Genomic DNA, 115,343 nt, shown 5'->3' on the forward strand with positions numbered 1-115,343 from the left:
TCGTAGATACTCTCTTAGAGAGTTCTTATATTGAAGGACATGTTGAAGGTTGGCCTGTGAGATGGCAGGGAGAACCTATTATTATTCCTTGGGATGAGATGGATATGGCGTTGAAGCTTGAGAACGAGCATCAAAGACAACTTCGCATGAAGCCACTCTCCAGACGTTATAAGAAAGCGTTAAGTACATTAATGAAATTAACTCAATTAGATGATGATCATATTAAACGCGCTTTACGTAGCGCAGGAAGGACAAAGATATGAGTACAGTAGCTTTTTGGAGTCCCCTTCAAGGAGGGAGCGGAAGTACTGCGCATATAACGTCTGTTGCGACCATGATCGGCCTAGAATACAAAGTTCGTATGTTACTTGGACATGGAGGAGTTGCAGGGGAGCGCGTCGAGGGGGCATTTCATACGGGGAAAGTAGCTCTGGATGACGCGTTTATTTCATTTAACGACTGCGGTATGGATGCACTTGAACGATTGTGCTTAAATCGACGTCTTAATAAAGAGAACATCCGTGATTATACAGTACCTTTAATGCTAGATCGGTTAGATTTTGTGGGTGGGAATGCTAAGCGTGAAGGAACATTACCGGGATATCGCGCTCAGTTACTTCAATCTATACTCACACTAGCGAATCAGTATTATGATTTAGTGCTTATGGATGCCGGATGTGGTACTCATGATATTGATGCTAAAGGAGATGGCGCTATATTAGAGGCGGCCGATCTGATTGTAGTAAGTCTGACACAAAATATTCAAGCCCTAGAGAACTTCTTCTCAGGAAATAACTTACCACGAGCGCTACAGAACAAACCTTATATCGTCGTCGTAGGTCGTTATGATCGTCAATCACACTGTACATTACAGAATGTAAAGAGACGGTTCGGATTCAAAGGACATCTACATGGTATCCCTTATTCAACTGACTTCATGGATGCATGGAATATGAAAGCCGTTTTACCTTTTATACAGAGAAGTAGGCATATGAATAGTCAACATCCCTCAGCTTCATTCTTTGACAGTATCAGAGGACTCGCAAAGGATATTATGGAGCAGCTGCATCTTACCGCTTCTGTAAAAATAATGGAGAGGGGCGCCTGATGCTTTTCGGGAATGGTGTCAATTTACTTATCATTGGACTTATTCTATTATTCGCAGGACTGTTTATTTACATTAAATACTTAGAACTTCGAAACCCCGTATTAACGAATGTATCGGCAAGGGATAAATATACGATTGATTCCATGACAGATTTTGTGAAAACAACACTGCATGAGCTCACACATAGTCAATTGTCAGATCTAGGGCTTCATGAGGAAGAGTACAAACGAAGACTGAATAAACGTAGTGAACTTCGTAAAGCACTCAAGGGATGTATCTCAGGTGATTTATATGACAAACAGTATGTGAAACAATTTATGGCTGATTTACTAGTCAAGAGCTATGGATTGGATGCAACTAGTGTCGATGTGGCCATTCCCTTTGAACAAAGTCATCTACTAAATGTTCAGGATCAATTCGAAATCGTTCTTTATTTGTTCTGTCAGCGTTATCATCAGGATGCGTTCAGTCAACTGCTTGAGAAATATAATCTGGATAAGCCACGAATCGTACAGGGTTACGGGGATGACCCTATTTATGCCATTGTAGCAGATGATATTCATACCCTATTTCATAGTGAATATCGTGTTCTGTCTTTTGAAGAAAAGGTGGAAATTGTAGTTCAGCGTATTTATCAGCAATATAAAGGTTTCTCTGTCGTAGATGAGCTTCGTGATCAACGAATTGATGGTGTAAGTGGGGGCGTGAATGGGGTTTCGGGTTATGAAGCTGAACTAGATGGGTACGTTTCACAAAACGTAAATCGAGTTGATCTTCCGGTAAAAGGGATTGAAAGCGTATGGGTCTTTTACAAAGGTAAATCTATTCATTTGGGATTCCTTTCGTTCGGATCAGAGCTTGAATTAAAGCGTGTCTGTCAAAATATTTATAAATATAATTACCCTGGGCAATTATCCGAGGCAGCTAGTTATAAGGTTAATGAAATGAAGGATGGATCACGAGTCGTGGTAGTCAGACCTCCTTTTGCAGAGAGCTGGGCATTTTTCGTTCGTAAATTTGATGTTCCTAATGCATCACTTTCCCAACTTATCAACGGAGTAAATGCGGAACTTCCAATAACCTTAATATCTTATCTTATGAAAGGGAGTCGCATTACAGCCGTAACCGGAGCGCAAGGCTCAGGTAAAACCACATTATTAATGGCTATGATCCAACACATTTATGCTTCATACACACTTCGTGTACAAGAGATGGCATTCGAACTTCATTTAAGAAAAATATATAGTAGGCGTAATATTCTGAGCTTTCGAGAAACGGAACACATCTCCGGCCAAGCTGGATTGGATCTACAGAAGAAAACGGATGGTACTGTTAATATCCTTGGAGAAGTGGCAAGTGATGAAGTGGCATCTTGGATGATTCAAATGTCTCAAGTGGCCAGTCTATTTACCGTATTTACGCATCATGCGAAGACCTTCAAGGATCTCATTCATTCCTTACGGAACTCACTACTTAAAAGTGGCGTATTTCATAATGAAGCTATTGCAGAGCAACAGGTAGTCAGCGTTATTAATTTTGATATTCATATGAAGCGTGACTCTTCTGGAAATAGATTCATTGAACGGATTACAGAATGCATCCCTCGGGAACATACTACTTTTCCAGAATGGAAAGATCATGGTGGATCTACGAAACAAATGTTAAGTCAATTCATGAAATTAAGTAGTCAGTATTATCAGAAAATGGGGGATCAGACCGCATTCACTTCACATAACATTGTGGAGTACAGAGATGGAGAATATGTCGTAGTTAATGACATATCAGATTGGAACCGTGCGGAAATGTTGGAGCACATGAGTTCAGAAGACGCAGCTCACTTTCAGGCATTTACGAGCAATCATTGGGGTGAACGAAATGTCAGTTAAACTCGTGTTACAGATTATTCTTATCACCGCGTTGATTATGTTTATCCTTTTGTATGGCGTGTTGTCATGGGTACGCAGTAGGGAAAGAAATGATGAGCAATCCGTCTTATATGGCAAAGGTTGGAATGAGAAGATCAAATTTAGAGAACGGGGTCATTCCTTCTTACAGTCTTCTTATTCGACGAGTCTTAGAATCCCGTTATTATCGCGCTATATTCGTAGGATGCGTAAACGTCTATCTGGTGTACATGCTTATGATGAATTTCACCTCCGCCACGAGGTCATGAAAATGACCTATGCGGTGCTTGGTACGCTTGGACTTTCGATTGTGGTGCTATTTATCGTCAATCAAAGTATCAGCTTTCTCTTGACCGTTATTTTAGCAGCGATTGTGTTAAACAGCTTCTTGGTTGACTTGTATATCAATTCTTTAGAGAAACGCTTGCTCTCACAGATGGTGGATTTATTCTCCGACGTTCGTCATCGCTATCATCAACATGGCATGGTAGAAGAAGCACTCTATGAAGCGGCAGAAACAGCTGGTTACGAGGTTTCTCTACATACACATAAGATTTATGAATCTCTTACTTCTAAAAATCCGGATGAACAGCTAGAGATGTACTATGAGTCAGCGCCTAATCGCTTTCTTAAGGCATTCGCGGGGATCTCTTATATGATTATGGAGTTTGGTGATAAGACCAAGGAGCAAGGATCAATATATCTGCAAGGTCTGAGTAGTCTAAGTAAAGAGATCCAACTGGAGATATTGCGTAGAGATAAGCTTGACTATTTGCTAAAAGGGTTGAACATCATCGCTCTTGCTCCTATTTTTTTCACGAAGCCCATTGAACAGTGGGCTAGAAATAGCTTTCCTGCAATGGATCAATTCTATATGAGTAAAGTGGGATACATCACCAAAATAAGTATCTTTGTCATTATTATTGTGGCTTATATGTTGCTTCAGAAGCTACAACAGTATGACGAGACCACATACCGGACGGGTAAGGTGTCAAGAACATGGGAGCAGAAGGTATCTTCTATACGTGTTTTGAGTTGGATAACGTCGTTAGTAGCACCTAAGCCTCAAACAAAACCTTATGGGGATATTATAAGACTTCTCAAAGATACGAATGGTGTCCTTCGTTATGAATGGTTCTATATTCGAAGAGTTGTCTTCTTCATTGTTGGATTCGCACTGACTTTGACGACAGTATTATTCCTTCATCATTCAGCTAGAGAACATATTCTATATGATCCGGTAAAGAATGACTCTTTTTTTGGTCGTCTGTCCATCGAAGAGAAACGGCAGGGAGATGAGCTTGCAACCCGTGATCGGAAAGTCATGGAGCAGCTAAATGTATCCCCAAATATTAATTATAATCAGGTGGCAGTCAAGGTAACTCAGATAAACGAAAAACCTGTTCAGCAAGATCAATTCGTATCCACGGTGCAACGTATAATGGATAAACTTCAGCAATATAACGAGGAATATATCAAATGGTGGGAAGTTCTACTAGCATTCATACTGGGGGTAATTGGATATCAATTTCCATTATGGATTCTTTATTTTCAAAAAAAAGTACGAACGATGGATATGAGGCATGAGGTATATCAGTTCCATACGATTATTTCGATGTTGCGGGACATGGATAGGATGTCAGTAGAAACGATATTAGAGTGGATGGATCGATTTGCAGTTATATTCAAAACCCCGATTCATAAATGTCTCCTTCATTATGATCATGGAGCAGAGATGGCACTTCAGGGACTAAAGGATGAAGTTCTATTTCCTGAGTTCCAAAGAATTGTAGATAAGTTATTACTTGCTGTAGAGAAAATTCCAATAACACAGGCTTTTGATGATCTAGAGAGTGAAATGTCATTCTATTTCGAACAACGTAAGCAAGAATATGAGCGGATTATTGATACGAAGGCTGGATGGGGAAGAATGATCGGCTTTGCGCCCATGTATGCACTGATATTTCTCTATTTAGTCATTCCACTCATTAGTATGAGCTTTATGCAAATGAATATGTATTATGAGCAAATTCAACATTTATAAGGAGATGGAACTATGAATAACGCATCATCAGCATTAAAGGTGGCAGCAGGTATTTTTCTAACCATTGCTTTAATTACCATTGTGGTGATTTTATTTATTTCGGCGCAAGAGGCTACTAAAACGGCACAGAATAATTTCTCGGATATTCAAACCGAATTATCACAAGCTTCTTATACAGTATATGATGGCACAACGATTAGTGGGTCTCAGGTTACCAATGCATTACGTAAATTTAAAGATAAAGATCAGTTTGGTATTCAAGTGGAAACTGGTAAAACTCGTAAAGCGGGACATTGGTATGGGAATGCGCTAGATATTACGTCTTCAGCCTCAGAAGATAAGTATGGTTCAGTAATTTCTCCGGGTAATCGGCAGGGGGATCTCAAGCTGACAATGGATGAGGCTAGTGATCAATATGTCAATCCTAGTGGTAAATTCAAAGCCAGTATCGTAAAGGATAGCTCGAATGTAGTCAGAGGACTGTTGTTTGGGCAGTTCTAAGGACATTAATGATTCGAAGAATGGGGGAGGAAGTAGCCGATGTCAGAAAATGCACAAAGTATGATTATTCTAAGTACCTCCCTAGTCGTATTTGTAGGTGCAAGCTGGATATCCTTGAACATGTTAAAACAAATGGATCGAACATTACAGGGCGTTTCAGATAGAAATCAGGGTCAGTCCCAAAGTATACAGGTGACACTTCGTACAAGTAGTTCTGAAATATACAGTGGTTCTCAGGTGTTATATAGTCTTAGTGAAAGCAAGCGTATAGGGACCGTAATTGAAGTGGATGGATACATCTTTTCTGGTATAGAGATATTAGACGCGGATTATACCCGAATTGACGTGGGGAAAATGTACAAGGTTAGTTATATAAGAGATGGAAGTGGAAATATTACTAAACTTATATTCACGGTATTGAAGAGGACAAGCACATGACTCAATCCGTTTCCAAGTTTGTGAGTGTAATTCTAGCATTGCTTCTCTTGTATATTTATCCCACGGCTGAAGGAGCCAAACGGCAAGATGATTTATCTCAAATTGTTGTTTACAACGTGGTTACTCAGTTTGTAGACGCTGTAAGAGTGAAAGGGTATGTTACGCCAACGATGTACAATGATTTCTTACAGAGTCTTCACGTAACGGGAAATGAATATGAGGTTCAGATGGAACACCGACATAAGAAGTATCATCCTGAGTACTCTGACGCTGCAAATGCGACTACATTTCAAGACAAATATAGTGTTGTTTATGATGGTTATTATGAAGAGACTATATTAGCTAGATTATTTCCGGAGAGCAGTTTACCAAAGGATAGTGAGTCCCGAATATACAAAATGGTAGTTGGGGATTTCTTTAAAGTTACGGTTAAGAATATTAATGTTACTCCAGGCACAATCATGTCTGATTTGCTATATGGGGTAAGGGAATTATCCGATGGGCGTACGGTCATTGTATTTCCTTATGGAGGAATGGTATTGAATGAAGATTACTGATTTCTCCATTATCTTCGTATGTATGATGTTCCCACTATTTATGATTATGGGGTTCCATGTACAAGACCAAAGAGAAGTACAGTTATTAGAAATGAAATACAGATCTGCTCTGCGAACGGCTGTCCAGGATGGGGGGCGAGTTCTCAATATGAATGAACAGCAGGAATTAGAAGCGGGATACCATTCTGAGAAGTATTTCAGAGTTGACAAGGAGCTAGCTTTAAGTACATTTCAGCATACGTTATACATGAATATGGATATTGAGGATGATCCTGTTGCTCAGGGGACTCTTCAGACATATATACCTGTAATCGTCATCATGGATTATGATGGGTACTACGTGTATACATCAGGTGAATATCAAGATCACAACGGTAACACTCTCCGAGAGCCACTATGGTTGGCAAAGAAACCATATACCTATAGTGATGCAATGGGGAACAGTATTCACTTTACACTGGATCAGTATATCGAAGCCTATGATGCAGTCTTGGCTAAGTGGGTAAAGGGACAGGTGGAGGAAATAGGTAAAGACACGGCGATTCCATTACTACAAGAACATGACAAGTTCGAGCAAGTGCGGAGAGCTACTATTGTATCCTTGATTCAGGAAGATTTAGCTTATTATATCAACCGTCATAATGAATGGGCTGCACGTAATGGAATTTCGTATTTATTTACATTACCAACGATTTCTCAAGAAGAATGGAATAATTCGGTGGATGATATCGGGATGATGGCCTTTATACAAGGTATACCTGTAGGAGATCGTTACTATAACGATTATGCATTAGGTGGGGGTAGATTAGTGAAGGTACCTGATATTTACGGAGGAGTAGACAAGGTGACGGGTATTAAATATTTCTACAGGGCTTCCTGTTCATTTCCGCAGATGCGGATAGATGAGGTATACCATAGTGCAAAGGATGCGGCGGCAGCAGGTTATTATGAGAAAACATGTGATAATTAAGTTGCACCCTAAACATGAAAATTTAAAATACTTAGTTTCAGCAAGTCTCCTATTTATGTTACAATGAAATCTTGATGATCTTCGTGATGAGATTATAATGATTTTTTACTATAGATAGGAGTTAAAGAGGACAGATGAGCTTATTAACTGTAGAAGATGTCTCCCATAACTTTGGAGGGCGAACGTTATTTAAAGATGTATCTTTTCGTCTTTTGGATGGAGAACATGTTGGCTTTGTTGGTGCTAATGGTGTTGGTAAGTCCACATTAATGAATATTTTGACGGGTACGTTACTTAAAGATACTGGAAAAGTAGAATGGACTCCTAGAGTTCGTTTTGGTTATTTGGATCAGCATACTAAGTTGACACCGGGTAAAACAGTACGCGATGTTCTCAAAGATGCCTTCCTTCCCCTTCTAGTGCTAGAGACGGAAATGCTGGCAATCACAGAGAAGATGGGAGATGCAACTCCTGAGGAATTAGAATTACTGTTAGAGCAAATGGGTGATATTCAAGAGCAGCTAGAAATTGGTGACTTCTATTTGATCGATGTGAAAGTCGAGGAAATGGCGAGCGGATTAGGCCTTAATGTTATTGGACTTGAGCGTGACGTTACTTCATTAAGTGGTGGGCAGCGTACTAAAGTATTGCTTGCGAAGTTGTTGCTTGAGAAGCCAAATGTGCTACTGCTTGATGAGCCTACCAACTATTTAGATGTAGAGCACATTGATTGGTTGACTCAGTATTTGAAGAATTACCCTCATGCCTTCATGTTGATATCCCATGATACAGAGTTTATGAACCAAGTCGTGAATGTGATCTATCATTTAGAATTCTCGAAACTGACAAGGTATACAGCGAACTATGAGAAGTTCCTTGAAATGTCTAGCCTGAATAAGAATCAACACGTTGAGGCTTATGAGAAACAACAGGAGTTCATTAAGAAACAAGAGGATTTCATTTCACGCAACAAAGCGCGCGCCTCTACATCTACCCGGGCTAAGAGCCGTGAGAAACAATTAGATAAAATGGAGCGTATTGATAAACCAGAAGAAGCGGTTAAGCCTTCATTCCATTTCAAGGAATCACGAGCTAGCGCTAAGACTGTATTTGAGGGTGTTGAGTTCGAGATTGGTTATACCCATGCATTACTTCCTAAGATGAGCATGATTATTGAACGTGGGGAGAAAATTGCGATTGTAGGTTGTAACGGTGTGGGTAAATCGACATTGCTTAAATCTATTCTTGGTAAAATACCCGTACTTAGCGGAAGAACATACTTGGGTGATTTTTTACAACCAGCTTATTTTGAGCAGGAGGCCATCGCAGAAAATATTACTCCAATCGATGACGTGTGGAATGAATTTCCGTCCCTGAACCAAAATGAAGTGCGTGGACATCTTGCGCGTTGTGGACTTAAGAACGAGCATATTACACGTCCTCTAAGTAGGCTTAGTGGGGGAGAACAAGCTAAGGTGCGTCTTTGTAAGTTAATGATGCATGAGGCGAACTGGATTCTATTTGATGAGCCGACGAATCACTTGGATATCGTAGCTAAAGCAGAGTTGAAACGGGCTTTGAAAGAGTTTAAAGGAACTGTACTTCTCGTATCCCATGAACCAGAATTCTATGAGGATTGGGTTACGAAAATTTGGGACGTAGAAGAATGGTCTGCTAGTAAGAAGAAGTAGTACGGAGAGGGGATAAGAATGGCGAGCGGAGGAAATGATCGTAAAGGTACATCTGATGTATTTGAACGTTACTCAAGGCAGGAGAGATTTGCTCCGCTAGGTGTCCAAGGTCAGACAAAGCTAGGTGAAAGCCATGTTCTTATAGTTGGTGCAGGTGCGCTCGGAACTTCCATTGCTGAAACTTTAGTTCGTGCAGGCGTAGGACACATCACCCTAGCTGATCGGGATTATGTGGAATGGAGCAATTTACAACGGCAACAATTGTTCACTGAACATGATGCAGCTGAGCGACTCCCCAAGGCGATAGCTGCGAAACGTCGATTGGAACAAATAAATTCATTAGTAATTGTGGACACCTATGTGTTAGATGTACGAGTGGAGGAGATGGAAAGTTTAATCTCTGATGTAGATCTAATCATGGATGGTACGGATAATTTCGATACACGTCTGATGATTAATGATATTTCACAGAAGTACAAGATCCCTTGGATATATGGAGGATGCGTCGGTAGTTATGGGATTACCTATACCATTCTTCCTGGAGATACACCCTGTTTGAATTGTTTACTTGGTGCTGTTCCGCTCGGTGGTGATACTTGTGATACATCTGGCATCATACCGCAGGCTGTTCAGATGGTGACTGCGAATCAGACGGTAGAAGCGTTAAAGCTTCTTAGTGGTCATCCAGAAGCTCTACGGCGTAAGTTGCTTTCCTTTGACTTGTGGCGTAATGAATATGTTACGATTGGTGTGGATAGCGCGAAGAAAGAAGATTGTCTCTCTTGTGGTAGCCAAGCGACGTACCCTTATTTGTCTGCATCCAATTTAGAAAAAAGCGATGTGTTATGTGGACGAGATAGTGTGCAGATTCGCCCAGCTCAGCGCCAGTCATTAAATCTGGAGACGATAGCATTACGCTTATCTAATCTTCGAGAAGGACAAGTACAGAGTAATCCATTTTTAGTGTCGTTTACAGTGGGTTCTTTTAGACTTGTTATATTCCCAGATGGTAGAGCCTTGGTGCATGGGACGAAAGACGTTACTGAAGCCAGAACCCTATATCATCGTTATTTTGGCTAGAAAATGTATAAAACAAACAATTATTAAATTAAATCTACCGCATCCATTCCTTATATTAGGGAATGGATTTTTTGGATTTGAGCAAAATACATAGAAGCTGTTTACTTAGGTTGGATTGTATGACAGGGTTTCGTAATATGGCATCAGAAGTCACATTGTAAAAGAATGGGGGTACCCAGTGAATGAGAAAATTTTGTATGTGGGATACAACGGTGAGCGAACGAATCAGACGGTCGAAGCTTTGAATGCTCAAGAATACGAAGTATATCTTGTACATCATGATTCAGAGGGAATCAAATATGCTGAGGAGTATGAAATAGACATGCTTCTATTAGATAAGACAGAGATGGACTCAGACTATAAGGTGGTAAGTCGGATTAGAACAGGAGGGAGACGATTTCCTGTCATTATCTTATCTGATCTTACTAGGACAGAGGATGTAGTGGATGGCTTTGCCGCGGGTGCTAATGACTATATAACTAAGCCTTTTGAAATTGCAGAATTGATAGCACGTATTCAGAACTTATTGGACATCTTCTCCACAGAAAGGGATAGTTATAAGGCTCCTATTGTTGTTGGGGATTTACGCTTAGAACCAAAAAGTAGAAAGGTAATGCGCGGTGATGATGTTATTTCATTGTCTCCAAAGGAATATGAGCTACTATTATATTTAGTAAGGAATGTGAATCAAGTATGTAGTCGAGAGGATATCCTTACACATGTTTGGAATTACGATTTTATATTCGGAACCAATGCAGCAGATGTGTATATATGGCATTTAAGACTTAAATTAGATAAAAGATATAATCATAAACTGATTCATACCGTTCGTGGTGTGGGTTATATATTAAAAGAGCCTGAATCGTAGACAACTTCGCAGAGTGAATTTGTCTCCCTTGATAGTATAGACGAACCCGGGCTGACCATTATAAGAAAGTAAAAGTATTCCTATACTTTGCTTATATTTCTATGAAAAAAGAGAAGGAAGAGATCTGTAAGTACCATCATTAACACCTCATAAATGCAGCCTACATTTAAACTATTCTTCGGAGTAGTTGTTTTAGTCTGACAAAATTTATCCGTTTAACCAGTATCGTATTCCGCCTACTGGTAGAAGTCTGACTTATAAACATAGTATCGTTTTATTTGATAATGAAAATCATTATCAAATAAACGTAAAACACTCATGAATCTGTGTTGATAAGTGGCTAAAAAGGGAGGAATGGAAGAAGATGCGCGGAATTAGAACGCTTTGGATGATAGTAGCATTTTCAATGATTTTGTTGCTGGTAGTGGGCTGTGCTGAGGGGAATTCGGGTAATGTGGTGAAGGGAGAAGATGCGAAGGAGACTTCAAGTAACAAAGAGAATATCGTTTCTTCACTGTTCCCTAGAACGATCAAGCATATGAAGGGCGAGAGTGTGATTCAATCTAAGCCGATTAAAATTGCGACACCGTACATCGCATTTGTCGATTATCTAGCAGTTTTGGATGAATACCCGATTGCTGCGCAAGGAGTTGAGACAATCCGAGATAATTTCCCGAGTTTGAGCGCACGTGTGGCAGGGAAAGAGATCATAGATCTTGGTATGGAGGTTGATTTGGAGAAGTTGCTGGCTTCACAGCCGGATTTAATAATTGCAGCGGATGATATGACGGATCAATATGATAAGCTAAGCCAGATTGCACCGACTGTTATTCTGCCGCAAGCGGATGATTGGCGGAAGACGCTGCAGCAAATTGCTGAAGTCATTGGTAAAGAGGACAAGGCCAAAAGCGTATTGGCTGAATTTGACCGCAAGTCTGCGGATTATAAAGAGAAGTTAGCTTTTCGAAGTCATGAGTCTGTTCTGTTCATGATGTACACCGGTAAGGAACAGTTTATCACTTGGAATGATGGGAGGTTCGATCCTTTTTACAATGGACTTGGACTCAAGCCAGTGAACGGTGGATCAATAAAGGGGCAACTATCTATGGAAAGCCTAGCCGCGTTGAATCCGGATCATCTCTTTGTTATCAACAATTGGCAAAACCCAATTCAAGGAGGTGTTCTGAAGGCTTTGAAAGACAGTAGGGTCTGGAATAGCATGAATGCGGTGAAAAATAACCATGTGTATGAACTAGATGATCCATCGCTCCCCGGACCGATGGCACTCGCCAAAATCGACGGAATCGAAGAAGTTATGAAAGCACTGGGCAAATAAACCATGTTTTCGAGCAAACTGGGAAAGATATAAGGCAAGTGTTCGAGAACATCTTGCGAAGGAGATAGACGTCGGAAGATGGAACGTCTGCCAATTCTGGCCTAAGTACTGATCGATAGGCAAAGATACATTCAAATTTGACGGTGGACGATGATTTTAATTGTCCACCGTGTTCTATATCCGATCTTGGGCATAAAATAATTGACATTGAGAATGGTTATCATTTATTATACTTGTTAATACGTGCTGCGCGGGAATCTATATGGAAGTAATTGAGCTTCTCATCAATCGGTTGGATTTTTCTCGCCACCGCGTTGTACGAAAGCGCTAAGAAAGCGTTTGAGGAGTTGAAGTGAGAAGATGGAATGGAATGACCAGATCATGTTATGGAACCACGCTTCCATCAAGGTCTTGGATGTACGTCGTGAAATGATGAAGTTTGGTGAGGAATTGCGCTCCTATCGACTGCCAGCCAGCGGATTTCTATACACGACGAGAGGTAGTGCCAAAGTGTGGTTGGACGACATAGAGTATGATATGAAACGATTTAACGTGTTGCATGGGGGCAAGGGGATGTGCCTGGACATTTTTTTGGCAGAAGATGAGTTTGAGTATTATTTAATCTTCTACAAGGCGATCATACCTCTTCCGTGCAGGCAAGAGATTCTGTCTCTTATTGAAAGAACTAGCCCGTTTCACATTCAATATGGCTTTGCGCCGCATTACCCAATTCCTTTATTTAATATAGTCGAAATGATGGATCAGGAGTGGCAAGTGTCGAATACGTTGGAACGGTTTCATGTCAATACGTTATTCTATCAATTTTCTTATGATATATTTCGGCAACTTCAAAAACAAGGAATACATACGATAAAACCAGATCTTGTAGCACAAGCGCTTCGTTACATACATGAGCATTATATGGAGCAAATTACACTCGATCAGTTGGCACAAATATTGAATTATAGCGCCAAAAATTTATCTAAAGTGTTCAAGAAGCAAACGGGTTACAGTCTGATTGATTACGTGATTCAAGTCAGAATCAATAAAGCCAAGGAATTATTGATTCAAACGGATGCGACGATCCAAGAAATTGCCGAAAGTGTCGGTTACCCGGATCGATTATACTTCACCCGAATCTTTAAGAAACATTCCGGAGTTTCGCCTGGGAGTTTTAGAGAGATGACGAAAGAGAGCAGGAGTGGGGCAGATCGTCTATATAGATCGAGCAGATCGTCCATTGTTCCGAGTAGACTCCGGCGTTATATTGGTGATGGTTATGATAATCATTATCAATATAAAGGGGAGAGAAATTTACCTATGTACAGAGATTTGAAATTTTCAATGGCAGCAACATTATTGTTTTGTTTTGCATTATTTATGAGTGCTTGCTCTACGGGGACAATTAGCTCTAATACAACAACCGTGGAATCGAAAGTGCCTTCTAATGGGGAATCAACGCCAGCCAAGATGGCTGAGACTCAAGCTCAGACGAGAGTGATTTCTACAACTAAAGGGGATATTACAATCCCTGATCACGCCGAGCGAATTGTTGTAGATTTATATTTAGGAAGCTTCATTGCGCTAAATGTTAAGCCAGTTGGAACACCAGAATTGAATTTGAGGAATCCATATTTCGCGGAGGCACTTAGAGGTGTGGAGAATATTGGGGAATATGAAAGTGTGTCATTAGAAAAAATATTGGCATTGCAGCCAGACCTGATTGTTACGGGGAATGAAGAGGCATATGATCAATACAGCAAAATTGCACCTACGATTCTTGTTCCGTTTGGTGAACTAAAAAATACGCATGAAGAAATTAATTATTTTGGTAAGGTGTTGGGGAAAGAAGCTGAGGCGGAAGCTTGGTTAACTGAATACGATCAGCGTATTGCAGCCGCCAAAGAGAAGGTTGAGAACGTGATTTCACAAGATGCTACGTTCTCTGTTATGCAAGATTGGGGGAAAAGCACGGGAGTATTCGGTGATAATTTTGGCCGGGGCGGTCAAGCTGCATATCAAGCCCTTGGCCTTAAGCCTCCTGTTAATAAAGGTGAAGAAATAATGAAGGATCAGATTCTAGAAATATCTGGAGAATCATTGCCAGACTATGCAGGCGATTATATTATATTAACATCCGCTACGAAAACTCTTGCAGATTTGAAGATAGATCCAATCTGGAAAACGCTTGATGCCGTTAAAAATGATCATGTATATATTTGGAAGCGTGAGCGCTCATGGTATTTTGACCCGATTGCCACACTATCTCAGTCGGAGGAGCTTGCGGCTTGGTTGGTAGGAGAGAAAAAGGAATAGTTACTTTGTTGTTAGCCATTTTTAAGCTGTGAAGTTTTGAGACAATAATCTGTGAATAATAAAAACCGACAATCATAAAGATTGTCGGAGTATTATTTAAAATTGCCTAAAGAACGCGACGTGCTTTCAAGTAAGTTTTTTTCCAGTTACCTTTGTTTATATCAGAGACAGTAACTCCAGGGGAACCGTAAGTATGCAGCATTTTTCCGCTTCCCATGTATATACCAACGTGAGTAACATTTCTGCCGTTAGCCCGGCTACCGCTAGAGAAGAATACTAAATCTCCAGCTTTAAGATTAGCTTTGGATACAGCGTAACCCATTTTTGATTGTTGGACAGATGAACGAGGTAAAGTCACGCCATATTTGCCGTAGATGCGCTTCATAAGTGAAGAACAGTCAAAGTTACGAGTTGTAGAAGTTGAAGCACCGAACTTGTAGGGTCTACCCATGAATGTTTTACCGTAGTTAATTATATTTTTTGCTTTAGTAGTAGAGACAGAAGCAGCTTGAGTTGTAGCAGCTTGAGTAACCTCTGTACCTACTGCGAGCATAGAAGACATTGCAATAGTAGAACAAATTCCTATAGTAGTGATTTTTTTAATCCATGTGTTATTCATGATGTTGTACCTCCGTAAATATAGTTTCTAGTAATAGTTTCTTTAAGGTGATGGACTGAGTATAACAGTTTTGTAATGACCTAAAATTTGGTTTGTATCACACAAAACCTTACATACCACTACTTTGAGTAGGTTTATTAAAAAATGATTAAAAGTTACAAAATATTAATCATTGATATAAAAATATAACTAAAAAGCCGAAGGATCCTGATGGAATAGGAATCTTCGGCCTTTTAGTTAGAGAAACAATTAGTTACAAAATTGTTGTTCTTTAGTCTTTACTCTGGATGACAAGAAGAAGCCCATCCTGAATAGATACAGTTCCTTTATGTGTCATCAGACGGTTACTAACGCCTAACGAGTGTCCCATTGTCAGTGTTGCATTGCTTAGCGGGTAGGCGAAACCATTCAATGTAACGCCATTTACTTCTAAAGTAAGTGGGAGGAGAGATACATATGTATATTCCTTACGTTGCTGCACTTCAATCGTTGAATTCGTTATAGTGATATAGTTGTTGGTGTCAAGAATAACGCACGAAATGTTATGTTCTAATGAAAGTTTTAACATTTGAATGTTTGCCAAGGTATGATCAAGACGTGTACCGGTTCCTCCGATAAGGAGAATCTGTTCTGGCTGCTCTTTCAAAGCTATTTCAAATGCAAGCTCTGTATCTGAAAGTGCTTTGTCAATAGGATCACAGGAAATGATATTTCCACTGTATGATCTGACCTTTTCTTGTTCTTCTACTGTAATAGAATCGAAGTCACCTACAGATATATCTGGGTGTAGTCCATGTTCTATAAGAAAAAGAGCTCCTCGATCAGCTCCAATGATGAAGTCATTGTGTTGAATTTCGTTCAAAAAATCATCAGATAAGCTTCCACCTGAGAAAATGACAACTCGTTTTTGTTTCATTAGTTTCTCTCCTTAACGTTCTTCGATAGTCTACATATAATTAACTGGTTGAAATTCTAGTATAATTCAGATTTTATAGTTGTACAATTTCGCCAGTCGCGGCTACAATAGTGACAGCGTCATGTTAGGGAAGAGGTAGCTACTGTGGATATGCATGTTTTTGAAGTGTTAAGTATCATCGGTACGGTTGCTTTTGCCATGTCAGGAGCTTTCGTTGCGATGGAAGAAGAGTATGACATTCTAGGGATTGTCGTGTTAGGACTTGTAACCGCCTTTGGCGGCGGAATTATCCGTAACGTTCTAATAGGCGTACCTGTAACTTCCCTATGGAGTGAAGGTCTGCTTATTCGTTTGGCGCTGATATCGATTGGTATCGCTTTTGTACTACCTCTTGCTTGGATTAAACACTGGAAGAAGACGGAGGCATTATTCGATGCCATTGGTCTATCCGCATTTGCAATACAAGGAGCTATTTATGCGACTGAAATGAAACATCCTCTTATCGCAGTCATTGTGGCAGCTGTGATGACGGGAAGTGGTGGTGGGATTATTCGAGACATACTTGCAGGTCGCAAGCCGCTGGTCTTACGAGATGAAATCTATGCTGTATGGGCCATGATAGCTGGAGCAGCGGTTGGTCTCAACTGGATACATAGCACATGGCAGCTCTTAGGTTTATTTGTAGCGGTAGTTGTATTTAGAATGTTCTCGGTATTTTTTAAATGGAGATTGCCCAGACGTTCATTACACAGCAAGAAAAATGTTGATGCTGATAACAATCAATTGCAAGCTTAGAAAGGAAGATAGACATGATTAACGTTGTATTTGTATGTCTTGGCAACATTTGTCGTTCTCCGATGGCGGAGGCAGTACTTGGCAACAAAATCGCTGGCAAAAATTTACAAGATCGAATTAAGGTGGATTCAGCTGGAACAGGGGACTGGCATATTGGTCACCCGCCGCACGAGGGAACTAGAAAGATTTTGGATGAATATCAAATTAGCTATGAAGGTATGGTAGCCCGTCAAGTAACGAGTAAAGATTTCGAACAGTTTGATTATGTGCTGTGTATGGATCAAGCTAATCTTGGGAATCTCCGTAAATTACCAGGTGGAGAGAATGCCGTAATTATTCCTTTTATGGAGCTTTTACCTGATGAAGTATTGCGGGAAGTGCCAGATCCGTACTTCACAGGTAATTTTGAAGAAGTCTATGCCCTGATCAACGCAGGTTGTGATGTGTTACTGGACATGATTGTCAAAGATAAGCTATAATTTAGTCACATTGGCATGTAAATTCATGCCGTTTTTTAGCGAATATAATGTAAACGCATTCAATAGATAAAAGAAACAAAGGTGAACGAATAACCTGAGAAACGATTATCATATGTTCACCTTCTTCAAGATTTATGAGTTTAAAAAATACATCAGCGCATCGGGTAATTCATTCTGCCAAAAACCCCATTGATGCCGGCCTTCTTTTTCTTCATAGTGCACTGTTGCTCCACGTGTCTCAAGTAATTCCTTAGTATCGCGATTAAGTTGTACAAAGTTATAGGTTCCCGTATCTGCTACGAATTCTGTCTCCTGAAGTCCTACTATCATGTAGATACTCAGCCAAGATAAATCTTGCTCTGAGGTAATTATTTCTTGGGAGGCATCATAATAAGCGCCAGACATACTAATGACGCGTGTAAATAAATGTGGATATAGTAGTGCCAAATGAAGAGAGACACTACCTCCGAGAGAGTCACCAGCAATAATTCGTTCTTCGGGCGTTTGACGCGCGTTATATCTCTGTTCTACGTAGGGAATAATCTCTTCAGCAAAGCAAGACACATAAGCATCGAAACGGCTACCGAAAGGAGCATATTCTTGTGTTCGAATGGAGGTGTTTACTTCTACTCCTACTATAATAAATGGTTCTGTACCCTCGTCTAGAATGAGACGATTAGCATGAGTAGCTATTCTACCAAAATTGAAAAATTCTTCTCCATCTTGGCAGTAAACGACGGGATAGCTAATAATTTCGTTATATCCAGGAGGTAAATAGATTCGCAGATTTCGAGTATCATTCAGATACTTACTCTGTATTTGTTCTTTTACTATTGTGCGCTTTAGATAACGAGACTCAGTCATTAATTTCCACCATCCATAGAGGTTATTTTTTTGCAATCAAGAAAACAATAAGTTAAGATAGGTTAGTCATAGGTTGGTAAATTTTCCATTCCACATTGTTGAAACTGTTATACAATTGTTGTTATCCTGTTATACATAACAAAATTTCGATTATTTAAATTAAATGTGGATTATCTTTGACGTATCGAATAGAACAGGTGTATAATAATCCTATAACAGGTGCACATGATAATCAAATTTTTTTGTTGAGGTGAAGAAAATGAGCAAGGTTCCTTATGAAGTGTATACAGAGGAAGTAGAAGCCCTATCGGTTCTTTCTCCAGATGGTGAAATTATTAATAAAGATATGATGCCGAAGCTTACCGATGATCAATTGAAAGAAATTATGTACCGTATGGTTTTTACCCGTACTTGGGATGACCGTGCAGTAAATTTAGGCCGTCAAGGTCGACTAGGTTTCTATGCTCCTGTATCTGGTCAAGAAGCGACTATGGTCGGAAGTGAATTTGCTCTTGAGAAAGAGGATTTCGTATGTCCTGGATATCGTGATATTCCACAGCTAGTATGGCATGGTTTACCACTTTATCAAGCATTTCTTTATTCCCGTGGTCACCAACATGGAGGTCAAATTCCAGAAGGTGTCAACGTATTGATGCCACAAATCATTATCGGTGCACAAATTCTGCACGCTATGGGTATTGCAATGGGCTTCAAATTGAAGAAACAAAAACAAGTAGCAATCGCATACACCGGTGACGGTGGTTCATCTGAAGGTGATTTCTACGAAGGTTTGAACTATGCAGGAGTATATAAATTGCCTGTTATTTTCTTTGTTCAAAACAATGGTTATGCCATTACTACACCTTTTGCTAAGCAAACAGCTGCTCTTTCTATCGCTCACAAAGCTGTAGCAGCAGGTATTAAAGGTATTAAGATTGATGGTATGGACGTATTTGCTGTTATTAGTGCCGTTCAACAAGCAGCAGAACGTGGCCGCAATGGCGAAGGCGCAACATTGATTGAAGCAGTAACGTATCGTTTCCGTCCACATTCTTTGTCTGATGATGCTAGTAAATATCGGACTAAGGAAGAGGAAGTAGAGTGGAGCGAGAAGGATCCGATTGCACGTCTTGCTAAGTATTTGGCGAAAAAAGGTCTTTGGACTGAGGAAGATACAGCACGTGTAAGAGAAGAAGCTAAGGCTGAAGTCAATGAACAAATCAAAAAAGCAGAAAAAACCGAAAAAATGACTGTATCCGGCCTAATTGACAGCATGTTTGAGAACACTCCGGAACATCTGGAAAAACAAAAAGCCGATTTTGAATAGTATTAATTGAGTTTTTGATTTTGTAATGATACGTGAACCGTGAATGTTTAAGGAGGATACGAAGCAATGGCACAAATGAACATGAAAGAAGCAATTCGTGATGCGATGCGCGTTGAATTGGAACGCGATCCTAACGTTATAATCTTCGGTGAAGATGTAGGTAATGTTGGTGGTGTTTTCCGCGTAACAGAAGGTTTGCAAAAGACGTTCGGTGAAGAACGTGTATTTGATACACCACTAGCTGAATCCGCTATTGGTGGTTTGGCAGTAGGATTAGGAATTCAAGGATTCCGTCCAATCGCTGAAATTCAATTCGTTGGATTTATATTTGAAGCACTTGATCAAATGGTGATCCAAGCTGCTCGTATGCGTTACCGTTCAGGTGGACGTTACAACTCACCAATCGTTTTCCGTACACCTTTTGGTGGCGGGGTTAAAGCGGCAGAACTTCACACAGATTCCTTGGAAGGTTTGTTTACTCAAACTCCGGGTATTAAAGTAGTAGTACCATCTAATCCTTATGATGCAAAAGGACTTCTAATCGCAGCAATTCGCGATAATGATCCTGTATTCTTCATGGAGCATTTGAACCTTTATCATGCTTTCCGTGCAGAAGTACCAGAAGGTGAATATACAGTTGAACTTGGTAAAGCTAACATCGTTCGTGAAGGATCCGATGTGACGATTATTTCTTATGGAATGACGGTTCATACAGCTACTAAAGCTGCGGATGAATTGGAGAAATCAGGCATTAAGGCTGAAATTATCGACTTACGTACGTTGAATCCACTTGATATTGATACTATTGTTGCATCTGTTAAGAAAACTAACCGTGCAATTGTTGTACAAGAAGCGCAAAAGAGTGCGGGCATCGCTGCTGAAGTTATTGCACAAATTAATGAAAATGCAATTCTACATTTGGAAGCTCCAGTTCTACGTGTTGCTGGTCCAGATACGGTATATCCATTTGCTCAAATTGAAGATACGTGGCTTCCAACACCGGCTCGTATTATTGCTGCTGTTAACAAAGTGTTGGAATACTAAGCGTTTGCAGTCATTTTAAAGGAGGTAATATCATTGGCTAAATTTGAATATCGTTTTCCTGAGCTAGGCGAAGGCTTACATGAAGGCGAAATCATCAAAATGCATATTAAAAAAGGCGACAAAGTTACAGATGATGATATCGTTATGGAGGTACAGAATGACAAGGCAGTTGTTGAAGTTCCCTGCCCAGTTAATGGTACTGTACTAGAAGTTCTTACCAAAGACGGACAAGTGTGCCGTGTTGGTGAAGTAGTAGCTATCATTGATGCTGAAGGTGACGTTCCTGAACAAGAAGCGCCTGCTGAAGATCATTCTACACAAGAAGCAGATGCTGCTAAAGGTAGTGCAGATACAACTTCTTCTCCAGCACAAAGTAGCCCAGCTGATGCAAAAGAAGGTGCAGCATCTTCAACTCCAGCAGCACCTAACAAAGATGTTCTAGCTACGCCAAGTGTACGTAAATTCGCACGTGAACAAGGTGTTGATATTGCGAACGTTAATGGTACAGGTAACAATGGCAAAATTACTAAAGAAGATGTAGAAGCATTCAAGAATGGTGGAAGCGTTAAAGCTGAAGCGGCTCCAGAAGCTGTACAATCTACATCATCGACTTCATCAGTTGCTGCTGAGGTTAATGTTAGTGCAGAAGAAGATCGCGTACCTTTCAAAGGTGTTCGTAAAATCATCGCAAATGCAATGGTTAAATCTGCATACACAGCTCCTCATGTAACGATCATGGATGAAGTAGATGTAACTGAATTGGTAGCATTCCGTACGCGTATGAAACCAACAGCTGAGAAAAAAGGAATAAAAGTAACTTATCTTCCATTCATCGTTAAAGCATTGGTTGCCGCTAGTCGTCAATTCCCTGCTCTTAATGCTATGATTGACGAAGAATCAAATGAAATTGTCTACAAGAAATACTATAATATCGGTATTGCTACAGACACAGAAGGCGGATTAATCGTTCCAGTTATTAAAGATGCTGATCGTAAGAGCATTTGGATGATTGCTGATTCCATTCGTGATTTGGCTACTCGTGGTCGTGACGGTAAGTTATCTCCGACTGAGATGAGAGGAAGTACGATTTCAATCTCTAACATTGGTTCTGCTGGCGGTATGTTCTTTACACCAATCATCAACTTCCCTGAAGTTGCGATCTTGGGTACTGGACGTATTTCTGAAAAAGCGGTTGTCAAAAATGGTGAAATTGTAATTGCTCCAGTTATGGCTCTATCCCTAAGCTTTGACCACCGTATTATCGATGGTGCAACAGCACAAAACTTTATGAACTACATTAAATCGCTGCTCAATAACCCTGAGCTGCTAGTTATGGAGGTCTAATCAATCATGGTAGTAGGAGACGCTTCTCTAGATATTGATACGCTAGTCATTGGTGCCGGTCCTGGTGGTTATGTAGCAGCTATACGTGCTGCACAACTGGGTCAAAAAGTATTAATCGTGGATAAATCAACAGTTGGTGGTGTATGTCTTAACCGTGGATGTATTCCATCCAAGGCATTGATTGCAGCAGCTCATCAATATGAGTCTGCTCAACACGGCGCTGCATTCGGTGTTACTGCTGAGAACGTAAAAGTTGATTTCGGAAAAACACAAGAATTCAAAAACAGTGTTGTTAAGAAATTAACGGGCGGCGTTGCTGGTCTACTTAAAGGTAACAAAGTAGAAGTATTCAATGGTGAATGTATGTTCATCAGTGAGAATGAAGCACGTGTCTTTAACGACCATGAATCTCCTCGTTACCGTTTCAAGAACTGTATTATTGCAACAGGATCACGTCCGATCGAACTTAAACCATTTCCATTCGGTGGACGTATCATGTCCTCAACTGAGGCACTAGATCTTCCAGAAATTCCGAAGAGCCTAATCGTTATTGGTGGAGGATACATCGGAGCTGAGCTTGGCCAAATGTTCTCTAAATTTGGTAGTAAAGTTACGATCATCGAAGGTCTTGAGTCTGTACTTAACGGATTCGATCCAGATATGACGAAGCTTGTTGTTAAGAACATGAATAAAACAGGTATCGAAATTATCACGAGTGCAAAAGCAGAAAGTGCTACACAAACAGATAAAGACGTTACTGTGAAATACAGCGTAGGTGGAGAAACCAAAGAAGTAACAGCTGATTATTTACTTGTTACTGTTGGACGTCGTCCAAATACAGATGGTGAACTTGGCTTGGATCTAGTTGGTATCGAAATGGATGAACGTGGATTTGTAAAAGTAGATCATCAAGGACGTACTAACTTCCCTCACATTTTCGCTATTGGTGATATCGTTGCAGGTCTTGCATTGGCTCACAAAGCTTCTTATGAAGCTAAAGTGGCTGCAGAAGCGATTGCTGGTCATCCTTCCGTAGTAGACTACAAATGTATCCCTGCAGTAGCCTTTACAGACCCTGAATGTGCAAGTGTAGGTTACACGGAAAAAGAAGCGAAGGATAAAGGCTATAAGGTTGCTGTATCTAAATTCCCATTCGCAGGTAACGGACGTGCGTTATCTTTGAATAGCCCAGACGGTTTCGTGAAACTGATCTCTGAAGAAGGTACAGATCTTGTACTAGGATGTCATATCGCGGGTCTAGAAGCTTCCAATCTGATTTCTGAGCTGAGCTTGGCAATTGAAATGGGTGCTACCCTTGAAGACATCGCGTTGACTATTCATGCTCACCCAACCTTGGGTGAAATCGTGATGGAAACTGCCGAATTGGCACTAGGAAATCCGATTCATATGATGGCACCGCGTAAATAAGAACTTATATAATATCAAAAGAAGGAGGGGCATCTAATGCTCCTCCTTCTTTTTTATTAAAAAATTCCTAACCTAATCTTGTGAATATCCATGATTTGTTGTTATCAGATTGGCGTGAACATGTTACACTTATAGGTACGTTAGAAGTTAGATGGTTCATTTTTTATGATAAGAAATTATGATTTTTATATGTATTTACTTGTGAATTAGATGAAAGGTGAGTGCTTTAGATTGAAGAATTATTTAGAGCTATTGCAGGATATATTAGATCATGGATCTGTAAAAGAAGATCGAACAGGTACAGGTACAACATCTGTATTTGGGCGTCAACTTCGTTTCGATCTATCGCAGGGCTTTCCACTTTTGACAACGAAGAGAGTTCATATCAAATCTGTGGTGCATGAGTTGCTTTGGTTCCTTAGTGGGGATACAAATACTAGGTACCTAAAGGAGAATGGCGTCTCTATTTGGGACGAGTGGGCAGATGAGAACGGTGAGTTAGGTCCTGTCTATGGTTCGCAGTGGCGAGCTTGGGAAGCGCCGAATGGTCAGAGCATTGATCAAATTGCTAATGTTATTGAGGCCATTAAGAATAATCCCGATTCAAGACGTCACATCGTTAGTGCTTGGAATGTTGCTGAAATAGACAATATGAAATTGCCGCCTTGTCATTTTGTATTTCAATTTTATGTAGCGAATGGGAATTTATCTTGTATGCTAACAATGCGGTCTGTGGATACCTTCTTAGGGCTTCCATTTAACATTGCCTGTTACGCACTCTTGACTCACATGGTGGCTCAGCAGTGTGGACTAGAGCCGGGAGAGTTTATATGGTCTGGTGGAGATGTGCATATTTATTCAAACCACATGGAGCAAGTTCAGACTCAATTAGAGCGTGAGCCATTTGAGTTACCTGTTCTAGAAATAAACCGCAAGCCTGAATCAATATTTGATTATCAGTTTGAAGATTTCGAATTTCACAATTATAAGCATCATCCAGGGATAAAAGCACCAGTAGCTATATAAGAGGAGGACAAGTGCAATGAGGATCACAATGATCTGGGCTATGGGGCATAATGGTATCATGGGTAAAGATAATGATATGCCGTGGCGTCTGCCGCGTGATATGGCATTCTTTAAGCAGCAAACACTCGGGAAATCTATAGTTATGGGAAGACGGACTTGGGAATCCTTTGGAGGTAAGCCGCTGAAGAATCGGACTAACATTATTATGACTCGTGACCTTGAGTATACAGCACAAGGTGCGCATATCATTCATACACTAGAAGATGCAAAGACATTTGCACAAAATGATGAACTTATGATTATTGGTGGAGCTCAGATTTATGAGGAATGGTTGCCTTTAGCGGACCGACTCATTGTAACTAAGATCGATGAAGATTTCGAGGGAGATATTGTATTCCCTGTGATAGATTGGTCAAAATGGACGCTAATCGAACAAATAACAGGTGTACGTGATGATAATAACCCCTATGATTATAGTTTCAATTTCTATGAGTTCATTCAAGAATAGCATCCCAACAACGTGTGAACTATATGTTAAATAGTACAAAAAATTAGGCGGATAATCCATTTAACATTCAAACTTCTAAATGCTAAGATAATTTAAATTAGATTTTTATATTGATGTATATTTATGTGACATTATATATAGTTATGCTGACATTTGAGAAGTGGGGGAATGGGTTCATGTCTACACCAACAGGATTTATGGAATATAACCGTCAACTGCCTATTGACCGGGATCCAGCAGAGCGGATTAAAGACTGGGAAGAATTCCACAAACATATGTCAGACGAAGAGCTTCGGACACAGGGATCACGCTGCATGGATTGTGGTACACCCTACTGTCATTCAGGAATTGATATGGCGGGTGGAACCTCCGGATGCCCAGTAAATAATTTAATTCCAGAGTGGAACAATCTTATTTATCGTGGATTGTGGAGAGAAGCACTCGATCGTCTGCACAAAACGAATAATTTCCCTGAATTCACGGGTCGCGTATGTCCAGCCCCGTGCGAAGGATCTTGTACTGTTGGATTAATCGGCGAGCCAGTGACCATTAAAACCATTGAGCAAGCGATTATTGATAAAGGTTTTGAAGAAGGTTGGGTAACTCCGAACCCTCCTGAGAAACGGACTGGTAAAAAAGTGGCTGTCGTAGGATCGGGTCCAGCGGGTCTTGCAGCTGCAGCTCAGCTTAACAAAGCAGGTCATTCCGTTACGGTATATGAGCGTGCTGATCGGATCGGAGGCCTACTTACTTATGGTATTCCTGCGATGAAGCTGGATAAAGATGTTGTACAACGTCGTGTAGATTTACTTGCAGCAGAAGGGATACAATTCATTACGAATGCTGATATTGGAGTAAATATACCGGCTCAGCAACTAGTGGACGAGTATGATGCTGTAGTGCTATGCGGAGGAGCTACGAAGCCTCGTCAGTTCGAGATTGAAGGAAGTCAGTTGAACGGTGTGCATTATGCTATGACTTACTTGAATGGAACGATTAAGAGCTTTTTGGATTCCAATTTAGAGGATGGACAGTTTATATCTGCTAAGGATAAAGATGTCATCGTGATCGGTGGCGGAGATACAGGTTCAGACTGTGTGGCCACAGCGTTGCGTCATGGATGTAGTAGCATCACTCAATTTGGTACCCATGATAAAGCACCGCTAGAGCGGGATCCTATCAATAATCCGTGGCCACAATTTCCGAATGTGTATACACTTGATTATGCACAGGAAGAGGCTAAAGCGATTCATGGAGAAGATCCACGTGAGTTCTCTATCATGACGACTAAATTCGTTGGCGATGAGCAGGGTAACTTGAAAGAGTTACACACGGTACAAATCCAACGGATCGTAGATGATTCAGGCCGAAAAATTTATCAACCTATTCCGGGAACAGAGCGTATTTTCAAAGCACAATTAGCATTTATCGCTATTGGTTTTGATGGACCTGAGCAAACGTTGATTGAGAAGTTAGGTCTAGATACGGACCGCCGCTCGAACGTAAAAGCTAACAAAGGCAAATACAAGACCAATCTCGATAAAGTATTCGCTGCAGGTGATATGAGACGTGGACAGAGCTTAGTTGTGTGGGCCATCAATGAAGGCCGGGAGGCTGCACGTGAAGTAGATAAATATTTGATGGGTTCGACGGTACTGGTGTAAATAAGGCTTGATATTCCCCCAAGATACACAGACACTTTAAACGAAGTGTTTGTGTATCTTTTTTTGTATTGTCAATCATGGATTAAGGTTGGAAAAGTAATATAAGTAGGATAGTTTAGTAATAATTGTTCTTTACCAAGCTATTATTACATTATTTGGTAACATAAGAATGAATTACCTTATCAAGAAAGGGAGGCTTGTCGAAGTGAGTGCTAACCTGCAGGAATGGATTGTTGAAGAAGATATTACAAGTATGCAGATAGCTATGGAGGAGGGGACTATATCCTCAGAAGAGATCGTCCAAGCATACTTAGATCGTATAGATAAGTACGATTTGATCATCAATTCAATATTAGAAATAAATCCAGAGGCGATACATATAGCGAGAGCTTTAGACAAAGAACGCAAAGAACAAGGGAGTCGGGGAAAACTGCACGGAATTCCTATTTTATTGAAGGATAATATAGATACAGAAGATCAGATGCATACGAGCGCAGGCTCAGTAGCTTTAGCTGAGTCATTCGCGGCGAAGGATTCATTCATAGCTTCAAAGCTTCGCATGGCAGGTGCTATTCTTCTTGGGAAAACGAATATGTCGGAATGGTCCAACTTTATGTCTAGTTCGATGCCTGCGGGTTATAGTTCACGTGGTGGGCTTGTTCTGAATCCATATGGTGCGGGTGAGATATTCATTAGTGGGTCGAGTTCTGGACCTGCGGCTGCTATAGCTGCAAACCTAGGAGCGGCAGCGATCGGAACGGAAACGGCGGGGTCCATAGTTGGGCCTGCATGTAAAAATTTACTTGTGGGGATCAAATCTACGGTGGGTCTCGCTAGCCGAGCGGGTATTATACCTATTTCTAGTAGTCAGGATACCCCTGGCCCTATAGCAAGAACGGTGTCTGATGCAGCCATTATCTTAGGTGCATTAACTGGAGTAGACGACGAGGATAAGGCTACGTTAGCGAGCGCAAAGAGATCCTTTATAGATTACACACCTTTTTTAGATGCCGACTTTTTACGTCATGCAAGAATAGGTATTCCTAGATATTATTATAAGCATTTGGATGAGGAAAGACTTGCTATGATGGAAGCTGCCATTACGACTTTGAGAAACGAAGGCGCCACAATGGTAGACCCGATCACGCTTCACGTCGAACAGAATCATTGGAACAACGATGTCATTTGTTATGAGTTTAAAAACGATTTAAATCATTACTTATCACAATTAGCTGATTCCGCACCGATTCACTCTTTGAAAGAGTTGATTGAATATAATAAGAATCATGCCGAGGTAGCTTTGAAATATGGGCAAGACACGCTAATAAGATCAGAAGGAACCACGCTGACTGAGCACACCTATCTGCAAAAGAAACAAGAATATGATGAATTAGCGCTTAACCAAGGAATAGATTACGTGTTAGAAAAATATAGTCTGGATGCATTAATGTTACCTGGAGATGTGGACGGCATGTATATTGCAGCACGATTGGGTTACCCTTTGATCTCTGTCCCAGCGGGGTATTCATCCCATGGCATTATTGACTCCGATGGCGATTCAACAAAAGGTCCATTTGGAGTGGTCTTCTCAGGTAAAGCATTTAGTGAACCTACGTTGATCAAAATAGCTTACGGATTTGAGCAAGCCACACACCATCGTTTTCCACCACAATTGGATTAGGGAGGAAATGTATATGTCTTATAGTCATTATGGCAAACTGGGTACAGAGGTTTATGATTTAACCAAGAAAATCGGGGGTTCATTAGATGGCGATTTAGAATATTATCGTGATAAGCTAAAAAGTTGCAAGGGGCGTATTCTAGAAGCGATGGTTGGTTCTGGGCGTGTAACCATTCCACTGCTAGAATCCGGATTCGTTGTAGATGGTGTTGATTATTCTCCTGAAATGTTAGCTTCCTGTAGCAAACGTTGTGATGAACGTGGACTGAAAGTTAACTTATATGAAGCAGATTTGCAAGAACTTTCGTTACCTTATAAATATGAGGCCATTATTATACCAGGCGGCTCATTTTTGTTGATAGAACAACGAAAAGAAGCGATACAAGTATTACAACGACTCTATGAACATCTTGAGCCAGGTGGGCGACTTATTCTTGATCTATTCTTACCAGACAACGATTTCAACAGTTCTGAAATAGGCAAGTTTGGTGGAATAGCAACTTATAACCTTCCCGATGGGGATATGATCACAATGGAGAGTAAAATCTTGGAAGCGGACTTGTTTTATAATCAATACCAAGTGTCACTTTTGAAATATGAAAAATGGCGCAATGGGAAGCTGATTCAAACGGAATTACAACGCTTTGCGCTACGTTGGTATGGAGTAGAAGAATTCATATATATTTTAGAAAAAGTTGGCTTTTCAGATGTTGTTGTTTCAGCTGATTTTGTGGATGGAAAAGAACCGACACATGCGAACCAAAAATTTGTTTATGAAGCTGTAAGAAGATAATAACTGCTGTGTATAGTTTACTATACACAGCCTTTTGCTGTTGTGACGTGAGCATCAAACCCAGCCCAGCATGAGATCATAGGCGTATCTTGGATTAAGGAGATTATCAACTTTATCTGATTTTTATATATAAGAAATTAATTTGAGAAAAGAGAGTAAATAGAATGAATAATTATGTGATTCGAAACTTATACCGAAAGACATCTCCAGCATCTATAACGTTCAAGTAGAATACAATAAAGTATTCCCGGAAACATCAGTCATTCCAGGGGAAGCTTACCTTTCCCCCGAGTTTGATAACGGAAACAATGTGCTTTGTGCGATGAACCACCAAGGACTGTTGGATGGATATGCATCTATTTATCCTGTAATGGTAGCAGATAGTAACGATAGTGCAGAAAATGTATTATGGGTGGAAATTAAATTTAATCCATTAACTGCGGACAGTAATGAATTAAGAGAGACGTTATTTCTACATTTAATGAAAAGAGCAAGTGAAATAAAGGAAAATGCACTCCATAAAAGCACTAAAATGTGCTTTACATTCTTCCCATCAGAGCAAAAAAGCTCAGAATATGTACTTGCTAATAGCTTTATTGTCAATGAAGGGATTTATCATATGGCAAGAAATCTTGACCAGCCCATAGAGTTATGTCCATCGCCTGGTAAGATCGAAGTTATCGAGTGGAAAATGAAAGAGGATAAAGAAATAGACGAGTACGTTCAAGCGTACAATGAAGCTTTTCCTGAGAAGCCATGGAATATAGAGGGGTTAAAACATTTCATGTTATCTGATTTGTGGGCAGTGGGCACAACATTGTCTGCTTTTGAAAATGGTCAATTAATAGGTAGTGTTATGCTTTATTGGGATGATGAAAAGAATAAAAATGAAGAGAAAAACAGTGCTTTTACGGAACAAATATTTGTGTTGCCTGAATGGCGTGGAAAGGGAATAGCTACTTATCTAATTAGCAAAGGATTGGATTATTTAGCAGGTAAAGGGATGAACGAGGCCCTTCTTGAACTCCGAGCCAATAATGAGCATGCACTAAATATTTATAAGATGCTTGGGTATAAAGTAACAAAAAGCGAAAAAATTATTGAATGTGTTATTTAACACATGTTTAACTTTTAGAGTAATATTTTATCCGTAGAGCATAAAAAGTGAATATAGAAAACCCTACAAGTGAATCTATATCGTTAGTTATTTACATGTAGGGTTCTTTGTTGCGTGGACAAATATGTTTCTTGAAGTATTCTGATTGAACAGAAGGAGGTATAAACTAGGTGGATTGGGTTTGGCGCTCACGTTGTAACGGTAAAGGGCTGTTTATCGTTTGTTGGATACAAGTGGACTCCAGCATGCAGAAAATCGCTTTATGCTCGATAGATTACTTTATCTATTAACCCGTAATTTTGTGCTTCAATGGCATCCATAAAGCGATCTCGGTCGGTGTCTTTTGGATTTTTTCAAAAGGTTGGCCGTCTGCTCCGCCGAGAGGCTGGTGAATCATGATTTCGCTATTAGGGAGTGCAAGCCGTTTTCCCTTCGTTCCGTTGGTCAGTAGAAAGGCTCCCATGGAAGCCGCCATTCCAACACATAATGTAGTTACATCAGCTTTGATGATCTGCATCGTATCATAGATTCCCATCCCGGCCGTTATTGAACCTCCAGGGGAGTTGATATACATGCTTATGTCCTTTTCCGAGTCAGTTGCATCTAAGAATAGAAGTTGTGCTATCACGCTATTTGCCACTTCGTTCGTTATTTCACCGGAAACAAAAATGATTCGGTCTTGTAGAAGCCTCGAGTAAATGTCGTAAGAACGTTCTCCTCTAGCTGATTGTTCAACAACATAAGGAATTAGATTCATGCTATGTCCTCCATTATTTTTAATAATCGACTCGATATTTTTTTTCTAAGTATGAAGATTCATTACTTCTTATCTCTAAAACTCTGGGTTGAATAACAACGAGATCCGTTTCCTTTTCAACACCAAGACCTGAAAAGTCAGCAACACCTGTCAAACCTATCACTACATCACTGCCAGAACGCTTGAAGACAACCTATGTAGCAGCATCGAACGGACAATTCGTGACCGAGGTCGATGTGAACTTGGAGCGGATGTTGCAGGAAATCGACCAACTACAGAAGGTGAACGGTTCTGACAAGGTCTTGAATTACTCCATTAATGAGGTGGAGGATGTCATCTTAGTTAATCTACCTGTTAGCGGGCTAAAGGGTGCAATCGCGGATTTTCCAGGAGGTAGAATGATAATCAAATCTCCCATAGGCAGCTTCGAAATTCCGTTTGCCGCAGTGCAGTCTGTTCTAACAGAAGGTTTTGCGGAGAAACTGCAGGTAAGAATCGGCAGCCTGCTTGCTGAGCAGGAAGACAAAATAAACCGTCATTTTAAACTTGAGGGAGCAGTAAAGCTCGGACACACTGTTAAGATTGAATTGCTATGGAGATCGGGTGAGATAGAGAAGCAAGTGAAAGGTTTGGGCGGGAGCAAAGCAAGTTTCACCTTCCACTTGGCTGACCCCGCTGATCCAACGACAACAACAGTACTCTCACATGATATAGCTGTAGGGAAGACCTTCTTCGTTCCAGCTGTGGTGGAGCGCATAGAATCAGGGACGTCGGATATTAAGCTGATCTTATCAGAGACAGGTGTGTTCTCTGTGATAAGCTTAGATAAGATATTCGCAGATATGAGTGATCATTGGGCGAAGCAAGAAGTTAGTCTTCTGGCTTCCAAACATCTCATTGAGGGGATGGATGATCTTCATTTTGCTCCGGATAAACCGATCACCCGAGCTCAATTCACTACGTTGCTGGTTCGAGCGCTAGGCTGGAAGGAAGGGCAGGAGCAGATAACGTTCAGCGATGTGAAGCAAGATGCTTGGTATGCTGGTGCAGTAGGGACTGCTAGCGCAAGAGGTCTGACCGAAGGGTTCAAAAATGGAAAATTTCAGCCTAACGACCTAATTCGCGGGAACAGATGAGTGTTCTTGTACTTCGCGCATTGCATATGGCAGGAATGAATCAAGAGGCTGGAAATAAGGAGGAGACGCTGCGTGGTTATCAGGATCATGATACCATTGCTTCATGGTCTGAGGCAGCGGTCGTCGCTGTCGTGGATACAGGAATTATCGCAGGCCGTAGTGCTACCAGTTTCGTGCCGCAGGCCTCAGCAACTCGGGCGGAAGCTGCCGTTGTACTGATGAGAATGCTTCAGCATGTTGGCTATATCAACCCTTAGATAAAGTAATATTATAACTATTATAAGGCACGAAGAATAATTAAAAGAAAGGGGTGTCCCAAAAGTGATATGCTCCCCTTACGGTAGACAGGTGAAATAATATAACCTGCTACCGTAAGGAGAGATTTTTTTGTCTAATAAAAAATACAGTGCCTCAGAGAAATTCATTATTCTAAGTGAGATTAAAAGCGGCGAAACTGGTGTTAGTGCAGCGGTCAAGAAATACGGTATCCCCAAAACGACCTTGGCGAAGTGGCGTCCCAAATATTAGTTCCAACACTCAACCGTCATTGGGTTGTTAAGGTTACATAAATTAGTTAATCAACAGGCCTGTAGTTACTACCGTATTTACTAGCGGGATCGTACCGTATAACCAATAAAGATTTGAGAGAGCTAGTATGACTAACTGTGACAAAAGTCGTGATGTAACCCAAAAAAGAATCAAATTGTGCTGTGAACGCTGACGACGAAAGTTTTATTCGAAATACGCGGACGAAAATTGATTGATAAAAGTGGAGTAAATGTAAAATATAATAAAATATTGACGTATAGAATTATATATGTTAAATTTTACATGGAACAAAATATTGTAAAAATTCTATTTTTATCTAATTTATGTTTAGGCAGGTTAGATGAATTTAGATGTCATACTTGAGAAAATTCCAAGTAGTATCATTCCACGATACATACTAATGGCGAAGCGTATATTTTTTTAGGATTTTATAAATCTCTGTACTATATAGATCTCGTTTATTAGCCTTCCGAGGCCTAATAAATTCGGGATCTTTATTTTTCTTTTATTTTATATCTGAATGAATTTCATAATTCGAAACCCTTGCCACATAAGGACTTTTTGGGAATGAAAATATTGTCACCTCCCCAATAGCTACCTTCAGGTTTCAATAAAGCAAAAGATTTGTCATCAAAAAGATGTTAAAATCATCGATTTTGGTGGATAATTTCATCGGTTGAATTATGAAATTGGTTCATATTGTAAAATTACGTATTTATTAGGAGTGTTAATGATGAAGGGGAGTAAAAATTCGAACAATAAAAAAGATATGGCTAGCATTCTCGAAGAGCAATTATGTAGAGTAGAAGGAATTTCTAAAGTAGCTGTCGTATACAAAAAACGTAAAGCGCCATTGGCTCGCTATCATACAAATGATCTTTTTATTGATATGAATAAAGTAATCACCACCTCGATAAAAAATACATATGAGCATCCGAATGAAAGTCATGATGAAAGTAGCTATGGAAAAATGTCTTTCAGTTCTGGGGAAGCCTTAAATATTAATCCGAACGCCCCCGTGACGCTGCCCGAAATGCTGATGAAGGCCGCCTCCCTTTCACCTGATAGGGGGATCGTTTATGTTCTTGAAAATGGCAAGGAAATATTTCATTCCTACGTTTCACTGTTCGAAGAAGCGCAGCGTATCTGTAAAGGATTACAGCAATTAAATCTTAAATCTGGGGACCCGGTTATTTTCCAATTCAAGCATAACGAAAACTTTATACCAGCTTTTTGGGGATGCGTCTTAGGAGGCTTTTTACCGACTCCGCTGGCTGTTCCTCCGGTATACACAGAGAACAATTCTGCGGTTAAAAAATTGTATAATACATGGACGTTACTAGAAAAACCTCTAGTGATTACGGAAATGCAGAATCAAGATCAGTTAATAGAGTTAACTCAATTATGGAACGAAAATAAGGCGTTTGTAACCAATATTGAGGACCTCAGGGAAAATGACGGAGAGCTTGTGGAAAATCGATTTGTAGCGACTGATTTAGTGCTGAATCTTTTGACCTCTGGAAGCACAGGCATCCCCAAATGCGTTCAGCATAGTCATCAGAGCTTAATTTCCCGAATACAGGCAACAATCCAATTTAATCAATTTCATCGGCAGGATGTTACTTTAAGTTGGATGCCATTAGATCATGTTGGCGGGATCGTAATGTTCCACTTGCTGAGTGTATATTTGGGTTGTTCGCAAGTCGTAGCAACCATTCAAAGCTTTATCGATAGGCCCACGATCTGGTTGGATTGGATCGAACGGTTTCGGGCTTCAATTAGTTGGGCTCCTAACTTTGCGTATACGCTAGTTAATGAAGCATTGGAACAACCTCACCCAAGGCAATGGGATTTAAGCTCAATACGACATATTTTAAATGGTGGAGAGGCTATTGTATCTCAGAACATAAGAAAATTCTTGCAACTTCTTGAACAGCATAAATTGCCTGCCGATTGTATATTTCCGAGCTACGGTATGTCTGAAACGTCTTCAGGCATCGTGTTCTCTTGTAAAATTAATCGGAATAAAGAGCATGACGGAATTCATTATCTGAATAAATCGACTATACGATCTAAACCTTATACGGTATCAGCTGATCATATTAATGCCATTGCCTTCACAGAAGTAGGAAAGCCTATACCAGGAGTTGCGATTCGAATTGTTAACGAGCACAATCAATTGCTCCAAGAGGGCTGGGTAGGGAGGCTTCAAGTAAAGGGACCGACAATTATGTCCGGTTATTACAAAAATCCAGAGGCCAATGCGGAAGTGTTTTGTGGCGATGAATGGTTCAATACGGGGGATTTAGGCTTTATTATTGATGGTAAGCTAACGATTACCGGACGTGAAAAAGATATGATCATCATCAATGGGCAAAATCATTATAATTATGAAATCGAGGCTTTTGTCCAGGAAGTTCCTGGAGTCGAGGTTACTTTTTCAGCAGCTTGCTCTATTGCTCATCCGAGTGGAACTGGCGATCAGTTAGTCATTTTTTTCGTACCTGCAGCACAAACGCTAGATTCGCAAATGAAAATAGCTATGCGAATTCGCGAGCACCTCATTCGTAAAGTTGGCATAGATCCCACATATATTTTGCCCATCTCGAAAAAGGATTTTCCAAAAACGGATTCAGGAAAAGTTCAGCGAGCTGAGCTTGACAAAAAGTTTATAAACGGTGACTTTGATGAGATTATTAAAAAAATAGATTTGCACTTTAGCAATGAGAATACCATTCCAGACTGGATGTATCGGATGCAATGGAACAAAAAGAACTTACTAACGACTGCTGGAAAAAGGAGTGTCAGTGGGACAACGGTCATTTTTTCCGATTCATGCGGTCTTGTCGAAGAATTTTTGTCCCATGAATGGGATCGAAACAACTTTATACAAGTACAAGTAGGCCAACGATTTGAAAAATTGAATGAAAACGTGTTTAGAATGAATCCTAAACTTCTCGAAGATTATTATTGTTTATTTAGTGAACTTACCAATAAAGGCGTAATCATTAATGAAATTATACATTTGTGGAATTATGACGAGGTATGGATGCCAGTTACAAATGTAGATGCCCTTAGAGAAGCTCAATTTCTTGGTAGCTATAGTCTGCTATTCCTTGCCAAAGCTTTATCCAGGTATGCACCTGATCATTCTATAAGATTTACTGTTGTGGCTAGTCGCTTGCATGGTGTACTGAAATCAGATGAAGTGTCGTTTGAAAAATCAACATTAGTTGGTATTTTAAAAACAATGGAGCATGAGTTAACTGACTTTTCATTTAAGTTAGTCGATGTGTATCCTTCTGAGAACGCTGACTATCGTGCGCTTGCGCAAACTGTTCGCAACGAATTTTTCAATTATGATGATAACCATATTGTCGCTTTTAGAAATGGAGAACGTTATGTCCCTGTATTAAAAAAAATAAATCCATTGCACTCGAGTAGAAAACCGTTGCCTTTTGTAAAGGGTGGCTTGTATTTAATTACAGGAGGACTTGGCGGCATCGGCAAACAGGTGGCAGCACATTTGCTCGATAATTATAACGCCAAGTTACTGATTATTGGGCGTACCCCGTTGCCTGAAAGAAGATACTGGAACGAAATAGCGCAGCAAAACAATAAATTAGCCGAACGCATACAACATCTTCTGGAATTGGAGAGTCAAGCTAAAGATGGGGCATTTGTTGCTTATCATGCGACTGACTTGTGTGATGCGAATAAATTAAAGCAAATAATTAATGACGTTGAGCAAAGCGAAAACACTCGGTTTTCAGGCGTGATCCATTTAGCTGGAATTCTTCATGAAGAACGATTGGCAGACGCCTCTGTAGAAAAACTGGAAGAAATGTACGAAGCAAAAGTATACGGTACGTTCGTCCTTACCCAATTATTAAAGGGTCAAAAAGAAGCTTTGTTTGTTTCTAGTTCATCCGTTACGACATTGAGTGCTCCAATGATGCTCGGGGCGTATTGTTCTGCAAACACCTTCTTAGAAACATTTTCTAGTTTCCAAAGGCAAACACTGAATATGGATAGCCGTTGTTTTTCATGGAGTCTTTGGGATGGCATCGGGATGAGCCGAGAGACAGCATTTACAGGGGCAACAACGAGCGGGTATTTACATATAACAAATAAGCTTGGTATGTTTTCCTTATTAAGCGGATTAAAAACCGGACATTCTCAAATTTATGTAGGGCTTGATGGCACTCACCCGAATATCCAGAAGCTATCCGTAACCAAATCTCGAAATCAAACCGTGTTCCACGCCTTTTTTAAAGTGGAGACAGGAGTAAATGAACATTCCGTTCAATTGGAACTAGATGAAGCTGCACGAGAATATTTTGTACAAGAGAATATAAACTCGGAGTCCTTTCATTTTGAATCCGATTTCATGGATGAATTGCCACTCTTAAAGGATGGTTCAATTAATAAAACCCAATTGAAAGCTGTATTATCATCAAACAACGGAAACGTTCTGTATGCGGAACCTAGGACAAGCACCGAGCAAGTTTTAGTGGGGATTTGGAGTAAATTGCTCAAGGTTGGTCGTATCGGCGTGTTAGATAATTTTTTTGTACTTGGCGGCCATTCTTTAAAGGCGATACAGCTTTTTTCTATTGTGAGACAGAGTTTTGGAGTAGATATCTCGTTTAAGGAATTATTTTCGCAACCGACAATTGAAGGCTTGGCGTATCATATTGATCAAGCAATTCGCAGCTTATCAAAAGAAATTGTTCATCATTCACTGATCGGCGAGATACCGCTATCCAATGCGCAAACTAGACAGTGGGTTCTTTATAAGTTAGATCCACTTAATCCTGCGTATAACAACTTGATTTCGTTACGTTTGAAAGGCAATCTCAGAATAGCTGAACTTCGTAAATCTATACAAGCTCTGGTTGATCGACATGAAATACTGCGTACTCGATATGTCGAGAAAGAGGACAGTGTATATCAGATCGTGGAGGAACAACGAGTCGTAGATATGCAGATGGTTGATCTAATATCTTTGCCTTTCGAAATGGTGGCGGAGAAAGTGGAGCATATCGTTGTCGCCGAAGCCCACCAGTTGTTTGATTTATCCAATGGACCCGTAATTCGATTCAAATTGCTGCAAATTGCCGATGATGAGCATGTTCTTTTAATTTCGATTCATCATATCGCGTTCGATGGCTGGTCGGTGGAGGTTTTACTTCAGGACCTTTCAGCGCTTTATCAATCTTTTTCTACTGATGATGCACCAGCTTTACGGAAACTACCTGTTACCTACAGTGACTACGCAATGTGGCAAAATAATTGGCTGACCGAAACACAATTAGAAAGCCAAATTCAGTACTGGAAGGAACAGCTTCAAGAACGGAATGTTCCGATTATTCAACTGCCTGTTGACTTTCCGCGGCCAAGCATTCAAACCTACAATGGGAAAACAAAGGAAATATGGCTTGACCCAGAACTATCACAAGCGTTATATGAATTGAGCCAGAAGCATAATGCGACATTGTATATGACAATGCTGTCTGTCTTCGTAACGTTACTTGGTCGATACACAGGTCAAGAAGAGTTTGTAATAGGTACGATTGCAGCCAATCGTAATCGATCTGAAATAGAAGGATTACTAGGATGTTTTGTAAACACGCTAGCCCTTTATATTCAGGCAGAAGGTGATTTGACCTTCGTCGAACTATTGGATCGGATCAAGCGCATCACAATCGATGCTTATGATCATCAGGATGTGCCGTTCGAGAAGATAGTCGATGCGCTTCAAATTGTCCGTGATCCTAGTCACCATGTGTTGTTCCAAGTTCTATTTCTTCTTCAGAATATGCCTGACAATCCAGTTTTCGCAAATGATCTGCATGCGGAAATGAAGCTTGAGCATTCGAATACTTCTAAATTTGATTTATCCTTCTTTGTTTATGAGTACTCGGGCCGATTAAGTATAGCGGTTGAGTATAATACGGACTTATTCACTGAAGAGACCATAGAACGTATGATGGCTAACTACCAAACTTTGTTGAACAGTACGGTAAAGTGGCCCGACAAAAAGTTGTTGAGTTTGCCCATAATATCGCTCAAGGAGCAAGAGCAACTACAGACCTTCAAATATACAGGCAAAATTACTAAGATGCATAGAACGATCAGTGAGCTTTTTGAAGAACAGGCGAAAAAGACACCTGAACAGATAGCTGTTCGTTTTGAAAATCACTCATTGACCTATGATGAATTGAATATGAAGGTCAATCAATTGGCAGATGTATTACGCAAAAGAGGGGTCCAGCGTAATCAAATCGTAGGGATTTGTATGGAACGATCTGTAGATATGGTAGTGGGAATCCTCGCCATTCTTAAGGCTGGCGGCGCTTATCTTCCGATTGACCCGTCATATCCGATAGATCGAATTGAGTTTATGTTGGAGGATAGCGAGTCAGCTCTACTGATTACACAACAGGGAGTGGTCTCATCCTTATCTCGATTCTCCGGCGAATATGTTTATGTAGATGACCCTCTTCTCTTCTTGAACGGACCGATTGACATTAAGTCGATAAACGATCCACACGATTTAGCGTATGTCATCTACACATCAGGCACTACAGGGAGACCTAAAGGTGTTTTGATTGAACACCATAACGTGATCCAACTACTGTTTAATGTACCGTTTGATTTTAATGAACAGGATATTTGGACAATGTTCCATTCGTTTTGTTTTGATTTCTCGGTTTGGGAAATGTATGGCGCTTTATTGTTTGGAGGGAGATTGGTCGTTGTCCCAAAACATATTGCTCAAGATCCATCTCAGTTTTTTCAGCTCCTTGGTGAAGAAAAAGTAACGGTTCTTAACCAGACTCCTACCTATTTCACCAGCTTATCTAATGCAATTCTATTCCATGAAAAAACGGGACATTGTTTGCGTTACGTTATTTTTGGAGGAGAGGCGCTGGCGCCAGTTCATTTGAAACCATTTTTTGAGAAGTATCCGGATACCAAATTAATTAATATGTTCGGTATAACGGAGACGACTGTACATGTAACTTTTAAAGAGATCACCGAGCACGAAATTGAAAATAATAGTAGCGATATTGGCTCTCCCATTGCAACTTTGTCCGTATATGTATTGGATAACTGCATGAACATGCTGCCCGTTGGGATTCCTGGTGAGATGTATGTGGGGGGCGAAGGTGTAGCAAGAGGATATCTTAATCGCCCTGATCTGACTCAAGAAAGGTTTGTCCCACACGCGTTCAAACCTGGTGAGCGGTTGTATAGAACGGGCGACTTAGCCCGTTGGCTGCCTAACGGTTCCCTTGAATACTTGGGCCGTATTGACCATCAAGTTAAAATCAGAGGTTACCGTATTGAAATTGGCGAGATTGAAGCTCGAATTATACAAAATCCATCGATTAAAGAAACGGTTGTAGTCGAAAGAGCGAATGAGTCAAATGAAAAATATCTTTGCGCATATATGATTGGGGAGAATTCTCTCGATATTGAGAGCTTGAGAAGCGACCTTAAACATGTATTACCTGATTACATGATACCGGCGTATTTTGTATTCTTAGAAAAATTCCCAATCACATCTAACGGGAAAATAGATAAGAAGGCTTTGCCGGATCCGACTAATCTGTTTCAATTAGATCAGTACGCTCCCCCCCGCAACGAGTGGGATCGCAGGTTGGTTGAAATATGGGAAGAGGTTCTCGGTCTACATCGAATCGGGATTAAGGATAGCTTTTTTAACCTTGGCGGCGACTCCATTAAGGCCATTAGACTCGTTAGTGCGATGAACAATGCGCTTCATTTGTCTCTGCAAATTCGAGATATTTATTCGTTTTCGACAATCGGTACTTTAGTTGATAAAATACAAAGTCAACCGGCACCCCAAAAGCAAAATATAGAGTCGTTTATGACCCATCTTAGTGGTCTGAAAACGAGGTATTTGGTCAATGGTAAAGAGAATGAAATCGCAAGCACGCCAATTGATTTGTATCCAATGAGCGATATATCAAAAGGAATGATCTTCTATACAATCAATCGGCCGGAAGAGGCATTTTACCATGATCAATTTGTGTACAGGCTGAAGGATCGTACTTTTGATAGCAAGATATTGGTCAGGTCCCTATATCAAATGATGGAGAAACACTCCATCTTGCGCTCAGGATTTTGCCTGGATGAGTTTTCTGAACCGTTGCAATTGGTTTATCCTGAAGTAGAGGTTAAAATCGATGAGCATCTACTAACTGGCATTAGCCCAGAAGATCAGGAAAAGTGGATTTCTTCCTATTTGTCTGAAGACCGTAAACAAGCCTTCGAATTCTCAAAGCCTCCTTTATGGAGAATGAGTGTTGCGCATTTGGATTCTGAGCATGTTTGTTTGCTTTGGCGATTCCATCATTCTATCTTGGATGGATGGAGCGTAGCCTCGTTTATAACAGAACTAATCAACCATTATTTTGAATTAAAACAGGACCGTCAAGCTGTACTGCCAAAACTAAAAAGCGACACCAAAGATTTTATTATTGATCAGCACGTCGTTAAAACCAACACTGAAATTATTGACTATTGGAAACATGAGCTTATGGGCTATAAACGACTTTCATTGCTTCCTTTTCAAGAGGCTGAATCAGTCAACTTAGAACATACAGTTATTATTGACACATTGGGAATAGAAGTCATGAATCAAGTGAAAGCTCTATCCAAGTCTTGTCATGTATCAGTGAAAAACTTGTGTTTGACAGCATTCCTTGTTGCAATCAATATGTTCTCGTATGAAGATGAAGTCGTAGTTGGGGTAGTAGAGAATATTCGACCAGTGTGCGATGACGGGGAAAAAATACTGGGGTGCTTTTTAAACACAGTTCCGTTTCGCATGATTCTAAAAGACGAAATAAGCTACTTGGATTTAATAAAGCAAGTAAATGCTAAAGTGGCTGATCTCAAATTTAGCGGACGACTATCGTTAATGGAAGTAAGCAAAGCTGTAGGCGAAACGGCTTCCAGTGAAAATCCTTTCTTTGATGTCATGTTTAACTTTGTAGATTTTCATATTTATAACGAACTAAAGCAAAAGGGTCTGGAATCGATTGTTTCTATTGACATGCATCATCTGTATGAAAAAACGAATACACTTCTAGATTTTACTGTATCAACTACAAATGAAGAATGGTTTATTCGCGTTAATACTACTTTTGACGAGAAGGCTATTCGAAAACTACTGCACTATTATAAAGAAATCTTGGATAAAATGTGCGTGAGTCCCAAGGTAGCATTGAATAAAGCAGAACTTTTATCTGACAAAGAAAGAAATGATATATTGTACACGTTTAATGCCTCCCAAAAGAAATTTACGGAAGGTAGGCCGATACATTCGATTTTTGAAGAGAAAGTTAAGGAAACGCCAAGTCGCGTAGCTTTAATGTTTAAGAATGAAACTCTTACATTCGAAGAGCTTAATAAAAAGGCAAACCAACTTGCGTATGCTCTGGATCAAAAAGGAATTGGGCGTAACGTTATTGTAGGAATTATGGTCGAACGTTCATTTGAAATGGTGATCGGTATTTTAGCTATTTTAAAAGCAGGCGGAACTTATATGCCAATCGATCCAGACTTTCCACAAGATCGGATTTCGTACATGCTGGAGGATAGTTGCGCACATTCCGTACTTACCCAAACGAAGTTTAGCGGTAAATTGACTGGGATTACAGAGGACGTTATCCTACTTGATAACGAGGAACTTTATACAGGGGAAGGAGAAAACTTAGCTGTACCACAAACTATTGGCGACCTAGCGTATGTACTCTATACGTCCGGTTCTACAGGACTTCCCAAGGGAGTCATGATTGAACACGGAAGCCTAGTAAACATTTTATTAGATATGGAAGCACGTTATCCGCTTCAACGGGAAGATGCGTATTTATTGAAAACGTCATTTACGTTCGATGTATCCGCGACTGAAATTTTCGGGTGGATCATAGGCGATGGGAAACTAGTTATTCTTGAACCTAATGCCGAAAAAGAACCGAGCCACTTATTGCTGGCTATTGATCAATTCAACATAAGCCATATTAATTTTGTCCCATCCATGCTACAAACGTTCTTCTATAACGATGGCGATTGGGAACGTTTAAATAAGCTGAAGTATGTGTTTGCTGCCGGAGAGGCGCTTCCCGCAGGATTGGCAATGAAGGTATTGAACACATTGCCGCAGGTTTGCCTCGAAAACATATATGGACCGACGGAAGCTTCGATTTACAGTACATCTTATTCTGTTACACAATGGAAATCCGATTCAAAACGTATGCCTATCGGAAAACCTTTAACCAATTACTCCGCGTATATTCTTAGCAGTAAGGGGCAGATTCAGCCCATTCATGTACCGGGGGAACTGCACATAGCCGGTGTAGGAGTGGCTCGTGGTTACCTTAATCGCGATAGTCTTTCCAATGAAAAATTTATTGAGAATCATATTACACAAGAGGGAAGAATGTTTAAAACGGGAGACCTTGCCAGATGGTTGCCCGATGGCAATATCGAGTATTTGGGAAGGATTGATCATCAAGTAAAAGTCAGAGGCTACCGGATCGAAACCATGGAGATTACTGCTCAAATGGTAAAGCATCCTGTTGTTGAAGGAGCAGTGGTTCTAGCTAAGGAACGCGAAGACGGTACAAATGATCTGGTTTGCTACATTGTTTCGTCAGTTCAGTGGACTTCAGGTGAATTACGTAGTTATCTGAAGCAATTGCTGCCCGAGTACATGATTCCGTCGTATTTTGTTTCAATTCCAGATATTCCGTTAAATAACAATGGCAAAACCGACGTAGTTGCGTTAAAAAATCTCGATATCAAAGCGCATTCGGAGGTCTACGTTGTTCCTCAAGATAAACTTCAAGAAGAGATGGCATCGGTTTGGTGCCAAGTTTTGGGGGTATCGGATATTGGTATCCACGATAACTTTATAGAATTAGGAGGGGATTCGATTAAAGCAATTCAAATCGTTTCCCGATTTAATGCGTTAGGTCATGCTATCCTGGTAAAAGATATTATGGTTCATCGGACGATTGCCGAACTTTGTGAGCATATTCAAACCAATAGATCATGGAAAGTATACGATCAAGGGATCATTCACGGAGATAAGCCAATGCTGCCTATTGATTGTTGGTTTTTCTGGCTCCCTTGGGCCGAACCTGGTTCCTACACGCAAACGGTTTTACTGGAAAGCCGCGAGCAAGAGTTAGACTTGAATTTGTTGGAGCAAGCCTTTGACAAGTTAATTACTCATCATGACGGATTGCGGTTAAACTTATCAGAAGACGGAGATCGGCTTTATTATAATAACAACCATTTACTTAAGCAGTTTAAAATACAAATCATAACAGTGGATAGTATGCAGGATGCTGTATATGACAATAATTTCGATTTACATGGTGATCTGTTACTATCTGCAAAATACTATAAAATACCGGATGGAAATCCATTGTTAGAGATCTCGGGTCATCATCTGGTTGTTGACGGAATATCATGGCGCATTTTGTTGGAAGATCTTCAATACTTATACAAAAAATTATTGGCTGAGGAACCTGAATTGGGTCTGCCAATGAAGACCGCTTCCTTACAAGAATGGGGTTCCTTCCAGAAGGAACAGGCTCAGTCGGCTGAATTAGAAACGAAAGTGGAGCTTTGGAATTCTATATTGAATACACCATTCCTCATAGAATGCGATTACGAAACGAATGACTGGTCTTATCAGCACCAACGCATTAGTAAAGGTTATTTAGAACCGGTTCAGACGACCCAACTCCACAAAGAGGCACTTCGTGTGTTTCATGCAGAGATGGACGATTTGCTTCTTGCAGCATTAGCTAGAACTTTAAAGGATTGGCAAGGCCACGAGTATATAAAAATTGAAGTAGAAAGCCATGGACGTTATTCCGATAGCATTGACGTTTCGCGAACCGTCGGTTGGTTGACTTCTTTTCATCCAGTGCTGATCAACGGTCAGCACAGTACAACAAGTGAGTTAATTAAAGTGGTCAAACGACAGTTAAGAGAGGTGAAAGAAAATAGTAGCGAGTACGGACTTCTAAGCTTCTTGAAAAAAGTTCCGTCGCTAGAATACGAACTCCCCGAAATTCGATTCAATTATCTCGGAGAGTTTGCTGATGCACAGAACGCCCTATTCGACCTCGAGAGTTTTTCGGCGCAATTGAGTAAGCAGAATACGTTTACGGCAAAACTGGATATTACTTGCCAAATTATTCGAGGATCGTTCGAACTCCAGATCGCTTACAGTGATCAAATGTTTCATGAAAATACGATTAACAAAATTAGAGATTTGTATTTGGTTCATTTGAAAGCGATTACTTCTGATGCGGTAAACCATGGCGAGATGGAGCTTTCTCTTTCCGATTTTGATGCGATTGATCTTGATCATGCAGAGTTTGATTCTCTTTTTTCTTAAACAGGGTTGAGCCGTCAATTCAACCATTCAGTTACACCTTTCTTGGTAATCAAGAAAGGTATTTTTCTGTCGTTTGTTCATTATTTAGAACCAATTCAATTTAGAAAAGAGTGATAATGATATGGTTAACTCCAAGATGGATAAGAAAAATGTTGAAGATATAAATTCATTGACTCCAACTCAAAAAGGAATGCTATTCCATTACCTTCGTAGCCCGGAAGAGCGCTTGTATGGTAATCAGCTCAATTTAAGAATAGCTGGAAATATTCAGCCTCATTTAATTAAACAAGCATTTAATCATTTAGTGAGAGAAAATCAAGCTTTGCGAACCGTCTTTCGGTGGAAGAGCATAAAAGAACCAGTTCAGATCATTCTTAAAGAACATGAGCTTGTATACACGGAGAAAAATTTTATTCATTTTTCGAATAATGAACGTACAGCCCTCTTAGAAGAAGAAATAGAACATGCTCAATCTAATGGATTCGATCTCGAAACAGTTCCTTTCCGCGTTACGCTTTGCTTACTGAGTGAAAGCGAATGTGAGGTAATGATTAGTCATCATCATATTTTACTTGACGGATGGAGTCTTGGGATTTTATTAAGAGATTTTTTTACAATATATCATTCGCTTCATCAAGGCACTGAGGTTATCATTTCAGCTAGAAATAGCATTAAAGATTACGTTAAACTGCTTCGGTCAAAAGACCAGGCCGACGTGAAGCTGTTTTGGCAGCGTTATTTGGAAGGATATGAGAACGATACGGTTCTTCCTTACGACTTTATTACATTTGACGGAGCTATGAAACATCGCAAGAAGGTATTTTCATTATCAGAGAAGTTTTATAAGGAAATGCTTCATTTTGTGAAGGAACAGAAAGTTACTTTTGCCGCATTTATTTATAGTGTGTGGGGAATGATTCTACAACGTTACAATAGCGCAGATGATGTGGTGTTCGGTACAACGGTATCCGGACGTTCAGTAAATGTCAAAGACATCGAAAATACTGTTGGTATGTTCATTAATACGATTCCTTTACGTGTAAAGGCAGATGGAAACCAAACGGTTCGAGACGTTCTGCAGACAGTCGATCATGCTCTTTCACAACGTGTTGAACATGAGGTTACATCGTTGGTTGATATTAAATCGTATATTCAGTGCAACCCACAAAATCCATTTTTCGATTCCATTGTTGTTATTGAAAATTATCCGATTGATGGAATTTGGAACAAAGAGAGTGGGATGCATATTACTTCCCATAGTTCATGGGACAATACAAATTTTCCATTGACGTTAGCCGTCTTGCCGAATGACGGATTGAATTTGGAATTTAATTTTAACGAGCGGCAATTTCACGAAGAAACTATTGAAAAAATATCCAATCATTTTGAACGAGTGGCTCGTGAAATGATTAACAATTCAAGCTTACGTGTTTCTGAATTAGAGTTTCTTTCGGAAGTAGAGAAGACTCAAATTCTTTATTCGTTCAATGAAACGGAGGCACCGTACCCGAGGGAGAAGACGATTAGCGAGCTGTTCGAGGAGCAGGTGGAGAAAACTCCGGAGCAAGTAGCAGTGGTGTACGAAGGGCAGGAGTGGACGTACGAAGAGCTGAATGCAAGGTCGAACCAAGTGGCGCGTATGCTGCGTAAGCACGGGGTAGGGGCAGAGACGATCGTAGGCATCATGGTGGAACGTTCGCTGGAGATGATGGCAGGAATCTTGGGCATCCTGAAGGCAGGAGGAGCGTATTTACCGATTGACCCGGACTATCCGACAGAGCGTATTGCGTACATGTTGGAAGATAGCGGGACGAAGGTGTTGCTGACTCAGAAGCGGTTGACAGACCGGGCGGCTTTTGAAGGAAGCATCGTGGTATTGGATGAGGCGGGCGTATATGCAGAGGAAGAACGTGGGAATATCGCGGGCGAGCATACGGCCGCTAGTTTGGCGTACGTGATTTATACGTCCGGGTCCACCGGTAAGCCGAAAGGAACCTTGATATCCCATTTCAATATTGCCAGGGTCGTAAAAGACACCAATTATATTGAAATTACAAGCGATGATACCTTGTTGCAACTATCCAACTATGTGTTTGATGGATCAACATTTGATATATGGGGTGCGCTACTAAATGGTGCAAAACTTCTGCTAATCAATAGAGATAGCGTATTGGACGCAAGTAAACTTTCAACAATCATTCACAAAGAAAACATAACGGTTGTTTTTATGACTACGGCTCTATTCAATGCACTTATTGATGTCAACCCGGAATGCCTCAGTAGGGTAAGAAAAGTGTTGTTCGGGGGCGAAAAAGTATCGGGAAGTCATGTGGAGAAAGCAATCAAATATTTGGGCGAAACTAAAATCATACACGTATATGGTCCTACCGAAAGCACAGTATTTAGCACTTATTATGCGGTGGACGAAGTCTCGTCTTGGACGGACAATATTCCTATCGGTAAGCCTATCAGTAATACGAAGCTGTACGTCATGAATAGTAAAAATCAGCTTCAGCCTATCGGAATTGCGGGCGAGCTATGCATAGCCGGAGATGGGTTGGCACGAGGGTACTTGAACCGTCCGGAGCTGACGAAGGAGAAGTTTGTGGAGAACCCGTTTGTACCTGGAGAGAGGATGTACCGGACGGGGGACTTGGCAAGATGGCTTCCAGATGGGAACTTGGAGTACTTGGGCCGGATCGATGAGCAGGTGAAGATCCGTGGCTTCCGGATTGAGCCGGACGAGGTGCGTCAGCAGCTCATGAAGCATGAAGCGGTGGAAGACGCAATCGTCGTAGCCCGGAAGGAAGAAGAAGGCGAAGCGTACTTGTGCGCGTATGTGGTGACGGAAGAGGAGTTGCCGGTGTCGGTATGGCGCAAGCATGTGGGAGAAAGCTTGCCGGAGTATATGATTCCGTCCTATTTCGTGCGTATGGAGCACTTGCCGCTGACGCCAAACGGGAAGGTGGACCGCAAGGCGCTGCCAGCACCGGAAGGAGCGGTACACACGGGCGTGGAGTACGTCGCACCGCGAAACGACGTAGAGGCAAAGCTGGCGGACATCTGGTCGGAGGTGCTCGGTTTGGAGCGCATAGGGGTCCGGGACAATTTCTTCGAGCTGGGGGGACACTCGCTGAAAGCGATGATACTGGTCTCGCGGATTCACCAGGAGCTGCAGGTGGAGGTGCCACTGCGCGAAGTGTTCGGGCACGTGACGATCGAAGCGATGGCGGGCTACTTGCAGGAAGCGGAAAAGAAAACGTATACCCCGATAGAACGTGTGGAAGTGAGAGCATTTTATCCGGTGTCGCCCGCACAAAAACGGATGTATGTGGTCCAGCAGTTGGAAGGAGCAGGAGTCAGCTACAATATGCCGATGGTGCTGAAGGTGGAAGGAAAGCTGGATCGGGGCCGTCTGGGAGCGGCCTTGCAAACGGTGGTGAACCGGCACGAGGCATTGCGCACGTCCTTTGACATGGCTGACGGGGAACTGGTGCAGCGAGTACACGCGGAAGTGGAACTGGACGTAGCGTACGAGGAAGCGAGCGTTGCGGAAATGGAAGTGGCCGTAGCGTACGAGGAAGCGAGCGTTGCGGAAATGGAAGTGGCTGTAGTGTACGAGGAAGCGAGTGTTGCGGAGATCGAGCGTCTGATCGAAACGTTCATCCGTCCGTTTGATCTAAGTCAAGCACCGTTACTCCGAGCAGGAATCATACAGCTAGGGAAAGAGGAGTATGTGTTGGTGGTGGACATGCACCACATCATCTCCGACGGGGTGTCGATTAACGTCTTCATGCAGGAGTTCATGCAGGCGTATGAAGGACGAGAGCTTGGGGAGCGAGGAATCCAGTACAAGGATTATGCGGTATGGCAGCAGGAGCGAATCCAGAAGGGAGAAATAGAGAAGCAGGAGCAGTACTGGCTGGGAGCGTTCGCAGGAGAAGTGCCCGTGCTGGAACTGCCGACGGATTATCCGCGTCCGGCTGTACAGCAGTTTGAAGGTGCCAGCGTAGAATGCGCACTGGGAGAGAAGTATAGCCAGAAGCTGGCGAAGCTATCGAGGAAGAGAGGAGCGACGCTGTATATGACCCTACTTGCGGCGTATACCGTGCTGCTGTCGAAATATACAGGTCAAGAAGACATCGTGGTGGGAACGCCGATTGCGGGAAGAGGGCACGCCGACCTCGGTGAAGTAATGGGGATGTTCGTAAATACGTTGGCGCTGAGGAACCGCCCGCAAGGGGAGAAAACGTTCGTATCGTACCTGGAGGACGTGAAAGCGCAGGTACTGCAGGCGTATGAGAACCAGGAGTATCCGCTGGAGGAGCTGGTGGAGAAGCTGGGGGTACGGAGAGATTTGAGCCGGAATCCGCTGTTTGATACGTTGTTCGCGCTGCAAAACGTAGAGATGAAGGAGTTCGGTCTGGAAGGACTGAAGGTAAGCCCGTACGGGTACGAAGGAAAGATTGCGAAATTTGATGTAGGCATGCAGGTTGTCGAAGGCGAAGGGAAGCTCTACTTCCATGTGGAGTACGGAAGCCGGCTGTTCCGCCCGGAAACGATGGAGAGATGGAGCAGCCACTGGCTGAGGCTGTTAGAGCAGGTGGCGGACCAGCCGGAGATCAGGCTGTCGGACATCGAGCTGATGACGGAAGAGGAACGGGAGCAGGTGTTGGTGTCGTTCAACAAGACGGAGGCACCATACCCGAGGGAGATGACGATTAGCGAGCTGTTCGAGGAGCAGGTAACAAAGACACCGAAGCAAGTCGCGGTAGTGTACGAAGGGCAGGAGTGGACGTACGAAGAGCTGAATGCCAGATCGAACCAAGTGGCGCGTGTGCTGCGCAAGCACGGGGTAGGGGCCGAGACGATCGTAGGCATCATGGTGGAACGTTCGCTGGAGATGATGGCCGGCATCTTGGGCATCCTGAAGGCAGGAGGAGCGTATTTGCCGATTGACCCGGACTATCCGTCAGAGCGGATTGCGTACATGCTGGAGGATAGCGGGACGAAGGTGCTGCTGACGCAGAAGCGGCTGACGGACCGAGTGGTGTTTGACGGAAGCATCGTGGCGTTGGATGAGGCGGGCGTATATGCAGAGGAAGAGCGCGGGAATATCGCACGCGAGCATACGGCCGCTAGTTTGGCGTACGTGATTTATACGTCAGGGTCCACCGGGAAGCCGAAAGGGGTACTGGTGGAGCATGCGAGTCTAACCAACATGTTGTCAGCGATGCAGCAACGGTATCCATTACAAGCAACCGGAGCTTATCTATTAAAGACTGCCTATACGTTTGATGTATCGATCACGGAGTTGTTCGGATGGATACTAGGGAACGGCCAACTGGTGATAGCCAAGCAAGGTGCGGAAAAGGATTGGGCCAAACTGGAAGAGGTGATCGATCGTCATTCAATCACGCACATCAACTTCGTTCCCGCGATGTTGCAATTGGTGATGAACGACGGTGTAGAACAAGAGAAGGTTAGGAAGCTGGAGTACGTGTTCGTGGCAGGAGAAGCGCTCCCTAGCGATTTGGCGAACAAGCTGAACGAATTATGGCCGGACGTCAGCGTGGAAAATATGTACGGTCCGACGGAAGCGACCATCTATGCAACGCAATATGCCCTGGGAAGGAAGGAGGGAGTCCACGTCCCTATCGGAAAGCCGCTGCCGAATACACAAGTGTATGTGCTGAGTGGAGCGAACCGGTTGCAGCCTATTGGAATCGCGGGAGAGCTGTGCATAGCCGGAGACGGGTTGGCACGAGGGTACTTGAACCGACCGGAGCTGACGGAGGAGAAGTTTGTGGAGAACCCGTTTGTGCCTGGAGAGCGGATGTACCGAACAGGGGACTTGGTCAGATGGTTGCCGGACGGGAACTTGGAGTACTTGGGCCGGATTGATGAGCAGGTGAAGATCCGTGGCTTCCGGATTGAGCTGGGAGAGGTACGCGAGCAGCTCGTGAAGCATGAAGCGGTGGAAGACGCGATCGTCGTAGCCCGGAAGGGAGAAGAAGGCGAAGCGTACTTGTGCGCGTACGTGGTGACGGAAGCGGAGCTGCCGGTGTCGACATGGCGCAAGCATATGGGAGAAAGCTTGCCGGAATATATGATTCCGTCGTACTTCGTGCGTATGGAGCAGCTGCCGCTGACGCCAAACGGGAAGGTGGACCGCAAGGCGCTGCCAGCACCGGAAGGAACAGTACACACGGGTATGGAGTACGTCGCGCCACGAAACGACGTGGAGGCAAAGCTGGCGGACATCTGGTCGGAAGTGCTCGGTCTGGAGCGCATAGGGGTCCGGGACAACTTCTTCGAGCTGGGGGGACACTCGCTGAAAGCGATGATGCTGGTCTCGCGGATTCACCAGGAGCTGCAGGTGGAGATGCCGCTGCGCGAAGTGTTCGGGAACGCGACGATCGAAGCGATGGCAGGCTACTTACAAGAAGCGGAAAAGACAACGTATACTCCGATAGAGAGGGTGGAAGCGAGAGCGTTTTATCCGGTGTCGCCCGCACAAAAACGGGTATATGTGGTCCAGCAGTTGGAAGGAGCAGGAGTCAGCTATAATATGCCAACGGTGCTGAAGCTGGAAGGAAAGCTGGACCGGGGACGTCTGGGTGAGGCCTTGCAAACGGTGGTGAACCGGAACGAGGCATTGCGCACGTCCTTTGACATGGCTGACGGGGGACTGGTGCAGCGGGTACACGCGGAAGTAGAACTGGCCGTAGCGTATGAAGAAACGAGCGTTGAGGAAATCGAGCGTCTGATCGAAACGTTCATCCGTCCGTTTGATTTGAGTCAAGCACCGTTACTCCGGGCAGGAATCATACAGCTAGGGAAAGAAGAGCATGTACTGGTGGTGGACATGCACCATATCATTTCCGACGGGGGATCGATCAACCTCTTCATGCAGGAGTTCATGCAGGCGTATGAAGGAAGAGAGCTTGGGAAGCGAGGAATCCAGTACAAAGATTATGCGGTATGGCAGCAGGAGCGAATCCGCAAGGGAGACATCGAGAAGCAGGAGCAGTACTGGCTGGAATCATTCGCAGGAGAAGTGCCTGTGCTGGAGTTGCCAACGGATTATCCTCGTCTGGGGCTGCAGCAGTTTGAAGGTGCCAGCGTAGGATGCGAGCTGGGAGAGGAGTACAGCCAGAAGCTGGCGAAGCTGTCGCTTGAGAGAGGAGCGACGCTGTATATGACCCTATTGGCGGCGTATACCGTGCTGCTGTCGAAATATACAGGGCAAGAAGACATCGTGGTGGGAACGCCGATTGCGGGAAGAGGGCACGCCGACCTCGGTGAAGTGATGGGGATGTTCGTAAATACGTTGGCGCTGAGGAATCGCCCGCAAGGGGAGAAAACGTTCGTATCGTACCTGGAGGACGTGAAAACGCAGGTGCTGCAGGCGTATGAGAACCAGGAGTATCCGCTGGAGGAGTTGGTGGAGAAGCTGGGTGTACGGAGAGATTTGAGCCGGAATCCGCTGTTTGATACGTTGTTCGCGCTGCAAAATGTGGAGATGAAGGAGTTCGCTCTGGAAGGGCTGAAGGTAAGTCCGTACGGTTATGAAGGAAAGATTGCGAAATTTGATGTGAGCGTGCAGGCCGTCGAAGGGGAAGGAAAGCTCTACTTCCATGTGGAGTACGGAAGCCGGTTGTTCCGCCAAGAAACGATGGAGAGATGGAGCAACCATTGGCTGAGGTTGTTAGAGCAGGTATCGGATCAGCCGGAGATTAAGCTGTCTGACATTGAACTGCTAACAGAAGAGGAACGGGAGCAGGTGTTGGTGTCGTTCAACGAAACGGAGGCGCCGTACCCAAGGGAGAAGACGATTAGCGAACTGTTCGAGGAACAGGCGGAGAAAACTCCTGGGCAAGTGGCAGTGGTGTACGAAGGGCAGGAATGGACGTACGAAGAGCTGAATGCCAGATCGAACCAAGTGGCGCGTGTGCTGCGCAAGCACGGGGTAGGGGCCGAGACGATCGTGGGCATCATGGTGGAACGTTCGCTGGAGATGATGGCAGGGATCTTGGGCATCCTGAAGGCAGGAGGAGCGTATTTGCCGATTGACCCGGACTATCCGGCAGAGCGGATTGCGTACATGTTGGAGGATAGCGGGACGAAGGTGCTGCTGACGCAGAAGCGGCTGACGGATCGAGTGGCGTTTGACGGAAGCATCGTGGCGTTGGATGAGGCGGGCGTATATGCAGAGGAATATCGCGGGAATATCGCGGGCGATCATACGGCTGCTAGTTTGGCGTACGTGATTTATACGTCGGGGTCCACCGGGAAGCCGAAAGGGGTATTGGTGGAGCAACGGAACGTCGTTCGTTTGGTGAAAAACACGAATTACGTGGAGTTTGGCGAGGGAGATCGTATCCTCCAAACGGGAGCGCTGGTGTTCGATGCGTCTACGTTTGAAATTTGGGGTGCGCTGCTCAACGGTTTGCGGCTGTACTTGAGCGCCGAGCACCGTATCTTGGATCCTCTGCATCTGGGTCAGAGCATTGAGCAATATGGAATCACGACGATGTGGCTGACCGCGTCGTTGTTTAATCAAGTGGTGCAAGAGCGGATCGAAACGTTTAGCGGTCTGAAGACGTTGATTGTAGGAGGAGAAGCATTATCTGTCGAGCATGTGAACCGGGTAAGAGAAGCGCACGGGGAACTGAAGATCGTGAACGGATATGGACCGACAGAAAATACAACTTTCTCGGCTTCCTATGTGATCGATGGAGAGCAAGAGGGAACGATTCCGATCGGCAAAGCGATTAACCATTCTAAGGTCTATGTGCTGGGCGGAGTAAACCGGTTGCAGCCTATCGGAGTGGCAGGAGAGCTGTGCGTGGCCGGAGACGGGTTGGCACGAGGATACTTGAACCGTCCGGAGCTGACGAAGGAGAAGTTTGTGGAGAACCCGTTTGTGCCTGGAGAGCGGATGTACCGAACGGGGGACTTGGCAAGATGGCTGCCGGACGGGAACCTGGAGTACTTGGGTCGGATCGATGAGCAGGTGAAGATCCGCGGCTTCCGAATTGAACCAGACGAGGTGCGCCAGCAGCTCATGAAGCATGAAGCAGTGAAAGACGCGGTCGTCGTGGCCCGGAAGGAAGAAGAAGGCCAAGCGTACTTGTGCGCGTACGTGGTAACGGAAGAGGAACTGCCGGTGTCGGCATGGCGCAAGCACATGGGAGAAAGCTTGCCGGAGTATATGATTCCGTCTTACTTCGTACGTGTGGAGCAATTGCCGCTGACGCCAAACGGGAAGGTGGACCGCAAGGCGCTACCAGCACCGGAAGGGGCGGTACACACGGGCTTGGAGTACGTCGCGCCGCGAAACGACATGGAGGCGAAGCTGGCGAACGTCTGGTCGGAGGTGCTCGGTTTAGAGCGCATAGGGGTCCGGGACAACTTCTTTGAGTTGGGAGGAGACTCGATCAAGGCGATTCAAATCAGCGCTCGTTTGCATAAACAACAGTTGAAGCTGGAGATCGCGAACTTGTTCCTGCATCCGACAATTGAAGACGTGAGTCTGTATGTACGGCAGGTGGAAATGAGCATCGATCAAGGTCAAGTGAAGGGGCAGGTAGAGCTCACCCCGATTCAGCGATGGTTTTTCGAACAAGACTTCCAAGCGAAGCATCATTGGAACCAGTCGGTGATGGTATATAGGCAAGAGGGCTTCAACAGCGAGGCACTGAGGGAGGTCTTGCAGGAACTGGTGGCCCACCATGATGCGCTGCGAATGAGGTATGAGGGTGAAGGAGAAAGCGTCCTTCAAGTTAACGAAGGGATCGAAGGGAACAGAATCGAGCTAAGCGTAGTAGAGATCGTCGGGGATGAAGAGGAAGTGGCAAGGCGGATTGAGGCGGAATCGGAGCTCCTTCAAAGCAGCCTGAACCTAGAGTCGGGACCGCTGATGAGAGCTGGATTATTCAAGACCGGCAAAGGGGACCACTTGCTGCTGGCGGTCCATCATCTGGTGATCGACGGAGTCTCATGGAGAATCCTGTTCGAAGATTTGGCGATCGGGTATGAACAGAAGCTGGCGAATGAGGAAGTGAACTTGCCGGAGAAGACGAACTCGTACCAACAGTGGTCAAAGGAACTGAAAGAGTATGCAAACAGCAGGAAGTTGCTAAAGGAGAAGCCGTATTGGAAAGCGGTGGAAGAGGCGGAGATTGCAAGACTGCCGAAGGACATGGAGGCTGAGGCACAAGGGAATACATGGGGAGAGAGCCGGATCGAAATCGTGGAGTTCACGGAAGAAGAGACGGAGAAGCTGCTGAGAAACGTGCACCAAGCGTACCATACGGAGATGAATGACATCCTGCTGACAGGACTGACACTGGCCGTGGAAGAGTGGACGGGAGAAGAACGAGTAGGGCTGACGCTGGAAGGACACGGAAGGGAAGAGGTCATCAAGGGAGTGAACGTGAGCCGGACGGTAGGTTGGTTTACGAGCATGTACCCGGTGGTGTTGGAAATCAAGGGAAGGGAAGAACTCGGCAATCAAATCAAGCAGGCGAAAGAAACGCTGAGAAGGATACCGAATAAGGGGATTGGGTACGGGATTCTGAAATACGTGACGGAGAAGGAAAGAACCCAGGACCTGGAATTCAAACAAAGACCGGAGATTAGCTTCAACTACTTGGGGCAGTTTGACGCAGAGATGGGAAGCGGTGTATTTGAAGGCTCTGGGATGCCGATGGGAAGCGCATTTCATCGAGATTCAGAACGAACATACAAGCTGGACGTGAGCGGCGCCATTGTGGGAGGCAAGCTGCAGATGAGCATCCAGTATCCGGGAAGAGAGTACCGGGAAGAGACGATCAAGGGATTGCTGGAGAGCTATCGAGATCACCTGTGCCGGATCATCGAGCATTGTGTGCAAAAAGAGGATGCTGAGAGAACTCCTAGCGATTTTAGTGCGAAAGCATTAAATCTGGAGAGTCTGGAAGTAATTTTGTCCAAGCTGGAGAAAATACGAGACAGGAACGAGGTAGAAGACGTATATACGCTGTCCTCAATGCAAGAAGGAATGCTGTTTCATGCCCTAGCGGAAAGAGGCAGAAGCGATTATTTTGTCCAATTGAGCTTATCGGTCAAGGGTCGGCTTGAAATAGAAGCTTTGACTACGAGTTTCCAGCGGATGGTTGAGAAATATTCGATCTTAAGAACGAACTTTTTGTATGAAAAAATAGACCAGCCCTACCAAGTCGTATGGAAAACGAGAAAGGCGAATGTGTATTACGAGGACATCAGGGAGCTTGCAGAGGAAGAGAAGGAAGCCCGTTTGCAACAGTATGAGAACGGGGAGAAGGAAAAGGGATTCGATCTTAGCAAGGATCTGCTGATGAAGCTGTCGGTGATCCAGACGGGGGAGGAAACGTACAAAGTCATCTGGAGCTACCATCACATCATCATGGATGGCTGGTGCACGGGGATCGTTCTGGGAGATTTGTTCAAGTATTACGTTCAATTGAAAAGCGGTCAGCGTGTGGAGTTGGAAAAATCGTATCCGTACAGCGATTACATCCAGTGGCTGGAGGAGCAGGATCAAGAAGAGGCGCTGGAGTACTGGGAGAACTACTTGAGAGGGTACGAGCAACAGGCAAGCGTACCGGCGCAGCGGAAAGGCGAAGGAAACGGAGAGTATCGGCAAGAGGAAGTGATCGTCACTGTAGGGGAGAAGGAGAGCGGTCAATTGAACAGGCTCGCCCAAAAATACCAAGTGACGATCAACACGATGGTCCAGGCGATCTGGGGGACTTTGCTGCAAAGGTACAACCAAGCGAGCGACGTGGTGTTCGGTTCGGTGGTCTCGGGAAGACCTGCGGAAATTGAAGGCGTGGAGAAGATGGTGGGGTTATTCGTGAACACGATTCCCATTCGAGTGTACGCAGAGCCGACGGAGCGATTTGCAGACCTGGTGCAAGGGATGCAGCACAGAGCGCTAGCCTCGGAGAAATACGACTACGTATCGTTAGCGGATGTGCAGGCGAGGAGCCAGGTGAAGCAAGGGTTGCTGGATCACATCATGACGTTCCAAAACTTCCCTATAGGTGAAGAGCTGAAGAATCAAACGGACGGGGAAGGGTTAGGCTTTGAGATAGAGGGAGTCGAAGCGTTCGAGCAGACGAACTATGACTTTAACATCACGGTCATTCCGGGGAAACAGCTGACGTTTAAAATGAATTACAATGCAAAGGCGCACGATCAGGAGTTTATCCGGAGAATTGGGCAGCATGTGGAGAGAATTATCCAGCAGGTAGTGAAGCATCCGGAGCTGCGGATTCAAGAGCTTGATATCGTAACAGAAGAGGAACGGGAGCAGGTATTGGTGTCGTTCAACAAGACGGAGGCGCCATACCCGAGGGAGAAGACGATTAGCGAGCTGTTCGAGGAACAGGTGGAGAAGACTCCAGGGCAAGTGGCAGTGGTGTACGAAGGGCAGGAGTGGACGTACGAAGAGCTGAATGCCAGATCGAACCAAGTGGCACGTGTGCTGCGCAAGCACGGAGTAGGGGCCGAGACGATCGTGGGCATCCTGGTGGAACGCTCGCTGGAGATGATGGCCGGTATCTTGGGTATCCTGAAGGCAGGAGGGGCGTATTTGCCGATTGACCCGAGCTATCCGGTGGAGCGGATCGCGTACATGCTGGAGGATAGCGGGACGAAAGTGCTGCTGACTCAGCGTCATTTGACGGAAAGGTCTAGTATTGAGCAGAAAGTTTTATTATTGGATGAATGCGTTGATACAGAAGAGAGAAATAACCTGGATACGATCATTGGCCCACACAACCTAGCTTATATTATGTACACTTCGGGTTCTACCGGAAAGCCGAAAGGCGTTCTCATTGAGCATCAAAGCGTCGTGAATTTATGCATCTGGTTTGGCCATACCTATAACTTGGATGAGCATCAGCGTATTCTGCAAAACACGAGCATCTCTTTCGATGTTTCAGTAGAAGAAATGTTTGCTACCCTTCTGCATGGGGGGAGTCTCTATCTTACATCGGACAAGGAATCGTATCATCGGGAAAAATTCCGGGCTTTTATCCGTGAAAACAACATTCACATCGTACAGTTGGTTCCCTCGACTATACAGGAATTTATCCTGAATGGGGAAAAATTGGAGAGTATACGAGTCTTGATTTGCGGTGGGGAAGCGTTACCACCATCGATAAAACAAGCGGTTGTGGAACTGGGTTATAATTTATACAATTGCTACGGTCCGACAGAAACAACGGTTGACGCCATTACATCCCGTTGCGCGGACACGAAGTCTGTTGTTATTGGTAGTCCGATTGCTAATACACGGGTATATATTACAAATTCCTATGGACAGCTCCAACCGATTGGCGTATCCGGAGAGCTCTGCATAGCTGGGGATGGGGTGGCAAGAGGATATTTTAATCGGCCTGAATTAACTGCCGAAAAATTTGTCGCCAGTTCCTTTATACCTGGAGAAAGAATGTATAAAACAGGGGATTTGGCCAAATGGCTCCCGGATGGTCATATCGAATACGTCGGACGAATCGATCAACAGGTGAAAATCCGCGGTTACCGCATCGAAATCGGTGAAATCGAGGACGTTTTGCTAACCCATCAAGCTGTGAAAGATGCGGTAGTAACTGCTCGTCAAGGTCAGCATGGGGATACTTACTTGTGTGCTTATGTGGTGGCAGTGTCGGAGCTAGATATACAGAAACTAAGAGCGCATCTACGGGATCAACTACCTAGTTACATGGTACCATCCTTTTTTATCCAGATCCCTAGTGTACCGACGACGGAGAACGGAAAAGTTGATAAAATGCGGTTGCCTCATCCTAATGAGGCAAGCTTGGTAAGCAACGAGTACGTCGCTCCAGCCAATGCGATTGAGGATGGGTTATGTGATATTTGGAAAAATCTTCTCGGTTTGGATCAGGTGAGCGTGACCGAATCATTTACTGATATAGGTGGACATTCATTGCATATGATGAGAATGCTCTCTTATATTCATCAGGAGTTCCAAGTAGACATTTCCATTAGGGACCTTTTTGTTTACAACACGATCCGTACTTTGGCTCAGTATATCTCCTCTGCCGAAGTGCGCCTGTATGAAGCTATACCGATAGTGGAATCGCGTGACCTTTACCCTGTTTCGTCGGCGCAGAAAAGGATATATCTTCTGGAGAAACTGAGTGGCGCGAATTACAATATGTCCGGAGTGTTCCTAGTTGAAGGAGCACTGGATGTCAAATGCCTTGAAAACGCATTGAAGCATTTAATCCGGCGGCATGATATTCTTCGCACAGCGTTTGTTTGGGGCGATGGCGAACCTATGCAACGCATTGAGGATGAGGTGTCGTTTGAGCTCCATTATCAAGAGGTAACGGAAGTACAAATACCGGAATTGATGGCTAGATTCGCCCGGCCGTTCGATCTGATGGACCCTCCATTGTTACGAGTCGGTTTGCTAAAACTGGGGGAACAGCGGTATGCGTTGCTGTTTGATATGCATCATATTGTTTTTGACGGGATATCCATGTCAATATTTATTAATGAGCTTGGGAAGCTTTACGCAGGCGAGGAACTTGAGCGTTCTTGGATTCAGTACAAAGATTACGCGGTATGGCAGCAAGCAGGGCTTCGCGGGGATTCGTTAAAACGGCAGGAAGCCTACTGGCTTAATGTTTTTAAGGATGTTCCGCCTGTTCTGATGCTCCCGACAGATAAGCCAAGGTTTGCATCCCAGCGGTTTGAGGGGAGCTCTTTGATCTTTAAGGCTGACAAAGAGATCGCGGAACCGTTGTATCGGCTGGCGGCAGAAACTGAAACGACTTTGTATATGGTTTTACTGGCAGCATATAATGTGTTGTTGTCGAAATATACGGGTCAAGACGATATTGTTGTCGGATCGGCTTTTGCAGGAAGATCCCATGCAGAGCTAGAAGGACTGATCGGCATGTTCGTTAACACTGTTGCGCTGCGGAATCGTCCAGAAGGCCGCAAAGGGTTTCGATTGTTTTTAGGCGAAGTTAAGGAATGTGTACTCATGGCTTACGAAAATCAAGATTATCCTTTCGAGGAATTGATTGAGAGACTGAATGTACACAGGGAGGCAAACCGTAATCCGCTTTTCGATACGATGTTGGTATTACAGAACATGGAACACGCGGAATTGAACTTAGGAGAAGTGACGTTCAGTACGTATCCACATGAGAGCTCCTCGGCGAAATTTGATCTAACTCTAGAAGTACGCGAGGAGAAAGGAGAGCTCGAGTTTCGATTGGAATACCGAAACTTGTTCCACTCGAAAACGATTGAGCGAATGGCTGTACATTTTCTAAATATTTTGAAAGAAATTGGAAAAGATACAGAGCTACTTCTGTCGGACATCGAGTTGATGACAGAAGAGGAACGGGAGCAGGTGTTGGTAGCGTTTAACAAGACCGAGGCACCGTACCCGAGGGAGAAGACGATTAGCGAGCTGTTCGAGGAACAGGCGGAGAAAACTCCTGGGCAAGTAGCAGTGGTGTACGAAGAGCAGGAGTGGACGTACGAAGAGCTGAATGCCAGATCGAACCAAGTGGCGCGAATGCTGCGCAAGCATGGGGTAGGGGCCGAGACGATCGTGGGCATCATGGTGGAACGTTCGCTGGAAATGATGGCAGGAATCTTGGGCATCCTGAAGGCAGGAGGAGCGTATTTGCCGATTGACCCGGACTATCCGTCAGAGCGGATTGCGTACATGCTGGAGGATAGCGGAACGAAAATGCTGCTGACGCAGAAGCGGCTGATGGACCGAGTGGCGTTTGAAGGAAGCATCGTGGCGCTGGATGAGGCAGGCGTATATGCAGAGAAAGAGCGCGGGAATATCGCGGGCGAGCATACGGCTGCTAGTTTGGCGTACGTGATTTATACGTCGGGGTCCACTGGGAAGCCGAAAGGGGTACTGGTGGAGCAGCGGAACGTCGTCCGTCTGGTGAAAAACACGAATTACGTGGAGTTTGGCGAAGGAGCCCGCATCCTCCAAACGGGAGCGCTGGTGTTCGATGCGTCTACGTTTGAAATTTGGGGTGCGCTGCTCAACGGTTTGCGTCTGTACTTGAGCGCTGAGCACCGTATTTTGGACCCTCAGCATCTGGATCAGAGCATTGAGCAATATGGAATCACGACGATGTGGCTGACCGCGTCGTTGTTTAATCAAGTGGTGCAAGAGCGGATCGAAACGTTTAGGGGCCTGAAGACGTTGATCGTAGGAGGAGAAGCATTATCTGTCGAGCATGTGAACCGGGTAAGAGAAGCGCACGGGGAACTGAAGATCGTGAACGGATATGGACCGACAGAAAATACGACCTTCTCGGCTTCCTATGTGATCGATGGGAAGCAAGAGGGAACGATTCCGATCGGCAAAGCGATTAACCATTCTAAGGTCTATGTGTTGGATGTAACAAACCGGTTGCAGCCAATCGGAATTGCGGGAGAGCTGTGCGTGGCCGGAGACGGGTTGGCACGAGGATACTTGAACCGTCCGGAGCTGACGGAGGAGAAGTTTGTAGAGAACCCGTTTGTGCCTGGAGAGAGGATGTACCGGACGGGTGACTTGGCCAGATGGCTACCGGACGGGAACCTGGAGTACTTGGGCCGGATTGATGAGCAGGTGAAGATCCGTGGCTTCCGGATTGAGCCGGACGAGGTGCGCCAGCAATTGATGAAGCATAAAGCGGTGGAAGACGCGGTCGTTGTGGCCCGGAAGAGAGAAGAAGGCGAAGCGTACTTGTGCGCGTACGTGGTGACGGAAGAGGAGTTGCCGGTGTCGGCATGGCGCAAGCATGTGGGAGAAAGCTTGCCGGAGTATATGATTCCGTCGTATTTCGTGCGTGTGGAGCACCTGCCGCTGACGCCAAACGGGAAGGTGGACCGCAAGGCGCTGCCAGCACCAGAAGGGGTGGTACACACAGGCGTGGAATACGTCGCGCCGCGAAACGACGTGGAGTCGAAGCTGGCGGACGTCTGGTCGGAGGTGCTCGGTTTGGAGCGCATAGGAGTCCAGGACAACTTCTTCGAGCTGGGGGGGCACTCGCTGAAAGCGATGATGCTGGTGTCGCGGATTCACCAGGAGCTGCAGGTGGAGGTGCCGCTGCGCGAAGTGTTCGGGCACGCGACGATCGAAGCGATGGCGGGCTACTTGCAGGAAGCAGAGAAGAAATCATATACCCCGATAGAGAGGGTAGAAGCGAGAGCGTTTTATCCGGTGTCACCGGCACAAAAACGGATGTATGTGGTCCAGCAGTTGGAAGGAGCAGGAGTCAGCTACAATATGCCGACGGTGCTGAAGCTGGAAGGAAAGCTGGACCGGGGACGTCTGGGCACGGCCTTGCAAACGGTGGTGAACCGGCACGAGGCCTTGCGCACGTCCTTTGACATGGCGGACGGGGAACTGGTGCAGCGGGTACACGCGGAAGTGGAACTGGCCGTAGCGTACGAAGAAGCGAGCGCTATGGAGATCGAGCATCGGATCGAAACGTTCATCCGTCCGTTTGATCTGAGTCAAGCACCGTTACTCCGGGCAGGAATCATACAGCTAGGGAAAGAGGAGCATGTGCTGGTGGTGGACATGCATCACATTATCTCCGACGGGGTGTCGATCAACCTATTCCTGCAGGAGTTCATGCAGGCGTATGAAGGACGAGAGCTTGGGAAGCCGGGAATCCAGTACAAGGATTATGCCGTATGGCAGCAAGAGCGGATCCGGAAGGGAGACATCGAGAAGCAGGAGCAGTACTGGCTGGAAGCGTTCGCAGGAGAAGTGCCCGTGCTGGAGCTGCCGACGGATTATCCGCGTCCGGCTATGCAGCAGTTTGAAGGTGCCAGCGTAGGCTGCGCGCTGGGAGAGGAATACAGCCAGAAGCTGGCGAAGCTGTCGCGCGCGAGAGGAGCGACGCTGTATATGACCCTACTTGCGGCGTATACCGTGCTGCTGTCGAAATATACAGGACAAGAAGACATCGTGGTGGGAACGCCGATTGCGGGAAGAGGGCACGCCGACCTCGGTGAAGTGATGGGGATGTTCGTAAATACGTTGGCGCTGAGGAACCGCCCGCAAGGGGAGAAAACGTTCGTATCGTACCTGGAGGACGTGAAAACGCAGGTGCTGCAGGCATATGAGAACCAGGAATATCCGCTGGAGGAGTTGGTGGAGAAGCTGGGTGTACGGAGAGATTTGAGCCGGAATCCGCTGTTTGATACGTTGTTCGCGCTGCAAAATGTAGAGATGAAAGAGTTCGGTCTAGAGGGACTGAAAGTAAGTCCGTACGGTTACGAAGGAAAGATTGCGAAATTTGATGTGAGCATGCAGGCCGTCGAAGGGGAAGGGAAGCTTTACTTCCATATGGAGTACGGAATCCGGCTGTTCCGCCCGGAAACGATGGAAAGATGGAGCAGTCATTGGCTGAGGTTGTTAGAGCAGGTGGCGGATCAGCCGGAGATCAAGCTGTCGGACATCGTGCTAATGACGAAAGAGGAACGGGAGCAGGTGTTGGTGTCGTTCAACGAAACGGAGGCACTGTACCCAAGGGAGAAGACGATTAGCGAGCTGTTCGAGGAGCAGGCGGAGAAGACTCCTGGGCAAGTAGCAGTGGTGTATGAAGGGGAGGAGTGGACGTACGAAGAGCTGAATGCAAGGTCGAACCAAGTGGCCCGTGTGCTGCGCAAGCACGGGGTAGGAACCGAGACGATCGTGGGCATCATGGTGGAACGCTCGCTGGAGATGATGGCAGGAATCCTGGGCATCCTGAAGGCAGGAGGCGCGTATTTGCCGATTGATCCGGACTATCCGGCAGAGCGGATTGCGTACATGCTGGAGGATAGCGGGACGAAGGTGCTGTTGACGCAGAAGCGGCTGACGGACCGAGTGGTGTTTGACGGAAGCATTGTGGCGTTGGATGAGGCGGGCGTATATGCAGAGGAATATCGCGGGAATATCGCGGGCGAGCACACGGCTGCTAGTTTGGCGTACGTGATTTATACGTCAGGGTCCACCGGGAAGCCGAAAGGGGTACTGGTAGAGCATCGATCTTTGGTGAATTTGTCACTATGGCACCAGCAACAGTATGCAGTGACAGCGAAGGATCGAAGCACGAAATTCGCAGGATTCGGGTTTGATGCGTCGGTGTGGGAAATTTTCCCGTATTTGATTAGCGGCTCCACGATCTATATCGTCAGCGAATGGATTCGCAGCGATGTGAAGCAATTACAGCAGTATATGGAGAGTAACGGGATTACGATTAGCTTTTTACCGACGTCGATGTGTGAAAAGTTTATGGAAGAAGAAGTCGGCTCCTTACGGTTGTTGTTAACGGGGGGAGATAAGCTACATCACTATAAGAGGCAGAAGTATGAGATCGTCAATCACTATGGACCAACGGAGAATACGGTAGTAGCCACCAGCTATGTGGTGGAAGAAGGGGCAAGCAATATCCCTATCGGAAAGCCGCTGCCGAATATGCAAGTGTATGTGCTGGGTGAAGCGAACCAGTTGCAGCCTATCGGAATCGCGGGAGAGCTGTGCATAGCCGGAGACGGGTTGGCACGAGGGTACTTGAACCGACCGGATCTAACGAAGGAAAAGTTTGTCGAGAACCCGTTTGTGGCTGGAGCGCGGATGTACCGAACAGGGGACTTGGTCAGATGGCTGCCGGACGGGAACCTGGAGTACTTGGGCCGGATCGATGAGCAGGTGAAGATCCGTGGCTTCCGGATTGAGCTGGGAGAGGTGCATGAGCAGCTCATGAAGCATGAAGCGGTGGAAGACGCGGTCGTCGTAGCGCGGAAGGGAGAAGAAGGCCAATCGTACTTGTGCGCGTACGTGGTGACGGAAGAGGAGTTACCGGTGTCGGCATGGCGCAAGCATATGGGCCAAAGCTTGCCGGAGTATATGATTCCGTCGTACTTCGTGCGAATGGAGAAGCTGCCGCTGACGCCAAACGGGAAGGTGGACCGCAAGGCGCTGCCAGCCCCGGAAGGAACGGTACACACGGGCGTGGAGTATGTCGCGCCGCGAAACGACATGGAGTCGAAGCTGGCGGACATCTGGTCGGAGGTGCTCGGTTTGGAGCGCATAGGGGTCCGGGACAACTTCTTTGAGTTGGGAGGAGACTCGATCAAGGCGATTCAAATCAGCGCTCGTTTGCATAAACAACAGTTGAAGCTGGAGATCGCGAACTTGTTCCTGCATCCGACAATTGAAGACGTGAGTCTGTATGTACGGCAGGTGGAAATGAGCATCGATCAAGGTCAAGTGAAGGGGCAGGTAGAGCTCACCCCGATTCAGCGATGGTTTTTCGAACAAAACTTCCAAGCGAAGCATCATTGGAACCAGTCGGTGATGGTATATAGGCAAGAGGGCTTCAACAGCGAGGCACTGAGGGAGGTTTTGCAGGAACTGGTGGCCCACCATGATGCGCTGCGAATGAGGTATGAGGGTGAAGGAGAAAGCGTCCTTCAAGTTAACGAAGGGATCGAAGGGAACAGAATCGAGCTAAGCGTAGTAGAGATCGTCGGGGATGAAGAGGAAGTGGCAAGGCGGATTGAGGCGGAATCGGAGCTCCTTCAAAGCAGCCTGAACCTAGAGTCGGGACCGCTGATGAGAGCTGGATTATTCAAGACCGGCAAAGGGGACCACTTGCTGCTGGCGGTCCATCATCTGGTGATCGACGGAGTCTCATGGAGAATCCTGCTGGAAGATTTGGCGATCGGGTATGAACAGAAGCTGGCGAATGAGGAAGTGAGCTTGCCGGAGAAGACGAACTCGTACCAACAGTGGTCCAAGGAACTGAACGAGTATGCCTACAGCAGGAAGCTGCTAAGAGAGAAGCCGTATTGGAAAGCGGTGGAAGAGGCGGAGATTGCAAGACTGCCGAAGGACATGGAGGCTGAGGCACAAGGGAATACATGGGGAGAGAGCCGGATCGAAATCGTGGAGTTCACGGAAGAAGAGACGGAGAAGCTGCTGAGAAACGTGCACCAAGCGTACCATACGGAGATGAATGACATCCTGCTGACAGGACTGACACAGGCCGTGGAAGAGTGGACGGGAGAAGAACGAGTAGGGCTGACGCTGGAGGGACACGGAAGGGAAGAGGTCATCAAGGGAGTGAACGTGAGCCGGACGGTGGGCTGGTTTACGAGCATGTACCCGGTGGTGTTGGAAATCAAGGGAAGGGAAGAACTGGGGAATCAAATCAAGCAGGTGAAAGAAACGCTGAGAAGGATACCGAATAAGGGGATCGGATACGGGATTCTGAAATACGTGACGGAGAAGGAAAAAACCCAGGAGCTGGAATTCAAACAAAGACCGGAGATTAGCTTCAACTACTTGGGGCAGTTTGACACGGAGATGGGAAGCCGCGTATTTGAAGGGTCTGGGATGCCGACGGGAGGCGAATTTCATCGAGATTCGGAACGAACACACAGGCTGGATGTAGGCGGTGCCATTGTGGGAGGCAAGCTGCAGATGAGCATTCAGTATCCGGGAAGAGAGTACCGGGAAGAGACGATCAAGGGATTGCTGGAGAGCTATCGAGACCACCTGTGCCGGATTATCGAGCATTGTGTACAAAAAGAGGATGCTGAGAGAACACCTAGCGATTTTAGTACGAAAGCGTTGAATCTGGAGAGTTTGGAAGTAGTTTTGTCCAAGCTGGAGGAAATACGAGACGGGAACGAGATAGAAGACGTATATACGCTGTCCCCGATGCAAGAAGGAATGCTGTTTCATGCCCTAGCGGAAAGAGGCAGAAGCGATTATTTTGTCCAATTGAGCTTATCGGTCAAGGGTCGGCTTGAAATAGAAGCTTTGACTACGAGTTTCCAGCGGATGGTTGAGAAATATTCGATCCTAAGAACGAACTTTTTGTATGAAAAAATAGATCAGCCTTATCAAGTCGTCTGGAAAACGAGAAAGGTGAATGTGTATTACGAGGACATCAGGGAGCTTGCAGAGGAAGAAAAGGAAGCCCGTTTGCAAGAGTATGAGAACGGGGAGAAGGAAAGAGGATTCGATCTTAGCAAGGATCTTCTGATGAAGGTGTCGGTGATCCAGACGGGTGAGGACACGTACAGAGTGATCTGGAGTTACCATCACATCATCATGGATGGCTGGTGCACGGGGATCGTTCTGGGAGATTTGTTCAAGTATTACGTTCAATTGAAAAGCGGTCAGCGCGTGGAGTTGGAAAAAGCGTATCCGTACAGCGATTACATCCAATGGCTGGGGGAGCAGGATCAAGAAGAGGCGCTGGAGTACTGGGAGAACTACTTGAGGGGGTACGAGGAACAGGCAAGCGTACCGACGCAGCGGAAAGGTGAAGGAAACGGGGAGTATCGGCAAGAGGAAGTGATCGTGACTGTAGAGGAGAAGGAGAGCAGTCAATTGAACAGGCTCGCTCAAAAATACCAAGTGACGATCAACACGATGGTCCAGTCGATCTGGGGGATTTTGCTGCAAAGGTACAACCAAGCGAGAGACGTGGTGTTCGGTTCGGTGGTCTCAGGAAGACCTGCGGAAATTGAAGGCGTGGAGAAAATGGTGGGGTTATTCGTGAATACGATTCCCATCCGAGTATACGCAGAGCCGACGGAGCGATTTGCAGACCTGGTGCAAGGGATGCAGCACAGAGCGTTAGCCTCGGAGAAATACGATTACGTATCGTTAGCAGATGTGCAGGCGAAGAGCCAGGTGAAGCAAGGGTTGCTGGATCACATTATGGCATTCCAAAATTTCCCTATAGGTGAAGAACTGAAGAGTCAAACGGACGGGGAAGGGTTAGGCTTCGAGATAGAGGGAGTCGAAGAATTCGAGCAGACGAACTATGACTTTAACATCACAGTCATTCCGGGGAAACGGCTGACGTTTAAAATGAATTACAATGCAATGGCGTACGAACAGGAGTTTATCCAGAGAATCGGGCAGCATGTGGAGAGAATTATCCAGCAGGTAGTGGAGCGTCCGGAGCTGCGGATCCAAGAGCTTGACATCGTGATGGAAGAGGAACGGGAGCAGGTGTTGGTGTCGTTCAATGAAACGGAGGCACCGTACCCGAGGGAGAAGACGATTAGCGAGCTGTTCGAGGAACAGGTGGAGAAAACTCCGGAGCAAGTAGCAGTGGTGTACGAAGGGGAGGAGTGGACGTACGAAGAGCTGAATGCAAGGTCGAACCAAGTGGCCCGTGTGCTGCGCAAGCACGGGGTAGGAACCGAGACGATCGTGGGCATCATGGTGGAACGTTCGCTGGAGATGATGGCAGGAATCCTGGGCATCCTGAAGGCAGGAGGAGCGTATTTGCCGATTGACCCGGACTATCCTTCAGAGCGGATTGCGTACATGCTGGAGGATAGCGGGACGAAGGTGCTGTTGACGCAGAAGCGGCTGACGGACCGAGTGGTGTTTGACGGAAGCATTGTGGCGTTGGATGAGGCGGGCGTATATGCAGAGGAAGAGCGCGGGAATATCGCGGGCGAGCACACGGCTGCTAGTTTGGCGTACGTGATTTATACGTCAGGGTCCACCGGGAAGCCGAAAGGGGTACTGGTAGAGCATCGATCTTTGGTGAATTTGTCACTATGGCACCAGCAACAGTATGCAGTGACAGCGAAGGATCGAAGCACGAAATTCGCAGGATCCGGGTTTGATGCGTCGGTGTGGGAAATTTTCCCGTATTTGATTAGCGGCTCCACGATCTATATCGTCAGCGAATGGATTCGCAGCGATGTGAAGCAATTACAGCAGTATATGGAGAGTAACGGGATTACGATTAGCTTTTTACCGACGTCGATGTGTGAAAAGTTTATGGAAGAAGAAGTCGGCTCCTTACGGTTGTTATTAACCGGGGGAGATAAGCTGCATCACTATAAGAGGCAGAAGTATGAGATCGTCAATCACTATGGACCAACGGAGAATACGGTAGTAGCCACCAGCTATGTAGTGGAAGAAGGGGCAAGCAATATCCCGATCGGAAAGCCGCTGCCGAATATGCAAGTGTATGTGCTGGGTGAAGCGAACCAGTTGCAGCCTATCGGAATCGCGGGAGAGCTGTGCATAGCCGGAGACGGGTTGGCACGAGGATATTTGAACCGTCCAGAGCTGACGAAGGAGAAATTTGTCGAGAACCCGTTTGTCCCTGGAGAGCGGATGTACCGGACGGGGGATTTGGCCAGATGGTTGCCGGATGGGAACCTGGAGTACTTGGGCCGGATTGATGAGCAGGTGAAGATCCGTGGCTTCCGGATTGAGCTGGGAGAGGTGCACGAGCAGCTCATGAAGCATGAAGCGGTGGAAGACGCGATCGTCGTAGCCCGGAAGGGAGAAGAAGGCGAAGCGTACTTGTGCGCGTACGTGGTGACGGAAGAGGAGCTGCCGGTGTCGGCATGGCGCAAGCATATGGGCCAAAGCTTGCCGGAGTATATGATTCCGTCGTACTTCGTGCGAATGGAGAAGCTGCCGCTGACGCCAAACGGGAAGGTGGACCGCAAGGCGCTGCCAGCCCCGGAAGGAACGGTACACACGGGCGTGGAGTATGTCGCGCCGCGAAACGACATGGAGTCGAAGCTGGCGGACATCTGGTCGGAGGTGCTCGGTTTGGAGCGTGTGGGCGTCCGGGACAACTTCTTTGAGTTGGGAGGGCACTCGCTGAAAGCGATGATGCTGGTCTCGCAGATTCATCAGGAACTGCAGGTGGAGGTGCCGCTGCGCGAAGTGTTCGGGCACGCAACGATCGAAGCGATGGCAGGCTACTTGCAGGAAGCGGAAAAGACAACGCACACCCCGATAGAGCGTGTGGAAGCGAAAGCGTTTTATCCGGTGTCGCCGGCGCAAAAACGGATGTATGTGGTTCAGCAGCTGGAAGGGGCAGGAGTCAGCTACAATATGCCGACGGTGCTGAAGCTGGAAGGAAAGCTGGACCGGGGCCGTCTGGGCATGGCCTTGCAAACGGTGGTGAACCGGCACGAGGCATTGCGCACGTCCTTTGACATGGCTGACGGGGAACTGGTGCAGCGGGTACTCGCGGAAGTGGAACTGGCTGTGGCATGCGAAGAAGCGAGCGCTATGGAGATCGAGCATTTGATCCAAACGTTCATCCGTCCGTTTGATCTGAGTCAAGCGCCGTTACTGCGGGCAGGCATTTTACAGCTAGGGGAAGAGGAGCATGTGCTGGTGGTGGACATGCACCACATCATCTCCGACGGGGTGTCGATCAACCTATTCCTACAGGAGTTCATGCAGACGTATGAAGGAAGAGAGCTTGGGAAGCGAGGAATCCAGTACAAAGATTATGCGGTATGGCAGCAGGAGCGAATCCGCAAGGGAGACATCGAGAAGCAGGAGCAGTACTGGCTGGAATCATTCGCAGGAGAAGTGCCGGTGCTGGAACTGCCAATGGATTATCCGCGTCCGGCTGTGCAGCAGTTTGAAGGTGCCAGCGTAGGCTGCGAGCTGGGAGAGGAGTACAGCCAGAAGCTGGCGAAGCTGTCGCTTGAGAGAGGAGCGACGCTGTATATGACCCTATTGGCGGCATATACCGTGCTGCTGTCGAAATATACAGGGCAAGAAGACATCGTGGTGGGAACGCCGATTGCGGGAAGAGGACACGCCGACCTCGGTGAAGTGATGGGGATGTTCGTAAATACGTTGGCGCTGAGGAATCGCCCGCAAGGGGAGAAAACGTTCGTTTCGTACCTGGAGGACGTGAAAACGCAGGTGCTGCAGGCGTATGAGAACCAGGAGTATCCGCTGGAGGAGTTGGTGGAGAAGCTGGGTGTACGGAGAGATTTGAGCCGGAATCCGCTGTTTGATACGTTGTTCGCGCTGCAAAACGTAGAGATGAAAGAGTTCGGTCTGGAAGGACTGAAGGTAAGCCCGTACGGATACGAAGGAAAGATTGCGAAATTTGATGTAAGCCTGCAGGCAGTCGAAGGGGAAGGGAAGCTCTACTTCCATGTGGAGTACGGAAGCCGGTTGTTCCGCCCGGAAACGATTGAGAGATGGAGCAGCCACTGGCTGAGGCTGTTAGAGCAGGTGGCGGACCAGCCGGAGATCAGGCTGTCGGACATCGAGCTGATGACGGAAGAGGAACGGGAGCAGGTGTTGGTGTCGTTCAATGAAACGGAGACGCCATACCCGAGGGAGAAGACGATTAGCGAGCTGTTCGAGGAACAGGTAGCAAAGACACCGAAGCAAGTAGCAGTGGTGTACGAAGGACAGGAGTGGACGTACGAAGAGCTGAATGTCAGATCGAACCAAGTGGCGCGTATGCTGCGCAAGCACGGGGTAGGGGCCGAGACGATCGTGGGCATCATGGTGGAACGTTCGCTGGAGATGATGGCCGGGATCTTGGGCATCCTGAAGGCAGGAGGAGCGTATTTGCCGATTGACCCGGATTATCCGGCAGAGCGGATTGCGTACATGCTGGAGGATAGCGGGACGAAGATGCTGCTGACTCAGGAGCCTTTGACGGACCGGGTGGCGTTTGACGGAAGCATTGTGGCGTTGGATGAGGCGGGCGTATATGCAGAGGAATATCGCGGGAATATCGCGGGCGAGCATACGGCTGCTAGTTTGGCGTACGTGATTTATACGTCCGGGTCCACCGGTAAGCCGAAAGGAACCTTGATATCCCATTTCAATATTGCCAGGGTCGTAAAAGACACCAATTATATTGAAATTACAAGCGATGATACCTTGTTGCAACTATCCAACTATGTGTTTGATGGATCGACATTTGATATATGGGGTGCGCTGCTAAATGGTGCAAAACTTTTGCTAATCAACAGAGAGAGCGTATTGGACGCAAGTAAACTTTCAACAATCATTCACAAAGAAAACATAACGGTTGTCTTTATGACTACGGCTCTATTCAATGCACTTATTGATGTCAACCCGGAATGCCTCAGTAGGGTAAGAAAAGTGTTGTTCGGGGGCGAAAAAGTATCGGGAAGTCATGTGGAGAAAGCAATCAAATATTTGGGCGAAACTAAAATCATACACGTATATGGTCCTACTGAAAGCACAGTGTTTAGTACTTATTATGCGGTGAACGAAGTCTCGTCTCGGGCGGACAACATTCCGATCGGTAAGGCTATCAGTAATACGAAGCTGTACGTTATGAATAGTAAAAATCAGCTTCAGCCTATTGGAATAGCGGGAGAGCTGTGCATAGCCGGAGACGGGTTGGCGCGAGGGTACTTGAACCGACCGAAATTGACGGAGGAGAAGTTTGTGGAGAACCCGTTTGTGCCAGGAGAGAAGATGTACCGAACGGGGGACTTGGTAAGATGGCTGCCGGACGGGAACCTGGAGTACTTGGGCCGGATTGATGAGCAGGTGAAGATCCGTGGCTTCCGGATTGAGCCGGACGAGGTGCGCCAGCAATTAATGAAGCATAAAGCGGTGGAAGACGCGGTCGTTGTGGCCCGGAAGAGAGAAGAAGGCGAAGCGTACTTGTGCGCGTACGTGGTGACGGAAGAGGAGTTGCCGGTGTCGGCATGGCGCAAGCATGTGGGAGAAAGCTTGCCGGAGTATATGATTCCGTCGTATTTCGTGCGTGTGGAGCACCTGCCGCTGACGCCAAACGGGAAGGTGGACCGCAAGGCGCTGCCAGCACCAGAAGGGGTGGTACACACAGGCGTGGAATACGTCGCGCCGCGAAACGACGTGGAGTCGAAGCTGGCGGACGTCTGGTCGGAGGTGCTCGGTTTGGAGCGCATCGGGGTCCAGGACAACTTCTTCGAGCTGGGGGGTCACTCGCTGAAAGCGATGATGCTGGTGTCGCGGATTCACCAGGAGCTGCAGGTGGAGGTGCCGCTGCGCGAAGTGTTCGGGCACGCGACGATCGAAGCGATGGCGGGCTACTTGCAGGAAGCAGAGAAGAAATCATATACCCCGATAGAGAGGGTAGAAGCGAGAGCGTTTTATCCGGTGTCACCGGCACAAAAACGGATGTATGTGGTCCAGCAGTTGGAAGGAGCAGGAGTCAGCTACAATATGCCGACGGTGCTGAAGCTGGAAGGAAAGCTGGACCGGGGACGTCTGGGCGCGGCCTTGCAAACGGTGGTGAACCGGCACGAGGCATTGCGCACGTCCTTTGACATGGCGGACGGGGAACTGGTGCAGCAGGTACAAGAGGAAGTGGAACTGGCTGTAGCGTACGAAGAAGCGAGCGCTATGGAGATCGAGCATCGGATCCAAACGTTCATCCGTCCGTTTGATCTGAGTCAAGCACCGTTACTCCGGGCAGGAATCATACAGCTGGGGAAAGAGGAGCATGTGCTGGTGGTGGACATGCATCACATTATCTCTGATGGGGTGTCGATCAACCTATTCCTGCAGGAGTTCATGCAGACGTATGAAGGACGAGAGCTTGGGGAGCCCGGAATCCAGTACAAGGATTATGCCGTATGGCTACAGGAGCGGATCCAGAAGGGAGAAATCGAGAAGCAAGAGCAGTACTGGCTGGGGGCGTTCGCAGGAGAAGTGCCTGTACTGGAGCTACCAACGGATTATCCGCGTCCGGCTGTGCAGCAGTTTGAAGGTGCCAGCGTAGGCTGCGCGCTAGGGGAGGAGTACAGCCAGAAGCTGGTGAAGCTGTCGCGGGATCGAGGAGCGACGCTGTATATGACCCTACTTGCGGCGTATACCGTGCTGCTGTCGAAATATACAGGGCAAGAAGACATCGTGGTGGGAACGCCGATTGCGGGAAGAGGGCACGTCGACCTCGGTGAAGTGATGGGGATGTTCGTAAATACGTTGGCGCTGAGGAATCGCCCGGAAGGGGAGAAAACGTTCGTATCGTACCTGGAGGACGTGAAAACGCAGGTGCTGCAGGCGTATGAGAACCAGGAGTATCCGCTGGAGGAGTTGGTGGAGAAGCTGGGTGTACGGAGAGATTTGAGCCGGAATCCGCTGTTTGATACGTTGTTCGCGTTGCAAAACATGGAGATGAAAGAGTTCGGTCTGGAAGGGCTGAAGGTAAGTCCGTATGGGTACGAAGGAAAAATTGCGAAATTTGATGTGAGCGTGCAGGCCGTCGAAGGGGAAGGGAAGCTCTACTTCCATGTGGAGTACGGAAGCCGGTTGTTCCGCCCGGAAACGATGGAGAGATGGAGCAGCCATTGGTTGAGGTTGTTAGAGCAGGTGGCGGATCAGCCGGAGATTAAGCTGTCGGACATCGAGCTGATGACGGAAGAGGAACGGGAGCAGGTGCTGGTGTCGTTCAACGAGACGGAAGCGCCGTACCCGAGGGAGAAGACGATCAGCGAGCTGTTCGAGGAACAGGTAGCAAAGACACCAAAGCAAGTGGCGGTAGTGTACGAAGGGGAAGAGTGGACGTACGAAGAGCTGAATGCTAGGTCGAACCAAGTGGCGCGAATGCTGCGCAAGCACGGGGTAGGGTCCGAGACGATCGTGGGCATCATGGTGGAACGTTCGCTGGAGATGATGGCCGGCATCTTGGGCATCCTGAAGGCAGGAGGAGCGTATTTGCCGATTGACCCGGACTATCCGTCGGAGCGGATTGCGTACATGCTGGAGGATAGCGGAACGAAGGTGCTGCTGACCCAGAAGCGGCTGACGGACCGAGTGGCGTTTGACGGAAGCATCGTGGCGCTGGATGAGGCGGGCGTATATGCAGAGGAAGAGCGCGGGAATATCGCGGGCGAGCATACGGCTGCTAGCTTGGCGTATGTGATTTATACGTCAGGGTCCACCGGGAAGCCGAAAGGGGTATTGGTGGAGCATGCGAGTCTAACCAATATGTTGTCAGCGATGCAGCAACGATATCCACTACAAGCAACCGGAGCCTATCTATTAAAGACTGCCTACACGTTTGATGTATCGATCACGGAGTTGTTCGGATGGATACTAGGGAACGGTCAACTGGTGATAGCCAAGCAAGGCGCGGAAAAGGATTGGGCCAAACTGGAAGAGGTGATCGATCGCCATCCAATCACGCACATCAACTTCGTTCCCGCGATGTTGCACCTGGTGATGAACGAGGGTGTAGAACAAGAGAAGGTTAGGAAGCTGGAGTATGTGTTCGTGGCAGGAGAAGCGTTCCCTAGCGACTTGGCGAACAAGCTGAACGAACTATGGCCGGACGTCAGCGTAGAAAATATGTACGGTCCGACGGAAGCGACCATCTATGCGACGCAATATGCCCTGGGGAGGAAGGAAGGAATCCACGTCCCTATCGGAAAGCCGCTGCCGAATACCCAAGTGTATGTGCTGGGTGTAGCAAACCGGTTGCAGCCTATTGGAATCGCGGGAGAGCTGTGCATAGCCGGAGACGGGTTGGCACGAGGGTACTTGAACCGACCGGATCTAACGAAGGAAAAGTTTGTGGAGAACCCGTTTGTGGCTGGAGCGCGGATGTACCGAACAGGGGACTTGGTCAGATGGCTGCCGGACGGGAATCTGGAGTACTTGGGCCGGATCGATGAGCAGGTAAAGATCCGTGGCTTCCGGATTGAGTTGGGAGAGGTGCGCGAGCAGCTCATGAAGCATGAAGCGGTGGAAGACGCGGTCGTCGTGGCCCGGAAGGAAGAAGAAGGCCAAGCGTACTTGTGCGCGTACGTGGTAACGGAAGAGGAACTGCCGGTGTCGGCATGGCGCAAGCATATGGGAGAAAGCTTGCCGGAGTATATGATCCCGTCGTACTTCGTGCGTGTGGAGCACTTGCCACTGACGCCAAACGGGAAGGTGGATCGTAAGGCGTTGCCAGCACCGGAAGGGGCGGTACACACGGGTGTGGAGTACATCGCGCCACGAAACGACATGGAGGCGAAGCTGGCGGACGTCTGGTCGGAAGTGCTCGGTTTGGAGCGCATAGGGGTCCGGGACAACTTCTTTGAGTTGGGAGGAGACTCGATCAAGGCGATTCAAATCAGCGCTCGTTTGCATAAACAACAGTTGAAGCTGGAAATCGCGAACTTGTTCCTGCATCCGACGATTGAAGACGTGAGTCTGTATGTACGGCAGGTGGAGATGAGCATCGATCAAGGTCAAGTGAAGGGGCAGGTAGAGCTCACTCCGATTCAGCGATGGTTTTTCGAACAAGACTTCCAAGCGAAGCATCATTGGAACCAGTCGATGATGCTATATAGGCAGGAAGGCTTCAACAGCGAGGCGCTGAGGGAGGTCTTGCAGGAACTGGTGGCCCATCATGATGCGTTGCGAATGAGGTATGAGGGTGAAGGAGACAACGTCCTTCAAGTTAACGAAGGGACCGAAATCGAGCTAAGCATAGTAGAGATTGTCGGGAATGAAGAGGAGGTAGCAAGGCGGATCGAGTCGGAGTCGGAGCGTCTCCAAAGCAGCCTGAACCTGGAGTCGGGACCGCTGATGAGAGCTGGATTATTCAAGACTGGCGAAGGGGACCACTTGCTGCTGGCGGTCCATCATCTGGTGATCGACGGAGTCTCATGGAGAATCCTGCTGGAAGATTTGGCGATCGGGTATGAACAGAAGCTAGCGAATGAGGAAGTGAGCTTGCCGGAGAAGACGAACTCGTACCAACAGTGGTCCAAGGAACTGAAAGAGTATGCAAACAGCAGGAAGCTGCTGAGAGAGAAGCCGTATTGGAAAGCGGTGGAAGAGGCGGAGATTGCAAGACTGCCGAAGGACGAGGAGGTTGAAGCGAAAGGGAATACATGGGCAGAGAGCCGGATCGAGATCGTGGAGTTCACGGAAGAAGAGACGGAGAAGCTGCTGAGAAATGTGCATCAAGCCTACCATACGGAGATGAATGACATCCTGCTGACGGGATTGGCACAGGCCGTGGAAGAGTGGACGGGAGAAGAACGAGTAGGGCTGACGCTGGAGGGACACGGAAGGGAAGAGGTCATCAAGGGAGTGAACGTGAGCCGAACGGTAGGCTGGTTTACGAGCATGTACCCGGTGGTGCTGGAAATCAAGGGAAGGGAAGAGCTGGGGAATCAAATCAAGCAGGTGAAAGAAACGCTGAGAAGGATACCGAATAAAGGGATCGGGTATGGGATTCTAAAATACGTGACGGAGAAGGAAAAGACCCGGGACCTGGAATTCAAACAAAGACCGGAGATTAGCTTCAACTACTTGGGGCAGTTTGACGCAGAGATGGGAAGCGGTGTATTTGAAGGCTCCGGGATGCCGATGGGAAGCGCATTTCATCGAGATTCGGAACGAACATACAAGCTGGACGTGAGCGGCGCCATTGTGGGAGGCAAGCTGCAGATGAGCATCCAGTATCCGGGAAGAGAGTACCGGGAAGAGACGATCAAGGGATTGCTGGAGAGCTACCGAGACCACCTGTGCCGGATTATCGGGCATTGCGTACAAAAAGAGGATGCTGAGAGAACTCCTAGCGATTTTAGTGCGAAAGAGTTGAAATGGAAGGACTTTGAAATTGCAGTTCGACTCTTTGGAAAAAATTAAAAACGGAGGTGAAGCATATGTTGGGTCTTAAGCATATCGAAGACATAGGGTTCCTTTCTGCTATGCAGGAGGGAATTTTATTTCACTCGATAGTAGATCATAATTTTAGGGGATATTTGGTTCAAATAGGATTTAACATTAACAATACTATTTTTCAAATCGAATTATTCGAGCAAGCTTTTAATTTGGTAATCCAAAAATATAATATCCTAAGATCAGTATTTGTATTTGAGGAAGTTAGCAAACCCTTACGAATTACTGCAAAAGAAAAAATAGCCCAGATTCATTATGAAAACATAGCCGATCTTGAAGAGGATGAGAGAAGGCAATATATTAAAGAGTTCCAGAAAAAAGATAGGGAAAAGGGATTCGATCTTAGCAAGGATCTGCTGATGAGGCTGTCGGTGATTCAGACGGGAAAGGAAACGTACAGAGTGATCTGGAGTTACCATCACATCATCATGGATGGCTGGTGCACGGGGATCGTTCTGGGAGATTTGTTCAAGTATTACGTTCAATTGAAAAGCGGTCAGCGCGTGGAGTTGGAAAAAGCGTATCCGTACAGCGATTACATCCAGTGGCTGGGGGAGCAGGATCAAGAAGAGGCGCTGGAGTACTGGGAGAACTACTTGAGGGGTTATGAGCAACAGGCAAGCGTACCGGCGCAGCGGAAAGGCGAAGGAAACGGGGAGTATCGGCAAGAGGAAGTGATCGTCACCGTAGGGGAGAAGGAGAGCGGTCAATTGAACAGGATCGCCCAAACGTACCAAGTGACGATCAATACGATGATTCAGGCGATCTGGGGGATTTTGCTGCAAAGGTACAACCAAGCGAGCGACGTGGTGTTCGGTTCGGTAGTCTCGGGAAGACCTGCGGAAATTGAAGGCGTGGAGAAGATGGTGGGGTTATTCGTGAACACGATTCCCATTCGAGTGTACGCAGAGCCGGAGGAGCGATTTGCAGACCTGGTGCAAGGGATGCAGCACAGAGCGCTAGCCTCGGAGAAATACGACTACGTATCATTAGCGGATGTGCAGGCGAAGAGCCAGGTGAAGCAAGGATTGCTGGATCACATCATGGTGTTTCAAAATTTCCCTATAGGTGAAGAGCTGAAGAATCAAACGGACGGGGAAGGGTTAGGCTTTGAGATAGAGGGAGTCGAAGCGTTCGAGCAGACGAACTATGACTTTAATATCACGGTCATTCCGGGGAAACAGCTGACGTTTAAAATGAATTACAATGCAAAGGCGCACGATCAGGAGTTTATCCGGAGAATTGGGCAGCATCTGGAGAGAATTATCCAGCAGGTAGTGAAGCATCCGGAGCTGCGGATTCAAGAGCTTGATATCGTAACAGAAGAGGAACGGGAGCAGGTATTGGTGTCGTTCAACAAGACGGAGGCACCATACCCGAGGGAGAAGACAATTAGTGAACTGTTCGAGGAACAGGTGGAGAAAACTCCTGGGCAAGTAGCAGTGGTATACGAAGGGCAGGAGTGGACGTACGAAGAGCTGAATGCCAGATCGAACCAAGTGGCGCGAATGCTGCGCAAGCACGGGGTAGGGACCGAAACGATCGTGGGCATTATGGTGGAACGCTCGCTGGAGATGATGGCCAGCATCTTGGGCATCCTGAAGGCAGGAGGAGCGTATTTGCCGATTGACCCGGACTATCCGGTAGAGCGGATTGCGTACATGCTGGAGGATAGCGGGACGAAGGTGCTGCTGACGCAGAAGCGGCTGACGGACCGAGTGGCATTTGACGGAAGCATCGTGGCGTTGGATGAGGCGGGCGTATATGCAGAGGAAGAGCGCGGGAATATCGCGGGCGAGCATACGGCCGCTAGTTTGGCGTACGTGATTTATACGTCGGGGTCCACCGGGAAACCGAAAGGGGTACTGGTGGAGCATGCGAGTCTAACCAACATGTTGTCAGCGATGCAGCAACGGTATCCATTACAAGCAACCGGAGCTTATCTATTAAAGACTGCCTATACGTTTGATGTATCGATCACGGAGTTGTTCGGATGGATACTAGGGAACGGCCAACTGGTGATAGCCAAGCAAGGTGCGGAAAAGGATTGGGCCAAACTGGAAGAGGTGATCGATCGTCATTCAATCACGCACATCAACTTCGTTCCCGCGATGTTGCAATTGGTGATGAACGACGGTGTAGAACAAGAGAAGGTTAGGAAGCTGGAGTACGTGTTCGTGGCAGGAGAAGCGCTCCCTAGCGATTTGGCGAACAAGCTGAACGAATTATGGCCGGACGTCAGCGTGGAAAATATGTACGGTCCGACGGAAGCGACCATCTATGCAACGCAATATGCCCTGGGAAAGAAGGAGGGAGTCCACGTCCCGATCGGAAAGCCGCTGCCGAATACACAAGTGTATGTGCTGAGTGGAGCGAACCGGTTGCAGCCTATCGGAATTGCGGGCGAGCTATGCATAGCCGGAGATGGGTTGGCACGAGGGTACTTGAATCGTCCGGAGCTGACGAAGGAGAAGTTTGTGGAGAACCCGTTTGTACCGGGAGAGAGGATGTACCGGACGGGGGACTTGGCAAGATGGCTTCCAGATGGGAACTTGGAGTACTTGGGCCGGATCGATGAGCAGGTGAAGATCCGTGGCTTCCGGATTGAGCCGGACGAGGTGCGTCAGCAGCTCATGAAGCATGAAGCGGTGGAAGACGCAATCGTCGTAGCCCGGAAGGAAGAAGAAGGCGAAGCGTACTTGTGCGCGTATGTGGTGACGGAAGAGGAGTTGCCGGTGTCGGTATGGCGCAAGCATGTGGGAGAAAGCTTGCCGGAGTATATGATTCCGTCCTATTTCGTGCGTATGGAGCACTTGCCGCTGACGCCAAACGGGAAGGTGGACCGCAAGGCGCTGCCAGCACCGGAAGGAGCGGTACACACGGGCGTGGAGTACGTCGCACCGCGAAACGACGTAGAGGCAAAGCTGGCGGACATCTGGTCGGAAGTGCTCGGCATGGAGCGCATAGGCGTCTGGGACAACTTCTTTGAGCTGGGGGGACACTCGCTGAAAGCGATGATGCTGGTGTCGCGGATTCACCAGGAGCTGCAGGTGGAGGTGCCGCTGCGCGAAGTGTTCGGGCACGCGACGATCGCAGCGATAACGGGTTACTTGCAGGAAGCAGAGAAGAAAGTATATACCGCGATAGAGCGAGTGGAAGCGAGAGCGTTTTATCCAGTGTCGCCGGCACAAAAACGGGTGTATGTGGTCCAGCAGTTGGAAGGAGCAGGAGTCAGCTACAATATGCCGACGGTGCTGAAGCTGGAAGGAAAGCTGGACCGGGGACGTCTGGGTGTGGCTTTGCAAACGGTGGTGAACCGGCACGAGGCATTGCGCACGTCCTTTGACATGGCTGACGGGGAACTGGTGCAGCGGGTACACGCGGAAGTGGAACTGGCCGTATCGTACGAAGAAGCGAGTGTTGCGGAAATGGAACTGGCCGTAGCGTACGAAGGAGCGAGCGTTGCGGAAATTGAACCGGCCGTATCGTACGAAGAAGCGAACGTTGCAGAAATGGAACTGGCCGTAGTGTACGAGGAAGCGAGTGTTGCGGAGATCGGGCGTTTGATCGAAACGTTCATCCGTCCGTTTGATCTGAGTCAAGCACCGTTACTCCGGGCAGGAATCATACAGCTAGGGAAAGAGGAGCATGTGCTGGTGGTGGACATGCACCATATCATCTCCGACGGGGTGTCGATCAACCTGTTCCTACAGGAGTTCATGCAGGCGTATGAAGGACGAGAGCTTGGGGAGCCGGGCATCCAGTACAAGGATTATGCGGTATGGCAGCAGGAGCGGATCCGGAAGGGAGAGATCGAGAAGCAGGAGCAGTACTGGCTGGGAGCGTTCGCAGGAGAAGTGCCGGTGCTGGAGCTGCCAACGGATTATCCGCGTCCGGCTGTGCAGCAGTTTGAAGGTTCCAGCGTAGGATGCGAGCTGGGAGAGGAGTACAGCCAGAAGCTGGTGAAGCTGTCGCGGGAGCGAGGAGCGACGCTGTATATGACCTTATTAGCGGCATATACCGTGCTGCTGTCGAAATATACAGGGCAAGAAGACATCGTGGTGGGAACGCTGATTGCGGGAAGAGGACACGCCGACCTCGGTGAAGTAATGGGGATGTTCGTGAATACGCTGGCGCTGCGAAACCGCCCGGAAGGGGAGAAAACGTTCGTATCGTACCTGGAGGACGTGAAAGCGCAGGTGCTGCAGGCGTATGAGAACCAGGAGTATCCGCTGGAGGAGCTGGTGGAGAAGCTGGGTGTACGGAGAGATTTGAGCCGGAATCCGCTGTTTGATACGTTGTTCGCGCTGCAAAACATGGAGATGAAAGAGTTCGGTCTGGAAGGGCTGAAGGTAAGCCCGTACGGATACGAAGGGAAAATTTCGAAATTTGATGTAAGCCTGCAGGCCGCCGAAGGGGAAGGAAAGCTCTACTTCCATGTGGAGTACGGAAGCAGGCTGTTCCGCCAAGAAACGATGGAGAGATGGAGCAGCCATTGGCTGAGGCTGCTAGAGCAAGTGGCGGATCAGCCGGAGATTAAGCTGTCGGACATTGAACTGCTAACAGAAGAGGAACGGGAGCAGGTGCTGGTGTCGTTTAACAAGACCGAGGCGCCGTACCCGAGGGAGAAAACGATTAGCGAGCTGTTCGAGGAACAGGTAGCAAAGACACCGAAGCAAGTAGCAGTGGTGTACGAAGGACAGGAGTGGACGTACGAAGAGCTGAATGCCAGATCGAACCAAGTGGCGCGAATGCTGCGTAAGCACGGGGTAGGGTCCGAGACGATCGTGGGCATCATGGTGGAACGCTCGCTGGAGATGATGGCAGGCATCTTGGGCATCCTGAAGGCAGGAGGAGCGTATTTGCCGATTGATCCGGACTATCCGTCAGAGCGGATTGCGTACATGCTGGAGGATAGCAGGACGAAGGTGCTGCTGACCCAGAAGCGGCTGCAGGAGCAATTGACGGATCGAGTGGCGTTTGACGGAAGCATTGTGGCGTTGGATGAGGCGGGCATATATGCAGAGGAAGAGCGCGGGAATATCGCGCGCGAGCATACGGCCGCTAGTTTGGCGTACGTGATTTATACGTCGGGGTCCACCGGGAAACCGAAAGGGGTACTGGTGGAGCATGCGAGTCTAACCAACATATTGTCAGCGATGCAGCAACGGTATCCATTACAAGCAACCGGAGCTTATCTATTAAAGACTGCCTATACGTTTGATGTATCGATCACGGAGTTGTTCGGATGGATACTAGGGAACGGCCAACTGGTGATAGCCAAGCAAGGTGCGGAAAAGGATTGGGCCAAACTGGAAGAGGTGATCGATCGTCATTCAATCACGCACATCAACTTCGTTCCCGCGATGTTGCAATTGGTGATGAACGACGGTGTAGAACAAGAGAAGGTTAGGAAGCTGGAGTACGTGTTCGTGGCAGGAGAAGCGCTCCCTAGCGATTTGGCGAACAAGCTGAACGAATTATGGCCGGACGTCAGCGTGGAAAATATGTACGGCCCGACGGAAGCGACCATCTATGCAACGCAATATGCCCTGGGAAGGAAGGAGGGAGTCCACGTCCCGATCGGAAAGCCGCTGCCGAATACCCAAGTGTATGTGCTGGATGGAGCGAAGCTGTTGCAGCCAATCGGAATCGCGGGCGAGCTGTGCATAGCCGGAGATGGGTTGGCACGAGGGTACTTGAACCAACCGGAGCTGACGGAGGAGAAGTTTGTAGAGAACCCGTTTGTGCCTGGAGAGCGGATGTACCGAACAGGGGACTTGGTCAGATGGCTGCCGGACGGGAATCTGGAGTATTTGGGGCGGATCGATGAGCAGGTGAAGATCCGTGGTTTCCGGATTGAGCTGGGAGAAGTACGCGAGCAACTGATGAAGCATGAAGCGGTGGAAGACGCGGTCGTCGTAGCCCGGAAGGGAGAAGAAGGCGAAGCGTACTTGTGCGCGTACGTGTTAACGGAAGCGGAGCTGCCGGTGTCGTCCTGGCGCAAGCATATGGGCCAAAGCTTGCCGGAGTATATGATCCCGTCCTACTTCGTACGTATGGAGCAGTTGCCGCTGACGCCAAACGGGAAGGTGGACCGCAAGGCGCTGCCAGCACCAGAAGGTGCGGTACACACGGGCGTGGAGTATGTCGCACCGCGAAACGACACGGAGGCGAAGCTGGCGGACATCTGGTCGGAAGTGCTCGGCATGGAGCGCATAGGCGTCTGGGACAACTTCTTTGAGCTGGGGGGACACTCGCTAAAAGCGATGATGCTGGTGTCGCGGATTCACCAGGAGCTGCAGGTGGAGGTGCCGCTGCGCGAAGTGTTCGGGCACGCGACGATCGAAGCGATGGCGGGCTACTTGCAGGAAGCAGAGAAGAAATCATATACCCCGATAGAGCAGGTGGAAGCGAGAGCGTATTATCCGGTGTCGTCGGCACAAAAACGGGTATATGTGGTCCAGCAGCTGGAAGGAGCAGGAGTCAGCTATAATATGCCAACGGTGCTGAAGCTGGAAGGAAAGCTGGACCGGGGTCGTCTGGGTGCGGCCTTGCAAACGGTGGTGAACCGGCACGAGGCATTGCGCACGTCCTTTGATATGGCTGACGGGGAACTGGTGCAGCGGGTGCACGCGGAAGTAGAACTGGCCGTAGCGTACGAAGAAGCGAGCGTTGAGGAAATCGAGCGTCTGATCGAAACGTTCATCCGTCCGTTTGATTTGAGTCAAGCACCGTTACTCCGGGCAGGAATCATACAGCTAGGGAAAGAAGAGCATGTACTGGTGGTGGACATGCACCATATCATTTCCGACGGGGGATCGATCAACCTCTTCCTACAGGAGTTCATGCAGGCGTATGAAGGAAGAGAGCTTGGGAAGCGAGGAATCCAGTACAAAGATTATGCGGTATGGCAGCAGGAGCGAATCCGCAAGGGAGACATCGAGAAGCAGGAGCAGTACTGGCTGGAATCATTCGCAGGAGAAGTGCCGGTGCTGGAACTGCCAACGGATTATCCGCGTCCGGCTGTGCAGCAGTTTGAAGGTGCCAGCGTAGGATGCGAGCTGGGAGAGGAGTACAGCCAGAAGCTGGCGAAGCTGTCGCTTGAGAGAGGAGCGACACTGTATATGACCCTGCTTGCGGCGTATACCGTGCTGCTGTCGAAATATACAGGGCAAGAAGACATCGTGGTGGGAACGCCGATTGCGGGAAGAGGACACGCCGACCTCGGTGAAATAATGGGGATGTTCGTAAATACGTTGGCGCTGAGGAACCGCCCGAAAGGGGAGAAAACGTTCGTTTCGTACCTGGAGGACGTGAAAACGCAGGTGCTGCAGGCGTATGAGAACCAGGAGTATCCACTGGAGGAGTTGGTGGAGAAACTGGGGGTACGGAGAGATTTGAGCCGGAATCCGCTGTTTGATACGTTGTTCGCGCTGCAAAACGTAGAGATGAAGGAGTTCGGTTTGAAAGGGCTGAAGGTAAGTCCGTACGGTTACGAAGGAAAAATTGCGAAATTTGATGTGAGCGTGCAGGCCGTCGAAGGGGAAGGGAAACTCTACTTCCAGATGGAGTACGGAAGCCGGTTGTTCCGCCAAGAAACGATGGAGAGATGGAGCAGCCATTGGTTGAGGTTGTTAGAGCAGGTGGCGGATCAGCCGGAGATTAAGCTGTCTGACATTGAGCTGCTAACAGAAGAGGAACGGGAGCAGGTGTTGGTGTCGTTCAACGAAACGGAAGCACTGTACCCAAGGGAGAAGACGATTAGCGAGCTGTTCGAGGAGCAGGCGGAGAAGACTCCTGGGCAAGTAGCAGTGGTGTATGAAGGGGAGGAGTGGACGTACGAAGAGCTGAATGCAAGGTCGAACCAAGTGGCACGCGTGCTGCGTAAGCATGGGGTAGGGACCGAGACGATCGTGGGCATCATGGTGGAACGCTCGCTGGAGATGATGGCCGGGATCTTGGGCATCCTGAAGGCAGGAGGAGCGTATTTGCCGATTGACCCGGACTATCCGGCAGAGCGGATTGCGTACATGCTGGAGGATAGCGGGACGAAGGTGCTGCTGACCCAGAAGCGGCTGACGGACCGGGTAGCGGCGTTTGAAGGAAGCATCGTGGTGTTGGATGAGGTGGGCGTATATGCAGAGGAAGAGCGCGGGAATATCACGCGAGAGCATACGGCCGCTAGTTTGGCGTACGTGATTTATACGTCCGGGTCCACCGGGAAGCCGAAAGGAGTCATGGTGGAACAGCGCAATGTTGTCCGGTTACTGTTCAACGACAAAAACTTGTTTGACTTTGGCGATACGGACACCTGGACGTTGTTCCATTCGTTCTGCTTCGATTTTTCCGTGTGGGAAATGTACGGGGCGTTGTTGTACGGAGGGAAGCTGATCGTGGTACCTCAACAGACAGTGAAAAATCCACAACAATTCCTTCAATTACTGAAGGATCAACAAGTAACCATACTGAATCAAACGCCGATGTATTTTTATCAGTTGCTGCATGAAGAAGGAAGAGAGGTTGGAGAGAAGCTAGCCGTAAGGAACGTAATTTTCGGAGGAGAGGCGTTAAGCCCATCCATATTGAAAGAGTGGAAAAGGAAACAGCCAGATATACGATTGATTAATATGTATGGAACAACAGAAACGACAGTGCATGTTACCTACAAAGAAATCACTGAAGTGGAGATTGCTCAAGGGAAGAGCAACATTGGGAAACCGATACCAACCTTGAGGGCTTATATACTGGATAAGCAGCAGCGGATACAACCTATAGGTATACAAGGGGAGTTGTATGTTGCAGGAAAAGGAGTGGCACGAGGGTATTTAAACCGTCCGGAGCTGACGGAGGAGAAGTTTGTAGAGAACCCGTTTGTGCCTGGAGAGCGGATGTACCGGACGGGTGACTTAGCCAGATGGCTGCCGGACGGGAACCTGGAGTACTTGGGTCGGATCGATGAGCAGGTGAAGATCCGTGGCTTCCGGATTGAGCTGGGAGAGGTGCATGAGCAGCTCATAAAGCATGAAGCGGTGGAAGACGCGGTGGTCGTGGCCCGGAAGGGAGAAGAAGGCCAATCGTACTTGTGCGCGTACGTGGTGACGGAAGAGGAGCTGCCGGTGTCGGCATGGCGCAAACATATGGGAGAAAGCTTGCCGGAATATATGATCCCGTCGTACTTCGTACGTGTGGAGAAGCTGCCGCTGACGCCAAACGGGAAGGTGGACCGCAAGGCGCTGCCAGCCCCGGAAGGGGCGGTACACACGGGTGTGGAGTACGTCGCGCCACGAAACGACGTGGAGGCGAAGCTAGCGGACATCTGGTCAGAGGTGCTCGGTCTGGAGCGCATAGGAATCCGGGACAACTTCTTCGAGCTGGGAGGAGACTCGATCAAGGCGATTCAAATCAGCGCTCGTTTGCATAAACAACAGTTGAAGCTGGAAATCGCGAACTTGTTCCTGCATCCGACGATTGAAGACGTGAGTCTGTATGTACGGCAGGTAGAGATGAGCATCGATCAAGGTCAAGTGAAGGGGCAGGTGGAGCTCACCCCGATTCAGCGATGGTTTTTCGAACAAGACTTCCAAGCGAAGCATCATTGGAATCAGTCGATGATGGTATATAGGCAGGAAGGCTTCAACAGCGAGGCGCTGAGGGAGATCTTGCAGGAACTGGTGGCCCACCATGATGCGCTGCGAATGAGGTATGAGGGCGAAGGAGACAGCGTCGTTCAAGTTAACGCAGGGATCGAAGGGAACGAAATTGAGCTGAGCGTCGTGGAGATCGTCGGGGATGCAGAGGAAGCGGCCAGACGGATCGAGTCGGAGTCGGAGCGTCTGCAAAGCAGCTTGAACCTGCAGTCGGGCCCGCTGATGAGAGGCGGCTTATTCAAGACTAGTGAAGGAGACCACTTGCTGCTGGCGGTCCATCATTTGGTGATCGACGGAGTTTCATGGAGAATCCTGTTCGAAGATTTGGCGATCGGGTATGAACAGAAGCTGGCGAATGAGGAAGTGAACTTGCCGGAGAAGACGAACTCGTACCAACAGTGGTCAAAGGAACTGAAAGAGTATGCAAACAGCAGGAAGTTGCTAAAGGAGAAGCCGTATTGGAAAGCGGTGGAAGAGGCGGAGATTGCAAGACTGCCGAAGGACGAGGAGGTTGAAGCGAAAGGGAATACATGGGGAGAGAGCCGGATCGAGATCGTGGAGTTCACGGAAGAAGAGACGGAGAAGCTGCTGAGAAACGTGCATCAAGCCTACCATACGGAGATGAATGACATCCTGCTGACGGGATTGGCACAGGCCGTGGAAGAGTGGACGGGAGAAGGACGAGTAGGGCTGACGCTGGAGGGACACGGAAGGGAAGAGGTCATCAAGGGAGTGAACGTGAGCCGAACGGTGGGCTGGTTTACGAGCATGTATCCGGTGGTGTTGGAAATCAAGGGAAGGGAAGAACTGGGGAATCAAATCAAGCAGGTGAAAGAAACGCTGAGAAGGATACCGAATAAGGGGATCGGGTACGGGATTCTGAAATACGTGACGGAGAAGGAAAAAACCCGGGACCTGGAATTCAAACAAAGACCGGAGATTAGCTTCAACTACTTGGGGCAGTTTGACACGGAGATGAGAAGCGGTGTATTTGAAGGCTCCGGGATGCCGATGGGAAGCACATTTCATCGAGATTCGGAACGAGTACACAGGTTGGACATAGGCGGCGCTATTATGGGAGGCAAGTTGCAGATGAGCATCCAGTATCCAGGAAGAGAGTACCGGGAAGAGACGATCAAGGGATTGCTGGAGAGCTACCGAGATCACCTGCGCCGGATTATCGAGCATTGTGTACAAAAAGAGGATGCCGAAATGACTCCTAGTGATTTAAAAGATAATGAACTTACGTTTGAGGAGTTGGAGTACATACTTGATATGACAAAAAACGTACAAAGATGAAAGGTTATGTGCCAAAAAGTGATGATTCTTGATTGAATGGATAAATTAGCGCCGTTTTTTGAGAAGTAATGTATCAGTTTTTAAGATTTTATTTTCCTCTTCCAGATCAAGAATTCGCTTCTGGAGGTCACGTAACGTGTAAGCGTATTCGCAAGTAGCTCTATTTTCCTGGCTACTTGCGCGCGCTAACATTTTTTTTCTTCTTGAGAGAGTCTTACGGTTTGAGGTTTGAATTTCTTGCCATACTTTTTCGTTATGCTGGACCTCGATTTTTTGTTTCCAATACCAAGTCTAGCATCAGTTGCTACCTAGTTTTATGATTACTTATTCAAGAATACAAAGTGCTATTTAAATATAGAGCATCCCAAGAAAAATTTATGGAGGTAATCTAATACGATGAATAAACAGCAAGTTCTGAAGGCTTACCCGCTATCATCGATGCAAGCCGGCATTCTATTTTCTTCTTTAATGAACAAGAATACAGATGAATATTTTGTACAACTAGAGTTGTCGTTGAACGGAGATTTAAATATACATTTTCTTGAGAAAAGTTTTAGTTTATTAATTCAAAATCATGATGTGCTTAGAAGCTTCTTTGTATTTGAAAAAATAAAGAAACCGAGACAGGTTATTTTAACTGAGCGCTCTGCAAAAATTTATTATGAAGATATATCTAATTATGAAGAAAATGAAAAACTATCGTACATCCAAGAATTCAAGAAAAAAGACAGGGAGATGGGATTCGATCTTAGAAAAGATCTGCTGATGAGGCTGTCAGTGATCCAGACGGGGAAGGAAACGTACAGAGTGATCTGGAGCTACCATCACATCATCATGGATGGCTGGTGCAATGGGATCGTTCTGGGAGATTTGTTCGGGTATTACGTTCAATTGAACAGCGGTCAGCGCGTGGAGCTGGAAAAAGCGTATCCGTACAGCGATTACATCCAATGGCTGGGGGAGCAGGATCAAGAAGAGGCGCTGGAGTACTGGGAGAACTACTTGAGGGGGTACGAGGAACAGGCAAGCGTACCGACGCAGCGGAAAGGTGAAGGAAACGGGAAGTATCGGCAAGAGGAAATGTTCGTTACCGTAGGGGAAAAGGAGAGCAGTCAATTGAACAGGCTCGCCCAAACGTACCAAGTGACGATCAATACGATGATTCAGGCGATCTGGGGGATTTTGCTGCAAAGGTACAACCAAGCGAGCGACGTGGTGTTTGGTTCGGTAGTCTCGGGAAGACCTGCGGAAATTGAAGGCGTGGAGAAAATGGTGGGGTTATTCGTGAATACGATTCCCATTCGAGTGTACGCAGAGCCGACGGAGCGATTTGCAGACCTGGTGCAAGGGATGCAGCACAGAGCGTTAGCCTCGGAGAAATACGATTACGTATCGTTAGCGGATGTGCAGGCGAAGAGCCAGGTGAAGCAAGGATTGCTGGATCACATCATGGTGTTTCAAAATTTCCCTATAGGTGAAGAGCTGAAGAATCAAACGGACGGGGAAGGGTTAGGCTTTGAGATAGAGGGAGTCGAAGCGTTCGAGCAGACGAACTATGACTTTAACATCACGGTCATTCCGGGGAAACAGCTGACGTTTAAAATGAATTACAATGCAAAGGCGCACGATCAGGAGTTTATCCGGAGAATTGGGCAGCATCTGGAGAAAATTATCCAGCAGGTAGTGAAGTATCCGGAGCTGCGGATTCAAGAGCTTGACATCGTAACAGAAGAGGAACGGGAGCAGGTGCTGGTGTCGTTCAACAAGACGGAGGCACCATACCCGAGAGAGAAGACGATTAGCGAGCTGTTCGAGGAACAGGTGGAGAAAACTCCTGGGCAAGTAGCAGTGGTGTACGAAGGGGAGGAGTGGACGTACGAAGAGCTGAATGCAAGGTCGAACCAAGTGGCCCGTGTGCTGCGCAAGCACGGGGTAGGAACCGAGACGATCGTGGGCATCATGGTGGAACGTTCGCTGGAGATGATGGCAGGAATCCTGGGCATCCTGAAGGCAGGAGGAGCGTATTTGCCGATTGACCCGGACTATCCTTCAGAGCGGATTGCGTACATGCTGGAGGATAGCGGGACGAAGGTGTTGCTGACGCAGAAGCGGCTGACGGACCGAGTGGTGTTTGACGGAAGCATTGTGGCGTTGGATGAGGCGGGCGTATATGCAGAGGAAGAGCGCGGGAATATCGCGGGCGAGCACACGGCTGCTAGTTTGGCGTACGTGATTTATACGTCAGGGTCCACCGGGAAGCCGAAAGGGGTACTGGTAGAGCATCGATCTTTGGTGAATTTGTCACTATGGCACCAGCAACAGTATGCAGTTACAGCGAAGGATCGAAGCACGAAATTCGCAGGATTCGGGTTTGATGCGTCGGTGTGGGAAATTTTCCCGTATTTGATTAGCGGCTCCACGATCTATATCGTCAGCGAATGGATTCGCAGCGATGTGAAGCAATTACAGCAGTATATGGAGAGTAACGGGATTACGATTAGCTTTTTACCGACGTCGATGTGTGAAAAGTTTATGGAAGAAGAAGTCGGCTCCTTACGGTTGTTGTTAACGGGGGGAGATAAGCTACATCAATATAAAAGGCAGAAGTATGAGATCGTCAATCACTATGGACCAACGGAGAATACGGTAGTAGCCACCAGCTATGTAGTGGAAGAAGGGGCAAGAAATATCCCGATCGGAAAGCCGCTGCCGAATATGCAAGTGTATGTGCTGGGTGAAGCGAACCAGTTGCAGCCTATCGGAATCGCGGGAGAGCTGTGCATAGCCGGAGACGGGTTGGCACGAGGATATTTGAACCGTCCAGAGCTGACGAAGGAGAAATTTGTCGAGAACCCGTTTGTGCCGGGAGAGCGGATGTACCGGACGGGGGACTTGGCCAGATGGCTGCTGGATGGGAACCTGGAGTACTTGGGCCGGATTGATGAGCAGGTGAAGATCCGTGGCTTCCGGATTGAGCTGGGAGAGGTGCATGAGCAGCTCATGAAGCATGAAGCGGTGGAAGACGCGGTCGTCATAGCCCGGAAGGGAGAAGAAGGCCAATCGTACTTGTGCGCGTACGTGGTGACGGAAGAGGAGTTACCGGTGTCGGCATGGCGCAAGCATATGGGCCAAAGCTTGCCGGAGTATATGATCCCGTCGTACTTTGTACGAATGGAGAAGCTGCCGCTGACGCCAAACGGGAAGGTGGACCGCAAGGCGCTGCCAGCCCCGGAAGGAACGGTACACACGGGCGTGGAGTATGTCGCGCCGCGAAACGACATGGAGTCGAAGCTGGCGGACATCTGGTCGGAAGTGCTCGGCATGGAGCGCATCGGGGTCCGGGACAACTTCTTTGAGCTAGGAGGACACTCGCTGAAAGCGATGATGCTGGTGTCGCGGATTCACCAGGAGCTGCAGGTGGAGGTGCCGCTGCGCGAAGTGTTTGGGAACGCGACGATCGAAGCGATGGCGGGCTACCTGCAGGAAGCAGAGAAGAAAGTATATACCGCGATAGAGCGTGTGGAAGCGAGAGCGTTTTATCCGCTGTCGCCCGCACAAAAGCGGGTATATGTGGTCCAGCAGCTGGAAGGAGCAGGAGTCAGCTATAATATGTCGACGGTGCTGAAGCTGGAAGGAAAGCTGGACCGGGGACGTCTGGGTGAGGCCTTGCAAACGGTGGTGAACCGGCACGAGGCATTGCGCACGTCCTTTGACATGGCTGACGGGGAACTGGTGCAGCGGGTGCACGCGGAAGTGGAACTGGCCGTAGCGTACGAAGAAGCGAGCGCTATGGAGATCGAGCATTTGATCCAAACGTTCATCCGTCCGTTTGATCTGAGTCAAGCACCGTTACTCCGGGCGGGAATCATACAGCTGGGGAAAGAGGAGCATGTACTAATGGTGGACATGCACCACATCATCTCTGACGGGGTGTCGATCAATCTCTTCCTGCAGGAGTTCATGCAGACGTATGAAGGACGAGAGCTTGGGGAGCCCGGAATCCAGTACAAGGATTATGCCGTATGGCTACAGGAGCGGATCCAGAAGGGAGAAATCGAGAAGCAAGAGCAGTACTGGCTGGGGGCGTTCGCAGGAGAAGTGCCTGTACTGGAGCTACCAACGGATTATCCGCGTCCGGCTGTGCAGCAGTTTGAAGGTGCCAGCGTAGGCTGCGCGCTAGGGGAGGAGTACAGCCAGAAGCTGGTGAAGCTGTCGCGGGATCGAGGAGCGACGCTGTATATGACCCTACTTGCGGCATATACCGTGCTGCTGTCGAAATATACAGGGCAAGAAGACATCGTGGTGGGCACGCCGATTGCGGGAAGAGGGCATGCCGACCTCGGTGAAGTGATGGGGATGTTCGTAAATACGTTGGCGCTGAGGAACCGCCCGCAAGGGGAGAAAACGTTTGTTTCGTACCTGGAGGACGTGAAAGCGCAGGTGCTGCAGGCGTATGAGAACCAGGAGTATCCGCTGGAGGAGTTGGTGGAGAAGCTGGGGGTACGGAGAGATTTGAGCCGGAATCCACTGTTTGATACGTTGTTCGCGTTGCAAAACATGGAGATGAAAGAGTTCGGTCTGGAAGGGCTGAAGGTAAGTCCGTATGGGTACGAAGGAAAAATTGCGAAATTTGATGTGAGCGTGCAGGCCGTCGAAGGGGAAGGGAAGCTCTACTTCCATGTGGAATACGGAAGCCGGTTGTTCCGCCCGGAAACGATGGAAAGATGGAGCAGTCATTGGCTGAGGTTGTTAGAGCAGGTGGCGGATCAGCCGGAGATCAAGCTGTCGGACATCGTGCTAATGACGAAAGAGGAACGGGAGCAGGTGTTGGTGTCGTTCAACGAAACGGAGGCACTGTACCCAAGGGAGAAGACGATTAGCGAGCTGTTCGAGGAACAGGCGGAGAAGACTCCTGGGCAAGTAGCAGTGGTGTATGAAGGGGAGGAGTGGACGTACGAAGAGCTGAATGCAAGGTCGAACCAAGTGGCCCGTGTGCTGCGCAAGCACGGGGTAGGAACCGAGACGATCGTGGGCATCATGGTGGAACGCTCGCTGGAGATGATGGCAGGCATCTTGGGCATCCTGAAGGCAGGAGGCGCGTATTTGCCGATTGATCCGGACTATCCGGCAGAGCGGATTGCGTACATGCTGGAGGATAGCGGGACGAAGGTGCTGTTGACGCAGAAGCGGCTGACGGACCGAGTGGTGTTTGACGGAAGCATTGTGGCGTTGGATGAGGCGGGCGTATATGCAGAGGAAGAGCGCGGGAATATCGCGGGCGAGCACACGGCTGCTAGTTTGGCGTACGTGATTTATACGTCAGGGTCCACCGGGAAGCCGAAGGGGGTACTGGTGGAGCATCGATCTTTGGTGAATTTGTCACTATGGCACCAGCAACAGTATGCAGTTACAGCGAAGGATCGAAGCACGAAATTCGCAGGATTCGGGTTTGATGCGTCGGTGTGGGAAATTTTCCCGTATTTGATTAGCGGCTCCACGATCTATATCGTCAGCGAATGGATTCGCAGCGATGTGAAGCAATTACAGCAGTATATGGAGAGTAACGGGATTACGATTAGCTTTTTACCGACGTCGATGTGTGAAAAGTTTATGGAAGAAGAAGTCGGCTCCTTACGGTTGTTGTTAACGGGGGGAGATAAGCTACATCAATATAAAAGGCAGAAGTATGAGATCGTCAATCACTATGGACCAACGGAGAATACGGTAGTAGCCACCAGCTATGTGGTGGAAGAAGGGGCAAGCAATATCCCTATCGGAAAGCCGCTGCCGAATATGCAAGTGTATGTGCTGGGTGAAGCGAACCAGTTGCAGCCTATCGGAATCGCGGGAGAGCTGTGCATAGCCGGAGACGGGTTGGCACGAGGGTACTTGAACCGACCGGATCTAACGAAGGAAAAGTTTGTCGAGAACCCGTTTGTCCCTGGAGAGCGGATGTACCGGACGGGGGATTTGGCCAGATGGTTGCCGGATGGGAACCTAGAGTACTTGGGCCGGATCGATGAGCAGGTGAAGATCCGTGGCTTCCGGATTGAGCTGGGAGAGGTGCATGAGCAGCTCATGAAGCATGAAGCGGTGGAAGACGCGGTCGTCGTAGCGCGGAAGGGAGAAGAAGGCCAATCGTACTTGTGCGCGTACGTGGTGACGGAAGAGGAGTTACCGGTGTCGGCATGGCGCAAGCATATGGGCCAAAGCTTGCCGGAGTATATGATTCCGTCGTACTTCGTGCGAATGGAGAAGCTGCCGCTGACGCCAAACGGGAAGGTGGACCGCAAGGCGCTGCCAGCCCCGGAAGGAACGGTACACACGGGTGTGGAGTACGTTGCACCGCGCAACGACGTGGAGGCGAAGCTGGCGGACGTCTGGTCGGAGGTGCTCGGTTTAGAGCGTGTGGGCGTCCGGGACAACTTCTTTGAGCTGGGGGGACACTCGCTGAAAGCGATGATGCTGGTTTCGCGGATTCATCAGGAATTGCAGGTGGAGGTGCTGCTGCGCGAAGTGTTCAGGCACGCAACGATCGAAGCGATGGCAGGCTACTTGCAGGAAGCGGAAAAGACAACGCACACCCCGATAGAGCGGGTGGAAGCGAGAGCGTTTTATCCGGTGTCGCCCGCGCAAAAACGGGTATATGTGGTCCAGCAACTGGAAGGAGTAGGAGTCAGCTACAATATGCCGATGGTGCTGAAGCTGGAAGGAAAGCTGGACTGGGGGCGTCTGAGCGCGGCTTTGCAAACGGTGGTGAACCGGCACGAGGCATTGCGCACGTCCTTTGATATGGCGGACGGGGGACTGGTACAGCGGGTACAAGAGGAAGTGGAACTGGCTGTAGCGTACGAAGAAGCGAGCGCTGTGAAAGTGGAGATCGAGCGTCGGATCGAATCATTCATCCGTCCGTTTGATCTGAGTCAAGCGCCGTTACTGCGGGCGGGCATTCTACAGCTGGGGGAAGAGGAGCATGTGCTGGTGGTGGACATGCACCATATTATCTCTGATGGGGTGTCGATCAACCTGTTCCTACAGGAGTTTATGCAGGCGTATGAAGGACGAGAGCTTGGGGAGCCGGGCATCCAGTACAAGGATTATGCGGTATGGCAGCAGGAGCGGATCCGGAAGGGAGAGATCGAGAAGCAGGAGCAGTACTGGCTGAGCGCGTTCGCAGGAGAAGTGCCGGTGCTGGAGCTGCCGACGGATTATCCGCGTCCGGCTATGCAGCAGTTTGAAGGTGCCAGCGTAGGCTGCGCACTAGGGGAAGAGTACAGCCAGAAGCTGGTGAAGCTGTCGCGGGAGCGAGGAGCGACGCTGTATATGACCCTACTTGCGGCATATACCGTACTGCTGTCGAAATATACAGGGCAAGAAGACATCGTGGTGGGCACGCCGATTGCGGGAAGAGGGCATGCCGACCTGGGTGAAGTGATGGGGATGTTCGTGAATACGCTGGCGCTGCGAAACCGCCCGGAAGGGGAGAAAACGTTCGTATCGTACCTGGAGGGCGTGAAAGCGCAGGTGCTGCAGGCGTATGAGAACCAGGAGTATCCGCTGGAGGAACTGGTGGAGAAGTTGGGGGTACGGAGAGATTTGAGCCGGAATCCGCTGTTTGATACGTTGTTTACGCTGCAAAACGTAGAGATGAAGGAGTTCGGTCTGGAAGGACTGAAGGTAAGCCCGTACGGATATGAAGGAAAGATTGCGAAATTTGATGTAAGTCTGCAGGCAGTCGAAGGGGAAGGGAAGCTCTACTTCCAGATGGAGTACGGAAGCCGGTTGTTCCGCCCGGAAACGATGGAGAGATGGAGCAACCACTGGCTGAGGTTGTTAGAGCAGGTGGCGGACCAGCCGGAGATCAGGTTGTCGGACATCGAGCTGATGACGGAAGAGGAACGGGAGCAGGTGCTGGTGTCGTTCAACGAGGCGGAAGCGCCGTACCCGAGGGAGATGGCGATTAGCGAGCTGTTCGAGGAACAGGCAGCAAAGACACCGAAGCAAGTAGCAGTGGTGTACGAAGGACAGGAGTGGACGTATGAAGAGTTGAATGCCAGATCGAACCAAGTGGCACGGATGCTGCGCAAGCACGGGGTAGGGTCCGAGACGATCGTGGGCATCATGGTGGAACGTTCGCTGGAGATGATGGCCGGGATCTTGGGCATTCTGAAGGCAGGGGGAGCGTATTTGCCGATTGACCCGGACTATCCGTCAGAGCGGATTGCGTACATGCTGGAGGATAGCGGGACGAAGGTGCTGCTGACGCAGAAACGGCTGACGGGCCGAGTGGCATTTGACGGAAGCATCGTGGCGTTGGATGAGGCGGGCGTATATGCAGAGGAAGAGCGCGGGAATATCGCGCGCGAGCATACGGCCGCTAGTTTGGCGTACGTGATTTATACGTCGGGGTCCACCGGGAAACCGAAAGGGGTACTGGTGGAGCATGCGAGTCTAACCAACATGTTGTCAGCGATGCAGCAACGGTATCCATTACAAGCAACCGGAGCTTATCTATTAAAGACTGCCTATACGTTTGATGTATCGATCACGGAGTTGTTCGGGTGGATACTAGGGAACGGCCAACTGGTAATAGCCAAGCAAGGCGCGGAAAAGGACTGGGCTAAACTGGAAGAGGTGATCGATCGCCATCCAATCACGCACATCAACTTCGTTCCCGCGATGCTGCATCTGGTGATGAACGACGGTGTAGAACAAGAGAAGGTCAAGAAACTGGAATACGTGTTTGTAGCAGGAGAAGCGCTACCTAGCGACTTGGCGAACAAGCTGAACGAGTCATGGCCGGACGTTAAGGTGGAAAATATGTACGGTCCGACGGAAGCGACCATCTATGCAACACAATATGCGCTGGGAAGGAAGGAAGGAGTCCACGTCCCGATCGGAAAGCCGCTGCCGAATACCCAAGTGTATGTGCTGGATGGAGCGAAGCTGTTGCAGCCAATCGGAATCGCGGGCGAGCTGTGCATAGCCGGAGATGGGTTGGCACGAGGGTACTTGAACCAACCGGAGCTGACGGAGGAGAAGTTTGTAGAGAACCCGTTTGTGGCTGGAGCGCGGATGTACCGAACAGGGGACTTGGTCAGATGGCTGCCGGACGGGAACTTAGAGTACTTGGGGCGGATCGACGAACAGGTGAAGATCCGTGGCTTCCGGATTGAGTTGGGAGAGGTGCGCGAGCAGCTTGTGAAGCATGAAGCGGTGGAAGACGCGGTCGTCGTAGCCCGGAAGGGAGAAGAAGGCGAAGCGTACTTATGCGCGTACGTGGTAACGGAAGAGGAGCTGTCAGTGTCGGTCTGGCGCAAGCACATGGGCCAAAGCTTGCCGGAGTATATGATCCCGTCGTACTTCGTGCGACTGGAGCAGTTGCCGCTGACGCCAAACGGGAAGGTGGACCGCAAGGCGCTGCCGGCACCGGAAGGGGCGGTACACACAGGCGTGGAGTACGTCGCGCCGCGAAACGACATGGAGGCGAAGCTGGCGGACATCTGGTCGGAGGTGCTCGGTTTGGAGCGCATCGGGGTGCGGGACAACTTCTTCGAGCTGGGAGGAGACTCGATCAAGGCGATTCAAATCAGCGCCCGTTTGCATAAACAACAGTTGAAGCTGGAAATCGCGAATTTGTTCCTGCATCCGACGATCGAAGACGTGAGTCTGTATGTACGGCAGGTAGAGACGAGCATCGATCAAGGTCAAGTGAAGGGGCAGGTAGAGCTCACCCCGATTCAGCGATGGTTTTTCGAACAAGACTTCCAAGCGAAGCATCATTGGAACCAGTCGATGATGGTATATAGGCAAGAAGGCTTCAACAACGAGGCGCTGAGGGAGGTTTTGCAGGAACTGGTGGCCCATCATGATGCGCTGCGAATGAGGTATGAGGGCGAAGGAGACAGCATCCTTCAAGTTAACGAAGGGATCGAAGGGAACAGAATCGAGCTAAGCGTAGTAGAGATCGTCGGGGATGAAGAAGAAGTGGCAAGGCGGATTGAGTCGGAGTCGGAGTGTCTGCAAAGCAGCCTGAACCTGCAGTCGGGCCCGCTGATGAGAGCCGGCTTATTCAAGACTAGTGAGGGAGACCACTTGCTGCTGGTGGTCCATCATCTGGTGATCGACGGAGTCTCATGGAGAATTCTGCTGGAAGATTTGGCGCTCGGGTATGAACAGCGTCTGGCGAATGAGGAAGTGAGTTTGCCGGAGAAAACGAACTCGTACCAACAGTGGTCCAAGGAACTGAACGAGTATGCCAACAGCAGGAAGCTGCTGAGGGAGAAGCCATATTGGAAAGCGGTGGAAGAGGCGGAAATTGCAAGACTGCCGAAGGACAAGGAGGCTGAGGCACAAGGGAATACATGGGGAGAGAGCCGGATCGAGATCGTGGAGTTCACGGAAGAAGAGACGGAGAAGCTGCTGAGAAACGTGCACCAAGCGTACCATACGGAGATGAATGACATCCTGCTGACAGGACTGACACAGGCCGTGGAAGAGTGGACGGGAGAAGAACGAGTAGGGCTGACGCTGGAGGGACACGGAAGGGAAGAGGTCATCAAGGGAGTGAGCGTGAGCCGGACGGTGGGCTGGTTTACGAGCATGTACCCGGTGGTGTTGGAAATCAAGGGAAGGGAAGAACTGGGGAATCAAATCAAGCAGGTGAAAGAAACGCTGAGAAGGATACCGAATAAGGGGATCAGATACGGGATTCTAAAATACGTGACGGAGAAGGAAAAAACCCAGGAGCTGGAATTCAAACAAAGACCGGAGATTAGCTTCAACTACTTGGGGCAGTTTGACGCAGAGATGGGAAGCGGTGTATTTGAAGGCTCTGGGATGCCGATGGGAAGCGCATTTCATCGAGATTCAGAACGAACATACAAGCTGGACGTGAGCGGCGCCATTGTGGGAGGCAAGCTGCAGATGAGCATCCAGTATCCGGGAAGAGAGTACCGGGAAGAGACGATCAAGGGATTGCTGGAGAGCTATCGAGACCACCTGTGCCGGATTATCGAGCATTGTGTACAAAAAGAGGATGCTGAGAGAACACCTAGCGATTTTAGTACGAAAGCGTTGAATCTGGAGAGTTTGGAAGTAGTTTTGTCCAAGCTGGAGGAAATACGAGACGGGAACGAGATAGAAGACGTATATACGCTGTCCCCGATGCAAGAAGGAATGCTGTTTCATGCCCTAGCGGAAAGAGGCAGAAGCGATTATTTTGTCCAATTGAGCTTATCGGTCAAGGGTCGGCTTGAAATAGAAGCTTTGACTACGAGTTTCCAGCGGATGGTTGAGAAATATTCGATCCTAAGAACGAACTTTTTGTATGAAAAAATAGATCAGCCTTATCAAGTCGTCTGGAAAACGAGAAAGGTGAATGTGTATTACGAGGACATCAGGGAGCTTGCAGAGGAAGAAAAGGAAGCCCGTTTGCAAGAGTATGAGAACGGGGAGAAGGAAAGAGGATTCGATCTTAGCAAGGATCTTCTGATGAAGGTGTCGGTGATCCAGACGGGTGAGGACACGTACAGAGTGATCTGGAGTTACCATCACATCATCATGGATGGCTGGTGCACGGGGATCATTCTGGGAGATTTGTTCAAGTATTACGTTCAATTGAAAAGCGGTCAGCGCGTGGAGTTGGAAAAAGCGTATCCGTACAGCGATTACATCCAGTGGCTGGAGGAGCAGGATCAAGAAGAGGCGCTGGAGTACTGGGAGAACTACTTGAGGGGTTATGAGCAACAGGCAAGCGTACCGGCGCAGCGGAAAGGCGAAGGAAACGGGGAGTATCGGCAAGAGGAAGTGATCGTCACCGTAGGGGAGAAGGAGAGCGGTCAATTGAACAGGATCGCCCAAACGTACCAAGTGACGATCAATACGATGATTCAGGCGATCTGGGGGATTTTGCTGCAAAGGTACAACCAAGCGAGCGACGTGGTGTTTGGTTCGGTAGTCTCGGGAAGACCTGCGGAAATTGAAGGCGTGGAGAAAATGGTGGGGTTATTCGTGAACACGATTCCCATTCGAGTGTACGCAGAGCCGACGGAGCGATTTGCAGACCTGGTGCAAGGGATGCAGCACAGAGCGTTAGCCTCGGAGAAATACGATTACGTATCGTTAGCGGATGTGCAGGCGAAGAGCCAGGTGAAGCAAGGATTGCTGGATCACATCATGGTGTTTCAAAATTTCCCTATAGGTGAAGAGCTGAAGAATCAAACGGACGGGGAAGGGTTAGGCTTTGAGATAGAGGGAGTCGAAGCGTTCGAGCAGACGAACTATGACTTTAACATCACGGTCATTCCGGGGAAACAGCTGACGTTTAAAATGAATTACAATGCAAAGGCGCACGATCAGGAGTTTATCCGGAGAATTGGGCAGCATGTGGAGAGAATTATCCAGCAGGTAGTGAAGCATCCGGAGCTGCGGATTCAAGAGCTTGATATCGTAACAGAAGAGGAACGGGAGCAGGTATTGGTGTCGTTCAACAAGACGGAGGCACCATACCCGAGGGAGAAGACAATTAGTGAACTGTTCGAGGAACAGGTGGAGAAAACTCCTGGGCAAGTAGCAGTGGTATACGAAGGGCAGGAGTGGACGTACGAAGAGCTGAATGCCAGATCGAACCAAGTGGCGCGAATGCTGCGCAAGAACGGGGTAGGAACCGAGACGATCGTGGGCATCATGGTGGAACGTTCGCTGGAGATGATGGCAGGAATCCTGGGTATCCTGAAGGCAGGAGGAGCGTATTTGCCGATTGACCCGGACTATCCGGTAGAGCGGATTGCGTACATGCTGGAGGATAGCGGGACGAAGGTGCTGCTGACGCAGAAGCGGCTGACGGACCGAGTGGCATTTGAAGGAAGCATCGTGGCGTTGGATGAGGCGGGCGTATATGCAGAGGAAGAGCGCGGGAATATCGCGGGCGAGCATACGGCCGCTAGTTTGGCGTACGTGATTTATACGTCGGGGTCCACCGGGAAACCGAAAGGGGTACTGGTGGAGCATGCGAGTCTAACCAACATGTTGTCAGCGATGCAGCAACGGTATCCATTACAAGCAACCGGAGCTTATCTATTAAAGACTGCCTATACGTTTGATGTATCGATCACGGAGTTGTTCGGGTGGATACTAGGGAACGGCCAACTGGTAATAGCCAAGCAAGGCGCGGAAAAGGACTGGGCCAAACTGGAAGAGGTGATCGATCGCCATCCAATCACGCACATCAACTTCGTTCCCGCGATGCTGCATCTGGTGATGAACGACGGTGTAGAACAAGAGAAGGTCAAGAAACTGGAATACGTGTTTGTAGCAGGAGAAGCGCTCCCTAGCGATTTGGCGAACAAGCTGAACGAGTCATGGCCGGACGTTAAGGTGGAAAATATGTACGGTCCGACGGAAGCGACCATCTATGCAACACAATATGCCCTGGGAAGGAAGGAAGGAGTCCACGTCCCGATCGGAAAGCCGCTGCCGAATACGCAAGTGTATGTGCTGGGTGGAGCGAACCGGTTGCAGCCTATTGGAATCGCGGGAGAGCTGTGCATAGCCGGAGACGGGTTGGCACGAGGGTACTTGAACCGACCGGAGCTGACGGAGGAGAAGTTTGTGGAGAACCCGTTTGTGCCGGGAGAGCGGATGTACCGAACAGGGGACTTGGTCAGATGGTTGCCGGACGGGAACCTGGAGTACTTGGGCCGGATTGACGAGCAGGTGAAGATCCGTGGCTTCCGGATTGAGCTGGGAGAGGTACGCGAGCAGCTCGTGAAGCATGAAGCGGTGGAAGACGCGATCGTCGTAGCCCGGAAGGGAGAAGAAGGCGAAGCATACTTGTGCGCGTACGTGTTAACGGAAGCGGAGCTGCCAGTGTCGTCCTGGCGCAAGCATATGGGCCAAAGCTTGCCGGAGTATATGATCCCGTCGTACTTCGTGCGTGTGGAGCACTTGCCACTGACGCCAAACGGGAAGGTGGATCGTAAGGCGCTGCCAGCACCGGAAGGGGCGGTACACACGGGTATGGAGTACGTCGCGCCACGAAACGACGTGGAGGCAAAGCTGGCGGACATCTGGTCGGAAGTGCTCGGTCTGGAGCGCATAGGGGTCCGGGACAACTTCTTCGAGCTGGGGGGACACTCGCTGAAAGCGATGATGCTGGTGTCGCGGATTCACCAGGAGCTGCAGGTGGAGATGCCGCTGCGCGAAGTGTTCGGGAACGCGACGATCGAAGCGATGGCAGGCTACTTGCAAGAAGCGGAAAAGACAACGTATACCCCGATAGAGCGTGTGGAAGCGAGAGCGTATTATCCGGTGTCGCCGGCACAAAAACGGGTATATGTGGTCCAGCAGTTGGAAGGAGCAGGAGTCAGCTACAATATGCCGACGGTGCTGAAGCTGGAAGGAAAGTTGGACCGGGGACGTCTGGGTGAGGCCTTGCAAACGGTGGTGAACCGGAACGAGGCATTGCGCACGTCCTTTGACATGGCGGACGGGGGACTGGTGCAGCGGGTACACGCGGAAGTAGAACTGGCCGTAGCGTATGAAGAAGCGAGCGTTGAGGAAATCGAGCGTCTGATCGAAACGTTCATCCGTCCGTTTGATCTGAGTCAAGCGCCGTTACTGCGTGCAGGCATTCTACAGCTAGGGGAAGAGGAGCATGTGCTGGTGGTGGACATGCATCACATTATCTCCGACGGGGTGTCGATCAACCTATTCCTGCAGGAGTTCATGCAGACGTATGAAGGAAGAGAGCTTGGAAAGCGAGGAATCCAGTACAAAGATTATGCGGTATGGCAGCAGGAGCGAATCCGCAAGGGAGACATCGAGAAGCAGGAGCAGTACTGGCTGGAATCATTCGCAGGAGAAGTGCCGGTGCTGGAACTGCCGACGGATTATCCGCGTCCGGCTGTGCAGCAGTTTGAAGGTGCCAGCGTAGGATGCGAGCTGGGAGAGGAGTACAGCCAGAAGCTGGCGAAGCTGTCGCGGGAGAGAGGAGCGACACTGTATATGACCCTGCTTGCGGCGTATACTGTGCTGCTGTCGAAATATACAGGGCAAGAAGACATCGTGGTGGGAACGCCGATTGCGGGAAGAGGACACGCCGACCTCGGTGAAATAATGGGGATGTTCGTAAATACGTTGGCGCTGAGGAACCGCCCGCAAGGGGAGAAAACGTTCGTTTCGTACCTGGAGGATGTGAAAACGCAGGTGCTGCAGGCGTATGAGAACCAGGAGTATCCACTGGAGGAGTTGGTGGAGAAGCTGGGTGTACGGAGGGACTTGAGCCGGAATCCGCTGTTTGATACGTTGTTTACGCTGCAAAACGTAGAGATGAAGGAGTTCGGTTTGAAAGGGCTGAAGGTAAGTCCGTACGGTTACGAAGGAAAAATTGCGAAATTTGATGTGAGCGTGCAGGCCGTCGAAGGGGAAGGGAAACTCTACTTCCAGATGGAGTACGGAAGCCGGTTGTTCCGCCAAGAAACGATGGAGAGATGGAGCAGCCATTGGTTGAGGTTGTTAGAGCAGGTGGCGGATCAGCCGGAGATTAAGCTGTCTGACATTGAGCTGCTAACAGAAGAGGAACGGGAGCAGGTGTTGGTGTCGTTCAACGAAACGGAGGCACTGTACCCAAGGGAGAAGACGATTAGCGAGCTGTTCGAGGAGCAGGCGGAGAAGACTCCTGGGCAAGTAGCAGTGGTGTATGAAGGGGAGGAGTGGACGTACGAAGAGCTGAATGCAAGGTCGAACCAAGTGGCACGCGTGCTGCGTAAGCATGGGGTAGGGACCGAGACGATCGTGGGCATCATGGTGGAACGCTCGCTGGAGATGATGGCCGGGATCTTGGGCATCCTGAAGGCAGGAGGAGCGTATTTGCCGATTGACCCGGACTATCCGACAGAGCGGATTGCGTACATGCTGGAGGATAGCGGGACGAAGGTGCTGCTGACCCAGAAGCGGCTGACGGACCGGGTGGCGTTTGAAGGAAGCATCGTGGCGTTGGATGAGGCGGGCGTGTATGCAGAGGAAGAGCGTGGGAATATCGCGCGCGCGCATACGGCCGCTAGTTTGGCGTACGTGATTTATACGTCGGGGTCCACCGGGAAGCCGAAAGGGGTCATGGTGGAACAGCGCAATGTTGTCCGGTTACTGTTCAACGACAAAAACTTGTTTGACTTTGGCGATACGGACACCTGGACGTTGTTCCATTCGTTCTGCTTTGATTTTTCCGTGTGGGAAATGTACGGGGCGTTGTTGTACGGAGGGAAGCTGATCGTGGTACCTCAAAAGACAGTGAAAAATCCACAACAATTCCTTCAATTACTGAAGGATCAACAAGTAACCATATTGAATCAAACGCCAATGTATTTCTATCAGTTGCTGCATGAAGAAGGAAGAGAGGTTGGAGAGAAGCTAGCCGTAAGGAACGTAATTTTCGGAGGAGAGGCGTTAAGCCCATCCATATTGAAAGAGTGGAAAAGGAAACACCCAGATATACGATTGATTAATATGTATGGAACAACAGAAACGACAGTGCATGTTACCTACAAAGAAATCACTGAAGTGGAGATTGCTCAAGGGAAGAGCAACATTGGGAAACCGATACCAACCTTGAGGGCTTATATACTGGATAAGCAGCAGCGGATACAACCTATAGGTATACAAGGGGAGTTGTATGTTGCAGGAGAAGGAGTGGCACGAGGGTATTTGAACCGTCCGGAGCTGACGGAGGAGAAGTTTGTAGAGAACCCGTTTGTGCATGGAGAACGGATGTACCGGACGGGTGACTTAGCCAGATGGCTGCCGGATGGGAACCTGGAGTACTTGGGTCGGATCGATGAGCAGGTGAAGATCCGTGGCTTCCGGATTGAGCTGGGAGAGGTGCATGAGCAGCTCATGAAGCATGAAGCGGTGGAAGACGCGGTGGTCGTGGCCCGGAAGGGAGAAGAAGGCCAATCGTACTTGTGCGCGTACGTGGTGACGGAAGAGGAGCTGCCGGTGTCGGCATGGCGCAAACATATGGGAGAAAGCTTGCCGGAATATATGATCCCGTCGTACTTCGTACGTGTGAAGAAGCTGCCGCTGACGCCAAACGGGAAGGTGGACCGCAAGGCGCTGCCAGCCCCGGAAGGGGCGGTACACACGGGTGTGGAGTACGTCGCGCCACGAAACGACGTGGAGGCGAAGCTGGCGGACATCTGGTCAGAGGTGCTCGGTTTGGAGCGCATAGGAGTCCGGGACAACTTTTTCGAGCTTGGGGGGCACTCGCTGAAAGCGATGATGCTGGTGTCGCGGATTCACCAGGAGCTGCAGGTGGAGGTGCCGCTGCGCGAAGTGTTCGGGAACGGGACGATCGAAGCGATGGCGGGCTACTTGCAGGAAGCAGAGAAGAAATCATATACCGCGATAGAGCGGGTGGAAGCGAGAGCATTTTATCCGGTGTCGCCGGCACAAAAACGGGTATATGTGGTCCAGCAACTGGAAGGAGCAGGAGTCAGCTACAATATGCCGACGGTGCTGAAGCTGGAAGGAAAGCTGGACCGGGGCCGTCTGGGCGCGGCCTTGCAAACGGTGGTGAACCGGCACGAGGCCTTGCGTACGTTCTTTGATATGGCGGACGGGGAACTGGTGCAGCGGGTACACGCGGAAGTGGAACTGGACTGTAGCGTACGAAGAAGCGAGCGCTATGGAGATCGAGCATCGGATCCAAACGCTCATCCGTCCGTTTGATCTGAGTCAAGCACCGTTACTGCGGGCGGCATCCTACAGCTAGGGGAAGAGGAGCATGTGCTGGTGGTGGACATGCACCATATCATCTCCGACGGGGTGTCGATCAACCTGTTCCTACAGGAGTTCATGCAGGCGTATGAAGGACGAGAGTTTGGGGAGCCGGGCATCCAGTACAAGGATTATGCCGGTATGGCAGCAGGAGCGGATCCGGAAGGGAGAGATCGAGAAGCAGGAGCAGTACTGGCTGGGGGCGTTCGCAGGAGAAGTGCCTGTACTGGAGCTGCCGACGGATTATCCGCGTCCGGTTATGCAGCAGTTTGAAGGTGCCAGCGTAGGCATGCGCACTAGGGAGAGGAGTACAGCCAGAAGCTGGTAAAGCTGTCGCGGGAGTCGAGGAGCGACGCTGTATATGACCCTACTTGCGGCGATATACCGTGCTGCTGTCGAAATATACAGGTCAAGAAGACATCGTCGGTGGGAACGCCGATTGCGGGAAGAGGGCACGCCGACCTCGGTGAAGTGAATGGGGATGTTCGTAAATACGTTGGCGCTGAGGAACCGCCCGCAAGGGGAGAAAACGTTCGTTTCGTACCTGGAGGACGTGAAAACGCAGGTGCTGCAGGCATATGAGAACCAGGAATATCCGCTGGAGGAGTTGGTGGAGAAGCTGGGTGTACGGAGAGATTTGAGCCGGAATCCACTGTTTGATACGTTGTTCGCGTTGCAAAACATGGAGATGAAAGAGTTCGGTCTGGAAGGGCTGAAGGTAAGTCCGTATGGGTACGAAGGAAAAATTGCGAAATTTGATGTGAGCGTGCAGGCCGTCGAAGGGGAAGGGAAGCTCTACTTCCATGTGGAATACGGAAGCCGGTTGTTCCGCCCGGAAACGATGGAGAGATGGAGCAGCCATTGGTTGAGGTTGTTAGAGCAGGTGGCGGATCAGCCGGAGATTAAGCTGTCGGACATCGAGCTGATGACGGAAGAGGAACGGGAGCAGGTGCTGGTGTCGTTCAACGAGACGGAAGCGCCGTACCCGAGGGAGAAGACGATCAGCGAGCTGTTCGAGGAACAGGTAGCAAAGACACCAAAGCAAGTGGCGGTAGTGTACGAAGGGGAGGAGTGGACGTACGAAGAGCTGAATGCAAGGTCGAACCAAGTGGCCCGTGTGCTGCGCAAGCACGGGGTAGGAAACGAGACGATCGTGGGCATCATGGTGGAACGTTCGCTGGAGATGATGGCAGGAATCCTGGGCATCCTGAAGGCAGGAGGAGCGTATTTGCCGATTGACCCGGACTATCCGGCAGAGCGGATTGCGTACATGCTGGAGGATAGCGGGACGAAGGTGCTGTTGACGCAGAAGCGGCTGACGGACCGAGTGGTGTTTGACGGAAGCATTGTGGCGCTGGATGAGGCGGGCGTATATGCAGAGGAAGAGCGCGGGAATATCGCGGGCGAGCACACGGCTGCTAGTTTGGCGTACGTGATTTATACGTCAGGGTCCACCGGGAAGCCGAAAGGGGTATTGGTGGAGCAGCGGAACGTCGTCCGTCTGGTGAAAAACACGAATTACGTGGAGTTTGGCGAGGGAGATCGTATCCTCCAAACGGGAGCGCTGGTGTTCGATGCGTCTACGTTTGAAATTTGGGGTGCGCTGCTCAACGGTTTGCGTCTGTACTTGAGCGCTGAGCACCGTATTTTGGACCCTCAGCATCTGGGTCAGAGTATTGAGCAATATGGAATCACGACGATGTGGCTGACCGCGTCGTTGTTTAATCAAGTGGTGCAAGAGCGGATCGAAACGTTTAGGGGCCTGAAGACGTTGATCGTAGGAGGAGAAGCATTATCTGTCGAGCATGTGAACCGGGTAAGAGAAGCGCACGGGGAACTGAAGATCGTGAACGGATATGGACCGACAGAAAATACGACCTTCTCGGCTTCCTATGTGATCGATGGGAAGCAAGGGGGAACGATTCCGATCGGGAAAGCGATTAACCACTCTAAGGTCTATGTATTGGATGGAGCGAACCGGTTGCAGCCAATCGGAATCGCGGGAGAGCTGTGCGTGGCCGGAGACGGGTTGGCACGAGGATACTTGAACCGTCCGGAGCTGACGGAGGAGAAGTTTGTGGAGAACCCGTTTGTGCCTGGAGAGCGGATGTACCGGACGGGTGACTTAGCCAGATGGCTGCCGGACGGGAACCTGGAGTACTTGGGGCGGATCGACGAGCAGGTGAAGATCCGTGGCTTCCGAATTGAGCCGGACGAGGTGCGCCAGCAGCTCATGAAGCATGAAGCAGTGGAAGACGCGGTCGTCGTGTCCCGGAAGGGAGAAGAGGGCGAAGCGTACTTGTGCGCGTACGTGGTGACGGAAGAGGAGCTGCCGGTATCGGCATGGCGCAAACATATGGGAGAAAGTTTGCCGGAGTATATGATCCCGTCGTACTTCGTGCGACTGGAGAAGCTGCCGCTGACGCCAAACGGGAAGGTGGACCGCAAGGCGCTGCCAGCACCGGAAGGGGCGGTACACACAGGCGTGGAGTACGTCGCGCCGCGAAACGACATGGAGGCGAAGCTGGCGAACGTCTGGTCGGAGGTGCTCGGTTTAGAGCACATAGGGGTCCGGGACAACTTCTTTGAGTTGGGAGGAGACTCGATCAAGGCGATTCAAATCAGCGCTCGTTTGCATAAACAACAGTTGAAGCTGGAGATCGCGAACTTGTTCCTGCATCCGACAATTGAAGACGTGAGTCTGTATGTACGGCAGGTGGAAATGAGCATCGATCAAGGTCAAGTGAAGGGGCAGGTAGAGCTCACCCCGATTCAGCGATGGTTTTTCGAACAAGACTTCCAAGCGAAGCATCATTGGAACCAGTCGGTGATGGTATATAGGCAAGAGGGCTTCAACAGCGAGGCACTGAGGGAGGTCTTGCAGGAACTGGTGGCCCACCATGATGCGCTGCGAATGAGGTATGAGGGCGAAGGAGACAGCATCCTTCAAGTTAACGAAGGGATCGAAGGGAACGGAATCGAGCTAAGCGTAGTAGAGATCGTTGGGGATGAAGAAGAAGTGGCAAGGCGGATCGAGTCGGAGTCGGAGTGTCTGCAAAGCAGGCTGAACCTGCAGTCGGGCCCGCTGATGAGAGCCGGCTTATTCAAGACTAGTGAGGGAGACCACTTGCTGCTGGCGGTCCATCATCTGGTGATCGACGGAGTCTCATGGAGAATTCTGCTGGAAGATTTGGCGCTCGGGTATGAACAGCGTCTGGCGAATGAGGAAGTGAGTTTGCCGGAGAAAACGAACTCGTACCAACAGTGGTCCAAGGAACTGAACGAGTATGCCAACAGCAGAAAGCTGCTGAGGGAGAAGCCATATTGGAAAGCGGTGGAAGAGGCGGAAATTGCAAGACTGCCGAAGGACATGGAGGCTAAGGCACAAGGGAATACATGGGGAGAGAGCCGGATCGAAATCGTGGAGTTCACGGAAGAAGAGACGGAGAAGCTGCTGAGAAACGTGCACCAAGCGTACCATACGGAGATGAATGACATCCTGCTGACAGGACTGACACAGGCCGTGGAAGAGTGGACGGGAGAAGAACGAGTAGGGCTGACGCTGGAGGGACACGGAAGGGAAGAGGTCATCAAGGGAGTGAACGTGAACCGGACGGTGGGCTGGTTTACGAGCATGTACCCGGTGGTGTTGGAAATCAAGGGAAGGGAAGAACTGGGGAATCAAATCAAGCAGGTGAAAGAAACGCTGAGAAGGATACCGAATAAGGGGATCGGATACGGGATTCTGAAATACGTGACGGAGAAGGAAAAAACCCAGGAGCTGGAATTCAAACAAAGACCGGAGATTAGCTTCAACTACTTGGGGCAGTTTGATGCTGAGATGGAGAGCGGCGTATTGGAAGGCTCCGGGATGCCGATGGGAAGCGCGTTTCATCGAGATTCGGAACGAGCACATAAGCTGGATGTAGGTGGAGCCATTATGGGAGGCAAGCTGCAGATGAGCATCCAGTATCCGGGAAGCGAGTACCGGGAAGAGACGATCAAGGGATTGCTGGAGAGCTACCGAGACCACCTGCGACGGATTATCGAGCATTGTGTACAAAAAGAGGATACTGAGAGAACACCTAGCGATTTTAGTGCGAAAGCATTGAGTCTGGGGAGTCTGGAACTCATTTATTCTATGGTTGAGGAAATGGAATAGACAATATAATTGTCTCTAGTTAAGGTTCGTTTTCTACAGCTTTAAATGGCCGGCATTTTTGTTTTGGAAATTCCAACTCTAAAATGCCGGCTTCATTACCGTCACTCTCACTCCATAACTAGATAGCGGCTGAACACGATGGCGGCATTGCTTGTACAGCGGATCGAACAGATGGCTCTAGGTTGTTCTTAATTCCTATGTTCATAGAAGGCTGTCACCTTCAAAACAAAAAAAGATTAAATTGGAGCACGGTTGTTAGAGAATTTGAAAATAACAGATAGGTTAAGTAATTTGCTGGGATCGATCTAGTTCATTTTGATCGTACGATTGGAAAAAGCAAAAATATTCGGGGGTTGTCATAATGTCAAAACTAAAGCGTAGTGATATAAAAGACATATACTTTTTGTCCTCGACGCAACAAGGAATGCTATTTCATGCTCTAAGAGAAAAGGATAGAAGCGATTATTTTGTCCAGACGAGCTTATCGGTCAAGGGTCAGCTTGAACTGGAAGATCTTACCACGAGTTTCCAGTGTATTATTGAGAAATATTCGATCCTAAGAACGAACTTTTTGTATGAAAAAATAGATCAGCCCTATCAAGTCGTATGGAAAACGAGAAAGGCGAATGTGCATTACGAAGACATCAGGGAGCTCGCAGAGAAAGAGAAGGAAGCCCGTGTACAAGAGTATGAGAGCCGGGACAGGGAGATGGGATTCGATCTTAGAAAAGATCTGCTGATGAGGCTGTCGGTGATCCAGACGGGTGAGGACACGTACAGAGTGATCTGGAGCTACCATCACATCATCATGGATGGCTGGTGCAATGGGATCGTTCTGGGAGATTTGTTCAAATATTACGTTCAATTGAAAAGCGGCCAGCGCGTGGAGCTGGAAAAAGCATATCCGTACAGCGATTACATCCAGTGGCTGGGGGAGCAGGATCAAGAAGAGGCGTTGGAGTATTGGGAGAACTACTTGAGGGGGTACGAGCAGCAGGCCAGCGTACCGATGCAACGGAAAGGCGAAGGAAACAGGGAGTACCGGCAAGAGGAAATGTTCGTCACCGTAGGGGAAAAGGAGAGCGGTCAATTGAACAGGCTCGCCCAAACGTACCAGGTGACGATCAACACGATGATCCAGGCGATCTGGGGGATTTTGCTGCAAAGGTACAATCAAGCGAGCGATGTGGTGTTTGGTGCGGTGGTCTCAGGAAGACCTGCGGAAATTGAAGGTGTGGAGAAGATGGTGGGGTTATTCGTGAACACGATTCCCGTCCGAGTTTGCGCAGAGCCGGCGGAGCGATTTGCAGACCTGGTGAAAGGGATGCAGCACAGAGCGTTAGCCTCGGAGAAATACGACTACGTATCGTTGGCGGATGTGCAGGCGAAGAGCCAGGTGAAGCAAGGGCTGCTGGATCACCTCATAACGTTTCAAAATTTCCCTATTGGTGAAGAGCTTAAGAATCAAACGGGCGGTGAAGGATTAGGCTTCGAGATAGAGGGAGTCGAAGCGTTCGAGCAGACGAACTATGACTTTAACATCACGGTCATTCCGGGGAACCAGCTGACGTTTAAAATGAATTACAATGCAAAGGCGTATGATCAGGAGTTTATCCGGAGAATCGGGCAGCATGTGGAGAGAATCATCCAGCAGATCGTGGAGCATCCGGAGCTGCGGATCCAAGAGATTGACATCGTAACGGAAGAGGAACGGGAGCAGGTGCTGGTGTCGTTCAACGAGACCGAGGCGCCGTACCCGAGGGAGAAGACGATCAGCGAGTTGTTCGAGGAACAGGTAGCAAAGACTCCTGGGCAAGTAGCAGTGGTGTATGAAGGGGAGGAGTGGACGTACGAAGAGCTGAATGCAAGGTCGAACCAAGTGGCACGCGTGCTGCGTAAGCATGGGGTAGGGACCGAGACGATCGTGGGCATCATGGTGGAACGCTCGCTGGAGATGATGGCCGGGGTCTTGGGCATCCTGAAGGCAGGAGGAGCGTATTTGCCGATTGACCCGGACTACCCGACAGAGCGGATTGCGTACATGCTGGAGGATAGCGGGACGAAGGTGCTGCTGACCCAGAAGCGGCTGACGGACCGGGTGGCGTTTGAAGGAAGCATCGTGGCGTTGGATGAGGCGGGCGTGTATGCAGAGGAAGAGAGTGGGAATATCGCGCGCGAGCATACGGCCGCTAGTTTGGCGTACGTGATTTATACGTCCGGGTCCACCGGGAAGCCGAAAGGGGTCATGGTGGAACAGCGCAATGTTGTCCGGTTACTGTTCAACGACAAAAACTTGTTTGACTTTGGCGATACGGACACCTGGACGTTGTTCCATTCGTTCTGCTTCGATTTTTCCGTGTGGGAAATGTACGGGGCGTTGTTGTACGGAGGGAAGCTGATCGTGGTACCTCAACAGACAGTGAAAAATCCACAACAATTCCTTCAATTACTGAAGGATCAACAAGTAACCATACTGAATCAAACGCCGATGTATTTTTATCAGTTGCTGCATGAAGAAGGAAGAGAGGTTGGAGAGAAGCTAGCCGTAAGGAACGTAATTTTCGGAGGAGAGGCGTTAAGCCCATCCATATTGAAAGAGTGGAAAAGGAAACAGCCAGATATACGATTGATTAATATGTATGGAACAACAGAAACGACAGTGCATGTTACCTACAAAGAAATCACTGAAGTGGAGATTGCTCAAGGGAAGAGCAACATTGGGAAACCGATACCAACCTTGAGGGCTTATATACTGGATAAGCAGCAGCGGATACAACCTATAGGTATACAAGGGGAGTTGTATGTTGCAGGAGAAGGAGTGGCACGAGGGTATTTGAACCGTCCGGAGCTGACGGAGGAGAAGTTTGTAGAGGACCCGTTTGTGCCTGGAGAGCGGATGTACCGGACGGGTGACTTAGCCAGATGGCTGCCGGACGGGAACCTGGAGTACTTGGGCCGGATCGATGAGCAGGTAAAGATCCGTGGCTTCCGGATTGAGTTGGGAGAGGTGCACGAGCAGCTCATGAAGCATGAAGCGGTGGAAGACGCGGTGGTCGTGGCCCGGAAGGGAGAAGAAGGCCAAACGTACTTGTGCGCGTACGTGGTGACGGAAGAGGAGCTGCCGGTGTCGGCATGGCGCAAACATATGGGAGAAAGTTTGCCGGAATATATGATCCCGTCGTACTTCGTACGTGTGAAGAAGCTGCCGCTGACGCCAAACGGGAAGGTGGACCGCAAGGCGCTGCCAGCCCCGGAAGGGGCGGTACACACGGGTGTGGAGTACGTCGCGCCACGAAACGACGTGGAGGCGAAGCTGGCGGACATCTGGTCAGAGGTGCTCGGTTTGGAGCGCATAGGAGTCCGGGACAACTTTTTCGAGCTTGGGGGGCACTCGCTGAAAGCGATGATGCTGGTGTCGCGGATTCACCAGGAGCTGCAGGTGGAGGTGCCGCTGCGCGAAGTGTTCGGGAACGGGACGATCGAAGCGATGGCGGGCTACTTGCAGGAAGCAGAGAAGAAATCATATACCGCGATAGAGCGGGTGGAAGCGAGAGCATTTTATCCGGTGTCGCCGGCACAAAAACGGGTATATGTGGTCCAGCAACTGGAAGGAGCAGGAGTCAGCTACAATATGCCGACGGTGCTGAAACTGGAAGGAAAGCTGGACCGGGGCCGTCTGGGCGCGGCCTTGCAAACGGTGGTGAACCGGCACGAGGCCTTGCGCACGTTCTTTGATATGGCTGACGGGGAACTGGTGCAGCGGGTACACGCGGAAGTAGAACTGGCTGTAGCGTACGAAGAAGCGAGCGTTGCGGAAATCGAGCGTCTGATCGAAACGTTAATCCGTCCGTTTGATCTGAGTCAAGCACCGTTACTGCGGGCGGGCATCCTACAGCTAGGGGAAGAGGAGCATGTGCTGGTGGTGGACATGCACCATATCATCTCCGACGGGGTGTCGATCAACCTGTTCCTGCAGGAGTTCATGCAGGCGTATGAAGGACGAGAGCTTGGGGAGCCCGGGATCCAGTATAAGGATTATGCGGTATGGTTGCAGGAGCGGATCCAGAAGGGAGAGATCGAGAAGCAGGAGCAGTACTGGCTGGGGGCGTTCGCAGGAGAAGTGCCGGTGCTGGAACTGCCGACGGATTATCCGCGTCCGGCTATGCAGCAGTTTGAAGGTGCCAGCGTAGGATGCGCGCTGGGAGAGGAGTATAGCTGGAAGCTGGCGAAGCTGTCTCGGGAGCGAGGAGCGACACTGTATATGACCCTACTTGCGGCGTATACCGTGCTGCTGTCGAAATATACAGGTCAAGAAGACATCGTCGTGGGAACGCCGATTGCGGGAAGAGGGCACGCCGACCTCGGTGAAGTAATGGGGATGTTCGTAAATACGTTGGCGCTGAGGAACCGCCCGCAAGGGGAGAAAACGTTCGTATCGTACCTGGAGGACGTGAAAACGCAGGTGCTGCAGGCGTATGAGAACCAGGAGTATCCACTGGAGGAGTTGGTGGAGAAGCTGGGGGTACGGAGAGATTTGAGCCGGAATCCGCTGTTTGATACGTTGTTCGCGTTGCAAAACGTGGAGATGAAGGAGTTCGGTCTGGAAGGGCTGAAGGTAAGTGCGTACGGGCACGAAGGAAAGATTGCGA

General features: G+C 48.1%; 38 protein-coding genes and 4 pseudogenes (2 of these 42 cut by a window edge). 38 read left to right on the plus strand and 4 right to left on the minus strand.

The features are described 5' to 3' along the window. From UB51_RS07265 to UB51_RS07325, 13 genes are all read left to right on the plus strand, one after another. Window positions 1-263, plus strand: partial view of a hypothetical protein gene (locus tag UB51_RS07265; RefSeq protein WP_044876738.1) — the final stretch only. It extends 448 nt beyond the left edge of the window; only the last 263 of its 711 coding nucleotides appear in the window; its start codon lies beyond the left edge, outside the window; the stop codon is at window positions 261-263. Continuing rightward, window positions 260-1,108 (plus strand): P-loop NTPase family protein, encoded by an 849-nt coding sequence (locus UB51_RS07270; RefSeq protein WP_044876739.1) that lies wholly within the window; start codon window positions 260-262, stop codon window positions 1,106-1,108. The genes UB51_RS07265 and UB51_RS07270 overlap by 4 nt, the downstream gene beginning before the upstream one ends. Beyond that, window positions 1,108-2,994, plus strand: a complete 1,887-nt coding sequence (locus UB51_RS07275) for an ATPase, T2SS/T4P/T4SS family (protein ID WP_044876740.1) — start codon at window positions 1,108-1,110, stop codon at window positions 2,992-2,994. The genes UB51_RS07270 and UB51_RS07275 overlap by 1 nt, the downstream gene beginning before the upstream one ends. Further along, entirely contained in the window at window positions 2,984-5,056 is a 2,073-nt protein-coding gene (locus UB51_RS07280) for a hypothetical protein (protein WP_044876741.1), read from the plus strand. Before UB51_RS07275 ends, UB51_RS07280 begins: the two co-directional genes overlap by 11 nt. 12 nt (window positions 5,057-5,068) lie before the next feature. After that, a complete protein-coding gene (locus UB51_RS07285; RefSeq protein WP_044876742.1) occupies window positions 5,069-5,557 on the plus strand; it encodes a hypothetical protein in 489 nt (162 codons plus the stop codon). A gap of 39 nt (window positions 5,558-5,596) precedes the next feature. Next, complete coding sequence (locus UB51_RS07290; protein WP_044876743.1) at window positions 5,597-5,995, plus strand: hypothetical protein; 399 nt, start codon at window positions 5,597-5,599, stop codon at window positions 5,993-5,995. After that, the gene (locus UB51_RS07295) at window positions 5,992-6,552 is read left to right on the plus strand and encodes a hypothetical protein (RefSeq protein WP_044876744.1); all 561 of its coding nucleotides are present in this window, start codon (window positions 5,992-5,994) and stop codon (window positions 6,550-6,552) included. Before UB51_RS07290 ends, UB51_RS07295 begins: the two co-directional genes overlap by 4 nt. Then, on the plus strand, window positions 6,539-7,522 hold the full coding sequence (locus UB51_RS07300; protein WP_044876745.1) for a hypothetical protein: 984 nt from the start codon (window positions 6,539-6,541) through the stop codon (window positions 7,520-7,522). Before UB51_RS07295 ends, UB51_RS07300 begins: the two co-directional genes overlap by 14 nt. 134 nt (window positions 7,523-7,656) lie before the next feature. Continuing rightward, window positions 7,657-9,213: an ABC-F family ATP-binding cassette domain-containing protein gene (locus UB51_RS07305; protein WP_044876746.1), complete on the plus strand. Its 1,557-nt coding sequence runs from the start codon at window positions 7,657-7,659 to the stop codon at window positions 9,211-9,213. A gap of 18 nt (window positions 9,214-9,231) precedes the next feature. Next, window positions 9,232-10,293 (plus strand): MoeB/ThiF family adenylyltransferase, encoded by a 1,062-nt coding sequence (locus UB51_RS07310; protein ID WP_044876747.1) that lies wholly within the window; start codon window positions 9,232-9,234, stop codon window positions 10,291-10,293. Between the two features lie 178 nt (window positions 10,294-10,471). After that, window positions 10,472-11,161: a response regulator transcription factor gene (locus UB51_RS07315; protein WP_044876748.1), complete on the plus strand. Its 690-nt coding sequence runs from the start codon at window positions 10,472-10,474 to the stop codon at window positions 11,159-11,161. A 364-nt stretch (window positions 11,162-11,525) separates the two neighbouring features. Next, on the plus strand, window positions 11,526-12,497 hold the full coding sequence (locus UB51_RS07320; RefSeq protein ID WP_044876749.1) for an iron-siderophore ABC transporter substrate-binding protein: 972 nt from the start codon (window positions 11,526-11,528) through the stop codon (window positions 12,495-12,497). A 360-nt stretch (window positions 12,498-12,857) separates the two neighbouring features. Then, on the plus strand, window positions 12,858-14,813 hold the full coding sequence (locus UB51_RS07325; RefSeq protein ID WP_044876750.1) for an AraC family transcriptional regulator: 1,956 nt from the start codon (window positions 12,858-12,860) through the stop codon (window positions 14,811-14,813). Between the two features lie 106 nt (window positions 14,814-14,919). On the opposite strand, the gene UB51_RS07330 is transcribed toward UB51_RS07325, so the two are convergent. Continuing rightward, window positions 14,920-15,432 carry a C40 family peptidase gene (locus UB51_RS07330; RefSeq protein WP_044876751.1) on the minus strand — a complete coding sequence of 171 codons (513 nt, stop codon included), beginning with the start codon at window positions 15,430-15,432 and terminating at the stop codon, window positions 14,920-14,922. Between the two features lie 271 nt (window positions 15,433-15,703). Then, window positions 15,704-16,348: a thiamine diphosphokinase gene (locus UB51_RS07335; RefSeq protein WP_044876752.1), complete on the minus strand. Its 645-nt coding sequence runs from the start codon at window positions 16,346-16,348 to the stop codon at window positions 15,704-15,706. Window positions 16,349-16,498: 150 nt separating this feature from the next. Here UB51_RS07335 and UB51_RS07340 point away from each other — a divergent pair, with 150 nt between their 5' ends. Both UB51_RS07340 and UB51_RS07345 read left to right on the plus strand, forming a co-directional pair. Beyond that, complete coding sequence (locus UB51_RS07340; RefSeq protein ID WP_044879953.1) at window positions 16,499-17,143, plus strand: trimeric intracellular cation channel family protein; 645 nt, start codon at window positions 16,499-16,501, stop codon at window positions 17,141-17,143. Between the two features lie 14 nt (window positions 17,144-17,157). Then, window positions 17,158-17,622: a low molecular weight protein-tyrosine-phosphatase gene (locus UB51_RS07345; RefSeq protein ID WP_044876753.1), complete on the plus strand. Its 465-nt coding sequence runs from the start codon at window positions 17,158-17,160 to the stop codon at window positions 17,620-17,622. Between the two features lie 132 nt (window positions 17,623-17,754). Here the strand turns inward: UB51_RS07345 and UB51_RS07350 are convergent, their stop codons facing one another. Continuing rightward, window positions 17,755-18,486, minus strand: a complete 732-nt coding sequence (locus tag UB51_RS07350; RefSeq protein ID WP_044876754.1) for an alpha/beta hydrolase — start codon at window positions 18,484-18,486, stop codon at window positions 17,755-17,757. Window positions 18,487-18,745: 259 nt separating this feature from the next. Here UB51_RS07350 and pdhA point away from each other — a divergent pair, with 259 nt between their 5' ends. The 10 genes from pdhA (at window position 18,746) to UB51_RS26280 (ending at window position 30,418) form a co-directional block, all read left to right on the plus strand. Further along, window positions 18,746-19,813, plus strand: coding sequence for a pyruvate dehydrogenase (acetyl-transferring) E1 component subunit alpha (gene pdhA / locus UB51_RS07355; RefSeq protein WP_044876755.1), 1,068 nt, complete (start codon window positions 18,746-18,748; stop codon window positions 19,811-19,813). Window positions 19,814-19,879: 66 nt separating this feature from the next. Then, entirely contained in the window at window positions 19,880-20,857 is a 978-nt protein-coding gene (locus UB51_RS07360) for an alpha-ketoacid dehydrogenase subunit beta (RefSeq protein ID WP_044876756.1), read from the plus strand. Between the two features lie 33 nt (window positions 20,858-20,890). Beyond that, the gene (locus tag UB51_RS07365) at window positions 20,891-22,201 is read left to right on the plus strand and encodes a dihydrolipoamide acetyltransferase family protein (protein WP_044876757.1); all 1,311 of its coding nucleotides are present in this window, start codon (window positions 20,891-20,893) and stop codon (window positions 22,199-22,201) included. A 6-nt stretch (window positions 22,202-22,207) separates the two neighbouring features. Further along, entirely contained in the window at window positions 22,208-23,629 is a 1,422-nt protein-coding gene (lpdA, locus tag UB51_RS07370) for a dihydrolipoyl dehydrogenase (RefSeq protein WP_044876758.1), read from the plus strand. 231 nt (window positions 23,630-23,860) lie between these two features. Continuing rightward, window positions 23,861-24,655, plus strand: a complete 795-nt coding sequence (locus UB51_RS07375; protein WP_044876759.1) for a thymidylate synthase — start codon at window positions 23,861-23,863, stop codon at window positions 24,653-24,655. A 16-nt stretch (window positions 24,656-24,671) separates the two neighbouring features. Then, the gene (locus UB51_RS07380) at window positions 24,672-25,163 is read left to right on the plus strand and encodes a dihydrofolate reductase (RefSeq protein WP_044876760.1); all 492 of its coding nucleotides are present in this window, start codon (window positions 24,672-24,674) and stop codon (window positions 25,161-25,163) included. A 176-nt stretch (window positions 25,164-25,339) separates the two neighbouring features. After that, the gene (locus tag UB51_RS07385) at window positions 25,340-26,827 is read left to right on the plus strand and encodes a glutamate synthase subunit beta (protein WP_044876761.1); all 1,488 of its coding nucleotides are present in this window, start codon (window positions 25,340-25,342) and stop codon (window positions 26,825-26,827) included. A gap of 205 nt (window positions 26,828-27,032) precedes the next feature. After that, the gene (locus tag UB51_RS07390; protein WP_044876762.1) at window positions 27,033-28,508 is read left to right on the plus strand and encodes an amidase family protein; all 1,476 of its coding nucleotides are present in this window, start codon (window positions 27,033-27,035) and stop codon (window positions 28,506-28,508) included. Window positions 28,509-28,521: 13 nt separating this feature from the next. Next, window positions 28,522-29,301: a class I SAM-dependent methyltransferase gene (locus tag UB51_RS07395; protein ID WP_044876763.1), complete on the plus strand. Its 780-nt coding sequence runs from the start codon at window positions 28,522-28,524 to the stop codon at window positions 29,299-29,301. Between the two features lie 322 nt (window positions 29,302-29,623). Beyond that, window positions 29,624-30,418 carry a GNAT family N-acetyltransferase gene (locus UB51_RS26280; protein WP_052675791.1) on the plus strand — a complete coding sequence of 265 codons (795 nt, stop codon included), beginning with the start codon at window positions 29,624-29,626 and terminating at the stop codon, window positions 30,416-30,418. 260 nt (window positions 30,419-30,678) lie between these two features. Here UB51_RS26280 and UB51_RS07405 read toward each other — a convergent pair. Further along, window positions 30,679-31,175: pseudogene (locus tag UB51_RS07405) on the minus strand (ATP-dependent Clp protease proteolytic subunit). 182 nt (window positions 31,176-31,357) lie between these two features. Here UB51_RS07405 and UB51_RS07410 point away from each other — a divergent pair. The 13 genes and pseudogenes from UB51_RS07410 to UB51_RS07445 all read left to right on the plus strand — a co-directional run. Beyond that, window positions 31,358-32,311: an S-layer homology domain-containing protein gene (locus UB51_RS07410; protein WP_144406973.1), complete on the plus strand. Its 954-nt coding sequence runs from the start codon at window positions 31,358-31,360 to the stop codon at window positions 32,309-32,311. Continuing rightward, window positions 32,308-32,568 carry an S-layer homology domain-containing protein gene (locus tag UB51_RS07415; RefSeq protein ID WP_044876765.1) on the plus strand — a complete coding sequence of 87 codons (261 nt, stop codon included), beginning with the start codon at window positions 32,308-32,310 and terminating at the stop codon, window positions 32,566-32,568. Before UB51_RS07410 ends, UB51_RS07415 begins: the two co-directional genes overlap by 4 nt. Before the next feature lie 130 nt (window positions 32,569-32,698). Then, the gene (locus UB51_RS27625; RefSeq protein ID WP_160297233.1) at window positions 32,699-32,839 is read left to right on the plus strand and encodes a helix-turn-helix domain-containing protein; all 141 of its coding nucleotides are present in this window, start codon (window positions 32,699-32,701) and stop codon (window positions 32,837-32,839) included. A gap of 751 nt (window positions 32,840-33,590) precedes the next feature. Then, window positions 33,591-45,314 carry a non-ribosomal peptide synthetase gene (locus UB51_RS07420; RefSeq protein ID WP_082063063.1) on the plus strand — a complete coding sequence of 3,908 codons (11,724 nt, stop codon included), beginning with the start codon at window positions 33,591-33,593 and terminating at the stop codon, window positions 45,312-45,314. Window positions 45,315-45,435: 121 nt separating this feature from the next. After that, the gene (locus UB51_RS07425; protein WP_044876767.1) at window positions 45,436-77,775 is read left to right on the plus strand and encodes a non-ribosomal peptide synthetase; all 32,340 of its coding nucleotides are present in this window, start codon (window positions 45,436-45,438) and stop codon (window positions 77,773-77,775) included. A 62-nt stretch (window positions 77,776-77,837) separates the two neighbouring features. Then, window positions 77,838-80,603 (plus strand): annotated as a pseudogene (locus UB51_RS29585) (non-ribosomal peptide synthetase); the annotation flags it as partial. Beyond that, complete coding sequence (locus UB51_RS28765; protein WP_234405698.1) at window positions 80,510-80,797, plus strand: hypothetical protein; 288 nt, start codon at window positions 80,510-80,512, stop codon at window positions 80,795-80,797. The pseudogene UB51_RS29585 and the gene UB51_RS28765, both read left to right, overlap by 94 nt. Next, a pseudogene (locus tag UB51_RS29590) lies at window positions 80,763-80,861 on the plus strand (phosphopantetheine-binding protein); the annotation flags it as partial. The gene UB51_RS28765 and the pseudogene UB51_RS29590, both read left to right, overlap by 35 nt. A 150-nt stretch (window positions 80,862-81,011) precedes the next feature. Then, window positions 81,012-88,757: an amino acid adenylation domain-containing protein gene (locus UB51_RS07430; protein WP_445322370.1), complete on the plus strand. Its 7,746-nt coding sequence runs from the start codon at window positions 81,012-81,014 to the stop codon at window positions 88,755-88,757. Window positions 88,758-89,153: 396 nt separating this feature from the next. Further along, window positions 89,154-106,610, plus strand: a pseudogene (locus UB51_RS26285) (non-ribosomal peptide synthase/polyketide synthase); the annotation flags it as partial. A gap of 55 nt (window positions 106,611-106,665) precedes the next feature. After that, entirely contained in the window at window positions 106,666-106,860 is a 195-nt protein-coding gene (locus UB51_RS29595; RefSeq protein WP_445322371.1) for a condensation domain-containing protein, read from the plus strand. Between the two features lie 153 nt (window positions 106,861-107,013). Continuing rightward, complete coding sequence (locus UB51_RS26295) at window positions 107,014-110,694, plus strand: non-ribosomal peptide synthetase (protein WP_234405638.1); 3,681 nt, start codon at window positions 107,014-107,016, stop codon at window positions 110,692-110,694. 361 nt (window positions 110,695-111,055) lie between these two features. Further along, a protein-coding gene (locus tag UB51_RS07445; RefSeq protein ID WP_044876769.1) for a non-ribosomal peptide synthetase crosses the window boundary here: on the plus strand, window positions 111,056-115,343 show its 5' portion. 3,380 nt of this gene lie beyond the right edge of the window; 4,288 of the gene's 7,668 nt are visible here — the first part of the coding sequence; the start codon lies at window positions 111,056-111,058; the stop codon falls past the right edge of the window.

The sequence above is a fragment of the Paenibacillus sp. IHBB 10380 genome (assembly GCF_000949425.1).
In the GTDB taxonomy this organism is placed as follows: Bacteria; Bacillota; Bacilli; order Paenibacillales; family Paenibacillaceae; genus Paenibacillus_AQ.

Coding starts and splice junctions, on each gene's coding strand:
- UB51_RS07270 (WP_044876739.1), top strand. CDS start 260: ATGAGTACAGTAGCTTTTTGGAGTCCCCTTCAAGGAGGGAGCGGAAGT.
- UB51_RS07275 (WP_044876740.1), top strand. CDS start 1,108: ATGCTTTTCGGGAATGGTGTCAATTTACTTATCATTGGACTTATTCTA.
- UB51_RS07280 (WP_044876741.1), top strand. CDS start 2,984: ATGTCAGTTAAACTCGTGTTACAGATTATTCTTATCACCGCGTTGATT.
- UB51_RS07285 (WP_044876742.1), top strand. CDS start 5,069: ATGAATAACGCATCATCAGCATTAAAGGTGGCAGCAGGTATTTTTCTA.
- UB51_RS07290 (WP_044876743.1), top strand. CDS start 5,597: ATGTCAGAAAATGCACAAAGTATGATTATTCTAAGTACCTCCCTAGTC.
- UB51_RS07295 (WP_044876744.1), top strand. CDS start 5,992: ATGACTCAATCCGTTTCCAAGTTTGTGAGTGTAATTCTAGCATTGCTT.
- UB51_RS07300 (WP_044876745.1), top strand. CDS start 6,539: ATGAAGATTACTGATTTCTCCATTATCTTCGTATGTATGATGTTCCCA.
- UB51_RS07305 (WP_044876746.1), top strand. CDS start 7,657: ATGAGCTTATTAACTGTAGAAGATGTCTCCCATAACTTTGGAGGGCGA.
- UB51_RS07310 (WP_044876747.1), top strand. CDS start 9,232: ATGGCGAGCGGAGGAAATGATCGTAAAGGTACATCTGATGTATTTGAA.
- UB51_RS07320 (WP_044876749.1), top strand. CDS start 11,526: ATGCGCGGAATTAGAACGCTTTGGATGATAGTAGCATTTTCAATGATT.
- UB51_RS07325 (WP_044876750.1), top strand. CDS start 12,858: ATGGAATGGAATGACCAGATCATGTTATGGAACCACGCTTCCATCAAG.
- UB51_RS07330 (WP_044876751.1), bottom strand. CDS start 15,432: ATGAATAACACATGGATTAAAAAAATCACTACTATAGGAATTTGTTCT.
- UB51_RS07335 (WP_044876752.1), bottom strand. CDS start 16,348: ATGAAACAAAAACGAGTTGTCATTTTCTCAGGTGGAAGCTTATCTGAT.
- UB51_RS07340 (WP_044879953.1), top strand. CDS start 16,499: ATGCATGTTTTTGAAGTGTTAAGTATCATCGGTACGGTTGCTTTTGCC.
- UB51_RS07345 (WP_044876753.1), top strand. CDS start 17,158: ATGATTAACGTTGTATTTGTATGTCTTGGCAACATTTGTCGTTCTCCG.
- UB51_RS07350 (WP_044876754.1), bottom strand. CDS start 18,486: ATGACTGAGTCTCGTTATCTAAAGCGCACAATAGTAAAAGAACAAATA.
- pdhA (WP_044876755.1), top strand. CDS start 18,746: ATGAGCAAGGTTCCTTATGAAGTGTATACAGAGGAAGTAGAAGCCCTA.
- UB51_RS07360 (WP_044876756.1), top strand. CDS start 19,880: ATGGCACAAATGAACATGAAAGAAGCAATTCGTGATGCGATGCGCGTT.
- lpdA (WP_044876758.1), top strand. CDS start 22,208: ATGGTAGTAGGAGACGCTTCTCTAGATATTGATACGCTAGTCATTGGT.
- UB51_RS07380 (WP_044876760.1), top strand. CDS start 24,672: ATGAGGATCACAATGATCTGGGCTATGGGGCATAATGGTATCATGGGT.
- UB51_RS07385 (WP_044876761.1), top strand. CDS start 25,340: ATGTCTACACCAACAGGATTTATGGAATATAACCGTCAACTGCCTATT.
- UB51_RS07395 (WP_044876763.1), top strand. CDS start 28,522: ATGTCTTATAGTCATTATGGCAAACTGGGTACAGAGGTTTATGATTTA.
- UB51_RS26280 (WP_052675791.1), top strand. CDS start 29,624: ATGAACCACCAAGGACTGTTGGATGGATATGCATCTATTTATCCTGTA.
- UB51_RS07415 (WP_044876765.1), top strand. CDS start 32,308: ATGAGTGTTCTTGTACTTCGCGCATTGCATATGGCAGGAATGAATCAA.
- UB51_RS07420 (WP_082063063.1), top strand. CDS start 33,591: ATGATGAAGGGGAGTAAAAATTCGAACAATAAAAAAGATATGGCTAGC.
- UB51_RS07425 (WP_044876767.1), top strand. CDS start 45,436: ATGGTTAACTCCAAGATGGATAAGAAAAATGTTGAAGATATAAATTCA.
- UB51_RS29595 (WP_445322371.1), top strand. CDS start 106,666: ATGCCGGTATGGCAGCAGGAGCGGATCCGGAAGGGAGAGATCGAGAAG.
- UB51_RS26295 (WP_234405638.1), top strand. CDS start 107,014: ATGTTCGTAAATACGTTGGCGCTGAGGAACCGCCCGCAAGGGGAGAAA.